This is a genomic window from Flavobacterium piscisymbiosum (assembly GCF_020905295.1).
Lineage (GTDB): Bacteria > Bacteroidota > Bacteroidia > Flavobacteriales > Flavobacteriaceae > Flavobacterium > Flavobacterium piscisymbiosum.
In genome coordinates this window covers 6,227,915-6,343,257 of the sequence record NZ_JAJJMM010000001.1, presented here as the reverse complement: position 1 = coordinate 6,343,257, position 115,343 = coordinate 6,227,915, and the positions used below count along the sequence as shown (strand labels likewise).

The following is a 115,343-nucleotide window of genomic DNA, read 5'->3' as shown; positions in this document are numbered from 1 at the left end:
AAATATTCAGCAGAAGACGGATTGGAAGTTTGGGTAAAACCTTTATCAGATGGAAATTGGGCAGTTACTTTTTTGAATAGAAGTGAAGTAAGTAAAAAGATTAATTTCGATTGGAAAAAGCATTTAATCAAAGATGCAGATTTTGGTTATGAAGCCGATTTTAATAAAACAATTTACAAATTGAAAGACCTTTGGAAGAATAAAGAAATAGGAAGTACGAAGAAGAGTTTTGTTTCAGAGCTTGCTTCTCATGATGTGATTACATTAAAATTATCTTATTAAATCTTTTATTATGAAGTTGAAGAATAAAATATTTCTTGTCACTTTTATGTTCGCTTTTACATTTCTAAATGCCCAGGTTAAAACACATAGATATCTTAGTGTTTCGGGCACTCAATTAGTAGATAGTGGCAATAAACCTATTGTTTTAAGAGGAATGAGTTTTGGCTGGCATAGTATGTGGCCAAGGTTTTATAATGAAAAAGCAGTTCAATGGCTCAAAAAAGATTTTAACTGTAATGTTGTTCGTGCTGCTATGGGTGTTGAGCTTGGAGAATACTCCTACCTGAAGGATCCGAAATTTTCGAAAGAAAAAATCGAAGCCGTTATAAAAGGAGCGATTAAATCTGATATTTATGTCATTGTCGATTGGCACAGTCATAATATTAATTTGAAAGAAGCCAAAGAGTTTTTTGCAGAGATTTCTAAGAAATATTCTAAATATCCCAATATTATATATGAGATATTTAATGAGCCCGATCATGAAAGCTGGGCAGAGGTTAAGGCCTATTCTGAAGAAGTAATAAAAGTGATCAGGGAAAATGATCCTAAAAATATTATTTTGGTTGGTTCCCCACATTGGGATCAGGATGTAGATCTTGCTGCAGCCGATCCTATTTTGGGTTATACTAATATAATGTATACAATGCATTTTTATGCTGCAACACATGGTAAGGAACTTAGAGATAAAACAGATGCAGCTATAAATAAAGGTTTACCCATTTTTGTATCAGAATCTGCAGGAATGGAAGCTACAGGTGATGGCCCGTTAGATCTAAAAGCATGGCAGGAATATATCGATTGGATGGAAGCCAGAAAACTAAGCTGGATTACCTGGTCTGTTTCTGATAAAGATGAAACCTGTTCTATCTTGAAAAAATCAGCTAAATCTACCGGTAAATGGAAAATGGAAGATTTAAAAGAATCCGGAATCATCGCCCGTCAATATTTCAAAAAATATAATATATGGGATTAGTGTGGATGCTAATGCCTATTTGTTTTCCAGTGATAAAAAATAGGTAAGCGACCAGGAAGAAATTCGTGGGATTAATTTTAATGGTAATTTATCGGTATAAGGACGCACAATTGTGCGTCCTTTTTTTGTTCCATTCTTTGGGATCATTTGGTGCTATCCGCTTGTACAAATTTTGGTTTAATATCTGTCAAAATGAGAGTTTTAGCATTGTATTTTTGTAGGAATTTAGACTTTATAACTTGAACTGGATCATTTGTTATATAAATGCTTGTTTTGATTTATTTTTATTTTGTGTTTTAGTAATACCCCTATTTTTTTAGGGGGTATTTTATTTTTGAATGAGTTTTTTGGTTGTTTTGTGGTTATTTTTAATGTGTAATTTTGATTAAGTGTGTGTTTTTGGTTAAAAACACAATAAAATCCGTTGTTGAATTTTCAAAAAATATTCTTTATAAATGTCAAATCACGATTATTGTTAATTTAATTTTTGTAATCCATAATTCTGCTATCAAAACATCAAAAAAATAGACTTCAGTTATTCTACTCATACAAAAGTTAATAAATTCGCTAATGAAAATGAAGATGTTTTAGAGGCAGAAAAGAGGTTTTAAAAAGGGACTTATAGTATTACAATACATATATAAAAGATTAACTAACCAGAATCAATTAATAACCAAAAACCAATTACACATGAAAAAAGTATTACACATTTTTGCCGCGATGTTAACGAGTTCTTTTGCTTTTGCTCAAGAAGATACTGAAACCACGACTTCGCCAGCAACAACTTGGGGAGGATCCGCAGATGCTTATTATAAATATGATTTTTCAAAACAAATGAACGGATTAACGAGCTTTACCAACTCACAAGATTCATTCGAATTAGGAATGGCCTCTGTACAGGCAGCACACACATTTGGGAAAGCCTCTGTTTTTGTAGACTTAGGTTTCGGAAAAAGAGCAGGAGAATTTTCATATAATGAAACAACAGATAAAGATATTGATGCAAAATTTTTAATTAAACAGTTATTTTTCACTTATCAGATAACAGATGAATTTAAAGTAGTGGCAGGTAGTTTTGGTACACATATAGGGTATGAGGTATTAGATGCGGTAGGAAATAAAAACTACAGCATGTCTTACGCCTTTTCTTATGGGCCATTCTTTAATACTGGAGTAAAAGCACAGTATACATCAGGAAAGTTTACTGCGATGGCAGGAATTACAAATCCTACTGATTTTAAATCAGCTATGGATGCCGGTTCAACTCAAAAAACATATATAGCGCAATTGGGTTATATAGGAGAAACAGGAAGTGCGTATTTGAACTTTACATCAGGAAGTACAAATCCAACTCCGGGAACTATAGTAATCCCATCTGATGAAAATAAAACACAAATCGATTTTGTGGCATCAAAAACAATTACTGATGCTTTTTCTTTAGGATTTAATGCAACATATGCTAAAACTAAAAATGATTTCGACAGCGAGTTAGATGGTGATTGGTTTTCAGTAGTTGGATATGCTAATTATGCTTTCAAACCATCATTGAGCTTAGCTTACAGAATGGAATATTTCGATGCTAAAGATGCTGCAGCCAATGTTGGAACATTAATGGGATCTAGTGTTTTTGCAAATACAGTTTCTTTAAATTATAAAGTTGGAAAACTAACGATAATTCCTGAGTTAAGATACGATGCTGCTTCAGAAGATATCTTTTTAGATAAAGATGCTTTACCAACAGGCGGATCATTCTACGCACTAATTGCTACAACATACTCTTTCTAGAGATAAAGATTGATATTTTTTTTTTTTTTTGGAGCTGTCGAAACACACTAATGTTTTGGCAGCTTTTTTATTTGAATTTTTTTGCGATGAATAGAGTGCTGGCAAAGAGAAAGACTTCATAAACTCTTTTTTCACGCAGATTTAAAAAGATTTGGGCAGATCTGCGCAAATATATTCATTATTAAAGTTTAAAAATTAAATCCATTTTAATCTGCTTTAATCTTTTTCAAATCTGCGTGAAACAAAATCATTTTATTTTTTTGTGCAGTAGCTGATGTTAAGTTTTTGTTTCAAGTTGTGCGAAGAATTGATGCAATTGATTCGCCTGTTCGCTGTCGCTCGGGTTGTGGTAAAAAGTATAGATAAACAGGTATTGATCTTTCTATCCTCATAGCTATCAGGAGTAGCTAAATTTTACATTCTTAATTTGTGTAAATTTGTGTAATTTGTGGTAAAAAAACTTTTAATCTACTTTGATCTTTTTCAAATCTGCGTGAAACAAAATCATTTTATTTTTTTGTGCAGTCTCTGATGTTAAGTTTTTGTTTCAAGTTGTGCGAAGAATTGATGTAATTGATTCGCCTGTTCGCTGTCGCTCGAGTTGTGATAAAAAGTATATATAAAGAGGTATTGATCTTTCTATCCTCATAGCTATCAGGAGTAGCTAAATTTTACATTCTTAATTTGTGTAAATTTGTGTAATTTGTGGTAAAAAAACTTTTAATCCTTTAAGCAGGTAGCGATATGGTGGTTAAATTTTTCTTATTTCAATTCGTGTAATTCGTGGCAAACTTTACTAAAAAAACGCGTCTCTAAATGCTTAGAAACGCGCTTTATATTTTTAATGTCTTATCTTTTTTACTGAATTTGCTTTTTATAAATCGAGTAAATAGTATCTATTGTTTTTCGATCTAAAGTTGGCGTAACATCCGTTTGAATATAATGTAATTTGAAAGCCATAATTGCTGCCGACAAATTTTTAGTGTTATAACCAATAATTCTTAAAGCAGGTTCGATTTTAAAATCAAAAGGAGCTTCTTCCAGAACTTCATCCGGCCAAATTCCAAATCCTTTTTCTGCTAAAGTTTTCCAGGGAAATAAAGCACTTGGGTCTTGTTTTCTGCCTGGAGCAATGTCTGAATGACCTAAAATGTTTTGAGTAGGAATGTTGTAGTCTTTCTTTAATTTAGTTAAAAGAGCTACTAAACTACTAATCTGTGCTTCAGTAAAAGGTTTAAAACCATTGTTATCAAGTTCTATACCTATAGAAGAAGAGTTGATGTCTGTATTTTTTCCCCAAGTCGATGCTCCGGCATGCCATGCTCTTAAATAATCATTCAACATCTGAACTACTTTTCCGTTCTCAGAAATTATATAATGAGCACTTACTTGTGTTTTTGTTAGGGTAAAAGTTTTTATCGTTTGCTGGATAGAATCCTGAGCAGTATGATGAATAATAATAAAACTTGGTTTTCTTAAATTAAAGTTCACAGTACCAATCCATTCTGTATTTACTCCATTTAATAAGTAAGTAGATCCGGTTTTAGATAAAGTGTCCTTTACGATGCCTAATTGTGCTGCATAAGTAGTGTCAATGACTACAGGGGTAATTGCAGGAATTGGCTTAGCTTCTTTGCTTGTAATTTGATTTTCTAAAGTTTTAAGCTGCTGATCGTAAACCTTTTCTGTGCTTTTGTAAGGATTTGTAGAACAAGCAGTAATAATAAGTGATAAAATTAGATAACAAAAATGTTTTTTTGCCATAGTGCTTATATTTATAAGATGAGTTTGAAACAATTATTCTTGAATTTTTGTTGCTTCAGTGTCTTCTTTTACTTCTTTTGAGTCTTTATCTTTGGAATCTTTTTTCTTTTTTGACTTCGAAGGTTTTTTTATCTCCTTAAAGTCAGCCATAAAGGCAGTATATTTTTCAACCTGATCCGGATTCAGGAAAGCAGTTACTTTTTTAGTAGTACTTTCTCTCAATGCTTTTATTTGTTCTACTTTTTGATCCTGGCTGCTGCTTTCATTTTTCAAAAGAATTCCTTGTTCTTTCATGCTGTCAGTAAAAACATTTGCAATCGCAATAGCCTGAAGTTCATCTAGATTAACTACCGGTTTCATTTGTTCTACAATTTTGGCTGCAGTTTCTTCTGGTGGTGTTTCTTTAGGTTTGCTGGTGTTAGGTTGTGGTCCTGACATCATACTTCTGTCCATTCCCATTCCGCCACCTCTTCCGTAGCCGCCATTTCCATAACCACCGCCACCGTAACCATTACCGTATCCGTTGCCATATTGCGCTGAAACAGAGTTGACGCAGCATAAGGTAAAAATCAAAAGAAATAAAGATAGTGTAGGTTTCATAAAATATGTTTTTATCTAAAATTGATAATTCTTTAGCGTAAATTTAAGCAGGTTCTCCGTATAAATCAAATTCTGTTGCTTCTATTATTCTTATATTAACAAATTCACCCGTTTTTACATAATGTTTCGAGGCATCTATTAAAACTTCATTATCAACATCCGGGCTATCAAACTCAGTTCTTCCCACAAAATGAGCGCCTTCTTTTCTGTCAATAATACATTTAAAAACCTGACCTACTTTTTCCTGATTCAGATCCCATGAAATTTGCGACTGTAATTCCATTATTTCGTTTGCTCTTGCTTGTTTTACATCATCCGGAACATCATCTTCCAGTAAAAAAGCATGAGTGTTTTCTTCATGAGAATAAGCAAAACATCCCATTCTGTCAAACTTCATTTCCTGAACAAAATCCTTCAAAATCTCAAAATCTTCCTGAGTTTCGCCAGGATATCCTACAATTAAAGTAGTTCTAATGGCCATTCCGGGAACAGCAGCACGGAAATCTTTCAATAATTGAGTCGTTTTTGCCTGAGTGGTACCACGACGCATTGATTTTAAAATAGAATCCGAAATATGTTGTAACGGAATATCGATATAATTACAAATCTTTGGTTCGCGTTTCATTACTTCCAAAACATCTATTGGGAAACCTGTAGGGAAAGCATAATGCAAACGAATCCATTCAATTCCTTCAACTTTTACTAAAGCTTCTAAAAGCTCGGCAAGATTTCTCTTTTTGTAAAGATCAAGACCATAATAAGTTAAATCCTGAGCAATCAAAATTAATTCTTTAACGCCATTTTTAGCCAATCCTTCAGCTTCTTTAACTAGCTTTTCAATAGATTGAGAAACATGTTTTCCACGCATTAAAGGAATTGCACAAAAACTACAAGGTCTGTCGCAGCCTTCGGCAATTTTTAGGTAAGCATAGTTTTTAGGAGTAGTAGTCAAACGCTCTCCTAATAATTCATGTTTATAGTCGGCTCCTAAAGCTTTCAATAATTGAGGTAATTCTGTTGTACCAAAATATTGGTCTACATTCGGAATTTCTTTTTCTAAATCAGGTCTGTAACGCTCAGATAAGCAACCAGTCACAAAAACTTTGTCAACTAATCCTCTGTCTTTTTTATCAGCGTATTCCAAAATCATATTTACTGATTCTGCTTTTGCGTTATCAATAAAACCACAAGTGTTGATTACGATAATGTTTCCTTCTCTTTCTGCTGGTGCTTCGTGTTCAACTTCTTTTCCGTTTGCACGAAGTTGTCCCATTAGCACTTCACTGTCATATACATTTTTCGAACACCCAAGAGTGATTACGTTAATTTTGTTCTTTTTTAAAGACTTGGTTCTCATACTTTTATAAATTGGAGTGCAAAATTACACTTTTTTATTCAAACACCGCTTGTTTCCTTTTCTTTTACGTGTTTTTTATGAAGCTTTCAGGTGGTTATTCTGATGTATGCATAAATAAAACAAACACGAATTTCACGAATTTGCACTAATTACTATGTGGAATTAACTTTACAAAGTAAATCAGTTTATTAAAATTTGGTTCAAATTCCTGAAATTCCTGTTTAAAATTAAGCTAACGAGACTGCTGTCAGGTTTTATTGGTGTAAAATTTCCGGTTTAACAGGGATAAAAAAAATCCGCCAAGTAAAACCTGACGGAAATTTCCATTCATCTATTTATTCTTAATTACAATTCAAATAATAAAGTCAAAGAAACATTATTGAGTTTCGATGTAATGTTCGCGCCATCAGTAAATCCGGTTGCGAAAAATCCCTGATTCGATTTTCTTTCTAAATAAGAGTAAGCTAAATCTACTCTTGTTCCTCCAAAATTATATCCTAAACCTCCAGAGTAACTGTTTAAATCTCCAATTGTAGTTCCGTTTTTATAAGGACTGCCTTCAAAACGATATCCACCGCGTAAACTCAATTGTTTTATTTTGTATTCAGCACCAACTCTTAACTCACCAGCAGTTGTCAGTTGATTGCTAATATCATTATTTAAACCTCTAAATCGTGAATCACTTGTTGGTTTGAATTTAGAGTTGCTGTAGTCTTTAATAGAATAGTCAACACTAATTAATCCTGATTTTCCAAATACGTAGGCAGCACTAAATGTTATTTTTCCTGGAGTTTGTAAAGTATATGATTCGTAAACGTTTACAACATTTGGATTATCGCTATAATATTTAGTTTGTCCTCCAATAGCATCAGTTGTAGTATATAAACTTTGTGATAATTCATCATATAATTCATACCAGGTATTAGATTCGTATGCTAAACCAAGTCTGAAAGATTCTGTAACTTTAGCGATGGCTCCAAGTTGAAAAGAAAAACCATTTCCGTATGTGTAAAGGTCGTTGTTAAAGGTTAGATCAGATATTGTTTCAGTCGGCTGCAATGGATTGTCATTTTTCTCAAAAAAACTACTTGTTCTTCTGTAATCAGTTATGTGGACATTTAAATTAGCGCCCAGGTATATTCTGTCCTTATAAGATGTTGCAATGTTAAAACTTAATTTGCTATTGTATCCGCTAGTATAAAAACCGTTTTCCTGGTAGTATTTACCGCCGGCAGGTACATTGCTTAGGTATTGAGTTCCATTAATATCGCCTGGATTTGTAGGTATTATTACCTTTCCATAATATCCAAAAGCAGCTTGTTGCTCATCGTAAAACTGATCTCTGTAATCAATTTGTGTCACATCTTTTAAAGGTATTCCGTTAGCAAACGTTAAAAAGTATTTGTCAATAGAATTTGTTGGATTGGTTCCTGCAGAGAAAACAGAATTATTAAAGTTATTGGTGTTTTCATAATTTGCTCCAATCGCAATTTTTTTCCAATTATTGCTTGGGTTGTGATCGTTAAAAACGAAAACAGCTCCTGCTTGGTTTAGTATGAAAGAATTTTCTTTATCACTTGTTTGAGTTCCAAAATAATTAGAATTATTCTTAATATTCTGGTTGCTAAAAGTTATTCCGGTTTGATTGTTTAAAAAAACAGCAGATCCAGCAGGGTTGATACTTATTGATGATAAATCTCCACCAACTGCTCCAAATGCACCGCTCATCGCTCTAAAACGAGCTGTTCCGGTTAGGTTATCTTGTGCGTAACGAACTGCGTCTGATACTTCTTGTGAATGTGAGACGCTGACAGTTAGTCCTGTAATAAGGAGGAATAATATTTTTTTCATTGGGATAAGTTTTTAATATGATTTTTCGATTTGTGAAAGAAGGTATTATCTTCTTCCACCTCCGCCTCCTCCGTATGATCTTCCGCCACCGCCACCGCCGCCAGATGATCTCACGCTTCCTCCGCCACTGTTCATAGAACGTGATGGGCTAGGAGAGTAGCTTCTTGTTGGTGCGCTGTTATTACCGCTGTTGTAATTTCTGGTTGTTGTGTTGCTGCTTGATCTTCTGTTAGAATAGTCGTAACTATTGCTTTGTCCCTGAGCAGCACTTCTTCTGTTTGTGAAATTTGGGCTTGAAGAATTATAAGTTCTTCCGTTTGTAGAACTTCTTCTAAAGTCAGAATACCCGTTTCTGTTTGTTGTATAACTTCCTCTGTTTGTAGTGTAGTTTCTATTGCTGAAATTTCTGTCAGTGTAGCTTCTGTTGCTGCTGTAGCTTCTATTGCTGTAGTTTCTGTTGCTATAGCTTCTATCATAACCATAGTTTCTTCCTCCGTAATAAGCGGCAGAACCTCTTCTTCCATAACTATAAGCGTAGTTATTGTATCCGTAGTAAGGTCTGTATCCTGGATAACCCCATCCTGGTCCCCAATATCCAGGGTATCCCCAGCCGTATGCAGGGTATCCCCAGTAGCCTCCTCCGTAACCCCATCCATAATAAGGGTATCCGAAACCAAGTCCGAATCCCATTGACCATGTAGGATCAGAGTAAACGTTTACAGAAACATCTGTATTTGCACTTCCCCAGGCAGGGTAAGCGGTTGCAACTGTTTGCGTGCTGTCATTATCGGCATAATTGCCATAAGTGTCAACATCTGTAAAAATTTCAGTTGGCTGACTGTCATCTTGCAATGATCTGAAGTAATCTTTATATTGATTATTTGTGTTTGTGGTATTTGTTTGAGCATACGTTCTTGTCGAACCACCGTAGACTCCATCATTATCATTATATGAAGCGTTTTGGTAAGAACCACACGATGCTAGTAGAAAACTCAATATTCCAATTAAGTAAAAATGACTTGAGTTTTGGCGGAGAGATGTAGAAGTTTTCATATCTGTGGTGTTTTTTATTGTTGCACATTACAAAAATAGTTAGTTTTGTCAAACTATTTAGTTAAAATTATTAAAACAAAATTTGTGCCAAACTATTCAATATGAGTAAGAACCTCACTACAAGATCAGAAGATTATTCGAAATGGTATAACGAGCTGGTTGTTAAAGCAGATCTAGCCGAAAATTCAGGCGTTAGAGGATGTATGGTTATTAAGCCGTACGGATATGCTATTTGGGAAAAAATGCAGGCGGAGTTAGATCGAATGTTTAAAGAAACAGGACATCAAAATGCGTACTTCCCTTTATTCGTGCCGAAGAGCATGTTTGAGGCTGAAGAAAAAAATGCAGAAGGATTTGCAAAAGAGTGTGCTATCGTAACACATTATAGATTGAAAAATGATCCGGATAAACCCGGAAAACTAATGGTAGACCCAAATGCTAAATTAGAAGAAGAGCTTATTGTTCGTCCTACTAGTGAAGCAATTATCTGGTCTACTTATAAAGGTTGGGTACAATCATACAGAGATTTACCTTTATTAATTAACCAATGGGCAAATGTAGTACGTTGGGAAATGCGTACGCGTTTGTTTTTAAGAACTGCAGAGTTTTTATGGCAGGAAGGACATACGGCACATGCTACAAAGGCAGAAGCACTGGAAGAGTCTGAAAAGATGATGAATGTGTATGCTGATTTTGCTGAAGGCTTTATGGCAATTCCGGTTGTTAAGGGGATAAAAACCGAAACAGAACGTTTTGCGGGAGCTGACGAAACCTATTGTATTGAAGCTTTAATGCAGGATGGAAAAGCTTTACAGGCTGGAACATCGCACTTTTTAGGGCAAAATTTTGCCAAAGCTTTTGATGTAAAGTTTGCAAATGCCGAAGGAAAGCAAGAACACGTATGGGGAACCTCTTGGGGGGTTTCTACTCGTTTGATGGGAGCTTTGGTAATGACACACTCTGATGATCAGGGATTGGTTTTGCCTCCTAATTTAGCACCAATACAAGTGGTAATTGTGCCTATTTATAAAACAGACGAGCAATTGGCTGAGATTACAACTGCAGTTAATGAATTAACGGCGAAGTTGAAAAAGTTGAAGATCTCTGTTAAGTACGATGATAGAACAACTCAAAAACCAGGATTCAAATTTGCTGAATGGGAATTAAAAGGTGTTCCGGTTAGAATTGCTGTTGGGCCAAAAGATTTAGAAAACGGAACTTTTGAAGTTGCCAGACGTGATACATTGACAAAAGAGACGGTTTCCGGAGAAGGAATTGTTACTTATATAAATGACTTGCTGGAGCAGATTCAGGCAGATTTATTTAACAAAGCATTAGAGTATCGTAATACTCATATTACGGAAGTAAATAGTTTTGAGGAATTTAAAGAAATTTTAGATGGTAAAGGTGGGTTTGTATCTGCACATTGGGATGGAACTGCTGAGACTGAAGAAAAAATAAAAGACTTGACAAAAGCGACCATTCGATGCATTCCTTTAGATGCTGTTGAAGAGGCTGGAACCTGTGTGTTTACGGGTAATCCTTCTTCAAAAAGAGTGTTGTTTGCTAAGGCTTATTAATTTTTTTTAATTTTTTTTGCATCAGGTATTGTACATCTTAAAAATAGTTGTATTTTTGCATCCGCATTAGAGAAGCAGGCCCGTTCGTCTATCGGTTAGGACGCATGGTTTTCATCCATGTAAGAGCGGTTCGATTCCGCTACGGGCTACTACTTTTTTTACTGCAAAATGTTCTTGAAATACTGAGAATTAAAATGGCCCGTTCGTCTATCGGTTAGGACGCATGGTTTTCATCCATGTAAGAGCGGTTCGATTCCGCTACGGGCTACAATAATACCTCTATTTAAATATAGAAAAACTTAGAAGGATATGGTCTGTTCGTCTAGGGGTTAGGACTCCAGGCTTTCGTCCTGGTAACAGGGGTTCGATTCCCTTACAGACTACTGAATTAGTTGTAAATAAGTTTTGTAAAATAAAAATTGGTGTCTCGATTTTTGTTTTATTAGTTAAAACCAAAGTGATTGCCTGGCAATTGTGGGAGGTTTTTCTTTTTTAACTAGTATTTATAATAATTATTACATCTAAAATTAAAACAAAATGGCAAATCATAAGTCAGCATTAAAAAGAATCAGAAGTAACGAAAAAAGAAGAGTTCTTAACAGATATCAACATAAAACTACTCGTAATGCTATCAAAGCATTAAGAATAGCTACTGATAAAGCTGATGCTACTTCTAAATTATCAACTGTAATCTCTATGATTGATAAATTAGCTAAAAAGAACATCATTCATGATAATAAAGCTTCTAACTTGAAGTCTAAATTAACTAAACATGTTGCTAAATTGTAATTAATTACAATTTCCTAAAGTATATAAAAAGCCCCCTTTTAGAGGGTTTTTTTTTGTTTGAACAAAAAAAAGGAAAATTCCAAAAAAAAAATAAATTCCAAATTCCAATAGCTTTATAGTGTTAGAATTTGGAATTTTTTTATTTAGAATTTAGATATGTTTGTTGGAATTTTGAATTTCAGATATTGGGATTTAAATTATTTAAAGATCCATTTTCTTTTTAAGATATTCCAACATTGGCTGAGTAATTGGTTTTGAAAGGAAATCGATAATGATAGGATACTTTTTTGCTTTGGCTAAATCTTCAGGGTCAATTGTAGAAGAAAGTACAATGACACGCGCACTATTGAATTCAGTATAGTCTGGAGAGGTAAAATGATCCAGAAATTCCCAGCCGCCCATCACAGGCATGTTTAAATCCAGGAAAATTAGTTCTGGCTTGCTTGCTTTGTTTTTGTTGTATTTTAAGGTATTGAAATGGTGTAGTGCTTCTTCGCCATTTTGAGCAGTGATAATTTCTTTAGAAAATGAGGATTTCGAAATTACTTTCTTACATAGCATTAACGTGATCGGGTCGTCGTCGATGCATAAAATTTGCTCGAGCATATGAATTAATTTTTAAATGTTATTATAAATGTTGTTCCCTTATTGACTTCACTTTCGATGCTAATTGTTCCTCCCATGGTTTCGACCTGCGATTTTACTAAATATAAACCTAATCCTTTGCTGTCTGGATAGTTGTGAAATCGTTGGTATAGTCCAAATACTTTATCGCCATTTCTTTCCAGGTCAATACCAATTCCGTTATCTTTAAAGGTTAAGACGGCTTTATGGTCTATTTGTTCGGCGGTAATAGAGATTTTTAGTTTTCTGTTTTCTGATTTATATTTTATAGAATTGGTCAGCAAATTCAGTAAAATGCTTTCAATATAAGCTTTATTTGTGTTTAATAACGGAACTCTGTCGAATTTGAGTTTAATAATTGGTTTGTGCAATTCGATTTGAAAAGACAATTGGCTAAAGACATTCTCGAAAACTTCTTTTAGTGAGACTTCTTCTTTTTGCATCGAAGGATTGTCTTTGATAATAATCACTTTTACTAAATCATTGATGGTTTCATTTAATAAATGAGTCGATTTTGTAAAACCGGAAAGAATTTCCTGAAGTTCAGGATTTTCGACAGTAATATCTTCTATTAAATTTAAAAGTCCGATTAAATTAGATAATGGTGCTCTTAGATTGTGTGACGTAATGTACGAGAATTGTTTTAGGTCTTTATTGTTTTGGGTTAGTTCACGAATAAGATGTTCTTTTTCTGTTTCCAATTTTTTCTCATCAGTGATGTCTCTTTGTATAGAGATCCAGTGCGAAATATTTTCTTCGTTATTGAAAATTGGAATCATCGAAAAGCGAACCCAGTATTCTTCTTTTTTCTTGGTGTAACTAATGGTTTCTATTAAGCATTCTTCTTTGTTTTTTATAGCTCTTAATAGTTTTTTTAATTCTTCAGAATCAGATTTTGGTCCTTTGAAAATATTGGGTGATTTACCGATTATTTCATGTGAAAGATATCCAGACATATGAGAAAATGCAGGATTTACATATACTATTTTAGGTATTTTACGATCTGTGGAGTTGGCTTCTGTAATTAAGATAGAATCTTTAGATTGTGTAATTACGGTTTCTAAAAGTTTTAATCGCTGTTCTTCTTCTTTTTGTTTGGTAATATCCTGAATGGCCCCAATCATTCTAATGGCTCTTCCGTTTTCATCTTTTAGTAAAAAACCACGGTCAAGAACATATTTATAGGTTCCGTCTGCGCATCTAAAACGATATTGATCTTGCCACTTTTCGGTTTTTTGTTCGATAAATGAGTAGAGTTTAATAGACATTCTGATGCTGTCTTCAGGGTGTATTTTGTCAAACCACCATTTTGATGTTTTTCCTACATCTGCAGGATTGTAGCCAAAAACACTTTCGATTCCTTTATTCCAGTTTATGCTGTCTTCCTGAATTTTCCAGTCCCAAATAGTATCGCTCGTTGCTTTTGCAACAATGTCGTATTTTTCGTTCGATTCCTTGATTTCTTCGTTTGTACTTTTTAATTTTTCGAAAATAGAGATATTTCTTTTTTCGTTTTTTGATAGTATGTATCTGAAAATAAATCCTGTAGCAAGTATAAAAAGGATGTCTTTTATGAAAAATAAATAAAAATATTCTAATTTAGAAAAGTAGGTAGTAAGTATTTTATGACAGAGTGCTGCCATAATTATTGATATGATAACGTAAATTAGAGTAATTTGGAGAGTTTTACTTTTCATTACTCAAATATAGTTAAATTAACTATAATTAAACAATAACGAAAGTTCAATTTGAAGGTTAAATTTACATTGTTTTAACGAACTAATTACTTGTCTATACGCAAACTATCGCAGAAACGTTTTTTATATCAAAATAAAGTGTACCTTTGCACCCATTAAAAATCTCAGATGGAATCTATTAGAAATATTGCAATTATTGCCCACGTCGATCACGGTAAAACCACTTTGGTTGATAAAATTATGTATCACTGTCAGTTATTTCGTGACAACGAAAACACAGGTGATTTAATTCTTGATAATAACGATTTAGAGCGTGAGAGAGGTATTACTATTACTTCAAAAAACGTATCAGTTCAATATAAAGGAACAAAAATCAATATTATCGATACTCCTGGTCACGCCGATTTTGGAGGAGAAGTAGAACGTGTATTAAACATGGCCGATGGTGTATGTTTGCTAGTTGATGCTTTTGAAGGTCCAATGCCACAAACGCGTTTTGTATTACAAAAAGCGATTGACCTTGGTTTAAAGCCTTGTGTAGTTATTAATAAAGTTGATAAAGAAAACTGTACTCCAGAAGAAGTTCATGAGAAAGTTTTTGATTTAATGTTTGAATTAGGTGCTGAAGAATGGCAGTTGGATTTTCCAACAGTTTATGGTTCTGCTAAAAATAACTGGATGTCTGATCATTGGGAAAACGTAACTGATAATGTTGAAGCATTATTGGATATGGTTGTTGCAAATGTACCTGCTCCTAAAGTTTCTGAGGGAACACCACAAATGTTGATTACTTCTTTAGATTTCTCTGCATTTACAGGGCGTATTGCTATTGGACGTTTAGAAAGAGGAGTTCTTAAAGAAGGTATGCCAATCTCATTAGTAAAAAGAGATGGTACTGTATCTAAATCTCGTATCAAAGAACTTCATACTTTTGAAGGACTTGGTCGTAAAAAAGTACAAGAAGTTATTGCTGGAGATATTTGTGCAATTATTGGAGTTGAAGGTTTTGAAATTGGTGATACTATTGCTGATTTTGAAAATCCTGAAGGTCTAAAAACAATTGATATCGATGAGCCTACAATGAGTATGTTGTTTACTATCAACGACTCACCTTTCTTTGGTAAAGAAGGTAAATTTGTAACTTCTCGTCATATTAGAGAAAGATTGACAAAAGAATTAGAGAAAAACTTAGCAATGAAGTTAGGTGAAACTGATTCTGCTGATAAATTCATGGTTTTTGGTCGTGGAGTACTTCACTTATCTGTTCTTATTGAAACAATGAGAAGAGAAGGGTATGAGTTACAAATTGGTCAGCCACAAGTTATCATCAAAGAAATTGATGGTAAAAAATGTGAGCCAATTGAGGAATTGACAATCGATTTACCAGAATCACTTTCTGGAAGAGCGGTAGAATTCGTTACTTTACGTAAAGGAGAAATGTTGAGTATGGAAACGAAAGGGGAACGTATGATTGTAAAATTTAATATTCCATCACGTGGAATTATTGGATTACGTAACCAATTACTTACTGCAACAGCTGGTGAGGCTATTATGGCACACCGTTTTATTGGATATGAGCCTTACAAAGGAGAAATTGCCGGACGTAACAAAGGTTCATTGATTTCTATGGAGAAAGGAAAAGCTATTCCTTATTCTATCGATAAATTGCAAGATCGTGGTAAGTTTTTTGTTGAACCAAATACCGAAATTTACGAAGGTCAGGTAATTGGAGAAAACTCTCGTGCTGATGATATGTGTGTAAACGTAACTAAAGAGAAAAAACAATCTAACGTTCGTTCTTCTGGAAATGACGAAAAAGCAAGAATCATCCCTCCAATTATTTTCTCATTAGAGGAAGCATTAGAGTACATTCAAAAAGATGAGTATGTAGAGGTAACTCCAAAATCTATTCGTTTGAGAAAAATCTATTTGACAGAAACTGATAGAAAAAGATTTAAAATCTAAATCATTTTTTAAATTTCAATATTAAAAATCCCAAATTCCAATTTTTACGGAGTTTGGGATTTTTTTTATTTTAAACTTATTGAATTTATATTTTATACCTTGAGTTTAAATTTAATATTTGAAATTTCTTAGAATTGTAAAGTATTGGAATTTGGATTTTTCAGATTGAAATTTTCTCGATTTTTTATCTTTTTAAACTAAAATGACCTTTAGCTTCACGGTTGTCTTCTAATTTCAGGGTATACCAATAATCATCTGATGGTAGAGGAGTGCCAGTAAAAGTCCCGTCCCAACCTAAATCAGAAGGGCGTATTTGTTTTAATAATTTTCCGAATCTGTCATAGATGTAAATAATAGCATTTTTGTTGATACTGGTATCCAAGCCAACTAAATTCCAATAATCATTATATCCGTCAGCATTTGGAGTAAAGAATTTGGGAGCGCCAATGAGTGCAGCTGTTCGATGTACCATTCCGCAATTTTTTTTATCGTTTATATATACCTCATAAAATCCTGATTTAAGATTACTAAATGTATTAGATTCCTGAAATGGACCATTTGGTGCATTAAGACTGTATTCGTATTCACCTTTTCCTAATACATTCACTGTAATTTGATTCGAATCAGTTTCTAATAAATCAATAATATCAATATTTTTAATGCTTGCTGCATTTGATGCTGTTACTTCTATGGTTTTTGTTTTTGTACAGTTGGTTTTATTTGTAATTTCTACCGTATAAATACCGCTTTGGTTTACATCTAATTGAGAAGAGGTTTCATTAGGTATTTTTACCCCATCTTTAAGCCATGTAAAAGTAAAATCAGTAATGGAAGCAATGTCAATTATTCCAGCCTCTAAATGTGCTTTATGCAACGGAAGATTTTCACAAACATTTGTTACCATATCAGGTTCAATATTAGGTAATTTGTTGACCTGCAATTTTATTGTGTTAATTCCGTAGCAATCATTTCCCTCTTCAATTCGGGCATATACTTCTTGATTATATGGTATTTCATTTGAATAAGAAGCAGGTTTCTCAATTGGATTTTTTTCTAATAAAGCATCATTTTCGTTGGTGTAATATCTTATAGTTTGAGAAGTTGCTAATGGAATATTGGCATTTGTTAGATTAAATAAATGTATTCCGTCTTCAATTCCGTCATCGTCGCAAACTGCATTCAGATTATATGTTAATTCCTGAATTACATTAGTTTTTAATGTTAAGGTGCTTATGCTATAGCATTTTGTTTTTGAATTAATAACCCTCACAAAAAGAATCTGCGGATTACTAATATTTGTATATTCTGTGTTTAATGAATTGCTGTTATTTATGGCATCATCATTATTTAAAAAGAAAACCGTTTCCAGATCTTGGTTGTTATTTGTTAAAGTTGGGTTAGCCTCTTTTAAATTAAATAAAACTAAACCGTTTGTGTTTTTGCCAGCATCGCACTGAATTAAAGTTGCATTGTTTATTTCCGGAAGCGGATTTACAATAAGTTGAATTTCCTGAATTGCGACACTAGACTTACTGCCGGAAGCTTTTATAAATATAGACTGCTTATTGGGTATGGTATTGAAAAATGGACTTGATAAGGGATTTGTTTCTGTTTCAGCATCATCTTGTGACAAATAATATTTAAAAGTTAGGTCTTGTATAATAAGATTTTCGAAAATACTAGCTGTTGTTTCGTTTAAATTAAATGCAGTCTTGCCATCGGTTGAATTAGAGTCTGCATTATCGCATAGTACAATTGTAGTATTAGGAAACACAAGCTTGTCACTTATTTTAAGATTAAAAGCGGCCCAGTTGTAACATTTTGTTTTATTGTTTGTTATCCTGGCATAGACAATTTGTTGATTACTTGTATTTTTAAAATCTGCTGGATTTTCTATTGCATTCAAATCAAGTATTGCATCATTAGATGAAGTATGATAGGTGACTGTTACGTCAGTTTGAGATCCCATTATTATGGGAGTATTTTGAGTTAAATCAAAGCTTACTTTTGGATTTGTTTCTCCGCTATAATCTGATTTTTCAAGATCTATTGCATTTTCAGATGCTATGTTTAAACTTGGAGGATCGTCAAATGTTGCTGTTCCGAGCCATTCTAATGAAAAATTGCTATTTCCTGTAAATCTGTCAATTACAATAAAATAAGTTTCACCAGCATTAACATCCAGCCATCTTACAAAACCATCTCCGTTTTCTCCTGGACCTTCTGTTGTGTCAAAATATTGGCCTGTCATACCTGTGGTGTTATTAGGCAATCTAGCCAGAGCAGGATTTGTTGTTGAACAACGAATAGATTGCCCCAGTGAATTGCATGTTGCAGTAGGGCCAAAAACCAAAAAATCAAAATCTACAACAATGTCTTGACTTTCAGGTTTTAAAATAAAGCCTAAAGTACCAGAAGTTTTTATTAAAAGTTTTAGCCAAATACTATTATTTTCGCTAGAGAAACAACTGTTTTCTGAAATGTTATATTCTAGAACGTCGCCGGGACCTATTGCATTAAGGCCTTGAAATCCTGAGTTGCCACATACTATGATTGCATCTTTGCAATCATTTTGAGCATTAATATGACTAGAAAATAAGAATAAAAGAAATGATATTTTAACTAGATTCATCTTATAGGGTTAAGAAGTAAATATAAGATAATATCTAATTTTTATTGTTTATTGTTTATTGTTTAAAAAACTAATTTTTGATGTTGTAATATCGCTATCAATGTTAAAACAGGAAGTTATTTTACTTTTTATCTTTTTAAACTAAAATGACCTTTTACATTTTTACCATCAACAAATTGCAGCGTAAACCAATAATCATCTGCAGGCAATTGCTGGCTATTGTAAATACCATTCCATCCAATACTATTTTGATCCATTTGTTTCAGGAATTTTCCGTAACGATCGAAAATATAAATTTTGTAATCAGGTAGATGATCTATATTGGTAATAAACCATAAATCATTATATCCATCGCCATTTGGAGTAAAAAACCTAGGATAATCTACGACATATAGTAAAAATGAATTAGACAATCCACAGCCATTTTTATCTCTGGCAATTGCATTGTAAATTCCAGCCTTAACACCAGTGAATAAAGGATCGTTTTGAAAAACGTTTCCGTCTAATGAAAATTCATAGTTTCCAACTCCGCTATATTGTAGTAAAACAGAGTTGTCAATTCCTGAAAAATCTTTTATAATAGCTTCAGTTATTAAAGCAGGTTCAGATAAAATCACTTTGAATTTCTTTGTTTTTTGGCAACCATTTGCATCTGTAACAACTACTGAATAATCTCCTGCAACATTAACTTCTATAAAAGTATCGGTACTTCCTGTGTTCCATAAATAACTTGCAAAACCATTAGCAACATTTAAAGTGATTTCATCTCCTTTGCATAAAAATTTTGTTTCATCTTGAAAATCAGGAGGGTCAAAAGTATTTACAACAAGAGTAATAGGCACGATATCAAAACAGTCAGCTCCGTTTGTAGCTTTAGCATAAATAATTTGGCTAAATGCGACGGTATTCTTAAAAATATTAGGGAGTTTATTGGCATCATTCAATGCGTCATTAGTATTTAGATAATAATTAAATACTAATGTGGCAGGCAAACCTGTTGAAACTTGTGGAGTAACTTCTGCAGCGAGATCAAATTGATACAATCCGTCCTGTTTGTCATCTCCATCACAGGTTGCAATGGGGTTTTGATCTGGAATTGTCGTATTTGAAACTTTTAATGTAACTTCGGCAGCTGTAAAACAGCCGTATTGATTTTCAATTCTTGCAAAAACAATTTGATCAAGGGTTTTGTTCGTGTATTGTTCAGGCTTTAAAATTGGGTTTGTTTTTGATTGAGCATCTGCCAATGATTCGTAATATCCTTTGTTTAGTATTTCTGAAGCGTTATTTTTTACAATCTCATTAACTTTTGTCAGGTTGAAAATAGTAATTCCATCAGTATCGTCATCACATTGTAATAAAGAAGTATTGGCTGATGTTATTTCTGTGGCATATTCAATCTTAATTTGTCCTGTCGACACACAACTTGTGCCTTTTAAAGTAGCCTCGACTTTATAGTTTCCTGCCGATTGAACATTGTATGTAGAACTTACCTGCGAAGGAATTTCTACATAATTATTAGTAGCATCTTGCTTAAACCATTTAAAGTCATATTGAATATTGTCTAATTGAGTATTTAAAGTAATGGTTTCGCCAAAGCATGCAGGATTATTATTGGCAAGAGTTCTGTCTGCACCAAAATCTACTAAAGAAACAAAACTTCCTCCTTGTATAAAAACGGCTGAGTTAAACTGGCCCGTCGGGTCATCTGCAATAACGAGTTTTAGATGGTATGTTCTATTAGGAATTACATTAGTTCGGGCATTCATAACCGTTGTTTGACCTGCGTAATTTATGGGACTTAATTCCGTATTATAACCATTAAAGAAATTCTCATTTATAGCTTCGCAACCATCAAAAGACTGTCCGCTAACTATAACGGGATCTATTTTTGTATGCACGGTTGTAGAAGCTACAGGTACTGTTGAATCCGGTAAAACAGCTAAATTTTTATAATCTTCTGTAGTTCCTGCTTCTTTTATTAAAAAAGCAAATCCGTCAGAATATACACAAGGGTAATAAGTTTGATACTCGTTTGAAGCGAAAATGTAATTAAAACTTATAGAGTTAGTTAAGGCTACAAAATCAAATTCTAAAACAGTAGCCTGTGTGCTTACAGCGTTGTTTAATGCTTTATTTAAATCATTGTCACCTTTCCATTGTGAGTTTGTGAATCCTTTAGAATCTGCTTCTATGTAAGGTCCTTGAGCATTTTTGCTAGCTGATGTACTTAAAACAATACCAGTCGAAAAAGGAAAACCACTTGTTCCTGAACTGAAAGAAGCATAACTTGCTCCGGTACTTGCCGGATTTCCAGAAGCCTGAACTGTGGCTATATTTATACAGGAACTATTTATTAATACATTTTTGACGAGTGATTCAGCTGTTTTCGAATCATCTACAGTAATATTCTGTGCTTTTATCTTTGTAGATATTAAGCACAGAAAGCAAACAAGCAAAAGACGTTTAATAAAATTCATAGTATTACAAATATACTATAAATCTCTTTTTTTAAGCAATTTGTAGGAAAAAAGCATAAATAAAAATGTCCATACCAAAACAATCACAATTGAAAGAAAATGTACGCCGTAATCTTTAGTATTTTCTACCCCTATTTGAGTTCCGATGCTTTTTATTAAAGACAATCTTGATACAGGTTCAATAATTAAATTTGACATCGCTTCTAAAGGTAAAAACTGCGTAATCTTATAACCTATATTACTTTCCGGGAAAATCTGAAATACTAAAAGACCTTTTATGATCGATTCTATAAAAATCCATACTAATAAAAATCCCAATGCAAAGGCAGATCGTTTTACTAATATCCCTAAAAATAAACAGAAAGAAAAGAATCCTAATAATTTTACGAAAAAGGCCAATAGATATTCTAAATCACTAAAAACAATACCAAATTCTGTGTAAGATGAAAATGAATATCCGAGGATTAAGGTCATGATAAAAACAAAAATAGTAGAGCCCAATGCGAAAAGTACAACGGTTAAGAATTTGGATAAAATAAATTCTTTTTTGCTTAAACCATCTATCAAATTTTGTTTTAGAGTGCCGTAGCTATATTCATTTGCCATCATCGATACGATAACAATGGCCAGGAAAAATTTAAGCCAGGCAGCAAAATAAGTGTTGAAATGCCATATAAACGGAAAATTAAAAATTCCCATTTCTGATGGATCAATGTGAATAGGTCCTATATCAAACTTTATCGATGCAATTAATGCAATGAATGAAAGTAAGATGAAATAGGTTAAAGTAAGGACACGACTGGCTTTATTTTTCCAGATTTTTTGTAATTCTATAGAGATAAGTCTGTTCATGGTTTAGTTTTTTTGGATAGTAGCATTTTTGGTTAATTCTAAAAATTGAGCTTCTAAACTGTTTTTACGTTTTACTAAATGGCTTAACGTAATGTTTTTAGAAAATAAAAACTGATTTAGTTCCGTTGCTGATAAATCTGATTTTAAGTAAACCAAAATTTTTCCATCCTCTTCAGTAATTCGGTCTATCGACGAATGTGTTGCCAAAGCATTTTTTAGTGTTGCATTATCATCAGCCATGATTTCAAAGAAACCTTCGTTTGCTGACATTTCGTCAACCGAACCTGAATATAAAATTTCTCCTTTTCGTAAAACAATAACGTGCGAACACACTTTTTCGACTTCATCTAATAAATGTGAGGCCAGTAAAATAGTAGTTCCCTGCGAAGCGATTTTTTTGATAATATCACGAATCTGGTGAATTCCCTGCGGATCTAAACCATTTGTAGGTTCGTCTAAAATCAAAATTTCAGGATCGTTCAAAAGAGCCGATGCGATCGCTAAACGCTGCTTCATTCCTAATGAAAAAGTACTGAATTTGCTGTCTTTTCTTTCGGCTAAGCCTACTAAATCCAGCTTTTCGTTGATCTTAGAATAATTAATGCTTTTTATTTTGCAAACCAATTTCAGGTTTTCTTCCGCAGTCATGTACGGGTAAAAGTTGGGTCTTTCTATGATGGCACCTACTTTTTTTAGTGCTTCATGAGTCTGAACTTTTCCTCCAAACCAGCTGTAGCTTCCAGAGGTGCGATTTACAACATTTAGCACAATTCCTAAAGTAGTCGATTTTCCACTTCCGTTAGGGCCTAAAATACCATAGACGCGGCCTTTTTGTATTTCAAAAGAAACATTTTTTAAGGCTTGAATACGCCCGTATCTTTTATGAAGATTCTCAATAGTAAGTATGGTTTCCAAATTTATTCGGTTTTAGTTTTAAGTATGACGATTCAACTCGTTTATTGTTACGCTAAATTTTATTTAATGTAAATTTGTAATAAAGATATTCAAAATGAGCGAACCTTTAATGGTTTTAAAAAAACCATCATACCCTTTAACTCCATCACTTTTAAGTTATTTAGATAAATACGAGCGTATTTCAAAAGTATCTGTATTCTATGATGATTTATTGCGATTTGCGGGGGCCATAAATTTATACGACAAAAATGGTGTCGATACTTTGTGGACTCGTGTTTATTACGGAGAGTTTGACCGCGAAGAAATTGATTTGAATTTAAAAAAGATTTATTCTCTTTTGCATTCAGACGGGAATAATGATATCATCAAGTATCTAAATGTTGATGCGATCGATTTTTGCACTTTTGGAAACTCAAAACCTTTCAGGGTAAAGGTCCGTAATATTCTCAATGACAATTACGTTCATTTTTATATAAAAAAAGCCGATGCTTCCCGAATTTATGGATTAGAACTTGAAGACATTTTATCGCCGGATAAAATAAATTTTTTGGTTTTTGGCGATACTCTTATAGAAGAACATATTGTAGGAATTCCGGGTGATATCTTTATGGAAACTTTACTGCATACGTCTACCGAGACAGAAAAATCACAGATAGCAAAAGAGTTTGTGAAATTTAACGAACGTTGTATGATACGACTTTTGGGAGATATGCGTTCGTATAATTATGTAATTGTTCCAATTCATGATTTTGACCAGGTAGTTTATAGAATTCGCGCCATAGATTTTGATCAGCAATGTTATGAGGGGAATTTTAAAGTCTATCGCCCACAGTTTTTCAAGGAAAACTACCAAATGATGAAGCTCATTAAAGAAAAACTCGAAGACCGTTCAGTGATTCAGTATAAGGATGAAGAAAGAGCAATTTTGGCAAAACGAATTCATTCTGCCGAAGCCAGAATTACAAAATTATTGAATATTATGTGCCATGATACCATTTCGACAATGGACAATTTGAATCAGCTAAAAATGGAATTGTATCGTTATACCAATGATATGAAGTTTAAAAATGCCAAATCAATGGGACATATTATGCTTGCGGCGTTTGAGTTTATTACACGTAATTTTAAAAACACGAATTTAATTTGACTTTTTACCATACAACTAATATGGTTTAAAAATTAAGCTTAAATATTTTAAAAATAATACTATGAAAAAGTTTTTTTTACTTGGCACTTCCCTTGCTTTATTGGCTTGTCAGCAACAATCAAATACTGATTTTAAAACGCTTTACTCGCTTCCTAAAAAGTTAAAAGAAGTTTCGGGAATTACTTATTTCCCGGAAACAAACTTAATTTATACTTTGGAAGACAGTGGAAATACGAATGCTATTTACGCCATAAATTCAGAAGGGAAAATAGCAAAAACCATAACAATTTCAAATGCAACCAATGTAGATTGGGAAGACATCACCAAAGATAAAAACGATAATATTTATATTGGAGACTTTGGGAATAATGATAATGAACGCAAGGATTTGTGTATTTACAAAATCAATAAAAACCAATTGAATAAAGATTTGGCTGTAGCCGAATATAAAGTTTCATTTTCGTATCCGGAACAAACCGAGTTTCCTCCCAAGAAAAAAGAATTATTCTACGATGTTGAAGGTTTTTTTGAACACGGAAATTACTTTTATCTTTTTACAAAAAACAGAAGCAAAGGTTTTGACGGAACAGCTTTTATTTATAAAATTCCAAACGCCCCGGGAACTCAAAAAGCAACTAAAATAGGTGAATTTAAAACCTGTGATAATTACAATCATTGTGTACTGACAAGTGCAACAATTAGTCCTGACGGAAAAAAAGTAGTTTTGCTAAGTCATGATAAAATTGTTTTATTTAAAGATTTTAAAGGAGATTTGTTTCATAAAGGATCTCAAACCGAAATAAAACTAAATCACTTTTCGCAAAAAGAAGCTATAGTTTTCAAAGACAACAATACATTATTGATTGCAGATGAAAAAGCAAATAAAACAGGAGGTAACGTATATGAGTTTAAACTGAAATAAGTTGCTAAGGTTCTGAGATGCTAAGAGACTAAGTTTCTAAGTTTTGGGATATTAAGAAAAAAAATTGCCACGAATTTCACTAATTTCCACGAATAATTAATTAGTGAAAATTAGTGAAATTCGTGGCAAAAAATCTTTGTCCCTTTGAGCCTTTGTAACTCTGAACCTAAGAAAAAACCTTAGCACCTCAGAACCTTAGCATCTTAAACTAAAAACTATACGCCGCCCCAAAAATAACTCTTCCTACTTCATCAGGAGATTTAAAATAAGAAATCCTTGCAGTTAAAACATTGATTGCATTAATCCAAACTCCGCCACCGTAATCCTGGTGCCATTTTTTAGAATCTTCGCCATCAAGCCAAACTCTTCCGTAGTCAAAACCACCCAGAATTCCGTAGGTTAAAGGAGCAATAGTTTTTTGAATTTTACCAATACTGAATCGTAAATCACTGCTTTGAGAGAAATAAGAACTTCCTAAAAAGCGTTCATTTCTATAGCCTCTTAAGTCAGTATCTCCGCCTAAAGTAGCACCGTGATAAAAATCAAAATTATTATTTAAAACCGCTTTTCCTTTAAAAAGAGTCGCCAAAACTAATTTTCCGTTATGGTCAATTTTGTGCGTAAATCCTAAAAGACTCTCAAGAGTTGGAAAGTTTTGTTTAGTATCATCTAAATTAGTCAGCCATGTTGCCGAAACCATAAAAGCAATTCCTAAAGTTGGTTTTGCTGCAAAATCAGAATTTTTGAAAAGATATTTTACTTTTAAACCACCATAATTTTGATTATCAAAAACATTTGGATTTACAATATTTGGCGTGTCAATAAATCTGTTTTCAGTTTCCTCAACAGTCATTCTTTGAAAAATAGGCTGTACGCTAAATTCACTTCCATAACGGCCAACGTGTCTGATGGCACCCGAAAGATTAAATTTTCTGATGCGTACACGATTGTAATCCATATCGACCTCTTCATCATCGTATTTAGTTTCGTTTCCGTAGCCAAAATAATTCATCGCAAAGTTTGGAGTCGTATATTGCGATTCAACATCAATAACCCATTTACCTAATAAACCAGGAAAATGCGCGACATAATTAAACTCTAAACCTCCGGTGGCAAAGTAATAAAAAGCATTTAAAACGTGTCTTTGTGTGTACGGATTCTGTTTGAAATTATTAACCGTATAATTTAAATTGATACCTACTTTTACGCCATCATCAGGATTATAACCAATATTTGGAAGTCCTGATATCACATTGTATTTAGGTTTTTCGTAATTGTATAAGTTTACATCATAATCATCTGTAAGCTCTGTTTTAGTTTTAGAATCCAGATTATACGTGTTTTCTTTAGATTTAAAATCATAAACAATGACTCTTTTTCCGTTTTCTATATTATAAGTATCATTGTTCTGACCACCAATCAATCGAATTTTTATACTTGATTTTTGATCTCCTTTTACTTCAAAAACGTCATTGTCATCTAAACCATAAATCCAAAGATTTTTAGTTTTAGAATCCGTTACCGTTTTTGTATAAAGTAATTCATCACCTTCTTTTTTAACTCTAAAAACCTGAATTTCGATGCTTTTTTTAGCATTGTGATTGATGATGAATTTATCTTTTTTATCCGTTCCGGCAATCATTACCGTATGGCTTAAAACATCAAAATACTCTGAGGCATATTTTTGAAGGTCTTTCTTTCTGTTTTTTAATTTTTTCTTGATGTCTTCAATTGTGCCATCCTGAACTTCTTTTGGTAAGTTTTTAAAAGCTTTATCAATATCACTATCCGATAAGTTTTCCTGAATATATTTGGCCTGAGCGATCCAGTCTTTCTCTTCAGCAGTTCTTAGAAATGCTAAATCCATAGGATAAGGTTCCCTGTTAAGCCACTTTACATTATCAATTTTATTTTTGAAAGATCTCATGTGGCGAAGCGCCGGAATATTCATTAAAAGCGAAAGTAAAGTTCCGTCATATTTTACAAAAGCCTGGTCGCGGTCACGAGGAATTGGTTCATAAATAACTTTGCCATCTTTTTTATGTTCTGCCCAACGCCATTGATCGCTGTGTCTGTCCCAATCGCCAATAAGCATGTCAAACAAACGGGCTTTCATATAGGCATCTTCATCAACGCTGTATTTTTCGTCTTTATGAAGATTTTTCATCATATCATCTGTACTAATAATATTGGTAGGATTACCAAAGTTTTTACCATCCAAATGATTATCAGCAGGTCTTTCTTCGACCATATAAAGCTGATCTCCAAAATTCGAGTTAAACTCTTTTAAACCATTTTGTTTTGGTATGTAATACAAAACAGGATTGGTATGCAATAAACCTATTTGGTCTGACATACTGCCAATTGCAAATGTTGTGTAGGGATGCGAAGTGGTGTAAAAATCGAATAAGAAATTCTCAGCATAAGTATCTTCAAAATCATTAACAACATATTGATCCTTAAAAGCTACCGATTGTAAAAATGCAGTGGCGCTTTTTTTCATGCCACGCATTACATATTCTCTTTTCTTAGGATCAGACATTCTTAAAGAAACTGATTGATGTCCTCCGCCTTCGCGAATAGGTTTTAAACCGCCCATTAAAGTATCTAAAGTAGCTGTTTTGGCTTCAATTGGTAGGCTGTAATATTTTCTGTAATGATTCCCGAATAAGAATTTATGGAAAATACTTTTACGGGTCATTTTTTCAGAATAAATAGAAGTTGTAACAGTTGCCGGAAACTTATTGTCAACCGTTGCGGCCCAGTTAATCTCTTTGGCTTTTATAATTTCGTGTTCAAAAAGTAATTTTTCTTTATTATTTTCATTGCCAAAGAAAGTCACTTTTGCATCACCACTTTTAAACAAAGTCAATGTAGCATAACCATTTCCGCCATAAGAGAATTCTGTTGGGTTTATAGCTCTTGCCGCTTCAGATTTTGATCCTGCGCCACTAATAATTTGCTTGATATTTTCTTTGTTAACGTACTGAAGATTATGATCGTGTCCGGAAACTACAATTACATTTTTCTGTTTTTGCAAAAGCGTTTTAATTCGCTTGGCATAAATAGTATATTGCTTGTTTTGAATATCCTGCGGACTTACACCAGATGTTTTTCGTAACAAATTAATAAAAGAACCAATAATAGGTAAAGGGATTTTTTGTTCTAACGGAAAAAGTTGTTTTTCTAATGAAAATTGTCCGCCGTGAGTTCCGTTGCTCATCAAAGGATGATGAATAGCAAGAATAACTGTTTTTTCCTGGTTTTTATTTAAGAGATTTTCTAATTCATCAAAAAAATCTTCTCTCGTTTTAATATCACAATTATCATTCATTGTGGGGTGATTGTCCCAATCTTCCAGAAACCATTCGCTATCAACCGTAATTAGCGTTGCTGTACTGTCGATCTTCACATCTTCGATAGCACAACTCTTTCGAGGTAAAAAAGCTTTTTTATCGTTTAAATATTTAGTCACAAAATCGGCTTGACGTTCCAGGCCTTTTATGCCATTATACCAATCATGATTTCCGGGAATAAATATTGTTTTTCCTTTAAAACCTTTAGTTAGTTTTAATTGGTTAGTCAATTTTGTTTCCGCCAAAGCTTTCTCTGATGCATTGTCATCACTAGGGAAACCTTTTGGATAAATGTTATCTCCCAAAAAAAGCAGAGTTGCTTTTTTATTCGATTTTTTCAATTTTTGATGCAATAATTCCAATGTTTGCTGCGCTTGCTCTTCATCAGCGTTTCCTGCATCTCCAACTAAATAAATAGTGTGTGCAATTTTTATAGTATCTGTTGCGTTTTCCGTTTCGTTGGCACTAACATCTTTCCCGTATTGCGCTTTATGTGTCGCACAGGAATAAACCAGTAACAAGACAACTATTGCCAAAGACCGGTTTTTAATTTTAGTAATAAAATGATTATCCAAAAACAATTTCATAATTTAGTGGTATAAAATAAAATCTCCATGAATCTAGTAGAACAATCCGAAGATTTCGTCAGTAATTTACTCAAAGATAAACTTTCTAATTTATATTCTTATCATAATTTTAACCATACTTTAACGGTAGTAAATGCGGTAAAAGAGCTTTGTAAAAAGGAAGATGTTAAAGGAAATGAAAAAGACATGCTTTTGGTTGCTGCCTGGTTTCATGATACTGGTTACATCGAAGGTTATGAAAACCATGAACAGGAAAGTGTGAAAATTGCTACAGCTTTTTTGAAAGAAAAAGAACAATCAGATGAATTTATTTCAACTGTTTCAAATTTGATCATGGCTACGGTAAAAGAGCACATACCCAAAACACATTTAGAGAAAATAATTAAAGATGCCGATTTTGCCCATCTTATGGGAACTGAATATACTACTACTTGCGAATTATTGCGTATTGAATTAAAAAACACATGGAATTTGGATTTTTCTAATGCCGAATGGGCAAAAGAAAATTTGAATTTTTTAATGAATAAACATCGCTTTTATACCGATTATGCACTTAGAAAGTGGCAGCCTCTAAAAGAGAAAAACTTGCTTCTTGTTCAGAAAAAAATCGAAAAGCAACAAAAGAAAGAAGCAGATAAAATGGAAGATGAACTAAAAAAGAAAGAAAAAATCGAAAAGCCGGATCGTGGTGTCGATACTTTATTTCGCGTTACTTTGGGAAACCATACACGCTTAAGCGGAATTGCCGATAGTAAAGCCAATATCTTACTATCTGTAAATGCGATTATTATTTCGATAGCACTTTCGTCTATTATTCCAAAATTAGACAGCCCTAAGAATGCCCATTTGGTGATTCCGACTTTTATAATGCTGATCTCTAGTGTTACGACGATTATTTTTGCGATTCTTTCGACACGACCAAAAGTAACAACAGGAGTTTTTACCAGAGAAGATATCGAGGCAAAAAAGATTAATTTATTGTTTTTTGGAAATTTCTACAAAATGCCTTTGGAAGAATATGACTGGGCAATGAACGAAATGATGAAAGATCGTGATTATTTGTACTCGACAATGATCAAGGATTTGTATTATTTGGGATTGGTTTTACAACGTAAATACACTTTACTGCGAATTGCCTACAATCTTTTTATGGCAGGACTTATAATAACTGTAATTGCATTTGTTATTGCGTTTAAAACCATTCAATAAGCATAAACGAGCTCAACTGTTTTAGTTGAGCTCATCTAATAAGTCCTGATAAGTAATTTTTTGTTTTACCGGATTTGTATTGTTATTAATCACTTTTACGCGAATCGCTCTTAAACCAGAAACCCCCTGAAGGTCCTCAACTTCAAATTGTTCAATTGAAGGTTCCAGTATTTTCTTGTGTTGTAAATATTTAATGTATTTTAAATATTCAGCTTCTTCGCTGTTTTGAGAATATACAATTGTAATTTTTTCTTTCTCTGTAATGCGTTCTTTTGTGCCTTTGATGTTCGATTTATCAATACGTTTTTTTACCACCTCATATCTTGCATTGTACGTTCCGTCAACATCAAAACGTTTTTCGTCCATTCTAAAACGAATAGAAAGCGGTGCACTAAATACTAAAATTAGCGAAGTTACATCGAGTTCATAAGGCAAAGATTCTTTTAGCTGATGATGTTTCAATTCCATTTCGCATAAGGTTTGTAATTGCCACAAACGTAAATTATGCAAATACATAATATCAAAAGGTTTTGTTGGTGCAATCGATGCTCCTATGTAAAGATTATGCTCGACACCATCAGTTTTAAAACGCTCGTAATAATGCGGATATATTTCTTGTGCTTCAATTTGTTTTCTGTCCAGTACAGAGGCTAATCTTTTGTTGATAATAGACATTGCATTATCAAATTTCTTTCTTTCCTGATAAAATAATCCACTTTTTTCGTCAAGACTTTCAAAATATAAACGTTCCAGTTTCTCACTTTTTTGAGTTTCTGTTGTGTTCTTCAGTAGAGGATGAATTTCTTCCTCAATATATCTTTGAATATACTGCTCTGTGTCTGCTTTTAAAGGAGCATCTAATTCATCACGAAACGATTCCAGTTCGAATTTTCTTTGTTCCAGCAAGACTAAATTCGTATTAGGAGCCTGAGATTCGAAAATATTTAAAATAGCGGTTAATTGATTTTTAAGATCTCTTTTTACCGTTTCATTTCTATGTTCAGAAGAACCTTTAATATCGATCTGGCCGTATAAAGGATATACATTTTTAAAAACTATTTCTTTAAAAATATAATCTTTGGTATGATTGGTATTTTGGAAATAATTCTGTGACTCTTTCTTGAATTTCCAGTATACACTTGGATGAATTGTAGTGTATTCGCGCTGAATAATGGATGCAATCTGATGCTGCATATCTGTATTATAGCGATCGATAGTATCCGTTAAATAGGGAAGGACCAATTCAAGTTTTGTTGCGTTTACGCTATTTAAGTCTCTGATGTTTTTAGAAACCAACTCAACAATCCCTAACAAATGATCGTCTTTTATAACAGGGGCAAAAACGCAACTCTGAATTCCTTGTTTTAATAAATGTTCACCAAGTCTTTTATTAGATGATTCCTCAATGAATTTCTTTACATTCGAAATTACAAATGGTTCTTTATTGTCTAACAAATTCTCAAACGAACAACCAAAAAAAGCATTTTTGCAATCGACTTCCTGATCTTTAGAAAGTAAAAAACTTTGCAGTTGATTGTCAAATTTAATTGGTCTTATGAATTTTTCTTCCTCAGGATTGTAGATAATAAAACCTACTTTTAAATCAGGAATTTTAAAGATTGATTTAAAAATATTGGTTACAATTTCGTCTGTTGCCACTGTTTTTGCATCAGGCTTTAGTAAATTGCTTTTTAGATTCGAAATGGCACTTTCTGTAGTGGCATCAAATAAAGAAACAATTCCAAAACCTTTTAAAGTCCAGCTTCCGGGAGGGAATTTTGATTTCCAAAGTTCAATATCATTATAATTATCCATTAATAAATCAATATCATCCTGAGTAAGATCTATAGAATTCTCACTTGGAATAATCTCCATAAAATCGGCATTGTACAGAATACGATAATGTTTCTCGACACCTTCTTCATCCGGAATATCGTAGAAAAAAGGTTTGTTAAAATCTATTTTCTGTTTGTAATACACTCCTAAAATAAGACAACAGTTGTTGATGTAAAATTGATGATCGTCGAAATCACGAATTTCCATATAAAATTCATCTCCGGCATTGCGAAGAATCTTCTTGAAACGATCTGTATAATTAAATGATATATTTTGAAAAGGAATTGTAACGGCTTTTATTTCATTATTCGTTAAAGCAGTCGGAAACAAGTCGGCTAATAAATTTTTGATTAAAGCTTCATTGTTTTTAATAATAGAAAAATCCTGAATACCAGTCCTAAATTCAGGAATTGGTTCTATTTGTTGCAATAAGGCTTTGGCGTAGTTTGCTCTGTAATCTACATTTGATAAAGCAATTTCTTCAAGAGATTCAATTAGTTTATGAAATGAAATTATGGTTTTAAAGGGACTTTCTTTATATAAATGAATATCCATGTTAAGTTTGTTTTTTGACTACAAAATTAAGCAAATATTAAGAATCTACGACATTTTATTATTTCTTTCGTCTATAGTTCTATAGGTTTTAGTTGCTGGAAATCAGTGTTTTCAGTGCTGTTTATTATTTTAACTAAATATTAACTTTAATAATAACGGAACGATCATTCCGTTATTATATCTTTGTACCGTAATAATTGAATAATCAATAATTTAAAAAATAATAAAAATGAAAAATTTAGAAAACAAAGTAGCGATCGTAACTGGTGGAAACAGCGGAATTGGATATGCAGCTGCAGCAGAGTTTAAAGCACAAGGTGCAAAAGTAATTGTAACCGGAAGAAACAAAGAAGCTTTGGCTCAGGCCGAAAAAGAATTAGATGTAACTGGAATTGTTGCTGATCAATCCGATCTAAAATCAATTGATAATTTAGTAGAACAAGTAAAAGAGCAATTTGGGAAAGTTGATATCTTATTTTTAAATGCTGGAACGGCTTCTTTTGCTCCGGTAGAATCAGCTTCAGAATCACATTATGACAGCATTATGAACGTAAATGTAAAAGGAGTTTATTTTACTGTTCAAAAAGTATTGCCAATCCTGAATAATGGCGGATCTATTATTTTTAATACTTCTATAAATGCTCATGTTGGTATGCCAAATTCAAGTGTTTATGCAGCAAGTAAAGCAGCTGTTTTATCTTTAAATAAAGTATTTGCTACAGAATTAGCGCCGAGAAAAATCAGAGTAAACGCCGTTTCTCCTGGTCCTGTTGAAACTCCATTGTATGGAAAATTAGGTTTAGAAAAAGCAGAAGTAGAAGGTTTTGGAGCTGTTTTGGCAGAAAAAATCTTGTTGAAACGTTTTGGACAATCTTCAGAAATTGCAAAAACAGTAAGTTTTATGGCTTCAGATGATGCATCATTTATTACAGGAACGGAAATTGTCGTTGATGGCGGACTTACTGTAAACGCTGTGGTATAATTTTTTTTTACAGAAATTCAGGAACGATTGTTCCGTTTTTTTATACCTTTGTAATGTAATTTAATATTGAAATTATGGCTAGAACGAAAGAATTTAATGAAGACCAGGCTTTAGACAAAGCCATCGAAATTTTTTGGCACAAAGGTTATAACGGAACATCGGCTCAGGATTTAGTAACACATCTGGGTTTAAGCCGTTCTAGTTTGTATGATACCTTTGGAGACAAACAGAAATTGTTTGCCAAAGCCTTAACAAAGTATCATGAAGATAATTATCTAAAGATTAAGGAAATTCTGGAAACCGCTACAAACATAAAAGATACTTTTGAAGTAATTTTTAAACTGGCTGTTGTAGAAAGTCTCGAAGACCGGATTACAAAAGGCTGTTTTATGGTTAATTCTTCTGTAGAATTGGCCATGCACGACGAAGAGATTGCCAAAATTGTAAAAAACAACAGCAAGGTAATGGAGGAAGTTTTTACAAAAGCAGTCCAGAAAGGGCAGGATTTAGGGCAGATTTCTAAAACAAATAGTGCCAGAGTTTTAGCACGATTTATTTTTAATACCTATTCCGGAATTCGGGTTTTGGCCAGAACGGGCGAAAGAGACAAACAAGTTTATGATGATATTGTTAAAGCTTTATTTTCTGTGTTTTAGGATGAAAAAGATCTATTAAAAAGATATAATGTAATTGAGGTATCTTTTTTTTACTTCAGTTTGAGTAAAAGAGCAGTATTCACCATCTCCAGATATTTTGTAGAGATGCTTAATGCCAAACAAATCAACAACCTCAATGTCTGCCTTATAAAAATCATGGTCATAAAAACTAAAATCCTTCTGTTTTTTACTACCCAAAATAAAAACAGAAGGTTTATTTTTATTTCCGGATTCTATTTTTAACGGAAGTTTGATATCCCACGGAACATTATGTTCCGTATTTTTTATAGATAAGATAGTAAACTCACTGCCAGTATTTTCTACTTGAATTTGAATTTCGGTATAATCTTTAAATAAAATCGATGATTTCAGATTTGGTTGAAATCCTTCATCAATTTTGGAGAGAGAATATAATTTACCTGATTTTAAAAGATTTTTTCCTTTAAAAGTGTAGGTTTTTGACTGATCATAATCTCTTTCAAAAGATTTTTTCAGATCAGATTTAAGAATACTGATAGTGTCTAAATGCGTTTTATTGTGGAGGTAATAATCCTCTAATTGTAATCCTGATGAGTCAAGCAAAAATTCTGGAATAACTGTAAATAAAATTTTGTCAACGTATACTTTTTCAACCTTTAAAATCATTTGGAAACCTGCCCTAATCTCATCAACTTCGTTTATAACGTAAAATTCATTAATTCTGGCGTTTTCAATTTTAGCATCTAGTTTTGGAATATTTTCGACAAAATGAATACGTTGCTGTTCATTAAATTGATAATCTTTTATCCTTTCGACCGATATAAATACTAAAAGAACAACTACAGCTAAAATTGGTAATGTATAAGTATACCATGGACTTCTAACTTTTATTTTTCTTCTTTTTATTTCCTGAATATATTCTTGGGGTAATTCATATAATTCTCCATTCCTTCTTATTGCCCATGTTTTTCCTAAACCAAAAAATGGAATCAAATAAATGTGAAAATATTTTTGACGTATTTCTATGTGATAATCATGGTCATCAATTAGGCCTAATTCGGTTGGATGTATGTCCTTGATTTTAAAATGACGGTAGCCAAAAAATATCTTCATATTGGAGCAGACTGATTTTTAAATATCTTTAAATTAGTTAATGTTAGAATTAACATGACGAATATATAAAAATAGAAATCAAGTGAAGAAGTAAAATTAAAAATTGAGCTATAAAAAAACGGCAATTACTATTGTAGTTGCCGTTTTTTGTTTTAAGTAAGTAATAGAAAATGAATAACTCTTAGCTTTTTTCTTCTTTATTGAAATAAACTAAGTAGTAATACATTTGTTTTTCTTCATCCCAGCCTTTTTCAACAAATTTTTCTGCGCTTTCAGGGTTGATAAAATCCATTTTAATCTGAATATGAGTATCCAGGTTAATAACATTTTTAATCGATTTTCTGGCATCAGAAACTGCTGCGTTTGCAATTGGGAATGAGGTTACATCTTCGATGCTGTATTTTTCTCCTTTATCAACTTTATAATTTTTGAATTCAGGAATCAAGTCAGGATTGTCTAATACTTCATTCAAAAAGTTTTGCTCTTCGAACTGATCGTTTTTAGCGAAATAATTCACAGATCTGTTCATAAACATTACTTCTTCTTTTTTGTCTTCTGCTGGCAAAACAACATCTTTTGCGAAGTTTTGACAGAATTTCAGGTATTTTTTAGTGATGAAGTTTTCATCTTCAAAAGCATCAACAGATAAAAAGTGCTCTAACCAATAACGCGCGTCATAACGGTTACTATCAACGGTTAGAATTTTGTATCCTTCTTCTTTTTTATAATTAAAAATCAAACAACCTTTATCTAATTTGCTTAGGTTGATCCCTTGTTGCAAGATCATCTCCAGGTTACTGTTTTTTTCTTCAAACTGTAAAAAGTCAGCTTGTAACTCACTTTTAAAAATTCCGATTGCATCAACAACATTGTTGTCGATACTTAAATTGGTTAAATACGTTACGTAAACCTCTCCGTTTTTAATGTGCGGGTGATTCGATTGCTCAAATAAATGCGTAGTGATTCTTTTAGAAATCTCCTGCAAATTATTCGGATTATCGAAAATCTCCGTAGCATATTTAAACATGTCGTTGTAATCCAAATCGACTTCGTGCGCAAACTGATAATAGTTTTCTTCTTTTTCTCTAAAAGGCTTAAAAAAGTACTCTTTTATTAAAGGCACAATTTCATCATTCAAATTAAAAGGCTGTTCCGATAAAAAAATCGCTTCGTTTCTGCTTTTGTTTCCTACGCGGTGTATCGCAAGCGTCTCGATGTGGGTGTTGAAAAGGTTGATCATATTTTGAGTTACTGAGATTCTAAGTCTCTAAGATTCTAAGTTTTCTAAATAGTGTCTTTTAATTTTTTAATAAATGACACTAACATTCTTTCGATCTCTCGACTATCCTCGTATAAATTGTTAAATTCTTCTTCTTTTATATAAATGATATTTTTTGCAATTTCTAGCTGAGTCTGCATTTCAAATATAGAACCCATAGAAATATATAAAAACCGCAAAAAATCTTTAGTACTTTCTCTGCCAGATCCTTCGGCAATATTGCTAGGAATAGAAACTGAACTTCGGCGTATTTGAGAAGTTAATCTAAACATCTCTTCTCTTGGAAAAGTGCTTGTTGCTTTGTAAATTTTGGTGACTAATGAAATTGATTTCTGCCAAACTAAGATTTTTCTAAAATGACTCATTATTTTATTTTTAAATTATTTTTTAAAAATAAGAAAATTCTTTCGACATTAAAACTTAGAATCTTAGAACCTTAGTATCTCAGAAACTTAGATCAATTCCAATTCTCCTCAAATCCAAAATCTTCAAAGCTGTCGTCGCCTTCGAACATGTCAAGATCGTCTTCGTCAAGATCATCTTCAAATTCTCCGTAGATATCGTCGTGCATATCGGCTTCAAAGCTTTTTTCTGTGGCTTCGTCAGGCATTTCTCCGTGAGAGAATAGCGTTTCCGGGTAAGGAACTCCTGCAATTTGATCTTCGATAGCGGCTAATTCAACTAAGAAAGTCCACATATTGATGAAATCATATACATAGATAATTTTAGTATTTTGCTCATCTAAGAGATCAGATAATTTATAATCGCTCATGGTTCTTTGTTCTCCGGGAACATCGCCAGTATCAAAAAGTGCAATTTCATCTTCCTGATTCCAAGTTTCATCGCAGGTATAAAACGAAGCTACTTCCATTCCGTCAAAACCAAAAGCGTTGAAGATTGCGTTGTGTAAATCTTCAAGCGTATCGTCTTCAAGAATTGCAATGTCTCTAAAAATATCTTCTTCGGCGTCTAGAATTACTCTAAATTTATAAACCATAATCTTTGTTTTTATTGAGAGGTCAAAGGTAAAATATAAAAAAGGATTTATGAATTAGGAATTGAGATTTGTTGAAAAGATTTTTTAGTTGTCAGGTTGAGCACATTCCGATTGTCAGGCTGAGCGGAGTCGAAGCCCACGTTCCAATTGCAGCGCCCTTCGAATCCGCTCAGGGTGACAACTGTATTTGATGTAAAATTTTATCTCCCGACCAATCGTTTTCTAATTTTATGATAACGCTTGTGATAAGAGCTATGACTAGGATAACTTCTGCCTGAAGTCATATTATTAAAAATCAAGGCAGTTAAAAGTAAAATTAAAGTTCCAACCAAAACAGGTGAAATCACATACATATAACCCAGAGCTTTTACTTTTTCTGTACCAATAACAGCGATTAAAGCAGTTGCGCCTCCGGGAGGGTGAAGTGTTTTTGTAATTTGCATGGAGATTATAGCAAGCGAAACTGCCAATGGCGCAGCAATCCAGATAATATCCGGTGCCAGTTTATGAACTGTAACACCTATAAAAGCAGATATAACGTGTCCGCCAACTAAATTTCGGGGTTGTGAAAACGGACTTTGAATAATTCCGTAAACCAATACACTCGAAGCTCCAAAGGAACCAATTAAATAAACGGCATCATTTCCTGAAAAGTGAATTGACTGTACATAAGCCAGAATTCCAATCCCAATAAATGAACCTATAAATGACCAAAAATGTTCTTTAGTGTCAATTAAAGTTTCTTTGTAAAGAATATATCGTGTTTTGCGGTAGCTTCTTTTAATTTTTGGAGTGGGCATAAATGTGGTATTTTGCTTGAAAAGAGTTAAGATTAATAATTAACTTATTTAGTCAGGCTTGGGGCATAACTGTATACGGTAAAGGGATAAATCATTTTTGCGGTATATTTTGATATTAAACAAACGACCAAAATGGGTAAAAACAAAGTGTAGTCATTTGTTAATCCGCATACTAAAAATATGGCTGTAAAAGGTGCATGAATACTGGCACTTAAAACAGCTGCCATCCCGATAATCATAAAGTTAACCGGAAGTACGTGCACATGAAAAAATGTATTTAGAACAGAAGCCAATAACAATCCTAAAAAAGCACCAATAAAAAGACTTGGAGCAAAAACTCCTCCGTCTCCGCCCGAAGCTAGTGTTATAGAGGTTACAATTGGTTTTAAAAGCAAGACTCCAACAAAGGTAAAAGCCAAAGTAAGCGTTAACGGAATTTCTGCGGAATTCCCAAATATTCCTTTTATGGCATGATAACCTTCACCATATAATTGAGGGAAGACAAATAACGAAACACTTAAAACTACAGAACCAATTAAGATTTTATAATAATGTGTATCGATTCTCCCAAATTGAGATTTGAAAAATAAAACACAACGGGTTAAATAAACCGAATTGATTCCGGCTAAAATGCCTAAAAGGATAAAATACGGAATCGCTTTGAGATGCCAGGTTGTAATAGAAACGGCAAATAAAGGTTCTTCTTTTAATATAGTAAGTAATCCAAAAGCAACTGAAACTGCAATGATATTCGAAATAACAAATGCTCGGGTCACTTTTCTGGAAATTACTTCGAGAGCAAACAAAATTCCTGCAATTGGGCTACTGAATAATGCGGTAACACCAGCTGCAACTCCGGCACAAATTAATTCAGTTTTGTATTTGCGAAATACGTTTTCTTTTTGTTGGGCAACAGATCCTATTGTAGCGGTGGCAACAACAGTCGAAACTTCGATTCCGGTTGAACCTCCAAAAGCAACGGTTAATAATCCGTTGATAAAGTGAGAGGGTATTTTGTATGAAGGTAAATTTTTTGAAGTTGATTTGGTACTTTCAAAAACTTCTTTGATGCCTTTGTTTTCTTTTTTCTTGAATAAATATTGTCTTAGAAAATAAATTACAGATAGTCCGAAAACGGGGAAAAGAATATAAAATAGAGGGTTTACAGATACTTGATGAAAAAATATTTCTTCGTAATACTCCGTAATTTTTTTGAGAGATATTCCTAAAAAGGCCGAAAGAAAGCCAATTAAAACAGAAACAATAACTAATTTTTGAAGGACAATAAATTGATGATTTTTTTTGATTTTCGCCGTTTTGTTCATCAGATGTGGATTTATAAAATCGCAATATTGTTATGCGGATTACAAAATTAGCTAATCAAATTCGTTTTTTAATACAAATCATTCATTATATTGTGTTAAAGTTCTCATTTTAAGAATTTTCTTTCGCTTACCGGATTGGCCACAAAGGCACAAAGACTCTAAGATTTTTTTTAATCATTGATAAGTGAAAATAGGTAAATAAATCTCGCGCAAAGTCGAAGAGTCGCTAAACTTTTTAAGTTAATTTTCTTTGCGACTCTGCGACTTTGCGCGAGATTCCACAACAATTTGAATAGCCTCCAGCTTTAGCTGGAGATACATTATTTTATATAGAAAAGGCTTTAGCCAAATTTTATTTGTTCGGCTAAAGCCTTTTTGCTTTTGTTTATTTACACATCCAGCTAAAGCTGGAAGCTATTCAAAATAACGTTGAATAAAAATATGAAAAACTTGGCGTCTTCGTGCCTTAGCGGCAAAAAAAAACTTATCTCTCATAAAACTCAATAGGCAACAAATCAGGATCTGCGATAAAAGTAAATCGCTTTTCTGTCGTTTCATCAATTCGTATGGGTTCTGATTCGATATTTTTGGTATCTAAAAAAGCAATTGTTTCTTCGAGATTAATTACTTCGAATGCTAAATGACGCAATCCAACTGCTTCCGGTCGTGAAGGACGTTGCGGTGGATTTGGAAACGAAAACAATTCAACGATATAACTTCCGTTTAAAGCCAAATCAAGTTTATACGATTGGCGTTCTTCGCGATAAATTTCTCTAATAATCGTTAATCCCAAAACTTCGGTATAAAAAGTTTTCGATTTTTGATAATCAGAACATAAAATGGCGATATGATGAACTTTATTTAAGGTAAGCATTTATTTAGATTCTGGTTCTTGATTTAATTTTCGAATTACTTTTGCCGGATTTCCAACAGCCAGTGAGTTGTCCGGAATATCTTTTGTTACCACAGATCCTGCGCCAATAACACATCCTTTGCCAATAGTTACACCTGGACAAATAACAGAATTTCCGCCAATCCAGCAATCATCACCAATAGAAATTGGCAATGCATTTTCGAGTGTTTTTCTTAATTCGGCGTCAAGTGGGTGAGTGGCAGTGTAAATTTGAACATTTGGTGCAAAAAACACATTCGAACCAATATTTACAGGAGCACAATCCAAAACAACACAATTTACATTGAAATAAACGTTATCGCCACAAAAAATATTGTAACCATAATCGCAATGAAAAGGAGGCTCGATATAAAAACTCTTTCCCGCATTAGGAATTAATTCTTCTAAAATTAGTTTGGCTTTTTTTGTTAGGCGATATTCGGTTACGTTTAATCGGTGTAATAAATTTTTGGCTTTTCGGCGATCTTTTACTAAAACAGGGTCTCCTGCAACATAATATTCTCCCTCAATCATTTTTTCTTTTTCTGTTTTCATAAGTGGTTTCTTGTAATTTTTTAATATTCACCGCAGTTTACGATTGTAAAATATTAATTATAAAATCAAAAGATTTTTAAACTTCATATTCTAAATTTATAAAATTTGGAATTTTCTCGTAATTTTTATTTTGCCAACTATCGAATGCAAATTTTTCAATTTGATTATTTAATTCATAATCCAATTCAAAATCAGTTTGTTTGCAAAAAGCTAAAATGGTAGCATATCCCACAATAGTTGGATTTGTGTCAATCGCAATTCTACCTTCAACCTTTTTTACTTTCACAGTCCATTTTTGGTTAGTTTTTGAAAAAACAAATTCTAATCCTTTTATTACTGCTTTTTTCCAGCTCTCGTAACCTTTTGCAGGAATGCTTTCAATGTTTCCTTGTCTTGTCCAACCTTCACCGATGTATTCTTCTATGATTTCATTTTTACTATCACTTAAGGTAACTTCAATATTTATTATGGCAAAAAAAGGTTTGCCATCCTTAACTTTTAATAAGCGATAGTCTAATTTATCATCAATCATTTCGACTTTATATTTGTTTTTAATATTGAAAATGATTTTAAAGCAACTTCTTCAAAATCACAATTTGTCCTAAATGATAAACATCGTGCTGAATAATACCATGAATATCTTCATAAAAATTATGATTATTATTTTGGTCTATTTTTTCGAAATCAGCATCATTAAAGTCGTTCAAACAAGCGTTCCACATTTCCTGAGATTTTGCCAGACTTTGCAGTGATTGTTCCCACGAAGCTTCAGAAGAATCCAGAATTGGCACAAAATAATTATGATCAGGAGTTGTAATTATTTCTCCCTGAACACGCCTTAATATGTTTCTTCTCCATTGTATCAGATGATTGACAATTTCCCAAATCGTGTTTAAATTTGGATTGATTTTTCTGTAAGCCTGCTCAGCCGTTACATTTTCTAAAGTATTTGCCAAAGTAACCTCCAGCCACGGATTTCCATTATAAATGGACTGATATAAATTCGAAACTCTTTTGCTTTCTGACATAACTGCTATGGTTTATTTGTTTTATTTTAAAAAATTAAACTTTCGGTCTTAATGATTATCAAAGATATAAAATCAATTTCTAGATAATCTGTTTTACAACTTTTTCAGTCTCAGTATTAAAAATGATTATACCTTCGTTTTTGTTGTCAAGCTGGTCGGCTAATTTTCCTTCTTTTGTCCAGACAGCACTGTAGCCAACACTCACAAAATTATCGCATTCCCCAATACAATTAGCCATTAGAACCGGCATAGTGTATTTTTTAGCAATGTTAGGATAATGCACAAACGCTTTTTCTATTCCGTTTTGAGATTTTGCAACACTGGCGAGATAAATTTCACCTCCAAGTTCACTTGCTTTTTGTGCATGTTCCGTTTGCAGGCTTTCATAACATATAGCCGGAATAATTTTTTGATTATCAATTTCGATTATTTCCTGGCCTTTTCCATTTTCAAAATACGGCAATTCGTCTTCGTGAAGTAGCTGTTTAGAATAAGAAATGCTTTCTTTATTGGGTTGAAAAATAATCATACTAATTTGTATTCCGCTTTCAGTTTTTAGTGGAGATCCAACTCCAATCGTAATGTTTTTTAAATCACTGATTTCCTGAAAAACATCAAATCTATGGTCATCTTTATGAGTTGCGAGAGCTTTAGCCAACTCTGGCTCATAAGCTGTTAACGAAAGTTCAGGGAAAAAGACAGCATTTGCATTTAATGAAACTGCAAGTTCAATAAATTTGATGTGTTTTTCTATATTGGCTGAAATATCTCCTTTTAAAGGTTTTATCTGTGCAATTGCTATGTTCATTAGATGTTTTATTAAATACTTTGAACTAAAAGCTAAGATACAAATAAAACTAATTTACAACTCATCCTCGAAATTCTACAATTGGGTTATTTAATGTTTTTTAACAAATAATGTTAAAATATATTTGCTTCATCAAAATCAAATACCATGACAACCAAATTACTTTTTACAATTACTTTTTTATTTTTTACCAGTTTTATTTTTGCCCAAAATACCATTTCCGGTAAAGTATTAGATCAAAAAGGTAAACCTGTTCCTGGAGCTAATATTTATATAGACGGAACCTACGACGGAGCGACAAGTTCTGAAACGGGAGATTTTTCGTTTGAAACATCAGAAACAGGAAATAAGACTTTAGTGATAAGTTTTTTGCTTTATGATACTTTCAAAAAAGAAATTGATGTTGCCAACTATAAAGATCAAATCGTAAAACTTAGAGAGAATGTAAACGCACTGGATGCTGTTGTAATTACCGCCGGAACATTAGAATCAGGAGATAAAGCCAGAGTTTCAGTTTTAAAACCTTTAGACATCGTAACCACTGCGGGATCTGCCGGAAATATTATTGCTGCTTTGCAAACCTTACCGGGAACACAAACTGTTGGCGAAGACGGACGTTTGTTTGTTCGTGGAGGTGAAGCCAGCGAAACCCAGACTTTTGTAGACGGACTTCGTGTAGCACAGCCTTATGGCGCAACAACAAATAATTTACCAACCCGAAGCAGATTTTCGCCTTTTTTGTTTAGCGGAATTGCTTTTTCTACCGGAGGTTATTCTGCTGAATATGGTGAAGCTTTGTCCAGTGTTTTATTGTTAAATACGCAAGACGAACCAGACCAGAATAAAACAGATATTGCCTTGATGACTGTAGGTTTAGGAGTTGGAAATACACAAAAATGGAAAAAAAGCTCTTTTAGCATCAATACCAATTATATCAATCTTGCACCTTATCAGGCTGTAATTCCTCAAAATGTAGATTGGAATAATCCCTATCAGTCTTTGGGCGGTGAAGCGGTTTACAGATATCATTTTGAAAGAGGTATTTTTAAATTGTACGCTGCTTTTGATGCTGAGAAATTCGATCTAAACCAGAAAAATGTAAATTTCGTTGATCCTATCAGAACGGATTTAAACAACAATAATTTTTATTTGAATGCATCTTACAAAGGAGATTTTGGAATCGGTTGGCAACTTACTTCGGGAATTAGTTACGGCTATAGCAAAAACAAAGTCAAATACGATATTAATGATGTCGACAGCAACGAAAATGCAGCTCAGCTAAAATTGAAATTAAGAAAAAACATCTCTAACTATTTTAAATTGTCTTTTGGAGCTGATTATTTTATGACGAGATACAATGAAAATTTTGATGATAATATTTCGATAAAAACAGCAAATGGCTACGACTCGAATATTGCAGCTTTTTATACCGAAGGAGATATTTTATTCTCGAAAAATCTGGCAATGAAAGTAGGTTTGAGACTTTCGAATAATAGTTTGCTTGACGAAACGAATATCGCACCAAGAGCTTCAATTGCTTATAAAGTTTCTAAAAACAGTCAGTTTTCATTTGCTTACGGAGATTTTTCTCAAACTCCTGTTGTTGATTATATTAAATATTCAAAATACCATCAGTTCGAAAGTGAAAAAGCAAGACATTATATTTTGAATTATCAGTTTACAAAACCAGGACAAACTTTTAGGGCAGAAGCGTATTACAAAGATTACAGCAATTTGGTTCAGTATAATACAAGAGATATTCAGTACAATTCGGTTTTCAATAACAACGGTTCAGGTTATGCAAAAGGATTGGATTTGTTTTGGAGAGACAGTAATTTATTAAAAAACTTAGAATATTGGATTTCGTATTCGTATATCGATTCTGAAAGACAATACAAGAATTTTCCAACGATGGCAACTCCAAATTTTGTAGCGAATCACAGTTTATCAATTGTTACCAAATATTTTATCACCGATTGGAAATCGCAAATAGGTTTCACCAACAGTTATAGTTCAGGCCGACCTTATAACGATCCGAATCAAACTCAATTCATGAACGGAAAAACAAAGTCATATAATAGTTTAAGTTTTAACTGGGCGTATTTACTAACGACACAAAAAATTCTGTATTTCTCAGTTTCGAATGTATTAGGAACTCAAAATGTTTTTGGTTACGATTACGCAAAATTACCGGATCCAAATGGAGTTTATAACAGACAGCCAGTTGTACCAACCGCAGACAGATTCTTTTTCGTAGGTTTCTTCTGGACGATTAGTGATAATAAAAATGAGAATCAGTTGAAGAATTTATAATCTGAGGCGCTAAGATACTAAGGTTCTAAGATGCTAAGAAAAAAACTTAGAACCTTAGCATCTTAGAATCTCAGAAACTTAAAAAAAACAATTCAGTAACCAAAATCAACAACTCAGTATTATTTAATTTTAAGAGAGCAAAAACCAAAGTATTTTTGAAGTATAAAATTAGTAGGGACTAAGTTGCTAAGCTTCTAAGATACTAAGAAAAAAACTTAGAGACTTAATTACTCAGTAACTCAGAATCTTAAAAAAAACAATAACAATTAGAGTTTTAATCATCAATAAATTAAAAGCGGCTAAGTTGCTAAGATTTTAAGAAACTAAGAAAAAAACTTAGAATCTTAGCAACTCAGAACCTTAGAACCTTAAAAAGAAAAGCCATGATCAAAATTATTACAATAATCACCTTATTTATCTGCAGTTTAATGTCTGCTCAAAATGTAACCCTAACTGTTTCTGTTTCGGGTTTAAAGAATAATGAAGGAACTGTTAAAGTAGGTTTGTACAACTCAGATGGAACATTTCTTAAAACAACATATAAAAGTGTAGCTTCTAAAGTTAAAGACAACAAAGCAGTGGTAACATTCGAGAATCTTCCTGCAGGAGAATATGCAATTTCAACTTATCACGATGAAAACAATAACGGAAAACTAGATAAAAACATGATGGGAATTCCTTCTGAAGATTATGCAGCTTCAAACAATGCAAAAGGATTTATGGGACCACCGGCTTATAAAGATGCTAAATTTGTCATTGCTAAAGATTCAAAAATTGAAATTACCTTATAAAATAGTAACTAACAAAACAATTTAAAACAACCATTTTAATTACTTGTAAAATGAAAAAAATCATCACTTTAGTCGCATTATTCGTTGTAGCAATAAGTTCTGCACAAACCCAGTTTGAACAAGGAATGGGAAAAGCATTAGGGCTTTGGAAAGAAGGAAAAAACACAGAAGCTTCGGCATTGTTTGAAAGAATTGCTGCGGCAGAAAAAACAAGTTATCTGCCTAATTATTATATAGGTTTAATCAATACTATAGCTGCGTTTTCTGAAAAAGATAAAACAAAAATCGATTTGTTATTGACAAAAGCGCAAGATGCATTGGATGTTGAATTGATAAAAGATCAAAACAATGCCGAGTTATATGCCCTGCAAGCTTTGATTTATACCGGCTGGGTAGTGGCAGACCCAATGACAAACGGAATGAAATATTCGGCTAAAGTGATGGAAGCTTACGCAAAAGGAAAAGCGATAGATCCCAATAATCCCAGAATTGTTTTTGGTGAAGCTGATTATCAGTTAGGTGGCGCAAAATGGACAGGAGTTGATACAAAACCACTTTGTGCACAAGTTGATAAAGCTGTTGAACTTTTTGCTACTTTTAAACCAGAAACTTCCTTTTCGCCAAAATGGGGATTAGAAAGAGCTTTAGAAGTTCAAAAAAATTGCAAAAAATAAAATAAATTTAAGTTGATATTATAATGAAAGACTATAGAAGTTCATTTGCTGATTTAAAAAGTGGAACAATCATTTGTTTCAAGATTTCTATGGTCTTTACAGTAATATTCTCTGCTTTTTTAGGCGCTGATCTCACCATTCAAAACGTATTGCTAACATTTCTTTTAAGCTCTCTTTATTCTTTTGGTTTGGGTTTTGGAAATGGTTTTTTAAGTGTTCTCCTGGATAGAAAATGGGATTGGCTGGAACAGACTAATTTAAGAGTGTATTACGGAATTTTGGTTACGGTTTTATATACTGTTCCAGCCGTTTTAGGAATTAATTATATCATTTATGTATTAGTTCAAAATCTTCCTGTAGAGAAGTTTTTTAGCGACAGAATGATTTGGAACCACTTTTTTTATATCGTTTTATCTCTTGGAGTTTCTATTTTCATGCAGGCGAGAAGCTTTATGGTAAAATGGAAACAGGCATCAAAATTCGAGATAACGCAGCAAAAAATTATCGCAGGAACGGCAAATGCTAAATTCGAAAGTTTAAAAAATCAAATCGATCCGCATTTTCTTTTTAATAGTTTGAATGTTTTAAGTTCTTTAATCGAAGAAAATCCGGATAATGCGCAACGTTTTACTACTTCATTATCTAAAATTTACCGCTACGTTTTAGAGCAAAAAGACAAAGAACTGGTTTCGGTCGAGGATGAATTGTCATTCGCAAAAACCTATATGAATTTGCTGAAGATGCGTTTCGAAAATAGTTTGTTTTACGAATTGCCTACAACTAACATAAATCCGGATGCAAAAGTGGTTCCGTTATCACTGCAGCTTTTGCTGGAAAATACAGTAAAACACAATGTGGTGAGTGAGCAGAAACCATTGCATATCAGAATTTTTATTGATGGAGATTATTTAGCGATTCAAAACGATTTTCAAAAGAAAGAAGTTTTGCAGGACAGGCAGGGAGTAGGTTTGCAAAATATTGTAAATCGATACGGGATTGTAACGAACAGAAAGGTATTGATTGAACAAAATGAGAAAAATTTCACAGTTAAAATTCCAATTTTGACCAAACAAATTACAGTCATGGAAACAAGTGCAGAATATAATGATGAAAATAAGGCTTATTTCAGAGCTAAAAAAAGAGTAGAAGAATTGAAAGGTTTTTACGGGAATGTTATTTCATATGTATGTGTAATTCCATTTTTGATTTTTATAAATTTAAGATTTTCTCCTGGATTTCAGTGGTTTTGGTTTTCAGCTTTAGGCTGGGGATTTGGAGTGGTAATGCATGCTTTTAAAGTTTTTGGTTATAGCTCAGATTGGGAAGAACGAAAAATCAGACAGATCTTAGAGAAAGAAAATAACAAACAAACCTGGAAATAATTATGGAAACAAATTACGCCGAAGCTGATCGTTATTATGAAGCTCAAAAAAAAGTAGCAGAAATTAAAAAGTTTTATCAGCATTTGACGGTTTATCTTCTCTGCAACCCAATTGTAATTGTGGTAAATCTTATGACTTCACCAGGTTATTTGTGGTTTATATGGTCCCTGATGGGTTGGGGAATAGCAATAGTTTTACACGGATTAAAAGCTTTTGAATTCTCACCGTTTTATAATAAAGAATGGGAAGAACGAAAAATCAGAGAGATTTTAGAAAAAGAAAATAAACGTCAAATCTGGAAATAGTCATGAGAGCAAAAAATAATAAAGACACGGAAGCATTCGAACTTGAAAAAATGGCAACCAAAAAAGTGGTTAAATTGAAAGCTTTTTATTCGCACATGTTTGTCTACGTTATAGGAGTGATTTTTTTTATTTTGAAGGAATATTTCGGAGTTCCGTTTAATTTTTTCCCTTTAAAACATATTAATCTTTTTGTAATGGCAGTCTGGACGGTTTTCTTCTTAGTTTCTGCAATTGACATATTCGCTTCTTTTAAAATTTTTGGTGAAGAATGGGAAGAACGTAAAGTAAAAAGCATCTTAGAAAAAAGAATAAAAAAACAAAAATGGGAGTAATCATGGAAGTAAATTTAAATGAAGAAGACAGATATTATCTGGCAAAAAAGAGAGTTGAGGAAATTAAAGGCTTTTACGGAAATTTAACCGCATTTATTGCTGTAAACGTTGTCCTTGTTTTTATCAATTTATACACATCACCCAATCATTTATGGTTTTATTGGCCTCTAATGTGGTGGGGAGTTGGAGTTGTTTTTCATGGAATGAAAGTTTTTAAAATATTCCCGGTTCTTGGAAAAGGATGGGAAGAAAGAAAGATCAAAGAATTGATGGAAAAAGAAAAAGAGAATAAAGCTAAATGGCAATAATTTAATTTTAAATAAAATGGGACGATTTAGACAACGCATGTATGAGGAATACAGACATGAATTTAGTACAGATGAAAGTTATAATATTGCATATAAAAAAGTGAAGAAAATTAAAGGGTTTTATTCGCATTTGAAGGTTTATATTATAGTAAATGCTATTATCATTTTTACCAGTTTAAATAGAAATTTTACTGGATTTGACTTTAAAAATGGAAATCATTTTGAAATAAGAGGTTTTAATAATTGGGAGATGTATTCTACAGCAATATTTTGGGGAATAGCTTTATTGATTCACGCTTTTACAGTTTTTGGACCGGATATTTTTTTCGGTAGAGACTGGGAACAAAAGAAAATTCAAAAATATATGGAGGGAGAAGCTCAGAATAAAAATAAATGGGAGTAATTTTAAACTAAAATTTCAATTTTTGCATTGTACTAAATGACCACATTAATTATAGAAGACGAAAAACCGGCAGCAAGATTATTGCAGCGTAAGCTCGAAAAGTTAGATATTGCCGTAGAAACCATGCTGCACTCTGTTGAAGAATCTCTTCATTGGTTTAGCAATAATGAGCACCCCGATTTAATTTTTCTCGATATTCAGTTATCAGATGGTTTGTCGTTTGAAATCTTCGAAAAGATAAACATTCAAAGCGCTATTATTTTCACTACAGCTTATGATGAATATGCTTTGAAGGCATTCAAATTAAACAGTATCGATTATCTTTTAAAACCTATTGATGAGGATGACTTAGAAATTGCTGTCACAAAATTTAAAAACCGAATTCCGAAAACAGATGCAGGAAATCAAAATCTGCAGCTTGATTTTGAGCAAATACGTCAGATGTTGTCTAATCCTTTCGAGAAGAGTTACAAAAAACGTTTCACCGTAAAAATAGGGCAGCATTTAAAAGTTATTACGACCGATGAAATCGAATGTTTTTTTAGCGAAAACAAAGGAACTTATATTCATACTTTCGAAAATAGAAACTATCTAATCGATTCTACTTTAGAAGTTTTGGAGCAGGAATTAGACATGAAGGATTTCTTTCGCGTAAGCAGAAAATTTATTGTTCCGCTTACAGCAATAAAGGAAATTCAGGTGTATACCAATTCACGTCTCAAAGTAATTTTACCATCTTATAAAGAAGATGAAGTGATTGTAAGCCGCGAAAAAGTGCAGGATTTTAAAGCTTGGTTGGGCTAGGAAGTTATTTTATTTCCACCAATCTTTACGAAAGTCAGTATTCCAGCCGTTGTTTTGGTATTTTTTGTTTACAATAAAATCTCCAATAGCTTGTGCTACGTTGAGATCAGTGCTCATAGGAATAAAATCTGATCCCCAATGTGATAACTTGCTTTTTTTAGTCTTGTAATCGGTCCAGGTACCTACAAAACCATTGTTGTAATTAGAATCAGGTTCGTCGCCGTCATCTGGATATTCCATCGAATTGTCTTTGTTAACTCCATAATAAGTTCGTAAAACACCTTTGAAATATCCGGAATTGTTTTGCAGAGAGTTTTCGTAAAAAATGCAATTAGCAATGATAAATCCGGAGGTTTTATATCTCGGATTTATTTCTTTTGGAATATAATTTTGAATAATTTCGATTTTCCCCTGAAATTCACAAATGTTATTCTTTACGATCGATTTGCCATAAACCAGATAAGTATTTGGATTTTCAGGATCCTTGATAATAGAAATATATTTTACACCCAGTTTTTGATAATTTTCTCCAATGATACCTAAAACATTATAATTGGGATCTTGCCATATTTTCGAAAAGTCAAGGTTTTTAAGAGTGCTAATACCTTCAGATTTATATTCGGAATTATCTACATTAGACCATTCTTTACTTTTACCGGCATCATATACTTGTGCGAAAGTAGCTTTAGTAAAAAGAAAGAAAAAAAGGAGAATGATAAAGGTATTTTTCATTTTAAAATAAATTTACTTCAGTTGTTTATAAACACTTTCTTCTTCAAATCGTTTTCTGTCTGTGATCTTAGATTTATTAAAATTATCCTTAAAACTTGTTCTTAAAAAGTACGAGCCATAACCTTCCTGATAGCTAATTTTAATTCCTAAAATTAAAGAATCATTTACAACTTTTATATTATAAATGTTTTCTAACGAACCATCATCATGCGCAAGAGCTGCAAGTTTTTGACTAGGATAATAGTCTTCGGCTTCCGGATTTTTAATGGTCGAATATGTATTGTCTTTTTGGTTTAAAACTATCAATAAGCTAAAATCATCACAAGTGGTTAATCCTTCATCATCAGATGCGCCCATTTCGAAGTTTGTAACCGGAAAAACAGAAAAACTTTCATTGTTACTGTTCTTAAAGTCAAAATTTTCGTTATGATTTATTTCATAAACATCTCTTCCAAAAACAATATAATTTTTGCCTTTATATTCAATTTTTATGAAGTTTGATTTTAGACAATAATCTTTGCTTTTATCGATATTGTAAATAGAAGTACTTTTTTCTAAAATCTTAATTTTCGAAATTTCTTTTATCTCAAGTTCTTCTGTTTTATTGAGTTTTTCATCAAATATTTGCAATTGTCCGTTCAATACAATTCCGTCTTTAGAATATTTTTCGAATGTTAATTTTTCCTCCTGATTTTTGTTTGCTGAATTGGTGGCTTCAGTTTTGGTTTCAGGAGTTTTAATTTTTTCAGATTCTTTTTTGTTGCTGCAACTTAATATTAAAAATACTAGAAAAAGAACTGAAAGATGTTTCATGGTTGTGGTTAGGTTTAATGAATGGTTTTTATTTACTCAATCGATGCAACGTAAAAGTCATCGCACTCAAAAGGAAGAATGCCATAATTTGGTGAATTAATCCTAGAGCCAATGGAACACTGTATAATAGTGTAAATACACCCAATGCAAATTGAATAAATACAAAAACAACTAAAGTTTTAATTCCGTTTACTTGTGTTCGTGAAAGCGAAAATTTGGTGCTTTTGTAATATAAAAACAAGATGAAAGCCACCACAACATAAGCAAAAGTTCTGTGTACAAACTGAACACCGCTTTTACCTTCGATTAAGTTTTTGACCAAAGTAGATTGTTCAATAAAAACAGAATCATGTATAAATTCTCCATCGCTCATTAATGGCCAGTGATTGTGAATTAATCCCGCATTTAATCCGGCTACAAAGCCACCGTAAATAATTTGAATTAATAGCGCAACCAAAGCAAATCGTGCAATATTGCGAAGCGGAATTACTTTAGTAATCGTTCTTTCTGGATAAATTAAATCTAATGCTACCCATAAAGTATACGCGAAAGTGATAAAAGCAAAAGTAAGGTGTAAAGAAAGTCTAAAATGACTTACATCCGGATTGTCGATTAATCCGCTGCGAACCATAAACCATCCAAGGAAGCCCTGAAAACCTCCCATTGCCAAAAGAATGATACATTTTTTGATAGTAGGACGATCCAGTTTCTTTTTCATTAAAAAATAAACAAAAGGAACAAAGAAAACTAGCCCAATGATTCGACCAATAAAACGGTGAAACCATTCCCAGAAGTAAATAAATTTATAATCGGATAATTGAAAATCGTTGTGAATATTGATTTTTTGATACTCAGGAAATTTCTTGTATTGCTCGAAAGCTTCATTCCATTTTGCATCTGTCAAAGGCGGGAAAGTGTCGGTTACCAAATGCCAGTCGGTCATTGATAAACCTGAATTTGTTAATCGCGTGATTCCGCCAACAACAACCATTAAAAACAATAAAACACATCCTGATAGTAACCAAATGATTACTGATTTATTCTCTTTTTTCATTCTTTTCCAATTAATTCGATTTCGTTTATTCGTTTTTTCTTTAAGTAAAATTTTGCCAGAAAATAATTTGTAATAATATTTAATGGAAGTATGATCGAAAGTTTCCCAATTCTCTCGGCATACGTATCATTGATTTCTAATTTTAAAACATCTATAAGAATAGAAGATTCAAAAATAAAGAATGCAATAAAAACTATTGCAATTGCAATTACGCAGCTAAAGAAAAATATAATTTTAAGTTTAAAATGGTTACTGTCTGTGTCTTTTAGTTTTTTTGAAAACATAATATTTGATATTATGAATACCAATAAAAGTAAAACAAGAAAGACAGCACCTAAAGCATCCATTATTTCTTAGGCGTTAAATTTAATTTTGCAGCTCTTCTAATAATAAAATCATAAGCTGCCTGATATTCATTAGGGATATCACCTTCTAAAATAGCTTCTTTCACCGCTTCTTTCAAAACTCCAATTTCGCGCGAAGGTTTCAAATCGAATATTTCCATAATTTCTTCTCCTGAAATTGGCGGTTGAAAATTACGTACATGATCGCGTTCTTCAACCTCTACAATTTTCTTGCGAACGATTTCAAAGTTTTTATGATATTTCTTAAACTTCGACGGATTTTTGGTTGTAATATCAGCCTCGCACAATGTCATTAAATCCTCTACATCTTCACCAGCATCAAAAACCAAACGACGAACTGCACTGTCGGTTACAATATCCTGCGCCAAAACAATCGGGCGCGAACTCATAATAACCATTTTTTGCACAAATTTCATTTTATGGTTTAAGGGCATATGCAAACGTTCGAATATTTTTTTCGCCATTTTACCGCCTAAAAACTCATGTCCGTGAAAAGTCCAGCCTAGTTTTTTATTAAAACGTTTTGTTGGCGCTTTACCAATATCGTGCAACAAAGCCGACCAACGCAACCAGACATCATCTGTATTAGGGCAAATATTATCGACTACTTCAAGTGTATGATAAAAGTTGTTTTTATGTGTATGACCTTCAATTTCTTCGACCTGATTTAAAGCTGTTAATTCAGGAAGAATAATATCTAAAAGTCCGGTTTTATATAAAAGTAAAAATCCTGTTGAAGGTTTTGGTGTAGATAAAATTTTGTTTAATTCGTCTACGATTCTTTCGCCGGAAATAATTTTAATACGATCTGCATTTTTGGTAATCGCATTCAATGAGTTTTCTTCGATTTCGAAATTCAATTGCGTTGCAAAACGAATCGCACGCAACATTCTCAACGGATCGTCAGAATATGTGATATCAGGGTTTAAAGGCGTTTTTATCGTTTTATTCTCTAAATCAGCCAAACCATTAAAAGGATCAGAAAGATCTCCAAAAGTTTTTTCGTTTAGCGATAAAGCCAATGCATTTATGGTAAAATCACGACGGTTTTGATCGTCTTCAAGCGTTCCGTTTTCGACAATAGGATTTCTACTGTCAAAATTATAGGATTCTTTTCGGGCACCAACAAATTCAATATCAGTATCTTCAAAACGCAACATTGCGGTTCCGTAAGTTTTAAAAACCTGTACTTTTGGTTTTTTAGGAAGTAATTCAGAAACTTTCAAAGCCAATTCGATACCACTGCCAACAGCAACCACATCGATGTCTTTTTTTGAACCCCGATTTAAAAGCAAATCCCGAACAAAGCCGCCAATTACATAACTGTCGACATTAAGTTCCTGAGATGCTTTCGAAATTATTTCGAAGATTTTATTTTGTAAAGCTGTTTTATAGTTTGTTTGTATAGCCACGAATTCACTAATTTTAAAAATTACATTTCTTTTCTTGAAGAGAATGAAACGTCCGCAAATTTACAACATAGAAAATGCCTATTATAATGTAAAGGTCACTTTTTTATAGAAATTCACAGTTTCAGATGCAGAATTTTATTAAAATTAAAATGGTTGCCAAGAATTAAACGAATTTTCACGAATAAGATTGAATTTAGAAAAAAGAAATTAGTGGAAATTCTTGTAATTCGTGGCAAAAAAACATTTATACCACTATCAAACAAATCAATTCTGATATCTTATTTTTAAAATTTCAATTTGTATTTTTGAATCATATAAAAACGCACACATGAAAATTGTTATATCGCCAGCGAAGTCATTAAATTTCGAAAAAGAATTACCAACTCCTCAATATACAGAACCCGCTTTTTTAAAAGAAGCACGTGTGGTTCATAAAGTTTTAAAAGAAAAAAAACCAGCTGAATTGTCCCAATTAATGTCAATCTCAGATAAATTATCAGATTTAAACTGGAAAAGAAATCAGGATTGGAAAGCACCTTTTACTCCGGAAAATGCACGTCCGGCAATCTATACTTTTGATGGAGATGTTTATACGGGTTTAGATGCTTATACAATTCCGCTAGAAAAGCTAGACGTTTTACAAAACAAGCTTAGAATTTTATCCGGTCTTTACGGCGTTTTAAAACCATTAGATTTAATGCAGGCATACCGTTTAGAAATGGGAACAAAATTACCAATTGGTGAATATAAAAATCTACACGAATTCTGGAAACCAACCGTTACAAAAGCTTTAAACAAAGAATTAGAAAAAGGAGAATTGTTTGTGAATTTGGCGAGTAACGAATATTTCTCGGCAGTTGATGTTAAGGCTTTAAAAGTGCCTGTAATTACTCCGGATTTTAAAGATTACAAAGACGGAAAATTAAAAATCATCAGTTTCTTTGCAAAAAAGGCGAGAGGTATGATGGTACGTTATATTATCGATACCAATGCAGAAACTATCGATGATCTTAAAGGTTTCGATTATGATGGATATGGTTTTGATGCCAATCTTTCTGAAGGGAATCATTTGGTGTTTACGAGATAGTTTTTTTAGAGATTCTAAGGTTCTAAGATGTTGAGATTCTAAGTTTTTTGCCAGAGAGTCGTAGACTCGGTACATTTTGTAGGCAGGGATTTCAATCCCTGTATAAATAAATAGTCAATAAAATATTTTCAAATCACAAATAAAAAAAGCCGGGCTAAATAAATAGTCCGGCTTTTTCGTATTATAAATCAATTATTATTAATGCATTGCATCAGCAGGATTAATCTTGTTTTTTCCTTTTTTAATGAAAAGAATAATTGGTATACAACATAAGAACATGATTCCTAAATACATGAAAATATCTATGTATGACATCACTGTACTTTGTTTCATTACTGAATATTCTATAGCCTGATAGGCTTTTTTAAGAGCAACATCGGCGCTATAGCCTTTCGCTTCAAATGCTCTTTGCATTCCTAGTATACGTTGTTGAACCTGATAATCTGCAGGATCTAAATTCGTTAATAAATTAACCCTGTGTTCCTGACTGAAACGTGTGATAAAAGTGGTAATGATCGCAATACCAAATGAACCACCTAATTGTCTCATCATTCCTGTAAACGCGGCTCCTTCACCAATATGTTTTCCTTTTAAGGTAGAAAGCGAAAGTGTGGTAATAGGTACAAAAAGTAATCCCAAACCAATTCCTCTTAAAATTAAAGGCCAATACATATGCTCTACACCAGTATCTGGCGTCATACGGGTCTGCATCATAAAGGTAAAGAAGAAGAAAACTAAAAATCCAACTCCAACCATATAACCTTGCGGAACTCCTTTTTGAATCATATTACCCACAAATGGCATCATGATCGCTGTAGTAATCGAACCCGGAATTAATAATAATCCGGCATCAGTTGCTGTCCATCCTAAAACAGATTGCGTATAAATTGGGATAATCAAAGTCGATCCGTATAAACCGAAACCAAGAATAAAACACATTACGGTTCCAATTCTTAAATTTCCATCTTTTAAAACACTAAGGTTTACAATAGGATATTTATACGTTAACTCTCTCCAGATAAATAATATCAATCCAAGAACTGTAACAACACTTAAGGTTACGATTGTAGAATCGTTAAACCAGTCGTCTTGTTGCCCATGTTCCAGAACGAATTGTAATGATCCAATAAAAGCCGCTAATAATATAATTCCCCACCAGTCAACCTGATTTGCTTTTAATTTCTCTCCGTATTTCGGACTTCTTACGAAAGTAAGAGCCAGAATAGTAGCGATAATTCCTAAAGGAATATTGATATAAAATATATAAGGCCAAGAATAATTATCTACTAAATATCCTCCCAATGGCGGACCTAAGGTTGGACCAACAATTACACCCATTCCGTAAATTGCTTGTGCCATACCACGTTTTGCCACAGGATAACTTTCGGTTATAATAGTCTGGGCTGTTACAAGCAGGGCACCACCGCCCATACCTTGTACAAACCTAAAAGCTACTAATTCCCAAATATTACTGGCGTTACCGCATAAAAAGGAACAGACTGTAAATAATATGATAGAGGCCACAAAATAATTACGTCTCCCAAATTGTTGCGAAAGCCAACTCGTCATCGGTATTACAATAACATTCGCAATTGCATATGCTGTAATTACCCAAGCCACATCAGTCAAAGTAGCACCAAGGCTACCTCGCATGTCTGTTAGTGCTACGTTTACAATCGTGGTATCTACAATTTCCAACAGTGCACAAAGTACTGCAGTAATCGTAATAATGACACGTCTGTAACCGTATTCTACTAAATCGTCGTCTCCTTGTACTGCTGTCATTATATTATTTTAAATGTACGTCAACGTCAACATTCATTCCCGGTCTTAGTAATTTTACTTTTTCAGGATCGTTTGATTCGTCTAAACTAATTTTTACCGGTAATCTCTGAATTGTTTTTACGAAGTTACCTGTTGCGTTATCAGGAGGTAATAATGAAAAACGTGATCCTGTTGCAGGAGAAAATGAAGTTAAGGTACCTTTGAATTCGTAGTTAGGATAAGCATCTACTTTTAAGCTTACTTTTTGTCCCACAACCATTTTATTCAATTGTGTTTCTTTAAAGTTTGCTACAACCCAAGCTTCATTATTATTGATGATATAAAATAAAGATTGTCCTGGCTGAACCAATTGTCCTGGCTGAATATCTACTTTAGAAACCTGACCGTCGATTGCTGCAGTTACAACAGTATACGTTAGGTTCAAATGAGCAACATCCAACATCGTTTTAGCTCTTTTGATATTTGCAGCAGCAACTTCAGTTTGTTTATCAGAAACTTTAGATTTTGACTGAATTACTGATTTTTGGTAAGAACTTGCTCTTTGTTGTTGCTCTAAAACACGAACTTGATTTTCAGCTTCATCTTTTGCAGATAACGCTTGCTCATATTGTTGTTTTGTAATCGTGTGCGTTTTGTATAAATTATTGTAACGGTTATAATCGTTAGTAATTTGTCTCAATCTAATTTTAGCACTTTCGATAGAACCAGTTGCAGATCTCATTTGAGCATCAGAAACTGAAATATTTGCATTAGCACTTCCAATATCTGCTTTTGCAGCTTCGTATTGACCTTCAGCACCTAACAGTGCAGCATTTGCTTCATCGATTTTTAATTGGTAATCTCTTTTATCAATAGTAAATAAAGTATCTCCTTTTTTTACAAAATCATTATCTTTTACATACACTTTGCTAATATATCCAGATACTCTGGGAATAATTGGATTCATTTTTTTCTCGATCTGAGCATCATCAGTTTCTTCGTGGGCTAAGGAGTGCATGTATTTTGTTATTCCGTAAGTTCCGCCCACTAAAACCAACACGGTTAGTATAATGATGAATTTAGTATTTGTTTTTTTCTTTTCCATGAGAGCTATCGATTATATTTTAGAAAGATTGAATGATTGTGATAATTGTCCTGATACTGAAAGTAATTCGTAATATTTTTGAATAATTGTTGCCTTAGATACAGCTGTATTGATCTTAGCGCTTAATTGTTCAACATCGGCTTCAACCAAATCATTGGTATCAGCTAAACCATTGTCGAACTTATCTTTTACAAGTCTGTAATTTTCAGATGCCTGTTGAAGCGCTTCGTCATAAACTACACTTTGATTAATAGCCAGGTCATAATCTTCAATAGATTTTTGAACTTCAACTTTAATACGATCTGTCATTACAGCTTCTGTATTTTTAACTTCCAAAGCTCTGCTTTCAGCTTCTCTTACGTGAGCGCTGTTTTTGTAAATTCCAGAGATATCATAAGTTAAACCCAGACCAAAATTCATAGCATATTTTACAGTAATAATATCTTTAAGATCCAAAGCAGTATAACCACCAAGTAATGCTAGTGTAGGATAGTAAGCTGCTTTTGCCACTTTAATATTGGCTTCAGAAGCTTTTTGTTGAAAACGAATAGCTTCTAAATCTTTTCTGTTTTCCAATGCTAAAACATCAGATGTTGGTGCATTATTAGTTTTTAAATTAAAGAAATCAGCTTCATTAACCTGAAGTTTTGTACCCGGATCCAGCTTCAATAAAGTAGTCAGATAAAAGTTGATGTTATTAAGGTTGTTAGTAGCTTCATCAATAGATAATTGCGTTTTTGAAACTAGTAATTGCGACTTCAATAAATCATTTCTTGGGATGATTCCGTTTTTCTCTAATTCTATAAAATCAGTCACACGCTGTTTGGCGCTTTTTTGATTTTCATTTAAAACATCCAAAGTTTTTTGCGCTTTGTAAAGAGCTGTATAATAAGTAATAACTCTTAAAGCAACATCTTCTTTTGTTTTGGCAGCATTTGCATTTTCAGCTTCATATAAATTATCAGATGCATTAATGCTATTTTGAATTTTAAATCCTGCAAAAAGAGGTAAGCTTAGATTTGCCATTCCAATCATTGCTCTGTCAGGCGATGCTAAAGAGGCATTTTCGCCCTGATTTGGCATATCAATCGACGCTTTTGTAAGGCGTTGGTATTGTCCCGAAACTTTAATATCCGGATACTGATTGTTTTTAACTTCTTGTAATTCGTACTTTTTTGTGTTTACCTTAGTACTGGCAAGAGTAACTTCGTTACTTTTTTCCCAAGCCAACTTCACGGCTTCGTCTAAGGTTAAACTTGTTTTTTCTTGTGCTTCTATTGATGAAATTCCGATAAAGAAAATACCAAAGAGCATTAATTGATTAATTTTCATAAACAAGTAGAGCTTTTATAGTTTGTTGAATGTGCTTTGTAAGACTGGTTTTAATGTAATCATTATACATTGCTTCTGTTTTTAAATTCAGTAAATCTTCGAAGAAAGGTTTGTTCATATGAAAGTGAAAAAAGGTTCCAATAATGGTAGGCGTAATAAGCGGAATGATAACATCTTTCCTGAAAACTCCTTTGGCCTGACCCTGAGCAATAATACTCTCAACAGATTTTAGATTTCCTTTTTTTAATTCTGTAAAAGCAATAAAACTTTTCTCTCTTTTTTTTGCGTTGATTTCAAAATGCAACACTCTGAAAATCCCCTTGTTACAACTTATTCTGTTAATGTAAATTTCGATTAATTTATTGACTTTTTCAATAGGTTCGAGATTTTCCTGTAATAAATTTTCGAGTTGTAATTTTAAATCAGAAGTTTTGTAGATAATTAACGCTTCAAGCAGTCTTTCTTTAGAACCAAAATAATACGAAACCATTGCAATATTTATTTTTGCATGTTTTGAGATGTCTCGTATAGAAGTTCCTTCGAATCCTTTTTCAGAGAATAGCTTTTCAGCAACCTCAAGAATTTGAATTTTTTTATCGTTTAATTCGAAGTTTGACATGGTATTGTTTCTAATCGGGTACAAAATTAAACAAGCGTTTAAATTAAACAGTCGTTTAATTTTATTTTAACATAATATTAACAGAAAACCTTGTAGTGGTTTTATGTCTTTTTTTTGCTTAAAGATTATATGCGAACTACTTATTTTCCTAGTGAAAGCAACTGAGGATTTTGCCTTGTGTCAAAGATATTAGAGATAAATACTATGTGTTTTACTTCATCAATCCAATAAATAATTTTGTAATTTTTAAAAACTAAATATCTAAAATCTTCTATTCTTTCAGATAAAAGTTCTTCTTTTTGTCCGCCATAAGCGTTTATTTCTAAAGATAGGGATACGTCAATTATACCATTTACAAGAGTTTGAGCAAATCTGCTTCCGGCTTTAAATTTGTAATACTCAAAAATGTCTTCAAGTTTATTTTCTGCAAATTGAGTCCAATAGACAGTTAACCCCATTTTTGAATTTTAGATTTTAAATCTTTTGCAGATATAATTCTTGCATTTTTGGCGTCATCTAAAGATTGATCAATTTCTTTATTAAATTGTTCAATATTCATTGATTTCATTTCCTGATCTAAAAGTTCAACTTTTTGTTTATGAAGTAAGTTTTCGAGATGAATAACTATTTCTTCGCTTTGAAGTCTTAGAAATTCCTGAACGAAAGATATTTTGCGGGCTTCTAAATCCATGATAATTGATTTTATTCAAATGTACAAAATAATTGTAAACGTTATTAATTGGCTGCTATTTACAATGTGTTTTTAACTTTTAGAATATAGTTAACTTTTAGAGTTTTATATAAATAAAAAGGCTGAAGTATATTACTTCTAATATTATTTTAGGCTTGTATTGACTCAATATTGTTATTTCGATGGAGGAGAAATCACATAGTAACTCCGTTTCTAAAAGTAAACCCGACAGGTTTTAAAACCTGTCGGGTTTATAGTGACAATAATGATGTATTCTTTATAAATTAAAAATAGATTTTTATCGAATCTCACCAACAAATTCCTCAATTTTACCAGAACCATTCTCACTCAAATGTTTTATAAAAGCGCTTCCAATAATTGCACCTTTTGCAAATTTAGTAGCCTGATTAAAAGTTTCTTTATTCGAAATTCCGAAACCAATAATTTGTGGGTTTTTAAGGTTCATATTTGAAATTCTTTCGAAATAATCTTCCTGTACGTTTCCAAAACCTGATTGAGATCCTGTTACACTTGCAGAACTTACCATATAAATAAATCCGTTTGAAACGCTGTCGATAAAACGAATACGTTCGTCAGAAGTTTGTGGCGTAATCAGAAATACATTAATTAAACCATATTTTTCGAAAATCGCTTTGTATTCATCTGCGTAAACATCCACCGGTAAATCAGGAATAATTAATCCATCAATACCTATTTCGGCACATTTTTTACAAAAAGCCTCAACTCCGTATTGTAACATCGGATTAAAATAGCCCATAATAATCAACGGAATTTTTACGCTTTCGCGGATGTGCTGTAGCTGATCAAAAAGAATTTGAGTCGTCATCCCGTTATGAAGCGCGGTTGTAGAACTCGCCTGAATCGTTGGTCCATCAGCCAAAGGATCACTAAAAGGCAAACCAATTTCGATTAAGTCAACGCCATTTTTTTCTAAATCCTGAATAATCTGAACGGTATCATTTAAATTAGGATATCCAGCTGAAAAATAAATAGAAAGTATCTTTTTATCTTCTTGTAATTTTTGAGTTATTCTGTTCATTTCGTTTATGTTTTTTCTCCTAAGAGGTTTCCATAACCTGTTAGGTATTATTAAGTTATTTTTTCGCCACTCCCGATAGTTAAAGGGACAAAAAACTTTTACTGATTACTGCTTAAAATTTATTTCACGCAGATTTTAAAAAGATTTAAGCTGATTTGCGCAGATCTTTTTAATTAAATTTAAATCTGCTCAAATCTGCAAAATCTGCGTGAAACAAAAAACTTTTTAATCTGTGGCATTCTATTTTTTTTAAATCTTCACAACTTTGCTCGTCCAGTTATCATTTTGATTTTCTACCAATAATAATCCTGAATCTGAATCATTCATTTGCCCAATCAATTCTCCTTTATTATTCCAAAAAGCACTTTTTCCGCCAGAAGAATAACCCCAGGATTCTCCACTAAAATTAGCCATCAAAATATTCATTTTATGTTTTTGAGCGTAATGCTGTAAATCGCGATACGCATTCGGAATCCCGTTTGGTGTAAAGAAAATACTGGCGATATAAATATTAGTTGCTCTTTTACAAGCATTTTCAGGATGCAGCGGATTATCAATATCAGCACAAATGGCAAACGAAATCTTTTGATTCTCAATTGTAATCATCGGATTATAACCGAAAGAAGGAGAGAAAAACTCCTCTTCGCCTTCATGCAAAAACTGTTTCGTATAAACCGCAACCGAATTATCCGGAGAAATAACAAATTCTCCTATAAATAATTGAGATTCTACCTGAATTGGCGCGCCTGCAACAATAATAATATTATTTTCAACAGCCTGTTTTTTTAAATGATCCAATCGGGAATCGTCTTTTTTGAAAGCCAGTTTTTGAGCATGTTCTCTTTCATAACCTGTAATTGATAATTCAGGAAATGCGATTAATTGTGCTCCGTTTTCCGCAGCCAAATCGATAAGACGATAATGATCTAATAAATTAGCGTCAATATCTCCTCTTATTGGTTTTGTTTGTGCTGCTGCTAAAATCATATCGAATTTTATTTATTTTCTATATAAACCCAGGCAGCTGTTCCGGACTTCAACGTGACCTGAACTCTTTTGTAAGCATTAGATTCGAATATATCTACTTTAGCTAAATCCGAAGCCGAAATATTAAAAGCCACGCCGTGTATGGGATCTGAAGCATCTTCTGTTGGTACGGCCACGACATAATCTGCCATTCCAAATTCTTCTTCTATTTGAAGACTTTTTAGCTTGTGACCCAAAAGCTGATCTTTAGTGCCATTTAATACTTTATTAAAAAGCTGCATCTGAATTTGTTTCGATCTTAATGTTCCGTATGAGAATAACTTTGTCATAATTACTATTTTTCTCGTTTATTGTTTTTTGCGTTAGGGATAGGAGCGGTATCTCCCGATTTAGAAAAACAAGGCTTTTTAGCCGTAGTTTTTGTTAATCGGGAATTTAGCGGATAGCCCGGCCGGAGGAAACGCCCAAATTAATCTTATATTACAACTTAAAATAATCGATATAATTGTCTAAATCTTTATCGCCACGGCCAGAAAGACTGATGACTACAATATCCGTAGGTTTAAATTTCTTTTGATCTAAAACGGCAAAAGCATGCGCACTCTCAATCGCCGGAATTATTCCTTCTAATTTTGTTAATTGTAAACCTGCATTCATAGCATCATCATCGGTAACAGAGAAAAATTCTCCGCGTCCGGTTTGTGCCAAATGCGCGTGCATTGGGCCAACTCCTGGATAATCTAAACCTGCAGAAATCGAATACGGCTCCGTAATTTGTCCGTCTGGGGTTTGCATCAAAAGGGTTTTACAGCCGTGAATCACGCCCACTTTTCCTAATTTACTTGTTGCTGCGCTATGACCGCTATCAACTCCTTTTCCGGCAGCTTCAACGGCAATAATGCCAACTTCCGGCTCATGTAAAAAGTGATAATATGTTCCGGCAGCATTACTTCCGCCACCAATACAAGCGACAACATAATCAGGATTTTCGCGTCCTTCTTTTTCTTTTAACTGCCATTTTATTTCTTCGGAAATCACACTTTGAAAACGTGTCACCATATCCGGATATGGATGTGGTCCAATAGCAGATCCGATAATATAATGCGTGTCAACCGGATTGTTAATCCAGTCGCGAATCGCTTCGTTTGTAGCATCTTTTAAAGTTCTTGAACCCGAAAGAGCAGGACGAACCTCAGCGCCTAACATTTTCATACGGGCTACGTTTGGAGCCTGGCGCGCAATGTCGATTTCGCCCATATAAACGATACATTGCAATCCCATTAATGCGCAAACTGTTGCTGTTGCAACACCGTGTTGACCCGCTCCGGTTTCGGCAATAATACGTTTTTTTCCTAAACGTTTTGCCACCAAAATTTGCCCAATGGTATTATTTACTTTATGTGCTCCGGTATGATTTAAATCTTCTCTTTTAAGATAAACTTTAGTATTGTATTTTTCAGATAAACGCTTGGCAAAGTAAAGCGGACTAGGGCGTCCTACGTAATCTTTTAGCAATTGATCAAATTCTGCTTTAAAATCTGGTTCGCTGGTAATTTTTAAGTAATTCTGGCGTAATTCTTCTACATTAGGATACAGCATTTCAGGAATATAAGCTCCTCCAAATTCTCCGTAATATCCTTTTTCGTTAACGTTAAAATTCATTTTAGTCCAATTTTAAAAGTTGGCAACATCAAATTTTCGTTTGAAATTGCTAAATAGATTTTTGTTTTTAAGTCCCGGTTCGATTTCAAATTTACTATTTATATCGACTGCATAAATAGGAAGATTTGTTTTTGAAATTTCTTCGATCGCTTTTAATTCATTTATTCCGATGCCGCCGCTTAAAAAGAAGGGCTTTTTCGAAGTGTATTTTTTTAATATAGTCCAGTCAAAAGTGGTTCCGTTTCCGCCTGGTAATTTCCCTTTTGTGTCAAACATAAAGTAATCACAAACGGCTTCGAAAGGTTTTATAATTTCGAAATCAAAATTTTCATCTGCCGAAAATACTTTGATGATTTCGATTTTCTTTGGTAATTGTTTTTTTAATTCTGATAAAAATTCAACCGATTCATTTCCGTGTAACTGAACGGCTTGTAAATTGTATTTGGCTACTTTTCCAAGAATTTCGTCGTGAGTTTGATCGACAAAAACACCGACTTTTTTTATTGTTTTGATTAATTCCGGAATTTCTCCGTTAAAATATCGTGCGGACTTTTCCCAGAAAATAAATCCCATATAATCGGGTAGGAGTGCACCTACTTCGAGGATATTATCTGGATATTTCATACCGCATATTTTGAGTTTCATTGTACTTGCTTATTTTTTATTCCAGCAATTTATAAGTTAAACTGATTTCTTCTTTGTCTATGTTAAAAGAATCAATTCTAACTTTGAATATTTTGCCTTCTGTCGTTTTTATTAGAAAAATAATTCCGGTTTTTATGTTTTTTCTTTGAATTGAATATTCATTAAAAGTAAAATCTTTAATGTTTTCTAGATAATTAAAATCCCATTTTTGATTTACTAATTTTAGCTGAGAGGTTTCTTCAGGAAAAGAGTTGATTTCCGGATCTTTGGGTTCAATCCATAAATCAGCATTTTTACTTTCTTGGTTGAAATTTTCTGCTTTTTCATATGGCCTACTATTTAAAGAATAAATGAATGCATTTTGTCTTAAACTCAAAGTAACAGCTGGGTAATCTAAATTAAATGAATATTTTTCAAGAACTTCTTTGTTTATAGTAACTTTATACTCTTTGGACTTTTTATCAAATTTAATGGGTGTATTTTCCTTTGTTTGTGATATACCATTAAAAGAAATTAAGATTAAAAACATAAAACCTATAAATTTTGTTATAGTCATAGTTGCTGTTTTACAATTTGTTTATAAACTCAGTTGCTGCTTCTCCTGCGTTGTCGGTTTTCATGAAGTTTTCTCCAATTAAAAATCCGTTGTAACCGTAAGGTCTAAGTTCTGAAATCGCTTCGATAGATGAAATGCCGCTTTCGGAAACTTTCACAAAATCATTTGGAATTTGCGATGCCAATTGTTTGCTGAAATCTAAGCTTACTTCAAATGTTTTTAAGTTTCTGTTATTCACACCAATCATGTCTAGACTCGGCATAATCGATTTTTCTAACTCTTCCTGATTGTGAACTTCAAGTAAAACTTCTAAACCTAATTTCTTGGCAAATTCTGATAATGATTTTATTTCTTCGCGCGTTAAAACTGCTGCGATCAATAAAATTAAATCGGTACCAAAAGCTTTTGCTTCCAAAATTTGGTATTCATCGACAATAAATTCTTTTCGCAAAAGCGGAATATTAACGCTCGCTCTGGCCAAAAGTAAATCGTCAAGAGAACCGCCGAAATATTTTCCGTCTGTTAAAACCGAAATACCGCAAGCGCCTGCATTTTCATAACCTTTTACTACTTCTTCAACTGTAAAACTGTGATTGATTACAGATTTTGATGGAGAACGACGTTTGTGTTCTGCAATAATTCCCGTAGAACTTGTTCTTAGTTTTTGACTTAAAGAAATCGTTTCTCTTCCAAAAAATACAGAACTTTCCAATTGCGAAACCGGAATAATCGATTTTTTTAGAACGACTTCTCTTTGTTTATCAAATATTATTTTATCTAAAATATTCATGGCTGTTGTTTTACCACAAAGTCACAAAGAAGCTAAGTTAATTAGTGCAAATTCGTGAAATTTGTGTTTGTTTTTTATTTACTTAAATCTTGTAAAGTTGTCAGTGCTTTTAGCCCTTTTCCGGAGAAAAGACTTTCTTTGGCTAATTCAAAACCTTCTATTGGAGAACACTTTGTAACCGTTGCGATTGCCATTGCAGCATTGGCTAAAACCACATTATTCTGTGCTTCGGTTCCCTTTCCTGAAATGATATTGGTAAACATTTCAGCCGATTCTTCGATGGTTTTTCCGCCTTCGATTTCACTTTGCAATAAAAGTCTAACGCCAAAATCTTCCGGTTTTAGCATGCCTTCCATATGTGATGTTATCGTTTTGGTTGGACCGGTTAAAGAGATTTCGTCATATCCGTCAAGCGAATGTAAAATGGTAAAATTGATATCGGTATTTTGATATAAATAAGCATACATTCTGGCTAATTCAAGATTGAAAACACCAACCAATTGATTCTGTGGGAATGATGGATTTACCATTGGCCCCAACATATTAAAGAATGTTTTTACCGCTAATTCTTTTCTGATTGGTCCAACATTTTTCATTGCCGGGTGAAATAGGGGAGCGTGTAAAACACAGATTCCGGCTTTGTCAATACATTTTTCTAAAAACGAAGCGTCATTACTGAATTTAATTCCCATTTTTTCCATCACGTTGCTTGATCCTGAAATCGAAGAAACTCCGTAATTTCCGTGTTTGGCTACTTTTATTCCCGCTCCGGCGGATATGAATGAAGCTAAAGTCGAGATGTTGAAAGTATCTTTTCCGTCACCACCCGTTCCACATAAATCGATGGTGTTGTAAGCTGATAAATCAACACGAACGCATAACTCTAATAAAGCTTCACGAAATCCCGAAAGTTCATCGATTGTAATGCTTCGCATCATAAATACGGTCAAAAATGCCGAAATCTGGCTCGGATTGTATTGACCGCTTGAGATATTAATCAATACGTTTTTTGCCTCTTCTTTTGAAAGGACTTCGTGGTTGATTAATTTATTTAATATATTTTTCATTCTTTTTTAAGGTTCTAAGTTGCTAAGGTACTGAGATGCTAAGTTTTTTTACTGAGACTGTAAACTGTAAACTGTAAACTGTGACTGAGACTGATAACTGTTAATGTTCATTCCCCTGATAAATCCACATGGGTTCTGTTTTTCCGGCTCTTTCAAATCCATTTTTCTTGTAGAAATCAACTGATCTTCCGTCGGCGGTTAACATTTGCATGTGAAAGTGACTGTATTTCTCCTGCATTTTATCCATAATCAATTTTCCAATTCCTTTTCCCTGATATTCCGGAAGTACTAATAAATGCGGATAATAAACCGTTAAAAATCCATCAGAAATCGCATTCCCCAGTCCGACTAATTTTTTTCCTTCCCAAGCCGTAATTAAAGTTTCTGAATTGGTAAGAGCATTGTATAATTCGTTTGGTTTATTAGCCGAACTCCATTCGTTTGCTTTATATAAAATCAGTATATCTTCGATATTGATTTCTTTGGTTGCTGAAATAGTTATTTCCATTTTTTAAGGTTCTAAGTTGCTAAGGGACTAAGGTTCTAAGTTTTTTGAAACTGTAAACTGTGACTGATACTGAATACTAACTATTAATCCAGTTTTCTAAAATCAATTTTCCTTTTGGAGTTAAAACGCTTTCCGGATGAAACTGAACACCTCTTACGTCAAAAGTTTTATGTCTTAAAGACATAATTTGTCCGTTTTCGTCTATTGAAGTAGCTTCAAGAGCGTCTGGTAAATTAGCGTCTACAACCCAGGAGTGATAACGTCCCACTTCGAATTCATTGCCTAAACCTTCAAACAAAATTTCATCGGAAACTACTGTTTTTACATTCGTTGCAACACCGTGGTACACTTTGTCAAGATTCGAAAGTGTTCCGCCAAAAACTTCTCCAATCGCTTGTTGACCTAAACAAACGCCAAGAATACTTTTTGTTGGTGCATATTTTGCAATCACCGCTTTTAATAATCCTGCTTCATCCGGGATTCCAGGACCTGGAGAAAGTAATATTTTATCGAACGAAGCTATTTCGTCAATTTCGAATTCGTCATTTCTGTATACGGTAACTTCGCAGTTTAAATCTTCCAAATAGTGCACTAAATTATAAGTGAAACTATCGTAATTGTCTATAACTAATATTTTTTTCATTTTTTTTGAGTTGCTAAGTTGCTAAGAATCTGAGTTACTAAGTCCTCAAACTGAGACTGTAAACTGAGACTGAAAACTAATTTTTATTTTTCTCGAACGTATTTTTCTGTAATGATTCGATCGATTCCTAATTTTTCTACTTTTTCGACCCCTTTTTGAGTTAATGTGTCATTTTTGATTTTCACTACAAACTCAAATTTTCCATTTTCCCACTGACGGTTGTTGAAATATTCCAGATTTTCAGTATAAATACTGTCTTTCAAAGTATATTTTCCGCCTCCTCCAAAGAATACTGCATTTGTCGAATCTTTACCATTGTTTAAATCATGATTGAAAAAGGCAAAATGAGTATCATTTATAATTTTAATCATTTTAGTTTTTGAATTGAAAGTCGAGAAAGTTGAATCTTTCTCAGTAGTTTCTGCTGATATCAAACGCCAGGTTCCTGTTAACGGAAGTACGTTTGATTCTTTCTTTGTTTCACATGAAGCGAATAATAAAATTGCAATCAAAAAGGGAATTATATTTTTCATAATTTTTTGGTTTATGTTTTTATGGTTTGTTTCAGGTTCTACCAATCTTTGTCCCAACGGTTGAAACCGTTGGCTATGTTTATATGGCATTCCTTTATATATTTGCTTTTCAAACATTGCCCGAGGTTTCAACCTCGGGAGACATATTGCTAATCATGCTTTGTTCTTTCCCTACGACTGAATACTAAGAAGCTGAACACTGATTACTATATTTTCTCGGCCATTTCCAGCGCTGTATTCAATGCTCTTAATTTATTATAAACTTCCTGCATTTCACTTTCTTCGTCAGAACTCGCTACGATTCCGGCTCCGGCCTGACAATGTAATTGGTGATTTTTACTCAGGAAAGTTCGAATCATAATTGCGTGATTAAAGTTGCCTTCAAAATCCATGAAACCAATTGCCCCTCCGTAAAAATTACGATTCGTTTTTTCGTAATCTTCAATCAATTGCATCGCTCTGTGTTTTGGTGCGCCGCTTAACGTTCCTGCTGGGAAAGTATCTGCAACTACTTGCATTGTGGTAGCTTTTTCATGTAAATGACCTGTAACTTTAGAAACCAGGTGAATTACATGCGAGAAAAACTGAACTTCTCTATATTTTTCTACGTTTACATCATGACCATTTCGGCTTAAATCATTTCTGGCTAAATCGACTAACATTACGTGTTCACTATTTTCTTTTTTATCTTCAGAAAGTTGTTTGGCTAAAACCGCATCGCGTTCGTCATTTCCGGTTCTTTTAAAAGTTCCGGCGATGGGATGAATTTCGGCTTTTCTGTTTTTTACGATAATTTGTGCTTCGGGCGAAGACCCAAATATTTTGAAATCTCCATAATCAAAAAAGAATAAATAAGGAGATGGGTTGATGCTTCTTAAAGCTCTGTAAACATTAAATTCATCACCTTTAAAGCCTTGTGTAAAACGGCGAGAAAGTACTAATTGAAAAACATCTCCACGGAAACAATGCTTTTTGGCTAAAGCCACATTATGCTTAAATTCCTCATCGGTTAAGTTAGAGAAACCTTCACCTTCTTTAGAGAATTTGTATGATGCAATATTTCTGGATTGTAATAATTGTTCGATTTCTGAGATATTATTTTTTCCTTCTACGCTGTGGCAGAAAATATACGCTTCGTTTTTGAAGTGATTGATCGCGATAATATTTTGGTAAACCGCATAAAAGACATCCGGAATTAAAGTTGCCGTATCTTTTTTTGCAATCGAAACCTTCTCGAAATAACGAACAGCATCGTAAGAAATGTATCCGAATAAACCATTATTGATGAATTTAAAATCGTTTTTTTCTGATTGAAACTGACTTGAAAATTCCTGAATTACCTGAGGGATATTGGTAGAAGCATCGATTGCAATTTGCTCTGTTGTTCCGTCAGGAAAAGTTTTTGAGATGATTTCATTTTCGATTTTAATCGTTGCAATCGGGTTGCAGCAGATGTAGGAGAAACTGTTATCATTTCCGTGATAATCACTACTTTCCAGTAATAAACTATTTGGGAATTTATCTCTTATTTTAAAATAAATACTTACCGGTGTGATCGTATCTGCCAGAATTTGTTTGTAGTGTGTGTTGAGTATAAAAGGTTTCAAAGTATGTTGTTTTTGATTTTTAATATTTTCTTACTTGAGTTTTGACAAAAAAAAAGGGCTTGTCGTGATGACAAGCCCTTTATATTTATAGTTTTACAGTACCATAGGAAGCTTCGTTCACGACGTTTGACGTAAATTCTTCCACCACCAAGTATTGTTCATTAATGTTTTCATTTCTTTATTTTGATGTGACAAAGATATAAATGTAATTTGGATTAGAATACATAAAATTTCAAAAAAATCTTTTCTAAATTTTAAAATTTGTTAAATTCTACTGTTTTAAATTACTTTAAAGAACTAATTTCCAATCGCAATTGTATTGTTTTGGTTCATTCTAAAATCCGGATTTCCTTTGATATTTGGCATTGTAAACAATTCATTATTTTTAGCTTTTGTATATCCTATTTCAAAATCTGGATTGCTGTAAAATTTTTGAAGTGATGTATTTGCACCTGCGGCTTCACTTGTAATTCCGCCATTACAATTGTTTACTATTAAGTTTTTGAATGTGATTTTTGCTAAATTCACATCTCCGTTTCCAATATTTCCTTCAAGTAAAACAAAAGGAGAAAAACCGGAAATAATACTGTTCGATAAATTAAAAAAAGTGTTTTCCCTCACGTAAACAGATTCGCGTACAAGACCCTGATTGTTTTCTTCAAGATTTACAAGAGTAATGTTGCTCGCATTTATTTTAGTCAGTTTTTTGCTCATATCCGTATTTCCAATTTTGTCATAAGAATCAACTTCAAAGCATCTTGAACCTGAAATATCAGATGAAAAAGGGTGACGAATTGCAATACTGTTACTAATGTTGATTTGAGCGCCTTGTGTAAAATCAAAATCGTCATCTGTAGTTCTGTACGAAACCAGATTATTCATATTCAAATCTCCGCCATAACATTCGAAAGAATCATCATTCGAAAAACTAATTTGAATATTACTTAAAACTGTTTTTCTTCCCACACCGGCTAATGAAAGACCGTTTAGTTCCTTTGCAGCGCTAAGTTTTCTTCCTGAATATTCAATTCGAACATATTTCAAAATTCCTGAATTATCTTCTGCATCCTGGCCTCCGTAATGGTTTAGCATTGGTTCAAGATCAAAGGGTAATGTGTGTATGCCTCCAATGGTATTTATGGGTGCTTTCCCTAAAATAATAATTCCGCCCCAGTCGCCAGGTTTTCTTTCTGAAATTTCTTTGTTTGAAGTAAAAACAATAGGATCAGTTTCCAAACCTTCGGCTATAATTTTTGCTCCATTGGTTATTACAAGAGTCCCGCAGGTTTTGTCGTCTCCGCGAATAACAGTTCCCGGTTCTATGGTTAAAACAGCATTTTTGGTTACATAAACAACTCCAACTAACTGATATGTATTTCGTTTAAGTAGTTTTGTATCCTTGTCGATAGTTCCTGCAATGATGTTTGTAGCTTCATTATATTTAATATTGGCTGGTTTAAAATTTGTCCAATTGCTCATCCAGTTCGAGCTGCCAATGATTCCTTTAGTTTGTTGTTGTGCGTGTATAAAAAAAGAGCTTAGAAGTGTAATAATTGCAATATGTATTTTTGCTTTCATAACTATAATTTTGATTTCCAGGTTTGTTTTTTTAGTTAGCCCAAAAGTAGAAGCCCAATGTTAATCAAAGTATTAGATGTTATTACGAAAGTGTTATGCGAATATTAAGGATGTTATGTTTTTGAAAGGAAAGTAAAAAGAAACCCCAATAGTTATGAACCATTGGGGTTTTTCTTATAATAAGAATTATGTGTGAATCTTAAAATATTAGAATTTTAAAGCTACAGTCAATTCAAAATCGTCATTGATAGTTTTGTCTCCTAAGTTTTGGAAGAAGTTACCAGAGTTGTATTTGATATCGTATTTAGTTCTGTCAACTTTGAAAGCTGTTGTAGCAGTGTTTCCGGCTACAGTGATGTCAAAAGTTACAGGTTTAGTGATTCCTTTGATAGTTAAATCAGCAGTTACTGTGTAAACATCAGTAGATTTAGCTCCAATAGTTTTGAAAACTAATTTTGCAGTTGGGAATTTGTCAGTTCCAAAGAAATCGTCAGCTTTCAAGTGACCATTCAATTTTCCTTGGTATTCTCCAGTTAAATCTGTAGAAGTTAATGAAGTCATATCAACAGTGAAAGAACCACCAGTTAATTTTTTTCCTTTAAATACTACAGCTCCGTCTTTAAAGTTTACAGTTCCAGAGTGTTCTCCAGTTACTTTTTTACCTACCCATTTGATAGTAGATGCTTTTACGTCGATTTTTTTAGTTTGAGCATTTACTGAAATACTAGCCGCTGCTACGAATAATGCTATTGCAATTGTTTTTAAATTTTTCATGTTGTTTAAAATTGATTTTGGATTAATAATAATTATATAGTGATAAATAATTCTTCGTGAGATTTTCTAACTTTTTTGTAATGTTGCGTGTCATCTTCAGTATGTCTGTAACCAACAGTTGCAATTACTGATGCGTTTAAGCCTAATTTGTCGAAACCTAAGATTTCGTTGAATGCAGCAGGATTAAAACCTTCCATTGGAGTTGCGTCGATTTTCAACTCAGCAGCAGCAGCCAATAATGTTCCTAAAGCAATATAAGTTTGTTTTGCAGTCCAGATATTTTTAGCATCTTGTGATAAGTTCGAAATCACACCATTCATCATATCTGCAAATCCGCCTAAAGCTTCAGCAGGAACACCTCTTGTTTCGCTAATGTTTTTGATGTAAGCATCTACAGATTCTGCTCCGGCATTTAAGTCGTTAGCAAAAATAAATAGCTGAGATGAATCTGTAATTTGAGTTTGCCCGTAAGCAGCAGCTTTCAATTGTTCTCTAATTTCAGGATTTTCTACGATCACAACTTTATAAGGTTGTAATCCGTATGAAGAAGCAGCCAGTCTAACAGCTTCTTTTAAAGTATTTAAATCTTCTGAAGATATTTTTTTTGTCGCATCAAACTTCTTTGTTGCATATCTCCAATTTAGATTGTCTAATAATGTGCTCATAAAATTAATTTTGTTGGGTTCGGTATTTTTCTAATAATTTATTCAGTAATTCTAATTCTTCAGGACTTATATTCTCAGCAAATGTACGCTCATGTTCATCTACCTTCGGGTCTAATTCTTTCAATACATCTAATCCCTTTTGGGTGATTAAAACTTCAATTTTACGTCTATTGCCAGGGCAAACATTTCTGGTAACAAAATCCTTTAGTAATAATTTGTCTACTAGTCGGGTTGTATTACTTGTTTTAGCCAGCATACGTTCCTGTATTACACACATATTAGCAGGATTTCCTTTTTGTCCTCTTAATATACGTAACACATTATATTGCTCTCCGGATAGATCATACGGTTTTATCAACTCGTTGAAATGATCCTGAATCACATTTTGCGTGTACATGATATTCAGAATAACTTTTTTCGCATTATCCATCTTAACTGTACTTTTTATAACCTCTTCAATTGTCATAGTCGTAAGTGTATAATTTGTATATACAAATGTATATCTTTTAATAGTTGTATATACAAATGTCATGTTAAATTTTTGTTAATTCGGATAGAGTAAAATTACAAGTAGATAAACTCTATATAATTAGTATAAAAATAGGATATTTTTTTAATCTAAAACTTTGTTTATTTGATAATTAACTAAAATATAAAGTTGTTACACTCAACTTTGTAAAAGGTTTAAACTGAGATAAATCCTTAACCATCCAAATATTTAAATAAATTCAGAAATCTAAAATCTAAACTCAGAAATCTAAAATTAAAATTCAGGACGTGCCACCATCCCGATAAGAGGGCAAAAATACTATGCGCATATACGCCCTCTTATCGGGATGCTGTCGGGCTATCCATACTGCTTCGGCAGTTTATTCCTATCCCTCACGCGAATCCAGTATACAAGAAACCCGACAGGTCATAAAGAGTTGTCGGGTTTTATAAAGAAATAATTGTTCCGGTTTTTAGAATAATGAAACACCTAATTGCATGCGAGTATATTTTTCAGCCGGATTCCACATAATGCCTGCAAAAACAGGAAGTTTATATTGAAATATCGAAATATCCTTCGAAGCTTTAAAACCTGCATTGACAATATTAAAATTATGATCTGTATTCGATGAATATAAATTTGATTTTCCGTCAAGCGAAAATCCTGCACCTATATATGTATCTAATGTGATCTGCTCATTTTTTATTAACGGATAGCCTAACTCTACATAAGTAGAGTATCTGTTTTTATAATCAAGATCAGGTTGTAATTCCTTATCATTTCCATAAAGAATAATATCAGCTTCAATTCGTAAAGGAAATGCCTCAGGAAAGCGATACGAAGTTCTCAAATCAATAAGGTGCGTCGTAGTGTTTTTATCATAATTAAAAACTTCCGGATGCTCAACATTTGTTGTATTGAACAAATCCCACAGACCAATTGTAAGTCCTTTATTTTTGTATTGAACGTAATAATCGACCTCAGTATATTTACCATCAAAACTGTTACCGCCCCAAACCCCAACCGAAAAGTTTCGGTTTTTGTCAAAAGTGTAATGAAGATCTCCCATAGCAGTCATGCTTGGGCTAATGATTAATCCTCTCCAGAGATGACTGGTTGCAAGAGTAACATTAAAATTTAATCGGCTTGGCTCTTTACTTATAGCGTTTTCAGGCGTTGTTTCCTGAGCATAGCCAGCTAGTCCTATGATTATTACCATAGAAAGAAAAAGATTTTTCATAAAATTCTTAGATTAAAAGAAGATGTTGTTAATTAAGTGTGAGGTATAATGCAGCCGCCAACGAAGCTCCTATTATTGGGCCTACAATAGGTATCCAGGCGTATCCCCAGTTACTACTTCCTTTTATAGGTAAAATAGCATGCATGATTCTTGGTCCTAAATCCCTTGCAGGGTTTATGGCATATCCGGTCGTACCTCCTAATGAGAGACCAATTGCCCATACTACTATAGCAACAGGAAGTGCGCCTATAGTTCCTAAACCAATTGTTGCATTACTGTCTGCAATTTGTAAACTAGGTCCTGCAATGTAGAATATTGAAAAAATCAAAACGAAAGTTGCAATTGCTTCACTTAACAAATTCGAAAAATTGTTTTTGATCGCAGGTCCTGTAGAAAAACAAGAGAGTTTTGCGCCTTCATCTTCTGTTGCGGCAAAATGGTCTTTATGTGATAACCACACTAAAAAAGCACCTAACATTGCCCCAATCATTTCACCAAGGATATAAGTAGGAACTAAGCTCCAGCTAAACTTTCCTATAAGTGCCAATCCAAGAGTAACTACAGGGTTTAAATGTGCCCCGCTAACTGGTCCTGCAATAGTTACACCTACAAAAACGGCAAATGCCCACGCCGTAGTAATTACAATCCAACCTGAACTGTTTCCGTTGGTACCTTTTAGGTTGACGTTTGCTACAACGCCATTTCCTAATAAAATCATTACCATTGTACCTAAAATTTCTGCTATAAAGGGAGTCATATCGTTAGTTTTTAGTTAGTCTTCAATCCAATGAGATGCGCGTCCTACTGCTTTGTTCCAGTTCTTTACAAGACTGTCTACTTTTGTTTTTTCCATTTTCGGAGAAAATACCTTATCTATAGACCATTGCTCTTTCAGTTCATCCAGGTTTTTCCAGTAGCCTACAGCAAGTCCTGCTAAATAAGCAGCTCCAAGAGCAGTTGTTTCAAGTGTTTTTGGTCGTGTAACTGTTTTTTCAAAAATATCCGATTGAAATTGCATCAATAAATTATTTGTTGCAGCTCCTCCGTCAACTCTTAGTTCTTTTCCTTCGTCTCCAAAATCTGCTTCCATCGCTTTCACTAAGTCATTTACCTGATAGGCAATTCCTTCTAGGGTTGCTCGTGCGATATGTGCATTGGTAGTTCCTCTTGTAATGCCAAACATTGCACCTCTCGCATATTGATCCCAGTACGGAGCTCCTAAACCAGTTAAAGCAGGAACGAAATAAACTCCGCCGTTGTCCGGTACGCTTGCTGCCAAAGATTCTATTTCTTCTGATGAATTAATCATTTTTGCTCCGTCTCGTAACCATTGTACAGCGGCTCCTCCAACAAAAACACTTCCTTCTAAAGCATACGTTGTTTTTCCGTTGATTTTCCAGGCTACCGTAGTCAATAAATTATTGGTAGACTGAATAGGTTTTTCGCCGGTGTTCATTAGCATAAAACAACCTGTTCCGTAAGTGTTTTTTACCATTCCTGAACTGGTACACAGCTGACCAAAAAGTGCTGCTTGCTGATCCCCGGCAACTCCTGCAATAGGAATCTTGGTTGCAAATAGAGTAGTGCAGGTTTCTCCGTAAATTTCACTGCTTTGTTTTACTTCCGGAAGCATTGCTCTCGGGATATCGAATAATTCTAGTAATTCATTGTCCCATTCTAAAGTATGAATGTTGAATAATAAAGTTCTGCTGGCATTAGAAACATCCGTCATGAACAATTTGCTGCGGGTTAATTTCCAGATTAACCACGTATCAACAGTTCCAAAACAAAGTTTTCCTTCTTCTGCTTTTTTACGCGCTCCGGGAACATTATCTAAAATCCATTTTACTTTTGTTCCTGAGAAATAAGCATCCAGAATTAAACCTGTTTTTTTCTGAATCATATCGGCATGACCTTGTGCTTTTAGTTCGTCACAAAATTTTGCTGTTCTGCGATCTTGCCAAACGATGGCATTATAAATTGGTTCACTCGTTTCTCTGTCCCATACAATAGTAGTTTCACGCTGATTGGTGATTCCAATTGCTGCAACTTCTCTACCAGAGATTCCTACTTTTGCAATTACTTCTGCAGCTGTGCTTATTTGCGAAGACCAGATTTCGTTAGGGTCATGTTCTACCCATCCTGGTTTTGGGAAAATTTGTTCAAATGGTTTTTGAGAAAGACTTACGATTTCTCCGCCATGATTAAAGAGAATCGCTCTGGAGGAAGTTGTCCCCTGGTCAAGAGCTAAAATTAATTTGTTCTCCATGATTGATAGTATATAATTAAGTTAATAAAGTTTTATTGAGATTGAGATCGTTCTATCGAAATTCTGACAGAAAAAATCCTTTTGAAATTTCTTTGAAATTTTCAATTTCCTGAGTTATCCAGGCTTCGTCATGTCCTAATTCTTTCGCTAATAATCGTGCTACTTTTTCAGAAGACTGAACTGCAGCTCTGGCGTCTAAGAATAATAAACGAACACGTCTTGCCAGAATATCATCTACAGTTCTTGCCATTTCGTATCGAATCGCCCACGCTACTTCTGCCATTGTAAACTCGTGATCCGGATGTACTTTTTCCTTTAATTCTGGCTCGCTTTGTTGCAATTGACGTATTTTAGGAATATCAGAACCATAAATATATAAGTGGTTTTCTCTGTCTAAAGTTGTTGTAGGCTGATTCCCATGAATAGCAAGGTGCTCTGTATTACATCCTTTTGCCGGTATTTTTCTTGTTTTAATTGCTTTGTCGATAATGTCTTCGGCAATTTTTCTGTAAGTGGTCCATTTTCCACCTGTTATGGTGATTAAACCAGTTTCAGAAACTATGATTTTATGACTTCTTGAAACTTCTTTCGTGCTTTTTCCTTCTTCTTCAGGAGCAGCTAAAGGACGCAAACCTGCAAAAACAGATAAAACGTCGGCTCTCGTTGGTTTTTTTGCTAAAAAGCGTTGTGCTGTTTCCAGTACAAATTCAATTTCGCTTTCTAAGGCAATAGGCTCTAAGCTTTGTTTTTTGATTAATGTATCTGTTGTTCCTACTACGATTCGGTTATGCCATGGCACAGCAAACAAAACTCTGCCGTCACTTGTTTTAGGAATCATTAATGCATGATCACCGGGTAAAAATGATTTATCAAAAACCAGATGAATTCCCTGACTCGGAACGATATATTTTTTATAAACAGTATCGTTTAGTTTCATTATCGCATTGGTAAAAACTCCCGTTGCATTTATAATAGCAGATCCTTTCAAATCATATTTTTCTCCACTTTCCTGATCCAGCACCTGAACACCGGTAACTTGATTGTTATCGTCTTTTAATAAATTGACAACTTTGCAATAATTTATAATACAGGCGCCTTTTTCGGCTGCAGTCTGAGCAATATTTATGGCAAGTCGCGAATCATCAAATTGTCCGTCATGATAAATCACACCGCTTGATAAACCTTTTTCCTGTACGTTAGGAAGCATTTCGATTGTTTTTCTTTTCGAAATATATTTTGAACGGCCCAAACTCAAACGTCCGGCCAATAAATCATAAATGGTTAAACCAATAGTGTAAAAATAACCGCCCCACCAATTGTAATTAGGAATTACAAAGGATTGGTTTTTTACTAAGTGCCCGGCATTTTGTGCCATTAAACCTCTTTCTTTAAGAGCTTCTCTTACTAAGTGCACGTCTCCTTGTTCTAAGTAGCGTACACCACCGTGAACTAATTTTGTGCTTCGGCTTGAAGTTCCTTTGGCGAAATCTACTGCTTCGACCAAAATTGTTTTGTAGCCTCTGCTTGCTGCGTCAAGAGCAGTTCCTAAACCGCTTGCTCCGCCTCCTATTACAATTACATCCCACTTTTCAGTGTCTTTTAGTTTCGATAACTGTTCTGAACGTTTCATATAGTGTTTGTTTTTGTTTCTTTTTCTGTTGTTTGTTTCTTTAAAGCAAAATTAACGAAACTAAACGAAACTAAAGTAATAAAATAAGGTTTTTTTTGAATTATTTTTTTGTCGTACATTTATACCTTCAAGAATCTTAATATTATCAGGCTATTATGGTTATTATAAATAAAAGACAAGAAGAAATACTTAAGGAACTGGATAAAAACGGACATGTAAATGTGGCGGATTTATGTGAAATACTAAATGTTTCAACCGTAACGATACGAAAGGATCTGAATTTTTTAGAAAATGAAAAATTGCTCCACCGTACACATGGAGGTGCAAGTAAGCAGCCTATTTATGCTTTCGAAAGAGATTTAAGCGATAAAGAAGGACTGCAGGTAGAACAGAAAAAACAGATAGCAAGAGAGGCTTTAAAGTATATTAATAATTTTGATTACATCATATTAGGCTCTGGATCTAATGTTCATTATCTGGCACAGATTATTTCTGGTTTTCAAAAGTTAACAGTGATTACACCTTCTTTAAAGGTGTCTTTAGAATTGAGTAAGGAAGCAAATGTAGATACAATTCAATTGGGGGGTGATGTTCGAAAGAGCTCAAACTCGGCGGTTGGTCCTATATCGGAAGCGATTTTGAGTCAGTTTTCTTGTAATAAATTGTTTTTAGGTGCAGACGGACTTCATTTAGATTTTGGATTAAGTACTTCAAATGCATTAGAAGCGCATCTTAATCAAGCCATGATTTCGGTTGCTGAAAAGGTAATTATTTTGGTAGATTCTACAAAAATGAATGTGAGAGGTTTTGGTAAGATTTGTAATTTAGATAAAATTGATGTTTTGATTACAGATGATGGTATCGATATCGAAACCAAAACGAAACTAGAAGAAATAGGAGTAGAGGTTATTATTGCTTCGAAATAGCTTTTTATATAGATTGAAAAAACGAAACTCGTCTTTTTTTTTGAAATTCGTTGTTTGCTATGGATAGAAGCCAATGTCATTAAGTTAAGCTTTTTAAAGAATAAAATTAATCTCGCAAAGGCGCAAAGTTTAAATACAATATTGTCATTTCGACGCAGGAGAAATCTCCGCGAGAAGCTCGACAAAGATTGGATTTACGTTGCGGATTTACTTACGAATATTTCTCCCGCGTCGAAATGCAAATATTTACAATTTTGAGAGAAATTTATTCGGAGTAACATTATTGGTTTTTCTAATGCACACCCACCTTAATTTTAGATTATTGTTTAAAAAATAAACCCGATACGTTTTGAAATGTGTCGGGTTTTATTTTTCATTTTTTAAAAAAAATTACTCATTTAAGTACTTTTCGATGTTTGTCATTATTATTTTTCGTTCTTCAGGAGTTGCGTCATTATCCATATCGCTGTGGTTGATAGGAGTGAACTGAACTGTCATGCCGTATTTTTTCTGTTCTTGTTCGGTTGGTAATACACCTTCGTCTGCAGCATAGTTTTTGGAACGTAAAGTATATACTTTAGGGTGATTAACTCTCGGAAGTGGCATTCTTCGATTGTCCATCGTTATTATTTTATCAACCAATTTGGGATATTTTGTAGCAAATAAAGCGGTCATATCTCCGCCATTCGAGTGGCCAATTAATGTTAGGTGCTTAAAATCTAATTCTGGATTTGTAGTTTTAAATTGATTTAGAACATACAGAATATTTTCGGTACCTCTTTCCCAATTAGGTTTTCTTGTGACTTTAAAATCGCCGTCCATTGCCAAAAGATCATCCGTAGGTAATTCGTGCTGAATGCTAATGACAAAATATCCTTTTGAAGCTAAAGTTTCTGTTAAGTACGAATAAATCATATTGTCACCGCCTTTATTCTCTCCGTATCCATGACTAAAAATTATTACTCGTTGATTATTAATTTTTGTATCAGATTTAGGTTGAAAAATTGCAACAGGAATTTTACGGTTTCTCGATTTGTCAAATAATTCCAAACTATCAAGTTTAACAGGATAGCTGTTATTTGATATTTGAGAATTTGATTTCTTGTTATTTGAGCAACTTATTAAGAATACAGATAAGAAGATTTGAAAATATATTTTCTTCATTTTTTTTGACACGCCTTTAGATTCCTGATCCCGGGATTATATTTTTAAACTAACTTTTTTTCAAATGCTTTTCGTGCTGATCCTCTAAAAAATACTTCGCCACAATAGGTATAGTTTAATTTATCCAGAATTTTTAGCATCGGGATATTGTCAAAATTCGTATCTACTTTTATACTATGAATATTGTTTGCGAGGCAGACATCTTCTATGTTTTTGAAAAGTTTTGTAGCAATACCTTTTCCTTTTGCCAGTTTTGATGCGGCTACACGATGTACAACAGCATAATCGCCATTGGTAAGCCATTTGCCTTGTATTTCTTCGTAAGCAGGTTCTTTGTCGAATATGATGGCGGCGTAACACAAAATCGATTCGTTCTCTGTGAGTACGTAAGCGTAACCGTTTTTTATGTCATTCTGAATCGTAAGTTCATTAGGATATCCGTCTTGCCATTGCGTGCTTCCATCTTGTCGTCTTTGTTCTATTGCGTCCTGAAGAATATTCCAGATTAAAGGAACTTCCGAAAGTGCTGCTTTTCTTAAAATGAATTGTTCTGTTGTGTTGCTCATTTTTTATATGTTAAATCTTAATGAGGTAATTTATCTTTAATAAAACCATAAAACCAGGTTCCTGCAATAGCACTTAATAAAGTGACCACAATTACAGTAACTCCAGTCCCAATTTGAGCGAAAAGTGGTCCGGGACAAGCTCCGGTAATTGCCCAGCCGAAACCGAACAATAATCCACCATAAATTTGTCCTTTGTTGAAAGTTTTAGGCTGAATTTCGATTTTTTCTCCCTGAATAGTTTTGATGTTGAATCTTTTAATGATCTGAACAGATATAACGCCAACGACAACTGCACTCCCAATTACGCCATACATAAAGAACGATTGTAATTGAAACATTTCCTGAATACGGTACCAGCTGATGATTTCGGCTTTTACGAATACGATTCCAAAAACGATTCCGAGCAACATGTATTTGAGGTTTGATAATCCTGAATCTTTTATCTGACTTCCGTTGATTCCTTCTGTATCGGTATTTTTATTTTCTAAATTATTCATTTTTGAAATTTTAAAGTGAAAGAATATAAGGCAAAATCAAATTGGCCATGATAAAACCGCCAATCATAAAACAGATGGTGGCTACTAATGAAGGCCATTGCAAGTTTGAAATTCCCATAATCGCATGTCCACTTGTACAACCGCCGGCATAACGCGTTCCAAAACCCACTAAAAACCCTCCAACAACGATCATGATAAAACCACGAAGCGTGAATAAACTTTCCCACGAGAAAAGTTCTTTTGGTAGTAATCCCGAATGATCGGTGATTCCGTAAGTGGCTAATTGCTCAGAAAGTTGTGGTGTGATTTCGACCGAATTTGGATTTGCTAAGAAATAAGCAGCGATCACTCCGCCAAGGAAAATTCCGAAAACAAAGAATAAATTCCAGCTTTCTTTTTTCCAGTCGTATTTAAAAAATGAAATATTTGCCGGAATACAAGCCGCGCAAATATGACGAAGTGAAGAACTAATCCCGAAAGATTTGTTTCCGATAATCAATAAAATAGGAACTGTTAACCCAATCAACGGACCTGAAACGTACCAAGGCCAAGGTTCTCTCAAAATTTCTAGTAGATTCATTTTTTTTTAGGTTCTAAGGTGCTAAGATACTAAGTTACTAAGGTAAAATTTTTGTAGTTTATTTTTTTGAGGTTGTGCGTTACTGAGATAAGGTCAAAAATCTTAGAACCTTAGAATCTTAGCAACTTAGAACCTTTATTTTAAAACCTTACTTTGACAAACGAAATCTGATTTTGGAATATTTGTTTTTGCAATGGCTCCAAAACCACCTTCGATTTCGGTAAAGTTTCTAAAACCGCGGGCTTGCAAAATCGAAGCAGCGATCATACTGCGATATCCTCCGGCGCAATGCAAATAAAAATGCTCGTTCGGGTCAATGTCTTTTACCCAGTCATTAATATAAGCCAAAGGTTTGCTATAAGCATCGTCGATATGCTCAGCTTCATATTCGGTTTCTTTACGAATGTCGATTACTTTGTCTTCTTCAATTTTAAATTCACTGGCGAATTGTTCTGCTGAAATTCTATGAACCGTATCAGTTTCAAAACCGGCTTTTTCCCAGGCTTCAAACCCACCATCCAAATGTCCGATAATCGAATCGAAACCAACACGGCTTAAACGCGTTACGGTTTCTTCTTCAAGACCAATTTCAGTAACCAATATAATAGGTTGTTTTACATCGGCAACCAACGTTCCAACCCACGGGGCAAAATCACCGTTGATTCCGATATTGATCGATTGCGGAATAAATCCTTTATAGAAATCGGCACTTTTTCTGGTATCTAGAATTAACGCTCCGGTTTCTTCGGCTACAGCCTCAAAATCTTTTACATCAATCGCTTTCATTCCGTTATGCAAAACCGATTCGAAACTTTCGTAACCTTGTTTATTCATGGCCACATTCATACTAAAATAGGCTGGAGGAGGCAATAGTCCATCGGTAACTTCTGTAATAAATTCAGCTTCGGTCATATTGGCGCGCAAAGCATAATTCGTCGCTTTTTGATTCCCAATAGTCGAAACCGTTTCCTTACTCATGTTTTTTCCGCAAGCGCTTCCCGCACCATGCGCAGGATAAACGATAACGTCATCAGCCAGAGTCATGATTTTATCTCTTAACGAATGAAATAAAATTCCCGCCAATTGATCTTGTGTCATTCCGGCTGCTTTTTGAGCCAGATCCGGACGACCAACATCGCCAATAAATAAGGTATCTCCAGAGAAAATAGCGTGATCTTTTCCGTTTTCGTCAATCAATAAATAAGTTGTACTTTCCATGGTATGACCCGGAGTATGCAAAGTTTTTATTGTAATTTTTCCAATTTTGAATTCTTGTTCGTCTTTCGCAGAAATGCAATCAAATTCGCAAGCAGCATTTGGCCCGTAAACAATTGGCGCCTGAGTTTCTTTGCTTAAATCGATATGTCCTGAAACAAAATCAGCGTGAAAATGCGTTTCGAAAATGTATTTCAGTTTCACCTCATCGCGTTCTAAACGATCCAGATAAGGCTGAATTTCACGAAGCGGATCAATAATCGCAGCTTCGCCATTTGAAGTTATATAGTAAGCACCTTGTGCTAAACATCCGGTGTAAATTTGTTCTATTTTCATGATATGTATTCTAAAAAGAAGGGAATACAAAGGTAACCTACTTTTTGCTTAAAATAGGTGACTAATGTTACACAAATTTGATTTTTGTGTAAAAAAAGACAGGGTCGTTTTACCATATAAAGCCCATAGGAAATTTAAAATCACGTGTAATCGACGTTATACTAAAATGAACTTATATCACTTATATGGTGAAAAAAATAATCTACGTAATTTTACATCTACAAAAATCATTAACATGAACACAGAAGATTTATTGAATCAAATCGCTTTTATAAAAGAGATTGATAAAGTAAAATATATTCAGCGCAAAACGAAATTGTTTAATAGCGACCGAAATGAAAATGATGCTGAACACAGTTGGCATCTGGCTTTGATGGCGATTGTTTTGGCAGAACATTCAAATGAGCCAATTGATGTATTGAAAGTGGTGAAAATGGTTTTGATACATGATATTGTCGAAATCGATGCTGGAGATGTCTTTATATACGATACACTAAAAAGTCATGATAATACTGATGAAGAGCGATTGGCCGCGAATCGCATCTTCGGATTATTGCCTAAAAAGCAAGCAGATGATATGATTGCTATTTGGCAAGAATTTGAAGCGGGTGAAACCAACGAAGCAAAATTTGCAAAATCGATGGACAGATTAGAGCCTTTATTGCAAAACACCTCTAATAACGGAGGGACATGGAAAGAGTTTGATGTACCTTATAAAAAAGTCTATGAAAAAAAGAGCGTTATAAAAGAAGGTTCAAAAACGATATGGAATTATGCCGAAGGATTAATAAACGAAAGTGTAGAAAAAGGAATTTTGAAAAAGGAGTAAAATGCCAATTTTTTTAACACATAGAAACATAGTTTGATTTGTCTTCAAAAGGTGTTTCACTTGGCATCAATTCACATAGCTATGTGTGAAGAAATGTATTTCTTTTTTGTATTCTTTTTTTAAAGGATTAAAAATCTATGTTTCTATGTGTTTAATATTTTTAAGGATTTACAATGTTAGTAATTCTCGTGTTTTTATTATTAAGTGTTTTTAAGAAGATTCAAAAACGGGATGGAATTACGCTGAAAGTTTAATAAATGAAAGTGTACAAAAAGGAATTTTGAAGAAAGACTAATTTTTTAAACCTATAGATTTGTAAAAGTAAATATCAATTTTTATCTTGAAGTAATACAGGTATATTTTAGGTTTTGCGAATTTTGTATTTATATTAAATGTATTAAATGAAATTTTTTATTGCAATATGTTTAACCTTTTTTGATTAAGCTAAGGTTATATTTTCTTATCTAACTTATATAGTTTAAAAAAGAAAAAACTTCTTTTAAAGGCAGGGAATTCAGGTTTTAATGGGTAAATTTGAAGAGACTTCATAAATAAAATACCGCTATGGAAGAAATGCTTTTTTATGACCGAATGCAATTCGCCTTCACAATTACTTTTCACTACCTTTTTCCGCAACTTACAATGGGTCTTTCGCTGATCATTGTTTATTTTAAATGGAAATATCTTAAAACTAAAGACGATCAATACAATCACGCCACGCATTTCTGGATGAAAATCTTTGCTCTGAATTTTGCGATGGGAGTTGTAACCGGAATTCCAATGGAGTTTCAGTTTGGAACCAATTGGGCGAAATTCTCTGAGTTAACCGGTGGAATCATCGGACAAACTCTGGCGATGGAAGGGATGTTCTCCTTTTTCTTAGAATCCTCATTTCTGGGTATCTTTTTGTTTGGAGAAAAAATAATTGGACATAAGTGGCATTTTGTAACCGGATTATTAATTATGATTGGTTCCTGGGCCAGTGGATACCTTATTATTGCGACACATTCGTGGATGCAAAATCCTGTAGGGTATGAAATTCTCGAAAACGGAAAATTTGTTCTGACGAATTTTAAAGCATTGTTCCTGAATCCGTGGTTATGGCCTTCGTATCTACACAATCAGGCAGCTTCTTTGGTTACAAGTTCATTTGTTGTAGCCGGAATTGGAGCTTTTTATATTTTAAGTAAAAAGAATGTTGCTTTCGGAAGAATGTTTGTAAAAACAGGCGTAATCTTCGGATTGATTTCTAGTGTTATTGTGGCAGTTCCAACGGGAGATTTATTGGCTAAAAATGTCGTAAAATATCAACCTGTAACTTTTGCTGCAATGGAAGGAATTTTTCATACTGAAAAGAAAGGTTCTGAAATTGTTTTAATTGGGCAACCCGATGTAAAAGATAAAAAACTCGATAATAAAATTGCTGTGCCTAATATCTTAAGTTTCCTGACTTACGGAAGCTGGCATCAGGAAATAAAAGGTCTGGATCAGTTTGAAGAAGATCTTCATCCAACCAATATTTCCGGTTTGTATTATGCGTATCATATTATGGTAGGACTCGGAACCATATTTATAGGTTTGATGGCTTTTGCACTTTTTCAATTAATTAGAAAGAAATTATTCGAAACCAAATGGGTTTTATGGTCATTGATGTTTATGATGCCGTTTCCGTATATTGCCAATACCACAGGCTGGTACACGGCCGAATTAGGAAGACAACCTTGGTTGGTTTATAATTTACTGAGAACTTCTGCAGGAGCTTCGCCAACGGTTTCATCCGGTAATACCTTGTTTACTTTATTAGGTTTTATAGGATTGTATCTTTTACTTGGAATGTTGTTTTTGCTTTTGATTGGAAAAATCATCAATAAAGGACCTCATAATGTTGAACTGAATTCAGAAAAAATATAATTATGGAATTTTTTTGGTACGTTGTTTTAATGGGAATTCTGGCCGTTTATATTGTATTAGACGGTTACGATTTTGGAGCAGGAATTATTCATTTATTTTTTGCGAAAGAAGAGAAAGATAAAAAAGCAATTACAAGCGCTATTGGTCCGTTTTGGGACGCCAATGAAGTTTGGATTATTGCTGCGGGAGGAGTTTTGTTTTTTGCTTTCCCTACTTTATACGCTTCATCTTTCAGCGGTTTTTATTTGCCGTTGATCATGATTTTATGGTTGTTGATTTTCCGTGCGATAGGCTTAGAAATGCGCGGGCAAGTGCATCACCCTATGTGGGAAGCCATTTGGGATAAAGCTTTCGGGATCGCCAGTTTGCTTTTGGCTTTATTCTTTGGGATTGCTTTAGGAAATATTGTTCGTGGTGTAAACTTAGGAATGGTAACCAATGGAGTTTCGACGCAAGAAGCACATTTTTTCTTTTTGCCTTTATGGAATCCAACTTTTAGTCCGCAGGCAAATGAGTTGGGAATTATAGACTGGTTTACACTTTTTCTGGGAATTGTAAGTGTTGTTGCGCTGACAATTCATGGTGCGAACTGGATTATTTATAAAACGAATTCGGCATTGAACCCAAAACTTAAGAATGTAGTTTTTAAACTGAATATTGTTTTATTGGTTTTAGTTTGTATTTCGCTGCAAATCTGGCATTTTATTGAGCCAAAACCGTTTCATAATTTCGTAGAAAATCCAATTCTTTGGTTTTTTCCGTTAATGACTTTTGTTGGTATTTTGGGATTATTCAAAGTTCGTTCGTGGCAAAAAGACGGAATGGGATTTTTGTTTTCAACTCTGTTCTTGGTAGGCGGATTTGCTTCAACAGCCGTTTCGATTTTCCCGAATGTTTTACCTTCTACAAATAATGTTAATCCGTCATTGACGATTTATAATACTGCCGCAGGAGAATATGGATTAAACGCCGGAATGAGTTGGTTCTTTATTGCTTTGTTTCTGGTGATTATTTATTTTATTATTCAGTACAGAGTTTTTAGCGGGAAGATGGATGATGTTGGGTATGGGGAGCATTAGATTGTTCGGGATGTGTAAAAAGGACGAATTATATTTTAAATTTTAATCATGAAAAGAATAATTTTCATAACCATACAAATCCTTTTTATAAATTGCTATTCTCAGAAAAATGAAAGCATTACATTAAAAAGTAAAACGGAAATAGAAAATTATGTTCGTGTAAGTAGTAAAAGATTTGCAAAATTTGAGCTAAAAAAAATACATGATTTTGCGCCTGAAGGCGATGCTCAAGATTCTATCTGTAGAAGAATAGGTGATTCTCTTAAAATCAATGAATATTATTATAAAGCAGATTTTGATAATAATGGTTTGGTAGATTTTTTACTAATAGGAGATGACCATAATTGTGATGAATCAAGAAGTATTAGATGCAACTTCTGTTCTTTAGTTTTGATGAGTTTTCCAAAAGATTCGGTAAAAATTCATAATATTAATTTAGGTGACGGATGTTTTGTTCCAAAGATTGCACAGAAAAATAATCAAACGGTATTACAAATTTATAACCGGAGAAGAGGAGTTTTGAGTGCTAAAGGCAATAATGTAGAACAGCACACATTAATCTATAAATATGATGGATTTATTGATTATAATAAGCGACCAGTAAAGCATTCTATCGAAAAAATAGAGTTTTCAACTTCTGGCTGTTATGGAACTTGTCCAGTATTTTCATTAGTAATTGATAAAGAAAGAAATTCAACTTTTTTTGCTGAACGTTTTAATTTTGGAACAGAGGAAGAAAATATGAAGAAAATGTCGTCTTTTTTCAATAACAATAGGGAAGGTACTTTCAAAACTGTAATTACAGAAGAAAATTATAACCAAATTTTGGCACTATTAGAATACATGAATTTTGCAAATTTTCAAAATAAAAACATGTTATATGAAGAAGATAGTGGTAGTTCAATTCTGAAAATTACATATGATAATGGTAAAGAAAAAATTATTGAGGATTATGGAATAGTAGGAAGTTACAGTTTGAGAAAATTGTATGAATTATTATTTGAATTAAGAATGAATCAGAAATGGAATTAAATTTATTAATGAAATTCTAAAAATATTTATTTTTACCCGAGTCTGTTAGCGGATAGCCCGTTCGTCGCGGCGAAAACGCCCAAAATATAAAAATTCGTTTATTCTCAGTAATAAACGGATTTTTTCTCTTCATCAAAGTTCTAAACTTAAATAAGAATTGATTTACAGAAAAATCATTTGTTGATTTATTCATTACAAAAAGGTCTTTTTGACGTTGTAAATACTGGATGATCTTGTTTTGTATAAACTGGACTATAAGGGAGCTTGCTCTTTAGGATACTTTCGCTTTTTAATCAAAATATTTAAAAACAATGAATTACCAAATCAAAAAAGCAAGTATTGAAGACCTTGACGAAGCAGCGGAACTTTTTAACCTTTATCGTGTTTTTTACCGTCAGGAATCTGATGTCGAAAAAGGAAAAGCATTTCTGAAAGAGCGATTATTAAACAATGAGTCGGATGTTTTTTTAGCAATTGTGGGCGAAAAAGCGGTTGGCTTTGTACAGCTCTACAAATTATTTCATTATACCAAATTGCAAAAACAATGGCTGTTAAGTGATCTTTTTGTACATCCTGATTATAGAGGCAAAGGGCTTTCGGTAGCCTTAATTGACCGAAGTAAGCAATGGTGTGAGGAAACAAATGCCTGCGGTTTGATGCTGGAAACCGAAAAAACAAATGACATAGGCAATATATTATATCCGCGTTGTGGATTTGAATATGACGGATTGCATAATTACTACCATTGGTGGAAATAAAGAACAAAGAACAAAGAATAAAGAATGGGGAAGCAGTATTCGTTTCCCCATTTTTATCTACAAATTAAAGTTATAAAAAAAATCTGCTGAATCTCCTAAATCTGCGAGAAACAAGAAAAACTTAAAACAAAAGCTCTTTGGTAATAATATAAAATCCCATCACCAAAACAAACCAGCCAAAAAGAGGCTTGAGTTTCGTTCCGTCGATTTTTTTCGAAAGCTGACTCCCGATAATCATTCCGAAAAGCGCCATTGCAGAAACTCCCAATAAAAACGGATAATTTATAGGTGTACCAATGTATAAATCGCCTCCAAAACCTATGGTTGAATTGATGGTAATAATCAGTAATGATGTTCCTACGGCTTGTTTCATAGGTAAATTGGCAAAAAAGAGCAGGGCAGGAATGATTAGAAATCCACCGCCGGCACCCAGAAATCCGGTTATGATCCCGACTACGAAACCTATTATACTTAATTGAATGTAATTGGTTTCGGTTGCTTTTATTTCGGGTTTATTTTTTCTAATCATGGAGATTGCCGCTGTAATCATCAAAACCGAAAAAATAATCATAATCAGAAAATCTTTCGAAACAGAATAGGAAGCAATAGAAAATAAGGTTGAAGCAATCTGCGGAAAAATAACTTCACGAATAATCAGAATCGAAATCACAGAAGGAATGGCAAAATACAATGCCGATTTCAGCTTTAGATTTCCCATTTTATAATGGCTATAACTCCCAAACATGGCTGTAACTCCTACGATAAACAAAGAATACGATGTAGCTTGCTCAGGATTTACCTTAAACAAATACACTAAAATAGGAATGGTTAAAATCGATCCGCCTCCGCCAATTAAGCCCAGCGAAATCCCGATAATAATCGAAGCAAAATATCCTAAATATTCCATTGCATTTGTTTTAATGCAAAGGTGCTTGGATAAAAAGAAATCTACAGTAACATTTATCACATAAAAAAAATAAACACAAATTTGCACGAATTGATCTGTCAGTTCGAGCGAAGTCGAGAACCCGCAAAGCATTTCGACTTCGCTCAATGTGACAACCGTTGTCTTTAGATATTAATTTTACCATTAAGATATTAAGAAAGTTAAGTTTAGCTTTTTTATCTTAATCTGTAATAAGGGAATTAAGCAGTTGGGCTTAATTTTTCTTAATATCTTAATGGTTAAAATAAAAAAAAACTTAGTGTTAATTCGTGAAATTCGTGTTTAATAACTCAATTTGGTTTCTGTTAAGTTTAACCAAACCTCTTTGTTCCATTTTTTTGAGCAATCTGGATACGACTTCACGTGAAGTATTTAGTTCAGTTGCGATTTCCTGGTGTGAAAGATTTACTTCAGAACATCCGCAGGCATCAGAATGTCTTTTAAGATAAAATTCCAAACGCTCATCCATAGAACGGAAAGCGATGTTGTCTACGACTTCGAGAACTTCCTCAAAACGGCTTCTGTAGGTTTCGATGACGAACTCGTACCAGGTTCTGTGCTCCATCATCCATTTGTCCATCATTTGCAAGGGAATCATCATAACCGAAACATCTTCGACTACTTTGGCCATGATTTGGCTTTTCTCACTTTTGGCGGTACAAATCATCGAAATGGCACAAGCTTGTCCGGGTTGCAGATAATACATCAAAAACTCGCCGCCATCTTCGCCTTCGCGATAGATTTTGATTTTTCCTTTGGTGATCAAAACGGTGTTTTTTATGTATTGTCCGGTTCGCATTAAGATTGTTCCGGCTTCAAAATCTTGCAGACTTCCGTTTTCTTCAATAGTCGAAATGAGTTCGTTAGAAAAATTAGGAAATATATTTTTAAGTGAGTTTTGCATTGAGTTTATTTTAAAAATAAAGTTTTTTTCTACCATTAAGAAATAAAGAAAAATTAAGATTTAAAGCTTAATGAAACTTAATCTCTTAATGGTAAAATTTTAAAAGTTATATGTTTAATTCTCCTTTTTTAGACATTGAATTTGTGAAAATTTGTGTCATCAGTGACTAAGTTTTTTTATCAAATTAAAATTAAAACATATAATTTTATACAAAGATAGCAGATTGAAATGGCATAAATTGTCAGAAAACTATATTTAAGATGCATTTTATGAAAATGAAAAAATCCTATTTTCTATCGATTTTATAGACTGTAATTTTAAAAATAGTAAGTAAATTTGTCTTTCACTGATTATAATACTTTCTCTAAAACGTTTTCTGAGAATAATAATCGAAATCGCATTGAGCACGTTTTTAATTAATAGAAACGTCGTAATTTTACAAAAAACAGATACTATGAATTTATCACAAGAAGATTGGGTTAATCAGCTTGCTGCTGACGAGAATGCAGTTATACTGGACGTAAGAACTGAAGACGAATTTAATGACGGTTATATCGAGAATGCCGTAAACATTGATATCAATAAAGGACAAGGTTTTATTTACGAAATCGAAGAACTGGATAAAAATAAAAATTATTATGTGTATTGCCGTTCTGGAGCCAGAAGTGCTAAAGCATGTCAGGTTATGAATGAGTTAGGTATAAATAATGCCTACAACCTGCTTGGAGGTATACTGGACTGGGAAGGCGAAACCATAAATCCATAAAAACAAAATGAAGAGGCGCAAAAAGCCTCTTTTTTCTTTTAATAAACTATTAATAACCAAACATAAAATTACCAGATTATGAGTTTAATACCGGAAGAATACGAGATTAAAACCCTTATAAATCAAGATACTTATCTTGTAAATGGCGAATTAAAACCTTGGACAGGACAAACTACTCCAGTATTTTCGACCATTTCATCTACAGAAAAATATACGCCAACATTATTGGGATCAATTCCGTTTATGGCCGAGAAAGAAGCTACCGAAGTTGTTGAGGCTGCTAATGCGGCTTATAATAAAGGTCAGGGTTTATGGCCAACCATGAAGGTCGTAGACCGTATTAAATGCATGGAAAATTTCGTAAGGCAAATGAAAGAAACCCGTCAGGAAGTGGTGAAGCTTTTGATGTGGGAAATTGGAAAAAATCTTGGAGATTCTGAAAAAGAATTTGACAGAACAGTAGAATATATTTACGATACTATTGCAAGTTATAAAGAACTAAACGGACGTAGTTCGCATTTTGAAAAAGTACAAGGTGTAAATGCTATGATTCGCCGCGGACCTCTGGGGGTTGTATTGTGTCTTGGACCATACAATTATCCTCTTAATGAAACTTTCTCATTGTTGATTCCAGCTTTAATTATGGGGAATACTGTAATCTTTAAACCTGCTAAACATGGTGTTTTATGTATTTCGCCATTGTTAGAAGCTTTCAGAAGCAGTTTTCCAAAAGGGGTTATCAATATTGTTTATGGTAGAGGCCGTGAAGTAGCTTCTCCTATCATGAAATCAGGAAAAATTGATGTTTTGGCTTTAATTGGAAATAGTAAATCTGCAATTGCTTTGCAGGATCAGCATCCAAATAAAAACAGATTACGTTTGATTTTAGGATTAGAGGCTAAAAACCCAGCGATTATATTACCGGATGCCGACTTAGACTTGGCTATTCAGGAGTGTATTGCGGGATCTTTGTCTTTCAATGGTCAGCGTTGTACGGCTTTAAAAGTATTATATGTACATGAATCTATTGTTGATGAATTTAACAAGCGTTTTGCTGAAAAAGTAGATGGTTTGGTATTTGGAAATCCATGGGAAAAAGGAGCTTCATTAACACCACTTCCTGAAACTGAAAAACCAAATTATATTCAGGGATTAATTGATGATGCTACTCATAAAGGAGCAAAAATATTAAATGAAAAAGGAGGAAAACATTCTGAGAATTATATTTTTCCAGCTGTTTTATATCCTGTAAACAAAGATATGCGTGTGTATCACGAAGAGCAATTTGGACCAGTAGTGCCAATTATTGCTTTTAAAGATATCAATGAGCCACTAGAAGATATGGCAGAGTCTAATTACGGACAACAAGTAAGTTTGTTTGGTAAAGATATCAAGACTTTAGCACCGCTTATTGACTCTTTAGTGAATTTGGTTTGTAGAGTAAACCTCAACAGTTCTTGCCAGAGAGGTCCGGACGCGTTCCCGTTTACAGGTCGTAAAGATTCTGCTGTAGGAACATTGAGTATTCCGGATGCATTACGTTCATTCTCAATCCGTACGTTTGTAGCTTCAAAAGATATCGCTTATAATAATGAAATTCTTCAGGAATTGCTAAATAGCAAAGAGTCGAATTTTATTAATACCGATTATATTTTGTAGCGATCAAGGTTATATATTAATTGTAGATGCCGTCTTTTTCTTTTTTAGAATTAGACGGTTTTTATTTTTAATATAAAAAAGTATTTTCTTGTTAAATGATTTAATTGTATTATTTTTACTACTTTTTTAATTAATAAAAATGAAGTCAAAAATGAAAAAAATTACAATTATATTTCTTCTCTTATTCGCATTAAACTCCTGGTCTCAAAATGATCAAAAAATATGGCTTCAGGAAAATAAATATAATTTAGGATTATCTTACTTCCAGAAAAAACAATTCAATAAAGCCATAGAACCTCTTTTATTTGCCTACAAAATAAATCCCAAATCGGAAATTGGAAAAAAGTCAAAAAATAAAATCGACTGAATTAAACCTATTCTTAGAGAAAACCTCATTAATAAAATAATAGGAAAATGGAATCTAAATGGTAGCGAACCAATCTGGACACGCAAAGATTTAAAAAATAGTAAACTTAATGATACTTTGATGGTAATTACCAATCAGGAAGTTGCGTATTATGTCAAAAATATAAAAACAAAAGAAACAATATTACTCAAAACAGATGAAATTAAATTTTATGATGGTTTTGATAATACTAATTCTGTGACAGAAATGATAAATTCAGGAAACGAATTATGGACTTTTATAATAGATGAATCTTTAAATAGTCTTCGTCTAATTCATACCGGTAATGTAACTTCTTCAGGCAGAAAAGTGATTGAAATAGAGAATAAGGAGTTTTACTATACTAGAATTAAATAAAATTTGGGTTCATAATTATTGTCATTAAATTTATAAACATCTTTTTCTTTTTAAGAATCAGATGTTTTTTTGTTTTGAAATACTATATTTTTATATAGAATTGTAACTTTAAAAGAAAAACATCAACTAATGTTATAATCAATTAATCATCAAAATCTTAAAAACAGTTTATGAAAAAACAATCAATCAAATTACTATTTATAGTCTTTGCCTTTTTGGCCCAAAATAGCTTTGCACAAGAGTTGTATATGCCACGGAATATTAAAGAGTCGTATACCAAAGGCGTTCGCTCTATGGACGGAAAACCGGGTAAAAATTATTGGCAAAATCATGGAAAATATACTATCGCACTTCAGGTAAATGCCATTACAAAAATTGTTAGCGGAACCGAAACTATTGTATATGAAAACAATAGTAATGATACGTTAAAAAATTTACGAATTAGATTTGTGAATAATATTCATAAAAAAAACTCACAACGAGCGGTAGAAAATAGTGATGATTTTTTTACCGATGGTTTAACAATTACAGCTTTAAAAATTGAAGGAATAGTTTATAAGGAAGATGCTAAAAACTGGGGGACAGTAGGAGTGGTAAAAATGAAAAAACCTTTACCTCCGCATGGCAAAATTACAATTGATATGGATTGGAATTATCCTTTATCAAAACTTAGCGGAAGAGAAGGGCAAATCGATAACTCGACATTTTTTGTAGCATATAGCTATCCTCGCGTTTCTGTTTTTGATGATTACAATAAATGGGATGATCTGCCTCATACTTCAGGTCAGGAGTTTTATAATGATTTTAATGATTATAGCTATTCTGTAAAAGCGCCAAAAAATTATGTGGTTTATGGCACGGGTGATTTATTAAATCCGGACGAGGTTTTGCAGCCTGAATTTGCTTCACGTTTAAAAAAATCATACACAATAGATGAAGTTTTGCACATTGCCAATGAACAGGAAATGAAAAGTGGCGTTGTAACGAAACAAAACGAATGGAATGTTTGGAAATTTGAAGCCAAAAATATCACAGATGTTTGTTTTGGTTTAAGTGATCACTACTTGTGGGATGCCGGTAGTGTTGTTGTAGATAAAAAAACAAATCGACGAGCCAGTATACAAGCAGCTTATGATGTAACTGGAACTGATTTTGTGAACTCGATCAAGAACAATCAATATGCATTGGATTGGTTTTCTAATAACTGGCCGGGAATTCCGTACCCGTTTTCTAAAATGACTGCTTTTCAGGGTTTTGCAGATATGGAATACCCAATGATGTGTAATGATTCGCAAATGGGAGATCCTGTTTTTGCACAACTGGTTCAGGATCACGAAGTGGCACATACTTATTTTCCGTTTTATATGGGAATCAACGAAACGCGTTATGCTTTTATGGATGAAGGCTGGGCAACGACTTTTGAATACTTAATTGGAATTGCAGAACACGGAAAAGAAGCTGCCGATAAATTTTATAAAGAATTTCGGGTACAACAATACATAAATGATCCATCAACCGAAGAAGATCAGCCAATCATCACTATGTCATCACAGTTGTCAGATTCTGGTTATGGTAATAATTCATATGGTAAAGCATCCCTTTCTTATATTGCTTTAAAAGATTTGCTTGGAGATGATTTGTTCAAAAAATCCCTTCATGCTTATATGGATAACTGGAATGGTAAACATCCTATTCCGTGGGATTATTTTAATTCGATTAATTCCGCTTCAGGACAAAATCTGAATTGGTTTTTTAATAACTGGTTTTTCACGAATAATTACATAGATCTTTCAGTCAAAAATGTTGCTAAGAATGTAGTTTCAGTAGAAAACGTTGGTGGTTTTGCAGTTCCTTTTGATGTAAATGTTGTTTATGCAGATAATTCGACAGAAACTATACATCAGACTCCGGAAATCTGGAAAACCAATCAAAAAAGAGCCACTATTGCATTAAAAAATAAAAAACAAATCAAGCAAGTATCTTTAGACGGCGGTATTTTTATGGATGCCACGCCATCGAATAATACTTTGATTGTAAAATAATATGTAACCATGTCGGGAGAAAAAGATTTAGAAATATTGCTTAAAAGTATGAAACCGGAACACGTTTCAGGTGATTATGTTTTTTGTAAAGTAGAGAAATTTGAAAATCTGGATTTGAATAACGTTGTAATGTTATTCAAAGAAAAAGAAGCTATTACATTAATTCTAAAAAAAGAAATCGCCGATCAATTACAATTAGATTATTCGGTTGTAATGTCCTGGATAACGCTTACAGTACATTCTTCATTAGAAGCTGTTGGTCTTACGGCTGCATTTTCGAAAGCGCTTTCAGAGCAAGGAATCAGTTGTAATGTTGTTGCGGCATATTATCATGATCATATTTTTGTTAATCAAAAAGATGTGGAAAAAGCAATGGAGATTTTACATTCATTTTCGGTTTAAGTTAGTCCTGCTTACTTTATTCCTACCTATTAAAAGAGAGAATCTAGCTATTTAGATTCTCTCTTTTTTACTTAATGCAGGAAAGTTTTTGGTAAAAAAAATAAGAAATGCGGTAAAAGTTTTAGAATTAAAAAACTAGGTTTGCAAAAAAAATAAAACCTACTACAAAAAATGAAAAAACTTTTACTCTTAATTGTTTTATTAATTGTCTCTAAAACAATTGCTCAAAACGATTCTAAAACTGCATTTCAAAAAAGCCGATACGAATTAGCTGTTTCGTATTATAAAAAAGCTGATTTTAAAAAAGCCCTTGATTTATTTCATCTTGCTTCCAAAATTAAACCTGATACCGAAATTGGTAAAGAATCCATTCAAAAAGTAGATACTTTGAAAACTGTTTTGAGACAGGCTATTTTGACTCAGGCTTTAGGAACCTGGAAAATGAACGGAGATAAACCGGTTTGGGCATCTAACCAAAACGCAAGTAGTGTAGAAAAAGATGTTGAGGAATTTATTACAATTATGCCAACTGAAATTTTGTTTTTTGAGAAAAATAAAAAAACTCAGGAAAAGAAAGTCATCAAATCAGAACCTTTGGTTTATTATAATCAACATGAATCTGATGCATTATTCTCGGATGTAATTTTATCAGATGGGACAATATGGAATTGTTCGATTAATGAAAAATCAGATGAACTTCGTGTAATAAATGTTGGTAAAACAAGCGATAACGGTGTTGAGAAAATAGAAAACGATAACATAGAACGTTTTTATGTTAAAGTAAAATAAGAAAAAAGGGAATCTAAGATAATCAGATTCCCTTTTTTTATGTTTAATTTCTTTTTTATAAAAACTTAAAACCAAGCGAAATATTAGAAACTGCAGTTTTTATATTTCTGCCAGAAGGATCAAGATCCGTAACTCCGGCGAGGTATCTGTAATCTAAAGTCAGTTTCCATAAATCTACACCAACTCCGCCAAGAATACTACTGTTGTTTTTTTCAAAAGCAATATAATTCAAACTATTATTGGCTTTAATATCAGAGTAACTTTTCCAGTTATATCCGGCAAAAATTCGAACATTTCCTAATTTTCCTAAAGGAACTACTTTAAAACCAATAAGGAGAGTTGCATCAGTTCCTGATAATTTATATTCAGTTTCTCCAATTCCGGTTTGCGAAAGACTAAATTCTGATTTAGCATAACCAAATTCTGCCTGTCCATAAAAAAGCAATAAATTTACTCTTGCAAATCCCGCAACGCCATATCCAGTTCCGGAGCTTTTTGAGCTAAAATCATCGGTAAGTGGAGAAGTAATATTATAAGAAAACTGAGGTCCAAATTGTATCAATTGTGCAAAACCATTTACACTAATACATAATAATGCTGCTAAAATGAATTTTTTCATATCTGGATTTATTTTTAGATAGCATAAAAATAAATATTATTACTCAGAAAAGAATGATTTATCTTATTTATTTGATGTATGTTTTTGATAGTGAGTGAAATGTGTTTTTGGTTCATGAGAAAAATATGATTCGCAAATCCTGTAAATTTGTACAGTTGATGAAATAAATGATTTATGGAAATAAAAGCAATTGAAGCCTCGCAAACCTGGCAAATCAGGCATGAAGTAATGTGGCCGGATGAGCCCTTTGAATTTGTACAATTAGAAGAAGATAATCTAGGATTGCATTTTGGTGTTTTTGATCAGGAAAAACTAGTTTCGATCGTTTCCTGCTTTATAGTTGATGATGAAATGCAATTTAGAAAATTAGCCACTTTAGAAGAATTTCAGGGAAAAGGAATTGCTTCTCAGCTTCTAAACTATATTTTGAAGCTAGCAAAAGAAAAGAATTTGAACAAAATGTGGTGCAATGCCAGAACAAGTAAAAAAACTTTTTATGAGAAATTTGGAATGAAAGATACTCATAAAACTTTTGTTAAAGCAAATCAGAAATTTACAATAATGGAAATTTTATTAGAAAACTATAAGCGAAATTATTGAATTAAAATAAACAATATCAAATAATTGTGTTTTTGATGATTTTTAACGAGTAATCTTTTTCTCTCATATTAAACTTGTTTTTATTAAGGATTTTTAAGATAATTGAACATAAAAAAATAGCGATTTAATATATTTCGTAAATAAAAAATCAATGAAAACGTTTTCGTTTTTGTTAAATGTTAAAGCTTATAAAAAAATCTTTTTTTGTTTCGATACTTTGCTTACTTTCGCACCCAAATGAGAAAGTTAATAGTATTTTTAGTATTCATGAATTTGCTTCTGCTTGGCGGAGGGCAATATCTTAATGCGGGTACTCCTAAAAACTTTCATCATCATACTCTTGAGAAAAAGCACCGAGTGAAATTCACTAATCAGGATCAGGGCAGTTCAATCATTGAAGATGCCGATGTAGATCTTGAGGAAGAATATCTTGGAAGTGATGATCTTCGAGATGGACTTACGAACAAGTTTTTTGCAACAAACTACAGTTTACTTGACAATTGGTATCTTTCCTTTTCAAGTCAGACTATTGTAAATGATTACAATCGTTTTAAAATCTTCGTGCCATTCTGTGGCCAGTCAAATCCTATTTACATTACCCAACAGGTTTTAAGAATTTGATTCAACAGTATACATCGGTTACCTAAGTTGTAATCCTGCATATCTTGTTGATGTATATTTTTTTTACTTCTTCTTGTATGAAAGTTAAGTTATAACTAAGGCTGCCTGATGCATTTTTTCATCTAAAGGAATCACTGTATTCCAAGCATTCAATCGCTTAATTTCCATTAAAATCATGAAAAGAATTATCTTGTTCACAGGCTTATTTGCCCTTGTGTGCCTCACTAGTTGTACAACTAAAAAAGAAGAAAAAGAAGAAGCAGAAAAATTCACCGTGACCAATCCGGTTAGAATTGATACTTCGTTTACGAAGGAGTATGTTTCGCAAATTAAATCTGTTCGAAACATCGAACTTCGCGCCCAGGAAAAAGGGTTTCTACAAAATATTTATGTTGATGAGGGACAGTTTGTAAAAAAAGGACAGCTGTTGTTTAAAATTATGCCAAACATGTATCAGGCTGAATTGCTTAAAGCACAGGCTGAACAAAAATCAGTAGAAATTGAATTGCAAAATTCAAAATTACTGGCTGATAAAAATATCGTTTCTAAAAACGAATTAAGTGTGGCCCAGGCAAAACTGCAATCTGCAAAAGCTGAGGTTGCATTGGCAAAACTTCACTTATCATTTACTGAAATCAGAGCTCCGTTTGACGGAACTATTGACCGTATCCCTTTAAAATTAGGAAGTCTTATCGACGAAGGCGAATTATTGACAAGTCTTTCAGACAACAGTCAGATGTTTGCTTACTTCAATGTATCAGAACCTGAATATCTACAATACCAAACAGACGTAAAAGATCGTGCTGACAATAAAGTTAGCCTTGTTTTAGCGAATGGAGATATTTTTAAAGAAAAAGGAAACGTAGAAGTTATCGAAAGTGAATTTAATAATGAAACCGGAAATATTGCATTTAGAGCAAGATTCCCTAATTCAGCAAAATTACTTAGAAACGGCGAAACAGGACAAGTTCAGATGATGGTTCCTCTTAAAAATGCTATCGTAATTCCGCAAAAAGCGACTTACGAAATTCAGGATAAAAAATATGTTTTTGTTGTTGATAAAAACAATAAAGTGAATTCAAGAGAAATTACAATTACAGGTGAAATCCCTGATTTATATGTTATAAAGACCGGACTTACTGAAAACGACAAGATTTTACTTGAAGGAGTTCAGAAAGTAAAAGAAAACGATAAAATCACATTCGAATACCAAGCTCCTCAAACGGTTATCAATCATTTGCGCGTAAAAGCAGAATAGGTTTAATCATTAAAAAAATATAAAAATGTTTAATAAATTTATTCAAAGACCTGTATTGTCGATAGTAATATCGCTTATAATTGTCTTTTTAGGGGTATTGTCGGTATTAAGTTTACCTATTACACAGTTCCCTACAATCTCACCACCAATGGTGAATGTTACCGCAGATTATCCAGGATCTAATGGTGAATTGATGATCAAAGCTGTTGTAATTCCTCTGGAAAGAGCCTTAAATGGGGTTCCCGGAATGAAATATATGGCTTCTGATGCGGGAAATGATGGTGAAGCTACTATAAAAGTAGTGTTTAACTTAGGAACAGATCCTAATCAGGCTGCGATTAACGTTCAAAACCGTGTAGCTTCGGTTACTAATAAGCTACCTCCATTAGTTATTAGAGAAGGTATTAAAATTACACGAGAAGTGCCGAGTATGTTGATGTATGTGAATCTTTACAGTACAGACAAAAATACCGACATGAAGTTCTTGTACAATTATGCTGATATCAACGTACTTTCAGAATTGAAAAGGGTAAATGGTATTGGTTCCGGAGATATCTTAGGAACACGTGAATATGCAATGCGTATTTGGTTAAAACCGGATCGTATGTTGGCTTATAAAATTTCTGCAGATGAAATAATGGAAGCATTATCAAGTCAGAGTTTAGAAGCTTCGCCTGGTAAAACGGGAGAAAGTTCCGGTAAGCGTTCTCAGGCATTTGAATATGTATTAAAATATTCAGGACGTTTTACAACCAAAGAGCAATATGAGAATATTGTGGTAAAATCAAACGCTAACGGGGAACTTTTACGCTTGAAAGATGTTGCGAAAGTAGAATTTGGTAGTTCGATGTACGATATCTATTCGAACTTAAATGGTAGACCTTCTGCGGCTATTGTATTGAAACAATCATTTGGTAGTAATGCCAATCAGGTTATTGAGGAGGTAAAAGCTAAATTGGAAAAAATTAAGCAAAGATTCCCTAAAGGAATGGATTATGAAATTTCGTATGACGTTTCTAAATTCCTTGATGCTTCTATCGAAAAAGTAATTCACACACTTGTTGAAGCTTTTATTCTGGTAGGTATTGTAGTATTCCTTTTCTTAGGAGACTGGCGTTCGACGGTTATTCCGGCAATTGCGGTACCGGTATCATTGATAGGTACGTTTGTCTTCATGACATTCTTTGATATTTCATTAAACTTAATCACATTATTTGCTTTAGTTTTAGCTATTGGGGTCGTCGTCGATGATGCGATTGTTGTAATCGAAGCTGTTCACGCCAAGATGGAGGAAGAACATCTCTCGCCACTCAAAGCAACTAAAAAAGCGATGCACGAAATTGCAGGAGCGATTATAGCGATTACATTCTTAATGGCAGCGGTATTTATTCCGGTTGCATTTATGTCTGGTCCTGTTGGGGTATTTTACAGACAGTTCTCTGTAACTATGGCAACGGCTATTATCCTTTCTGGTATTGTGGCTTTGACTTTGACACCGGCGCTTTGTGCGATGATGTTAAAAAACAATCATGGTGAGGTTAAAAAGAAAACCCCTGTAAATGTATTTATAGATGGTTTTAATAATAAATTCAATTTAGCGCAAGGCAAATACCAAAATCTATTAGGTAAAATTGTAAACAGAAGAGCTGTTACTATTATTGCACTTCTTGGGTTTTGCGCCGGAACATGGTTGATTAGTAGTACCGTTCCTTCCGGGTTTATCCCGAATGAGGATCAGGGTATGTTTTATGCTGTAATTCAGACACCACCGGGTTCATCATTAGAAAGAACCAATAATATTGCAGAAAGATTACAGAAAATCGCTGAAAAGATAGATGGAGTAAAATCCGTTTCTTCATTGGCAGGTTATGAAATTCTGTCTGAAGGTACGGGATCAAACTCAGGAACTTGTTTGGTTAACCTTAAAGACTGGAGTGACAGAAAGCATTCTGTTCTTGAGATTATGGCCGAATTAGAAGAGAAATCTAAAGATATTGCGGGAGCTAATATCGAATTCTTTCAACCGCCTGCTGTACCAGGATATGGTGCTGCCGGAGGATTTGAGCTTCGTTTGTTAGACAAAACAGGTTCTAATGATTACAAAAAAATGGAGCAGGTAAATAATGATTTTGTGAAAGAGTTAAACACTCATCCCGAATTATCTAACGTATTTAGTTTCTATAGCTCTAGTTTCCCTCAGTACATGATGAAAGTAGATAATGATATGGCACAGCAAAAAGGAGTTTCAATCGAAAACGCTATGAATACTTTGTCAACTCTTGTGGGTAGTAACTACGAAATTAGTTTTATTAAATACGGAATTAACTATAAAGTAATTGTTCAGGCTTCTCCGGAATATCGTGCTCAGCCAGATGATATTTTAAAACTTTATGTTAAAAATAATCGTGATGAAATGGTTCCTTTTTCGGCTTTCATGAGATTAGAAAAAGTATACGGACTTTCAGAAATTACGAGACACAACATGTATACTTCTACACAAATTAGTGGTTCTGCCGCTGCAGGGTATAGTTCTGGTACAGCAATTAAAGTAATTCAGGAAGTTGCAGCTAAAAAATTGCCTAGAGGATATGATATTGACTGGGCAGGTATTTCTGCAGATGAGGTGGCTCAGGGTAATCAGGCAATTTGGGTATTCATGATCTGTTTAGGATTCGTGTATCTGGTATTAGCAGCTCAATATGAGAGTTTTATTTTACCATTATCAGTAATTCTTTCTTTACCGGCAGGTATTTTTGGAGCTTTCTTATTGTTAAAGTTAACAGGATTAGAAAACAATATTTATGCTCAGGTAGCGATGGTAATGCTTATTGGTTTACTAGGTAAAAATGCCGTACTGATTGTAGAGTTTGCCATACAGCGACATGCAGCAGGAAGATCAGTACTTGAAGCCGCAATGGAAGGGGCGAAAGCGAGGTTCCGTCCTATTTTGATGACTTCTTTTGCTTTTATTGCGGGATTATTGCCACTTGCTTTTGCTACTGGTCCGGGTAAAATTGGTAACAGAACCATTGGTACTGCAGCTGCCGGAGGTATGCTTATAGGTACTATTTGTGGGGTATTTGTAATTCCGGGCTTGTATTTCATTTTTGCCAAAATTGCAGAGAAATATAAATTGGTAAAACATGAAGAAGAAAATCCATTAACAGAAGAAATTGATAACAATCATGTATAAATTCAAATCATATCAATATGGTATTGCGTTAGGTATATGTCTTACGGTAGCAGGGTGTAAAGCCCCTGCGCCTGAGGCAGCACCTACAACCAGTACACCAGTTCCTGAATCGTTTGGTACAACAACCCAAACTCAGGACGCAAACAATAATACCTCAGCTTTAGTCTGGAAAGATTACTTTAAAGATCAAAATCTGGTTGATTTAATTGATGTTGCCCTGAAAAACAATCAGGAATTAAATATCACTTTACAGGAAATTGAAATTGCTAAAAATGATATTCGTGTAAAAAAAGGACTTTTATTACCAACAGTTGGTGTTCGCGCCGGAGCTGGAGTAGAAAAAGTAGGTAGATATACCAGTCAGGGTGCGGGTGATGCTACTACCGAAATTAAACCGGGTGTAGAAACTCCTGATCCGTTAGGAGATTTTACTATTTCGGCTTACGCCAATTGGGAAGTGGATATCTGGAAAAAATTACGCAATTCTAAAAAAGCGGCATTAAACAGATATTTAGCTACTGTTGAAGGTAAAAACTTTGTGATTACCAACCTTATTGCTGAAGTTGCCGATTCTTATTACGAATTATTGGCCTTAGATACGCAGTTGGATATTGTAAAACAAACAATCAAATTGCAGACCAATGCTTTAGAAATTGTAAAAATCCAAAAGCAGGCTGCAAGAGCAACAGAATTAGGGGTTAAGAAATTTGAAGCAGAGGTTTTGACTTCGCAAAGTTTGGAGTTTGGAATTTTGCAGCAAATCAAAGAAACAGAGAATAAGATCAACTTTTTGTTGGGTAGATATCCACAGGAAATCAAGAGAACAAATAGCAATAACTTTTTGAGTTTATTGCCGGCTGCTGTAAGTTCAGGAATTCCGTCTCAATTATTGGCGAATCGTCCTGATGTAAAACAAGCCGAATTAGAATTGGTAGCTTCAAAATTAGATGTAAAAGTAGCCCGCGCTGAGTTTTATCCATCATTGGATATTTCGGCAGCATTTGGAGTGCAAGCTTTTAAACCTGCTTATTTGTTTACGTTTCCGGAATCTATTTTATACTCGTTAGCGGGAGATCTTGCTGCACCGTTGATCAACAGAAATGCAATCAAAGCAGAATTTGCAAGTGCAAATGCAAGACAACTTCAGGCGTTGTATAACTACGATCGTACGGTTTTGAATGCTTATTTAGAAGTTTCGAACCAGCTTTCTAAAATCGAAAATCTTCAAAAAGGTTATGATCTTAAATCGAAACAAGTAGACGCTTTAAATACTTCTATTGATGTTTCTAACGATTTGTTTAAATCAGCGAGAGTTGATTATTTCGAAGTGTTGATGACACAACGTGATGCATTAGAAGCAAAATTAGAATTGGTTGATACCAAAAAAGAACAACTAAATGCTGCTGTCCATGTTTACAGAGACTTAGGCGGAGGATGGAAATAATATTGCCTGTTAATTTGTAGAAGAAAAAGCCTTTCAAGAGTAAAATTTTGAAAGGCTTTTTTATTGATTAATGAATAGAGATGTTAACTAAGCAAAACGTGTTTTTTGTATGTTATAGCTATGTTGCTAAATCTCGAAATTAATTAGATCGAATGGTTTGGTCTGATAAAAATGGTTATTTTTATATAAAGGAATTGAGTTTAAATAAAAGAGAGATTTGACAATAAATAGCGCTATAAAACGTAGAATAATAAAACCTGAACCAAGGCTTTCTGATTTTGTAGAAAATTTTTGGATGATTGAAAATACTTCAGATTCACCACATGATATTGTTGTTTTACCGAATGGAAGATTCGATATCGCGTTTTTTTATTCGCCGGAAGAATCCTTTCAGATAACAAGAATAGGTTTGGAAACGGAGCCTGCAAAAGGTTCAATTCCGCCAAAAACGCTGTTATTTGCTATTAGTTTTAAACTTCTTGCAATCGAATATTTGTTGGATGTAAAAGCGGCTTCTATAGTAAACACAGTTGATCCTTTGCCAACTGATTTTTGGGGAATTACAAAAGACGACCTCAGCGATTTTGAGTGTTTTTACAAAAAAGTTTCAGCAAAAATGATTTCGCTGATTAAGCCCAATATTGACCCCAGAAAGCAAAAGCTATTTGAATTGATTTATGCTTCGAATGGTGCAATGTCTGTAAAGGAATTGTCTGAAAAGGTTTTTTGGAACAGCCGCCAGATCAATCGCTATTTTAATGATCATTTTGGAATTTCCTTAAAAGCGTATTGTAATATTGTACGGTTCAAAGAATCATTGGAACATATTAAAGAAGGAAGACTTTTTCCCGAACTGAATTTTACGGATCAGAATCATTTTATAAAAGAAGTCAAAAGACTTTCGGGAGTTGTTCCCAAAGAATTATTCAAAGACAAAAACGACCGATTTTTACTATTTAATACACAGCCTGAAGAATAATTTTGCAGTAATAAAACAAATATTAAAGTGATGTTACTACAAAATAAAAAAATTGCTATCGTAGGAGGAGGTCCGGGTGGATTAACTCTTGCGAGACTTTTGCAGCTAAAAGGAGCAAATGTAAAAGTGTATGAAAGAGATGAAAATCGAAATGTAAGATTACAAGGTGCAACGCTTGATTTGCATTATGGATCAGGATTAAAAGCCATTGAAGCAGCGGGTTTGACAGAAGCTTTTAAAGCGAATTACAGACCGGACAATGATCGATATCGTGTTGTTGATGAAAAGGGAAATGTTCTTCATGATGATCATGATAAAGTATCTACAGGTGATTTTGGTGATGAATTTTTTAGACCGGAAATTGACCGCGGACCTTTAAGAGATATCTTAATAGATGCGCTGCAACCCGATACAATTGTTTGGGACAGCCATATTGTTTCGCTTGAAGAAAAAGAAAATGGTTGGGAAATTATTTTTAAAAATGGAAACACTGCAACCGTAGATCTTATAATTGGAGCCGATGGGGCCAACTCGAAAATTCGCCCGTTTGTTACGCCAATTAAGCCTTTTTATTCAGGTGTTACTTATTTGGTGTGCAATATTCCTGATTCTGAAAAGAATGCTCCAAAATTGCATAACCTGACAAAGGGTGGAAAGATTTCGGCGATGGCCGATTCTAAAACTTTATTTTTAAGTGCCAAAGGCGATGGTAGCCTGGATTTTTACATTGGATGGAAAGCAACTGCAAACTGGGCTACAGAAAGCGGAATTGATTTTAAGAATAATAAGGAGATTTTAGAATGGTTTAAAAAAGAATTTGCAAATTGGGATACTATGTGGTTGGAGTTGTTTGATTATGATGAAACCGAATTTGTTGTAAGGCCTTTACACGGTATGCCGCTGGATCAATATTGGGAAACGAATCCTAATATAACGTTACTTGGTGATGCCGCACATTTATTACCTCCTAATGGAGAAGGGGTAAACTCAGCTATGCTCGACGCGTTATATTTAAGCGAAAATTTGACTAACGGAAAATTTACGGATGTAAAATCGGCAATAGAGGATTATGAGAAGCAAATGTTCGAAAGATTTGCAGCTGAAGGAAAAGAAACTGCAGAAATGATGGATTGGATGTATTCTCCGGACGGATTAAAAATAATGGTAGAATTGTTTCAGCAAATGCCAAACTAAAATGGTATTGTAAAAGTAAAAGTCTTTCAAGAGTAAAATTTTGAAAGGCTTTTTTTATTTAAGAATCGGATGTTCTATAAAATTTATTATGAAAATGAGTGCCCTAGCCCAGACAGGAGCGGTATCCTTTGCTTGCCTTCTTTAGGCAAGGAAAGATATAGTGGATGGCTGGATTAGCTCCTTATCAAAATTCTACAAAAGATTTTAAACTATAGTTACACCGGATTTTTTGTATGCATGAAAAGTTTCATCATCTGGCGAAATATTAGTTACCAGAACGTTTATATCTTTTAGGGGACAAACGAAATAAGATTCGGCAGTGTCGATTTTTTCGGCAGAACCCAGCGCAATAACAAAATTTGAATTCTGAATCATGTTCTTTTTAATTTGCGAATCATCGTATAAAATTCCTGTAACTCCTCTTTCGTGATGAATACTGCAAAGTCCCAAAATACAAATATCGGCTCTAAAATTCCTGAAGAAATCGATGGTTTCGATACTGGCTGTGGTAAAAGAAGTTTTACACATTTTTCCGCCTGCAAAAATCAATTCGATATTGGGTAAATCTTCGACTAATGCGGCCACCGGAAAACTATTGGTAATAACGGTAATTTTTAAATCATAAGGAAAACTGGCTACTAAAGCCAAAGAAGTTGTTCCTCCATCGATAAAAACAACTTGTCCGTCTTTTAAAAATGAAATTGCTTTTTCGGCAATTATTTTCTTGTTTTCAAGATCGTGTTTTTCTCTGTTTCTAAAGTGCAACGGAATAGGTGAGGGAGCCACTGCACCGCCACGAACAGCTTTTAGCAAACCCTGATCTGAAAGTTCTTTTACATCTCTTCTTATGGTATCTTCGGACACATTTAGATACGCGCTAAGTTCGGTTAAAGTTAATCGGTGCTCTTTTGATAAGTATTCTAAAATCACTTTTTGACGTTCTTCTTTTTTCATGAGTTGCAAATTTATATTGCAAAAATAAGTTAAAATTGCAATACTTTGCAATATTTGCGTAAATTTGTTGCAAAATAAATGATAATGAAAAAGAAAACGATTGCCATAGATATGGATGGCGTGCTTGCCGATATCGAAGTACAACTTATAGAACATTACAATAAAGCAAACGGAACAAGTCTTTCGAAAGAAAGTATTCAGGGTTTGGAAGAAGAAGAAGCTTTTAATGACAGAACTCTTTTGCGTGAAGTTTTGAATGCTGATAATTTTTTTAGATCATTACCTGTAATGCCTGATGCGGTTGAAAGTTTAAGAAGATTACAAGAAAATTTCGAGGTTTTTATTGTTTCTGCTGCCACAGAATTCCCGGTTTCTCTTGCAGAAAAAGTAGCCTGGCTTGGCGAACATTTTCCTTTTATTAAATGGGAAAATATTATTTTATGCGGAAGCAAAAGAATCATCAATACCGATTATATGATCGATGATCATTGTAAAAACCTGGATTATTGTATAGGAAAACCTATTATGTTTACGGCGTTTCATAACGTGAATAAAACCCATCATTTAAGAGTAAACAACTGGAAAGAAGCAGTTGCTGTTTTAGAGGAAACATTATAAGCTGAGAAGGTTATAATTTTATTGTTTTTGAAGAAAAAAGCCTCTTGGGAGAAATCCTGAAGGGCTTTTTGTTTTCTATGTATTTATAATTGCAATGTAGAAATTGTGGTTATTTGGGCATGCTTATTTTTACTCTAAAGCCTTTATCAGGTTCTGTGTCAAAGTTAATAGTTCCTTTGACAGCCTGAATACGGTTTTCCATGTTTTGAAGGCCATTTTTTACCATCTGGGTTTTTTCGCAGCCTTTACCATTATCATTATAATTTATTACAATTGATTTTGGATCACTTTCAAATTTTATAACCACGAGATTTGCCTGACTGTGTTTCTTCATATTCACCATTAATTCCTGTAAAACTCTGCTAATGGTAATCTTTTTTATTTCATCGATACTTTCCCAGTGTATACTTTCTAAATTGGTAACCATGATATTTCTTTCGCTGGTATTATAGGTCGAAAGCATATCTTTTAAGCTTTTGATAAAATCTGTGCCCGTGTCAATTTTATTGTTTTCTCTTGAAATTCCTCTCACGCGCCCGTAAATGTCATCTAATTTTTGTAGTAGATTCTCTTTGGTACTTTCTGTAGATAAGGGCTGAGATTCGGCAAAAGCAATCACATGAAATACATCGTTGGCCAATTCGTCATGAATTTTTTTGGCAATTCTGGTTTCTGTGTTATAAGAAGTCTTAAATTCTATTGCTTTGTTTTTATTTTTGTAATAGCGTATTAAAATGAAGATCAATATGACTAGAAAAACAAAGACAATGGCAAATACAATTCGTAGATAAGTGGCTTTTTGAAGCGATAATAAGTTTTCTGCGTTTTCTAAACGTAGTTTTGCGTTTTCATCTTTCTCTTTTTTAGAATCGTATTTAATTTTAGCAAATTTATTTTTAAAATTATTTCGAACCTTAATAATACTATCGTTTAAAGTAAAATAGCTTTGTACATATTTAGTATTTTGAGCACTATGATCATTTGAAATTAAAATTTGTAGTGCTTCTAATCTTTCGTCAACACTTTTTAGTTTTGTGGCAATATGGTAAGCTGAAAGAGCATTTTCATTAGATTTTTGGATGTTCTTTTTTGCATAGTAATCGGCAAGATTTAGATAACTTTGAATACTTCCATACGTATCTTTAAACTCTTTTCTGATCTGGAGGGCTTCATTCATTAAAAGAAATCCTTTTTCATCCATTCCTTTCTTAAAACAGGCATAACCTAAGTTATCTATAAGTATGGATTTGTCACTTGGTTCAGCTTTATCCTTTATTTCTTTGTTTGAAAGAGAATTTACAAGAGAGTCTAAAAGGACAATTGCTTTATCATATTTCTTTTGATAAATATAAACTGCTGCAATATTATTAAATGGAGCTTGTTTTTCAAGAGGATCTTTATAATCTTTAGCTGATTCTTTATAGTAAAGAATAGCGTCATCATAAAGAGAAAGTTCTTTATCAGCAATGCCTAATCTATTGTTTATTTCAGCCGTGTAAACACTATTTTTTTCTACATAAGCTAATGCTTCGGTAACGGTTTCCTTACTACCGTAATAATCCCCATTGACTTGCTGAATTGTTGCCATCATAATAAGTATGTAACCTATATTGGCACTGTCTTTTTTTACACCGTCTTTTAAAGTTTCATAAAGTTGTTTTGATTTATAAAACTCATCAAAAGCGGTATTAAAGTTTTGCTTATTATAATTTTCAAGACCTTTATTTCGTAAACTAAGGGCCTCTTTTCGGATCAATTCTGTGTTGGTATGAACGGTCTTTTTTTCTTCGCACGAAAAAAGAAAAAGAAGTATAATAAAAGAAAAAAACGGGGACCGTAACATACAAATTTACTTTCCCCGAAAATAGTAATTAATTAGATACTAAAAGTATATATTTATTAATCTTTTGGTATCGGTGGAGGCGGTGTGTTACCTTTGTCACCAGGACCATCAGCATAAGTTGCTTTTATGTGATTAACAGCTTTTTCTGTATCCTTTTTTGGTTGGCTCTCGTATTCGTCAGGAGTACAAGAAAATATAGTGAACAATAGCGCAAAAGCGATAAATAGTATAAATTTTTTCATTTTGATTTAATTTAGAAATTAGACATAGGTATTACTGTCCGGATTTTATCCAGAGCTTGTTTGGAGCAATACCAAATTGATTTTTAGGAAGTAGATCGTGTAGAACAGTAAGACGTTATTTATACTTCCTGAATAAACTCGGTCTTACGGTTTTTACACTGTTAGTTCGAAATAGTTTTTATTTTTGTTTTAGTCTGCAGACAAAACCTGAACTAATTTCTATGGCAAAGGAAAGGCGCTTTTAGGCCTTTGTTGACTAGGGATTCCCAGAATTCCCGCGTTTTCCCAAGATTCCCGGAAATTCCTAAAAACAAAATACAATGCATAGTAAATTTAGGCTCGTTAGAACGTGTTTATTGAATGAAAAACCAATCTGACCTTTTATTATATAGATACAAAAAGTGCTAAAAAGGTTGGATTAGATGATAAAAAAAGATTAAAAATGAAGTATTGAAAAAATCAATACATTTCGATTACTATTAGAACAAATCCAATCGTTGGAAAACAAGAAATAAATCATAGCATTACATTTTTAGTTGGTTTGAAAATGAACATGGAGAGTCGAAAGAGAATCCTGAAAAAGGAAATCTTTTCTTTAATGTGAAGAATATATTTTCTAAAACAATAGCTCAGAAATATATCCGGAAAAAAGAATTATGGTTGAAATTGGAGCGTTTGTCCTAATGTCTTCTGCATGTTTATAGTTTGTGCAGCAAAAAGATTTAATGGAAAAATTTCGAAATGAAATTGGAAAGCATTTTGAAAAATAAAATGCGTGAAGTTGTAAAAAGAACAATTTTTTAAGGAGTAATCTGGCTGTTGAAATAGTTTGTTTTTTGGCATATATTATCTGTTATTTATACTATAAAGATAAGAAAAAATAACCGTTAAACCTAATAAATACAGGGGAAATGAGTGTTTTTTTTGCTTTTTTTTGTAAATAATTTTTCAAAATTTTCTGTTTCTAATTTCTCATTTTTAAAGCAATAAAAAGCTGTTTTTTCAGCCGTTGGATTGTAATAAAATTATCTATATTTATTCTATATTTATTCGTTATATATAAATATTTTTAATTAAATTTTCATACATTATACCCACAGATTATATTTATAAAAATATTGCAGTAAATTTGATTTCTATTCACTAGCAGTTTAAAAACGTCTTTATGAAGAAGCTTATATTACTATTACTTGTTTTATGCACTTTTGGTTGTAAAAAGTATGTTGTCTCATTTGAGCAGCCAACAGACATGAAATTGGATAACTTAAAACTCGAAGTGCTTCTGGATAAAAAGAAAGTTCAGGAGATTAACTTAAAAGCGACAAATGCAATGCCCAATTATGAAACAGCAGAACTGCCGGTATCAGATGTAGGTAAACATTTGCTTCAGGTGAAAGTAAAAGATACGATCTTTAGTTTTGATATAAATTATCCCGAGGAAAGATATATTCTTGCGACAGCTCATTTAAAAAATAATGGCAAGATTACCATTGGAATCTTAAAACAACAATATCCTTTTAGAGTTCAACGATAAATGATTGTATTTCAAATGTAAAAAGCCTTTCACGACTTAATTGCGAAAGGCTTTTTATATTTTGAGGTATCAGGTTTAAGATAAGAAATCTTTAAACCACAATCCAGAATGTTTAATGGTTCGTTGCTGCGTGTCGAAATCGACATGTATTAAGCCGAATCGGGCATTATAACCTTCAGCCCATTCGAAGTTATCGGTAAGACTCCAGACAAAATACCCTTCGACATTTAGGCCATCTTTTCTGGCTTTTAAAATTTGTTCTAAATGATCCTGAATATAATGGGTGCGTTTGATATCGTAGACTTTTCCGTTGCTTAAAGTATCAGGAAAAGCAGCACCATTTTCTGTAATGATAATTTTTTTAATGCCTTTGTATTCGTTGAATTTTTTCAGGACGTGATATAGGGCAGGAGGATAAACTTCCCATCCCATTTCGGTTGAGATTACATTTCTCTTTTCGGCACTTATTAGTTCAGCGCCTATGTACGGAATCAACATAGATGATTTTACAACCTCACGAGTGTAACATTGCAGGCCTATAAAATCAAAATCGAAAGATAAATTGTTGAGATCGTCGTCTAAAATATAATTATTGAGTTTCTTTAATACCGGCAAATCACTCTGCGGATAACCCAATCCTAAAATAGGTTCTATAAAAGTTCTGTTCAGTAAAGTGTCTACACGTTTTGCGGCTTCAATATCTTTAGCGCTTTCTGTTGCGGCTTCGATATGCGTGCAGGAGAAAGTTGTACCAATATTCGCTTCGGGAATTTTGTTTCTCAATATTTTCGCGCCAGCAGCCGTAGCTAGTGTTACGTGATGCATGGCTTTAAGATAATTAGTGATCCCTTTTTTGCCCGGAGCG

Annotated in this window: 110 protein-coding genes and 3 tRNA genes (2 of these 113 running past the window's edge); 46 read left to right on the top strand and 67 right to left on the bottom strand. The window is 33.4% G+C overall.

Translation table 11 applies throughout. From position 1 onward, the window contains the following. The 3 genes from LNP81_RS26655 to LNP81_RS26645 form a co-directional block, all read left to right on the top strand. A protein-coding gene (locus LNP81_RS26655) for a glycoside hydrolase family 27 protein (protein ID WP_230040645.1) crosses the window boundary here: on the top strand, positions 1-282 show its end. 954 nt of this gene lie to the left of the window's left edge; only the last 282 of its 1,236 coding nucleotides appear in the window; its start codon lies off the left edge, out of view; the stop codon is at positions 280-282. A 10-nt stretch (positions 283-292) separates the two neighbouring features. After that, the gene (locus LNP81_RS26650; RefSeq protein ID WP_230040644.1) at positions 293-1,255 is read left to right on the top strand and encodes a glycoside hydrolase family 5 protein; all 963 of its coding nucleotides are present in this window, start codon (positions 293-295) and stop codon (positions 1,253-1,255) included. A 690-nt stretch (positions 1,256-1,945) separates the two neighbouring features. Further along, positions 1,946-3,040, top strand: coding sequence for an outer membrane beta-barrel protein (locus tag LNP81_RS26645; RefSeq protein WP_230040643.1), 1,095 nt, complete (start codon positions 1,946-1,948; stop codon positions 3,038-3,040). Positions 3,041-3,898: 858 nt separating this feature from the next. Here LNP81_RS26645 and LNP81_RS26640 read toward each other — a convergent pair. The 5 genes from LNP81_RS26640 to LNP81_RS26620 form a co-directional block, all read right to left on the bottom strand. Further along, positions 3,899-4,804: an N-acetylmuramoyl-L-alanine amidase gene (locus tag LNP81_RS26640; protein ID WP_230040642.1), complete on the bottom strand. Its 906-nt coding sequence runs from the start codon at positions 4,802-4,804 to the stop codon at positions 3,899-3,901. A gap of 33 nt (positions 4,805-4,837) precedes the next feature. Then, positions 4,838-5,404 carry a hypothetical protein gene (locus tag LNP81_RS26635; protein WP_230040641.1) on the bottom strand — a complete coding sequence of 189 codons (567 nt, stop codon included), beginning with the start codon at positions 5,402-5,404 and terminating at the stop codon, positions 4,838-4,840. A gap of 43 nt (positions 5,405-5,447) precedes the next feature. Continuing rightward, on the bottom strand, positions 5,448-6,761 hold the full coding sequence (rimO, locus tag LNP81_RS26630) for a 30S ribosomal protein S12 methylthiotransferase RimO (protein ID WP_230040639.1): 1,314 nt from the start codon (positions 6,759-6,761) through the stop codon (positions 5,448-5,450). A gap of 345 nt (positions 6,762-7,106) precedes the next feature. After that, complete coding sequence (locus LNP81_RS26625; RefSeq protein ID WP_230040637.1) at positions 7,107-8,612, bottom strand: OmpP1/FadL family transporter; 1,506 nt, start codon at positions 8,610-8,612, stop codon at positions 7,107-7,109. 45 nt (positions 8,613-8,657) lie between these two features. Continuing rightward, positions 8,658-9,665, bottom strand: a complete 1,008-nt coding sequence (locus tag LNP81_RS26620) for a hypothetical protein (protein ID WP_230040634.1) — start codon at positions 9,663-9,665, stop codon at positions 8,658-8,660. Between the two features lie 101 nt (positions 9,666-9,766). Between LNP81_RS26620 and proS the strand changes: the two genes are divergently transcribed. The 5 genes from proS (at position 9,767) to rpsT (ending at position 12,034) form a co-directional block, all read left to right on the top strand. Continuing rightward, complete coding sequence (gene proS, locus LNP81_RS26615; protein WP_230040632.1) at positions 9,767-11,245, top strand: proline--tRNA ligase; 1,479 nt, start codon at positions 9,767-9,769, stop codon at positions 11,243-11,245. A 77-nt stretch (positions 11,246-11,322) separates the two neighbouring features. Then, positions 11,323-11,394, top strand: a tRNA-Glu gene (locus LNP81_RS26610). Positions 11,395-11,441: 47 nt separating this feature from the next. Further along, positions 11,442-11,513: transfer RNA gene (locus tag LNP81_RS26605), tRNA-Glu, on the top strand. 43 nt (positions 11,514-11,556) lie between these two features. Then, positions 11,557-11,628, top strand: a tRNA-Glu gene (locus tag LNP81_RS26600). A 154-nt stretch (positions 11,629-11,782) separates the two neighbouring features. Then, complete coding sequence (gene rpsT / locus LNP81_RS26595) at positions 11,783-12,034, top strand: 30S ribosomal protein S20 (protein ID WP_055095632.1); 252 nt, start codon at positions 11,783-11,785, stop codon at positions 12,032-12,034. 201 nt (positions 12,035-12,235) lie between these two features. On the opposite strand, the gene LNP81_RS26590 is transcribed toward rpsT, so the two are convergent. Further along, positions 12,236-12,640, bottom strand: coding sequence for a response regulator (locus LNP81_RS26590; RefSeq protein WP_230040629.1), 405 nt, complete (start codon positions 12,638-12,640; stop codon positions 12,236-12,238). 5 nt (positions 12,641-12,645) lie between these two features. Then, positions 12,646-14,301, bottom strand: coding sequence for a PAS domain-containing sensor histidine kinase (locus LNP81_RS26585; protein WP_230040627.1), 1,656 nt, complete (start codon positions 14,299-14,301; stop codon positions 12,646-12,648). A gap of 222 nt (positions 14,302-14,523) precedes the next feature. On the opposite strand from LNP81_RS26585, the gene typA reads away from it, so the two are divergent. Continuing rightward, positions 14,524-16,320, top strand: coding sequence for a translational GTPase TypA (gene typA, locus LNP81_RS26580; RefSeq protein ID WP_230040625.1), 1,797 nt, complete (start codon positions 14,524-14,526; stop codon positions 16,318-16,320). A 184-nt stretch (positions 16,321-16,504) separates the two neighbouring features. On the opposite strand, the gene LNP81_RS26575 is transcribed toward typA, so the two are convergent. From LNP81_RS26575 to LNP81_RS26560, 4 genes are all read right to left on the bottom strand, one after another. Beyond that, a complete protein-coding gene (locus LNP81_RS26575) occupies positions 16,505-18,952 on the bottom strand; it encodes a T9SS type B sorting domain-containing protein (protein WP_230040623.1) in 2,448 nt (815 codons plus the stop codon). A gap of 128 nt (positions 18,953-19,080) precedes the next feature. Then, positions 19,081-21,432 (bottom strand): T9SS type B sorting domain-containing protein, encoded by a 2,352-nt coding sequence (locus LNP81_RS26570; RefSeq protein ID WP_230040621.1) that lies wholly within the window; start codon positions 21,430-21,432, stop codon positions 19,081-19,083. 15 nt (positions 21,433-21,447) lie between these two features. Then, entirely contained in the window at positions 21,448-22,284 is an 837-nt protein-coding gene (locus LNP81_RS26565) for an ABC transporter permease (RefSeq protein WP_230040619.1), read from the bottom strand. A gap of 3 nt (positions 22,285-22,287) precedes the next feature. Next, on the bottom strand, positions 22,288-23,199 hold the full coding sequence (locus tag LNP81_RS26560) for an ABC transporter ATP-binding protein (RefSeq protein WP_230040618.1): 912 nt from the start codon (positions 23,197-23,199) through the stop codon (positions 22,288-22,290). A gap of 94 nt (positions 23,200-23,293) precedes the next feature. On the opposite strand from LNP81_RS26560, the gene LNP81_RS26555 reads away from it, so the two are divergent. Both LNP81_RS26555 and LNP81_RS26550 read left to right on the top strand, forming a co-directional pair. Next, complete coding sequence (locus LNP81_RS26555) at positions 23,294-24,346, top strand: hypothetical protein (protein ID WP_230040617.1); 1,053 nt, start codon at positions 23,294-23,296, stop codon at positions 24,344-24,346. A gap of 61 nt (positions 24,347-24,407) precedes the next feature. After that, positions 24,408-25,268, top strand: a complete 861-nt coding sequence (locus LNP81_RS26550) for an SdiA-regulated/phytase-like domain-containing protein (protein ID WP_230040616.1) — start codon at positions 24,408-24,410, stop codon at positions 25,266-25,268. A gap of 208 nt (positions 25,269-25,476) precedes the next feature. Here the strand turns inward: LNP81_RS26550 and LNP81_RS26545 are convergent, their stop codons facing one another. Beyond that, positions 25,477-29,211, bottom strand: coding sequence for a metallophosphoesterase (locus LNP81_RS26545; protein WP_230040615.1), 3,735 nt, complete (start codon positions 29,209-29,211; stop codon positions 25,477-25,479). Positions 29,212-29,238: 27 nt separating this feature from the next. Between LNP81_RS26545 and LNP81_RS26540 the strand changes: the two genes are divergently transcribed. Further along, positions 29,239-30,420 carry a Pycsar system effector family protein gene (locus tag LNP81_RS26540; protein ID WP_230040614.1) on the top strand — a complete coding sequence of 394 codons (1,182 nt, stop codon included), beginning with the start codon at positions 29,239-29,241 and terminating at the stop codon, positions 30,418-30,420. A 21-nt stretch (positions 30,421-30,441) separates the two neighbouring features. On the opposite strand, the gene LNP81_RS26535 is transcribed toward LNP81_RS26540, so the two are convergent. After that, positions 30,442-32,811 carry a GAF domain-containing protein gene (locus tag LNP81_RS26535; RefSeq protein ID WP_230040612.1) on the bottom strand — a complete coding sequence of 790 codons (2,370 nt, stop codon included), beginning with the start codon at positions 32,809-32,811 and terminating at the stop codon, positions 30,442-30,444. 229 nt (positions 32,812-33,040) lie between these two features. Here LNP81_RS26535 and LNP81_RS26530 point away from each other — a divergent pair, with 229 nt between their 5' ends. Both LNP81_RS26530 and LNP81_RS26525 read left to right on the top strand, forming a co-directional pair. Next, the gene (locus LNP81_RS26530; protein ID WP_230040610.1) at positions 33,041-33,793 is read left to right on the top strand and encodes an SDR family oxidoreductase; all 753 of its coding nucleotides are present in this window, start codon (positions 33,041-33,043) and stop codon (positions 33,791-33,793) included. A gap of 74 nt (positions 33,794-33,867) precedes the next feature. Beyond that, the gene (locus tag LNP81_RS26525; RefSeq protein WP_230040608.1) at positions 33,868-34,449 is read left to right on the top strand and encodes a TetR/AcrR family transcriptional regulator; all 582 of its coding nucleotides are present in this window, start codon (positions 33,868-33,870) and stop codon (positions 34,447-34,449) included. Between the two features lie 15 nt (positions 34,450-34,464). On the opposite strand, the gene LNP81_RS26520 is transcribed toward LNP81_RS26525, so the two are convergent. The 11 genes from LNP81_RS26520 to LNP81_RS26470 all read right to left on the bottom strand — a co-directional run bounded on the left by LNP81_RS26520 (position 34,465) and on the right by LNP81_RS26470 (position 43,225). Next, on the bottom strand, positions 34,465-35,541 hold the full coding sequence (locus LNP81_RS26520; protein ID WP_230040607.1) for a hypothetical protein: 1,077 nt from the start codon (positions 35,539-35,541) through the stop codon (positions 34,465-34,467). 181 nt (positions 35,542-35,722) lie between these two features. Further along, positions 35,723-36,781, bottom strand: a complete 1,059-nt coding sequence (locus tag LNP81_RS26515) for a nucleoid-associated protein (protein WP_055095663.1) — start codon at positions 36,779-36,781, stop codon at positions 35,723-35,725. Positions 36,782-36,825: 44 nt separating this feature from the next. Beyond that, positions 36,826-37,185 (bottom strand): four helix bundle protein, encoded by a 360-nt coding sequence (locus tag LNP81_RS26510; RefSeq protein WP_230040605.1) that lies wholly within the window; start codon positions 37,183-37,185, stop codon positions 36,826-36,828. A 92-nt stretch (positions 37,186-37,277) separates the two neighbouring features. After that, on the bottom strand, positions 37,278-37,817 hold the full coding sequence (locus tag LNP81_RS26505; protein ID WP_065451381.1) for an IS1096 element passenger TnpR family protein: 540 nt from the start codon (positions 37,815-37,817) through the stop codon (positions 37,278-37,280). Positions 37,818-38,017: 200 nt separating this feature from the next. Beyond that, the gene (locus LNP81_RS26500; protein WP_230040603.1) at positions 38,018-38,617 is read right to left on the bottom strand and encodes an HPP family protein; all 600 of its coding nucleotides are present in this window, start codon (positions 38,615-38,617) and stop codon (positions 38,018-38,020) included. Positions 38,618-38,661: 44 nt separating this feature from the next. After that, complete coding sequence (locus tag LNP81_RS26495; RefSeq protein WP_230040600.1) at positions 38,662-39,942, bottom strand: chloride channel protein; 1,281 nt, start codon at positions 39,940-39,942, stop codon at positions 38,662-38,664. A 484-nt stretch (positions 39,943-40,426) separates the two neighbouring features. Then, entirely contained in the window at positions 40,427-40,816 is a 390-nt protein-coding gene (gene gloA2 / locus LNP81_RS26490; protein WP_230040598.1) for an SMU1112c/YaeR family gloxylase I-like metalloprotein, read from the bottom strand. Next, positions 40,817-41,389, bottom strand: coding sequence for a sugar O-acetyltransferase (locus LNP81_RS26485; protein WP_230040596.1), 573 nt, complete (start codon positions 41,387-41,389; stop codon positions 40,817-40,819). A gap of 76 nt (positions 41,390-41,465) precedes the next feature. Next, on the bottom strand, positions 41,466-41,921 hold the full coding sequence (locus LNP81_RS26480) for a hypothetical protein (protein WP_230040594.1): 456 nt from the start codon (positions 41,919-41,921) through the stop codon (positions 41,466-41,468). Between the two features lie 37 nt (positions 41,922-41,958). Next, positions 41,959-42,417, bottom strand: a complete 459-nt coding sequence (locus LNP81_RS26475; RefSeq protein ID WP_230040592.1) for a DinB family protein — start codon at positions 42,415-42,417, stop codon at positions 41,959-41,961. 79 nt (positions 42,418-42,496) lie between these two features. Further along, positions 42,497-43,225, bottom strand: coding sequence for a carbon-nitrogen hydrolase family protein (locus LNP81_RS26470; protein ID WP_230040590.1), 729 nt, complete (start codon positions 43,223-43,225; stop codon positions 42,497-42,499). Positions 43,226-43,372: 147 nt separating this feature from the next. Here LNP81_RS26470 and LNP81_RS26465 point away from each other — a divergent pair, with 147 nt between their 5' ends. The 9 genes from LNP81_RS26465 (at position 43,373) to LNP81_RS26425 (ending at position 50,537) form a co-directional block, all read left to right on the top strand. Then, positions 43,373-45,538, top strand: a complete 2,166-nt coding sequence (locus LNP81_RS26465; protein WP_230040588.1) for a TonB-dependent receptor — start codon at positions 43,373-43,375, stop codon at positions 45,536-45,538. A 383-nt stretch (positions 45,539-45,921) separates the two neighbouring features. Next, on the top strand, positions 45,922-46,329 hold the full coding sequence (locus tag LNP81_RS26460) for a DUF2141 domain-containing protein (RefSeq protein WP_230040586.1): 408 nt from the start codon (positions 45,922-45,924) through the stop codon (positions 46,327-46,329). Between the two features lie 50 nt (positions 46,330-46,379). Further along, positions 46,380-47,003, top strand: coding sequence for a hypothetical protein (locus LNP81_RS26455; protein WP_230040583.1), 624 nt, complete (start codon positions 46,380-46,382; stop codon positions 47,001-47,003). Positions 47,004-47,026: 23 nt separating this feature from the next. After that, entirely contained in the window at positions 47,027-48,385 is a 1,359-nt protein-coding gene (locus LNP81_RS26450) for a histidine kinase (protein ID WP_230040581.1), read from the top strand. Between the two features lie 2 nt (positions 48,386-48,387). Beyond that, the gene (locus LNP81_RS26445; RefSeq protein ID WP_230040579.1) at positions 48,388-48,690 is read left to right on the top strand and encodes a 2TM domain-containing protein; all 303 of its coding nucleotides are present in this window, start codon (positions 48,388-48,390) and stop codon (positions 48,688-48,690) included. A 2-nt stretch (positions 48,691-48,692) separates the two neighbouring features. Next, the gene (locus LNP81_RS26440) at positions 48,693-49,022 is read left to right on the top strand and encodes a 2TM domain-containing protein (RefSeq protein WP_230040577.1); all 330 of its coding nucleotides are present in this window, start codon (positions 48,693-48,695) and stop codon (positions 49,020-49,022) included. 2 nt (positions 49,023-49,024) lie between these two features. Beyond that, the gene (locus LNP81_RS26435; protein WP_230040575.1) at positions 49,025-49,330 is read left to right on the top strand and encodes a 2TM domain-containing protein; all 306 of its coding nucleotides are present in this window, start codon (positions 49,025-49,027) and stop codon (positions 49,328-49,330) included. Positions 49,331-49,346: 16 nt separating this feature from the next. Next, positions 49,347-49,733 (top strand): 2TM domain-containing protein, encoded by a 387-nt coding sequence (locus LNP81_RS26430; RefSeq protein WP_230040573.1) that lies wholly within the window; start codon positions 49,347-49,349, stop codon positions 49,731-49,733. Positions 49,734-49,769: 36 nt separating this feature from the next. Further along, entirely contained in the window at positions 49,770-50,537 is a 768-nt protein-coding gene (locus LNP81_RS26425; protein WP_230040571.1) for a LytR/AlgR family response regulator transcription factor, read from the top strand. 9 nt (positions 50,538-50,546) lie between these two features. Here LNP81_RS26425 and LNP81_RS26420 read toward each other — a convergent pair whose 3' ends face one another. The 5 genes from LNP81_RS26420 to LNP81_RS26400 all read right to left on the bottom strand — a co-directional run bounded on the left by LNP81_RS26420 (position 50,547) and on the right by LNP81_RS26400 (position 54,913). Beyond that, the gene (locus tag LNP81_RS26420) at positions 50,547-51,269 is read right to left on the bottom strand and encodes a hypothetical protein (RefSeq protein ID WP_230040570.1); all 723 of its coding nucleotides are present in this window, start codon (positions 51,267-51,269) and stop codon (positions 50,547-50,549) included. Between the two features lie 12 nt (positions 51,270-51,281). After that, positions 51,282-52,082 carry a hypothetical protein gene (locus LNP81_RS26415; protein ID WP_230040568.1) on the bottom strand — a complete coding sequence of 267 codons (801 nt, stop codon included), beginning with the start codon at positions 52,080-52,082 and terminating at the stop codon, positions 51,282-51,284. 28 nt (positions 52,083-52,110) lie between these two features. Next, entirely contained in the window at positions 52,111-53,136 is a 1,026-nt protein-coding gene (locus LNP81_RS26410) for a COX15/CtaA family protein (RefSeq protein ID WP_230040566.1), read from the bottom strand. After that, entirely contained in the window at positions 53,133-53,420 is a 288-nt protein-coding gene (locus tag LNP81_RS26405) for a hypothetical protein (RefSeq protein WP_230040564.1), read from the bottom strand. Before LNP81_RS26405 ends, LNP81_RS26410 begins: the two co-directional genes overlap by 4 nt. A gap of 62 nt (positions 53,421-53,482) precedes the next feature. Beyond that, the gene (locus LNP81_RS26400; protein ID WP_230040562.1) at positions 53,483-54,913 is read right to left on the bottom strand and encodes a CCA tRNA nucleotidyltransferase; all 1,431 of its coding nucleotides are present in this window, start codon (positions 54,911-54,913) and stop codon (positions 53,483-53,485) included. 328 nt (positions 54,914-55,241) lie between these two features. Between LNP81_RS26400 and yaaA the strand changes: the two genes are divergently transcribed. Then, positions 55,242-56,000 carry a peroxide stress protein YaaA gene (gene yaaA, locus LNP81_RS26395; RefSeq protein ID WP_230040560.1) on the top strand — a complete coding sequence of 253 codons (759 nt, stop codon included), beginning with the start codon at positions 55,242-55,244 and terminating at the stop codon, positions 55,998-56,000. A gap of 198 nt (positions 56,001-56,198) precedes the next feature. Here yaaA and LNP81_RS26390 read toward each other — a convergent pair whose 3' ends face one another. The 26 genes from LNP81_RS26390 to LNP81_RS26265 all read right to left on the bottom strand — a co-directional run bounded on the left by LNP81_RS26390 (position 56,199) and on the right by LNP81_RS26265 (position 80,215). Continuing rightward, positions 56,199-57,785: an MDR family MFS transporter gene (locus LNP81_RS26390; RefSeq protein WP_230040558.1), complete on the bottom strand. Its 1,587-nt coding sequence runs from the start codon at positions 57,783-57,785 to the stop codon at positions 56,199-56,201. 4 nt (positions 57,786-57,789) lie between these two features. Then, positions 57,790-58,869: an HlyD family secretion protein gene (locus LNP81_RS26385; protein WP_194618393.1), complete on the bottom strand. Its 1,080-nt coding sequence runs from the start codon at positions 58,867-58,869 to the stop codon at positions 57,790-57,792. Positions 58,870-58,881: 12 nt separating this feature from the next. After that, on the bottom strand, positions 58,882-60,201 hold the full coding sequence (locus LNP81_RS26380; protein WP_230040556.1) for a TolC family protein: 1,320 nt from the start codon (positions 60,199-60,201) through the stop codon (positions 58,882-58,884). Then, positions 60,191-60,820, bottom strand: a complete 630-nt coding sequence (locus LNP81_RS26375) for a TetR/AcrR family transcriptional regulator (protein ID WP_230040553.1) — start codon at positions 60,818-60,820, stop codon at positions 60,191-60,193. Before LNP81_RS26375 ends, LNP81_RS26380 begins: the two co-directional genes overlap by 11 nt. 140 nt (positions 60,821-60,960) lie before the next feature. Continuing rightward, on the bottom strand, positions 60,961-61,278 hold the full coding sequence (locus LNP81_RS26370) for a type II toxin-antitoxin system RelE/ParE family toxin (protein ID WP_230040551.1): 318 nt from the start codon (positions 61,276-61,278) through the stop codon (positions 60,961-60,963). Further along, a complete protein-coding gene (locus LNP81_RS26365; RefSeq protein ID WP_072963719.1) occupies positions 61,269-61,511 on the bottom strand; it encodes a hypothetical protein in 243 nt (80 codons plus the stop codon). Before LNP81_RS26365 ends, LNP81_RS26370 begins: the two co-directional genes overlap by 10 nt. A 298-nt stretch (positions 61,512-61,809) precedes the next feature. After that, the gene (gene trpA, locus LNP81_RS26360; RefSeq protein ID WP_230040549.1) at positions 61,810-62,571 is read right to left on the bottom strand and encodes a tryptophan synthase subunit alpha; all 762 of its coding nucleotides are present in this window, start codon (positions 62,569-62,571) and stop codon (positions 61,810-61,812) included. 249 nt (positions 62,572-62,820) lie between these two features. Continuing rightward, positions 62,821-63,558, bottom strand: coding sequence for a carbon-nitrogen hydrolase family protein (locus LNP81_RS26355; RefSeq protein ID WP_230040547.1), 738 nt, complete (start codon positions 63,556-63,558; stop codon positions 62,821-62,823). An 8-nt stretch (positions 63,559-63,566) separates the two neighbouring features. Beyond that, a complete protein-coding gene (locus tag LNP81_RS26350; RefSeq protein ID WP_065451408.1) occupies positions 63,567-63,887 on the bottom strand; it encodes a gamma-glutamylcyclotransferase family protein in 321 nt (106 codons plus the stop codon). A gap of 151 nt (positions 63,888-64,038) precedes the next feature. Next, positions 64,039-65,220: a tryptophan synthase subunit beta gene (gene trpB / locus LNP81_RS26345; protein WP_073395348.1), complete on the bottom strand. Its 1,182-nt coding sequence runs from the start codon at positions 65,218-65,220 to the stop codon at positions 64,039-64,041. A gap of 12 nt (positions 65,221-65,232) precedes the next feature. Next, a complete protein-coding gene (locus LNP81_RS26340) occupies positions 65,233-65,865 on the bottom strand; it encodes a phosphoribosylanthranilate isomerase (protein ID WP_487318663.1) in 633 nt (210 codons plus the stop codon). Between the two features lie 16 nt (positions 65,866-65,881). After that, complete coding sequence (locus tag LNP81_RS26335) at positions 65,882-66,421, bottom strand: hypothetical protein (RefSeq protein WP_230040543.1); 540 nt, start codon at positions 66,419-66,421, stop codon at positions 65,882-65,884. Positions 66,422-66,431: 10 nt separating this feature from the next. After that, positions 66,432-67,211 carry an indole-3-glycerol phosphate synthase TrpC gene (gene trpC, locus LNP81_RS26330; RefSeq protein ID WP_230040541.1) on the bottom strand — a complete coding sequence of 260 codons (780 nt, stop codon included), beginning with the start codon at positions 67,209-67,211 and terminating at the stop codon, positions 66,432-66,434. Between the two features lie 74 nt (positions 67,212-67,285). Then, positions 67,286-68,278: an anthranilate phosphoribosyltransferase gene (trpD, locus tag LNP81_RS26325; protein ID WP_230040539.1), complete on the bottom strand. Its 993-nt coding sequence runs from the start codon at positions 68,276-68,278 to the stop codon at positions 67,286-67,288. 100 nt (positions 68,279-68,378) lie between these two features. Next, positions 68,379-68,786 carry a GNAT family N-acetyltransferase gene (locus LNP81_RS26320; RefSeq protein WP_230040537.1) on the bottom strand — a complete coding sequence of 136 codons (408 nt, stop codon included), beginning with the start codon at positions 68,784-68,786 and terminating at the stop codon, positions 68,379-68,381. 76 nt (positions 68,787-68,862) lie between these two features. Then, complete coding sequence (locus tag LNP81_RS26315; protein ID WP_230040534.1) at positions 68,863-69,429, bottom strand: anthranilate synthase component II; 567 nt, start codon at positions 69,427-69,429, stop codon at positions 68,863-68,865. A gap of 83 nt (positions 69,430-69,512) precedes the next feature. Next, entirely contained in the window at positions 69,513-69,962 is a 450-nt protein-coding gene (locus LNP81_RS26310) for a hypothetical protein (protein ID WP_230040532.1), read from the bottom strand. 206 nt (positions 69,963-70,168) lie between these two features. Beyond that, a complete protein-coding gene (locus tag LNP81_RS26305; RefSeq protein WP_230040530.1) occupies positions 70,169-71,569 on the bottom strand; it encodes an anthranilate synthase component I family protein in 1,401 nt (466 codons plus the stop codon). Positions 71,570-71,866: 297 nt separating this feature from the next. Then, a complete protein-coding gene (locus LNP81_RS26300) occupies positions 71,867-73,147 on the bottom strand; it encodes a hypothetical protein (RefSeq protein ID WP_230040528.1) in 1,281 nt (426 codons plus the stop codon). 207 nt (positions 73,148-73,354) lie between these two features. Next, positions 73,355-73,921, bottom strand: a complete 567-nt coding sequence (locus tag LNP81_RS26295; protein ID WP_173969880.1) for a YceI family protein — start codon at positions 73,919-73,921, stop codon at positions 73,355-73,357. A 32-nt stretch (positions 73,922-73,953) separates the two neighbouring features. Then, a complete protein-coding gene (locus LNP81_RS26290; protein ID WP_230040526.1) occupies positions 73,954-74,586 on the bottom strand; it encodes an NAD(P)H-dependent oxidoreductase in 633 nt (210 codons plus the stop codon). Positions 74,587-74,590: 4 nt separating this feature from the next. After that, positions 74,591-75,052 (bottom strand): MarR family winged helix-turn-helix transcriptional regulator, encoded by a 462-nt coding sequence (locus LNP81_RS26285; protein WP_230040957.1) that lies wholly within the window; start codon positions 75,050-75,052, stop codon positions 74,591-74,593. A gap of 496 nt (positions 75,053-75,548) precedes the next feature. Beyond that, positions 75,549-76,316 carry a hypothetical protein gene (locus tag LNP81_RS26280; protein ID WP_230040524.1) on the bottom strand — a complete coding sequence of 256 codons (768 nt, stop codon included), beginning with the start codon at positions 76,314-76,316 and terminating at the stop codon, positions 75,549-75,551. Between the two features lie 28 nt (positions 76,317-76,344). Then, positions 76,345-77,073: an MIP/aquaporin family protein gene (locus LNP81_RS26275; protein ID WP_230040522.1), complete on the bottom strand. Its 729-nt coding sequence runs from the start codon at positions 77,071-77,073 to the stop codon at positions 76,345-76,347. Between the two features lie 15 nt (positions 77,074-77,088). Continuing rightward, on the bottom strand, positions 77,089-78,585 hold the full coding sequence (gene glpK, locus LNP81_RS26270) for a glycerol kinase GlpK (RefSeq protein ID WP_230040520.1): 1,497 nt from the start codon (positions 78,583-78,585) through the stop codon (positions 77,089-77,091). A 52-nt stretch (positions 78,586-78,637) separates the two neighbouring features. Next, the gene (locus LNP81_RS26265) at positions 78,638-80,215 is read right to left on the bottom strand and encodes a glycerol-3-phosphate dehydrogenase/oxidase (RefSeq protein WP_230040518.1); all 1,578 of its coding nucleotides are present in this window, start codon (positions 80,213-80,215) and stop codon (positions 78,638-78,640) included. A gap of 155 nt (positions 80,216-80,370) precedes the next feature. Between LNP81_RS26265 and LNP81_RS26260 the strand changes: the two genes are divergently transcribed. Next, a complete protein-coding gene (locus LNP81_RS26260) occupies positions 80,371-81,141 on the top strand; it encodes a DeoR/GlpR family DNA-binding transcription regulator (RefSeq protein WP_230040516.1) in 771 nt (256 codons plus the stop codon). Positions 81,142-81,531: 390 nt separating this feature from the next. Here LNP81_RS26260 and LNP81_RS26255 read toward each other — a convergent pair whose 3' ends face one another. The 5 genes from LNP81_RS26255 to LNP81_RS26235 all read right to left on the bottom strand — a co-directional run bounded on the left by LNP81_RS26255 (position 81,532) and on the right by LNP81_RS26235 (position 85,499). Then, the gene (locus tag LNP81_RS26255) at positions 81,532-82,305 is read right to left on the bottom strand and encodes an alpha/beta hydrolase family protein (protein WP_230040514.1); all 774 of its coding nucleotides are present in this window, start codon (positions 82,303-82,305) and stop codon (positions 81,532-81,534) included. Positions 82,306-82,349: 44 nt separating this feature from the next. Beyond that, complete coding sequence (locus tag LNP81_RS26250; RefSeq protein WP_230040512.1) at positions 82,350-82,871, bottom strand: GNAT family N-acetyltransferase; 522 nt, start codon at positions 82,869-82,871, stop codon at positions 82,350-82,352. 17 nt (positions 82,872-82,888) lie between these two features. Beyond that, the gene (locus LNP81_RS26245; protein ID WP_230040510.1) at positions 82,889-83,368 is read right to left on the bottom strand and encodes a DUF6691 family protein; all 480 of its coding nucleotides are present in this window, start codon (positions 83,366-83,368) and stop codon (positions 82,889-82,891) included. Between the two features lie 10 nt (positions 83,369-83,378). Further along, complete coding sequence (locus LNP81_RS26240; RefSeq protein ID WP_230040508.1) at positions 83,379-83,948, bottom strand: YeeE/YedE family protein; 570 nt, start codon at positions 83,946-83,948, stop codon at positions 83,379-83,381. Between the two features lie 135 nt (positions 83,949-84,083). Then, positions 84,084-85,499, bottom strand: coding sequence for an MBL fold metallo-hydrolase (locus tag LNP81_RS26235; RefSeq protein WP_230040507.1), 1,416 nt, complete (start codon positions 85,497-85,499; stop codon positions 84,084-84,086). A gap of 235 nt (positions 85,500-85,734) precedes the next feature. Here LNP81_RS26235 and LNP81_RS26230 point away from each other — a divergent pair, with 235 nt between their 5' ends. The 5 genes from LNP81_RS26230 to LNP81_RS26210 all read left to right on the top strand — a co-directional run bounded on the left by LNP81_RS26230 (position 85,735) and on the right by LNP81_RS26210 (position 91,108). Continuing rightward, positions 85,735-86,328 carry an HD domain-containing protein gene (locus tag LNP81_RS26230; protein ID WP_230040505.1) on the top strand — a complete coding sequence of 198 codons (594 nt, stop codon included), beginning with the start codon at positions 85,735-85,737 and terminating at the stop codon, positions 86,326-86,328. Between the two features lie 564 nt (positions 86,329-86,892). Further along, the gene (locus tag LNP81_RS26225) at positions 86,893-88,239 is read left to right on the top strand and encodes a cytochrome ubiquinol oxidase subunit I (RefSeq protein ID WP_078005612.1); all 1,347 of its coding nucleotides are present in this window, start codon (positions 86,893-86,895) and stop codon (positions 88,237-88,239) included. 2 nt (positions 88,240-88,241) lie between these two features. Next, the gene (gene cydB, locus LNP81_RS26220; RefSeq protein WP_230040503.1) at positions 88,242-89,318 is read left to right on the top strand and encodes a cytochrome d ubiquinol oxidase subunit II; all 1,077 of its coding nucleotides are present in this window, start codon (positions 88,242-88,244) and stop codon (positions 89,316-89,318) included. A gap of 48 nt (positions 89,319-89,366) precedes the next feature. Next, a complete protein-coding gene (locus LNP81_RS26215; protein WP_230040501.1) occupies positions 89,367-90,350 on the top strand; it encodes a DUF6438 domain-containing protein in 984 nt (327 codons plus the stop codon). 311 nt (positions 90,351-90,661) lie between these two features. Further along, the gene (locus tag LNP81_RS26210; protein WP_230040499.1) at positions 90,662-91,108 is read left to right on the top strand and encodes a GNAT family N-acetyltransferase; all 447 of its coding nucleotides are present in this window, start codon (positions 90,662-90,664) and stop codon (positions 91,106-91,108) included. A 121-nt stretch (positions 91,109-91,229) separates the two neighbouring features. Here the strand turns inward: LNP81_RS26210 and LNP81_RS26205 are convergent, their stop codons facing one another. Both LNP81_RS26205 and LNP81_RS26200 read right to left on the bottom strand, forming a co-directional pair. After that, entirely contained in the window at positions 91,230-92,015 is a 786-nt protein-coding gene (locus tag LNP81_RS26205) for a sulfite exporter TauE/SafE family protein (RefSeq protein ID WP_230040497.1), read from the bottom strand. Positions 92,016-92,316: 301 nt separating this feature from the next. After that, positions 92,317-92,958: a Crp/Fnr family transcriptional regulator gene (locus LNP81_RS26200; protein WP_072963813.1), complete on the bottom strand. Its 642-nt coding sequence runs from the start codon at positions 92,956-92,958 to the stop codon at positions 92,317-92,319. Positions 92,959-93,412: 454 nt separating this feature from the next. Here LNP81_RS26200 and LNP81_RS26195 point away from each other — a divergent pair, with 454 nt between their 5' ends. The 7 genes from LNP81_RS26195 to LNP81_RS26165 all read left to right on the top strand — a co-directional run bounded on the left by LNP81_RS26195 (position 93,413) and on the right by LNP81_RS26165 (position 99,379). Then, on the top strand, positions 93,413-93,724 hold the full coding sequence (locus LNP81_RS26195; protein ID WP_055095772.1) for a rhodanese-like domain-containing protein: 312 nt from the start codon (positions 93,413-93,415) through the stop codon (positions 93,722-93,724). Positions 93,725-93,802: 78 nt separating this feature from the next. Then, entirely contained in the window at positions 93,803-95,383 is a 1,581-nt protein-coding gene (locus LNP81_RS26190; protein WP_230040495.1) for an NADP-dependent glyceraldehyde-3-phosphate dehydrogenase, read from the top strand. Between the two features lie 151 nt (positions 95,384-95,534). Continuing rightward, on the top strand, positions 95,535-95,750 hold the full coding sequence (locus LNP81_RS26185; protein ID WP_230040493.1) for a tetratricopeptide repeat protein: 216 nt from the start codon (positions 95,535-95,537) through the stop codon (positions 95,748-95,750). A 120-nt stretch (positions 95,751-95,870) separates the two neighbouring features. After that, positions 95,871-96,146 (top strand): hypothetical protein, encoded by a 276-nt coding sequence (locus tag LNP81_RS26180; RefSeq protein ID WP_230040491.1) that lies wholly within the window; start codon positions 95,871-95,873, stop codon positions 96,144-96,146. 170 nt (positions 96,147-96,316) lie between these two features. After that, on the top strand, positions 96,317-98,188 hold the full coding sequence (locus LNP81_RS26175) for a M1 family metallopeptidase (protein WP_230040489.1): 1,872 nt from the start codon (positions 96,317-96,319) through the stop codon (positions 98,186-98,188). Between the two features lie 9 nt (positions 98,189-98,197). After that, positions 98,198-98,590, top strand: a complete 393-nt coding sequence (locus tag LNP81_RS26170) for an ACT domain-containing protein (RefSeq protein ID WP_230040487.1) — start codon at positions 98,198-98,200, stop codon at positions 98,588-98,590. 171 nt (positions 98,591-98,761) lie between these two features. Continuing rightward, positions 98,762-99,379, top strand: a complete 618-nt coding sequence (locus LNP81_RS26165) for a hypothetical protein (protein WP_230040485.1) — start codon at positions 98,762-98,764, stop codon at positions 99,377-99,379. Positions 99,380-99,434: 55 nt separating this feature from the next. On the opposite strand, the gene LNP81_RS26160 is transcribed toward LNP81_RS26165, so the two are convergent. Then, entirely contained in the window at positions 99,435-99,998 is a 564-nt protein-coding gene (locus LNP81_RS26160) for a porin family protein (protein ID WP_230040483.1), read from the bottom strand. A gap of 174 nt (positions 99,999-100,172) precedes the next feature. Here LNP81_RS26160 and LNP81_RS26155 point away from each other — a divergent pair, with 174 nt between their 5' ends. The 7 genes from LNP81_RS26155 (at position 100,173) to LNP81_RS26125 (ending at position 109,287) form a co-directional block, all read left to right on the top strand. Further along, positions 100,173-100,598 (top strand): GNAT family N-acetyltransferase, encoded by a 426-nt coding sequence (locus LNP81_RS26155; protein ID WP_230040481.1) that lies wholly within the window; start codon positions 100,173-100,175, stop codon positions 100,596-100,598. A gap of 237 nt (positions 100,599-100,835) precedes the next feature. Beyond that, on the top strand, positions 100,836-101,219 hold the full coding sequence (locus LNP81_RS26150; protein WP_230040480.1) for a hypothetical protein: 384 nt from the start codon (positions 100,836-100,838) through the stop codon (positions 101,217-101,219). Between the two features lie 175 nt (positions 101,220-101,394). Further along, positions 101,395-102,477, top strand: a complete 1,083-nt coding sequence (locus tag LNP81_RS26145) for an efflux RND transporter periplasmic adaptor subunit (RefSeq protein WP_230040479.1) — start codon at positions 101,395-101,397, stop codon at positions 102,475-102,477. Positions 102,478-102,502: 25 nt separating this feature from the next. Further along, on the top strand, positions 102,503-105,670 hold the full coding sequence (locus tag LNP81_RS26140) for an efflux RND transporter permease subunit (protein WP_230040478.1): 3,168 nt from the start codon (positions 102,503-102,505) through the stop codon (positions 105,668-105,670). Next, entirely contained in the window at positions 105,663-107,114 is a 1,452-nt protein-coding gene (locus LNP81_RS26135; RefSeq protein WP_230040477.1) for a TolC family protein, read from the top strand. Before LNP81_RS26140 ends, LNP81_RS26135 begins: the two co-directional genes overlap by 8 nt. A 217-nt stretch (positions 107,115-107,331) precedes the next feature. After that, positions 107,332-108,093 carry a helix-turn-helix domain-containing protein gene (locus LNP81_RS26130; RefSeq protein WP_230040476.1) on the top strand — a complete coding sequence of 254 codons (762 nt, stop codon included), beginning with the start codon at positions 107,332-107,334 and terminating at the stop codon, positions 108,091-108,093. A gap of 30 nt (positions 108,094-108,123) precedes the next feature. Beyond that, positions 108,124-109,287 carry an FAD-dependent oxidoreductase gene (locus LNP81_RS26125; protein ID WP_230040475.1) on the top strand — a complete coding sequence of 388 codons (1,164 nt, stop codon included), beginning with the start codon at positions 108,124-108,126 and terminating at the stop codon, positions 109,285-109,287. A gap of 204 nt (positions 109,288-109,491) precedes the next feature. Here LNP81_RS26125 and LNP81_RS26120 read toward each other — a convergent pair whose 3' ends face one another. Further along, a complete protein-coding gene (locus LNP81_RS26120; protein WP_230040473.1) occupies positions 109,492-110,241 on the bottom strand; it encodes a DeoR/GlpR family DNA-binding transcription regulator in 750 nt (249 codons plus the stop codon). Between the two features lie 84 nt (positions 110,242-110,325). Between LNP81_RS26120 and LNP81_RS26115 the strand changes: the two genes are divergently transcribed. Beyond that, complete coding sequence (locus LNP81_RS26115) at positions 110,326-110,859, top strand: 5' nucleotidase, NT5C type (RefSeq protein WP_230040471.1); 534 nt, start codon at positions 110,326-110,328, stop codon at positions 110,857-110,859. 109 nt (positions 110,860-110,968) lie between these two features. Here LNP81_RS26115 and LNP81_RS26110 read toward each other — a convergent pair whose 3' ends face one another. Together LNP81_RS26110 and LNP81_RS26105 are read right to left on the bottom strand one after the other, a co-directional pair. Then, positions 110,969-112,615: a tetratricopeptide repeat-containing sensor histidine kinase gene (locus LNP81_RS26110; RefSeq protein ID WP_346432748.1), complete on the bottom strand. Its 1,647-nt coding sequence runs from the start codon at positions 112,613-112,615 to the stop codon at positions 110,969-110,971. A gap of 143 nt (positions 112,616-112,758) precedes the next feature. Further along, on the bottom strand, positions 112,759-112,944 hold the full coding sequence (locus tag LNP81_RS26105) for a hypothetical protein (RefSeq protein ID WP_230040467.1): 186 nt from the start codon (positions 112,942-112,944) through the stop codon (positions 112,759-112,761). Positions 112,945-114,109: 1,165 nt separating this feature from the next. On the opposite strand from LNP81_RS26105, the gene LNP81_RS26100 reads away from it, so the two are divergent. Further along, on the top strand, positions 114,110-114,478 hold the full coding sequence (locus LNP81_RS26100; protein ID WP_230040465.1) for a hypothetical protein: 369 nt from the start codon (positions 114,110-114,112) through the stop codon (positions 114,476-114,478). A gap of 75 nt (positions 114,479-114,553) precedes the next feature. On the opposite strand, the gene LNP81_RS26095 is transcribed toward LNP81_RS26100, so the two are convergent. Then, positions 114,554-115,343, bottom strand: partial view of a GH1 family beta-glucosidase gene (locus LNP81_RS26095; protein WP_230040463.1) — the 3' portion only. The gene runs 563 nt beyond the window's last position; the window shows 790 of its 1,353 coding nt (coding positions 564-1,353); its start codon lies off the right edge, out of view; it ends in the stop codon at positions 114,554-114,556.

Coding starts and splice junctions, on each gene's coding strand:
- LNP81_RS26650 (WP_230040644.1), top strand. CDS start 293: ATGAAGTTGAAGAATAAAATATTTCTTGTCACTTTTATGTTCGCTTTT.
- LNP81_RS26645 (WP_230040643.1), top strand. CDS start 1,946: ATGAAAAAAGTATTACACATTTTTGCCGCGATGTTAACGAGTTCTTTT.
- LNP81_RS26640 (WP_230040642.1), bottom strand. CDS start 4,804: ATGGCAAAAAAACATTTTTGTTATCTAATTTTATCACTTATTATTACT.
- LNP81_RS26635 (WP_230040641.1), bottom strand. CDS start 5,404: ATGAAACCTACACTATCTTTATTTCTTTTGATTTTTACCTTATGCTGC.
- rimO (WP_230040639.1), bottom strand. CDS start 6,761: ATGAGAACCAAGTCTTTAAAAAAGAACAAAATTAACGTAATCACTCTT.
- LNP81_RS26625 (WP_230040637.1), bottom strand. CDS start 8,612: ATGAAAAAAATATTATTCCTCCTTATTACAGGACTAACTGTCAGCGTC.
- LNP81_RS26620 (WP_230040634.1), bottom strand. CDS start 9,665: ATGAAAACTTCTACATCTCTCCGCCAAAACTCAAGTCATTTTTACTTA.
- proS (WP_230040632.1), top strand. CDS start 9,767: ATGAGTAAGAACCTCACTACAAGATCAGAAGATTATTCGAAATGGTAT.
- rpsT (WP_055095632.1), top strand. CDS start 11,783: ATGGCAAATCATAAGTCAGCATTAAAAAGAATCAGAAGTAACGAAAAA.
- LNP81_RS26590 (WP_230040629.1), bottom strand. CDS start 12,640: ATGCTCGAGCAAATTTTATGCATCGACGACGACCCGATCACGTTAATG.
- LNP81_RS26585 (WP_230040627.1), bottom strand. CDS start 14,301: ATGGCAGCACTCTGTCATAAAATACTTACTACCTACTTTTCTAAATTA.
- typA (WP_230040625.1), top strand. CDS start 14,524: ATGGAATCTATTAGAAATATTGCAATTATTGCCCACGTCGATCACGGT.
- LNP81_RS26575 (WP_230040623.1), bottom strand. CDS start 18,952: ATGAATCTAGTTAAAATATCATTTCTTTTATTCTTATTTTCTAGTCAT.
- LNP81_RS26570 (WP_230040621.1), bottom strand. CDS start 21,432: ATGAATTTTATTAAACGTCTTTTGCTTGTTTGCTTTCTGTGCTTAATA.
- LNP81_RS26565 (WP_230040619.1), bottom strand. CDS start 22,284: ATGAACAGACTTATCTCTATAGAATTACAAAAAATCTGGAAAAATAAA.
- LNP81_RS26555 (WP_230040617.1), top strand. CDS start 23,294: ATGAGCGAACCTTTAATGGTTTTAAAAAAACCATCATACCCTTTAACT.
- LNP81_RS26550 (WP_230040616.1), top strand. CDS start 24,408: ATGAAAAAGTTTTTTTTACTTGGCACTTCCCTTGCTTTATTGGCTTGT.
- LNP81_RS26545 (WP_230040615.1), bottom strand. CDS start 29,211: ATGAAATTGTTTTTGGATAATCATTTTATTACTAAAATTAAAAACCGG.
- LNP81_RS26540 (WP_230040614.1), top strand. CDS start 29,239: ATGAATCTAGTAGAACAATCCGAAGATTTCGTCAGTAATTTACTCAAA.
- LNP81_RS26535 (WP_230040612.1), bottom strand. CDS start 32,811: ATGGATATTCATTTATATAAAGAAAGTCCCTTTAAAACCATAATTTCA.
- LNP81_RS26530 (WP_230040610.1), top strand. CDS start 33,041: ATGAAAAATTTAGAAAACAAAGTAGCGATCGTAACTGGTGGAAACAGC.
- LNP81_RS26525 (WP_230040608.1), top strand. CDS start 33,868: ATGGCTAGAACGAAAGAATTTAATGAAGACCAGGCTTTAGACAAAGCC.
- LNP81_RS26520 (WP_230040607.1), bottom strand. CDS start 35,541: ATGAAGATATTTTTTGGCTACCGTCATTTTAAAATCAAGGACATACAT.
- LNP81_RS26515 (WP_055095663.1), bottom strand. CDS start 36,781: ATGATCAACCTTTTCAACACCCACATCGAGACGCTTGCGATACACCGC.
- LNP81_RS26510 (WP_230040605.1), bottom strand. CDS start 37,185: ATGAGTCATTTTAGAAAAATCTTAGTTTGGCAGAAATCAATTTCATTA.
- LNP81_RS26505 (WP_065451381.1), bottom strand. CDS start 37,817: ATGGTTTATAAATTTAGAGTAATTCTAGACGCCGAAGAAGATATTTTT.
- LNP81_RS26500 (WP_230040603.1), bottom strand. CDS start 38,617: ATGCCCACTCCAAAAATTAAAAGAAGCTACCGCAAAACACGATATATT.
- LNP81_RS26495 (WP_230040600.1), bottom strand. CDS start 39,942: ATGAACAAAACGGCGAAAATCAAAAAAAATCATCAATTTATTGTCCTT.
- gloA2 (WP_230040598.1), bottom strand. CDS start 40,816: ATGCTTACCTTAAATAAAGTTCATCATATCGCCATTTTATGTTCTGAT.
- LNP81_RS26485 (WP_230040596.1), bottom strand. CDS start 41,389: ATGAAAACAGAAAAAGAAAAAATGATTGAGGGAGAATATTATGTTGCA.
- LNP81_RS26480 (WP_230040594.1), bottom strand. CDS start 41,921: ATGATTGATGATAAATTAGACTATCGCTTATTAAAAGTTAAGGATGGC.
- LNP81_RS26475 (WP_230040592.1), bottom strand. CDS start 42,417: ATGTCAGAAAGCAAAAGAGTTTCGAATTTATATCAGTCCATTTATAAT.
- LNP81_RS26470 (WP_230040590.1), bottom strand. CDS start 43,225: ATGAACATAGCAATTGCACAGATAAAACCTTTAAAAGGAGATATTTCA.
- LNP81_RS26465 (WP_230040588.1), top strand. CDS start 43,373: ATGACAACCAAATTACTTTTTACAATTACTTTTTTATTTTTTACCAGT.
- LNP81_RS26460 (WP_230040586.1), top strand. CDS start 45,922: ATGATCAAAATTATTACAATAATCACCTTATTTATCTGCAGTTTAATG.
- LNP81_RS26455 (WP_230040583.1), top strand. CDS start 46,380: ATGAAAAAAATCATCACTTTAGTCGCATTATTCGTTGTAGCAATAAGT.
- LNP81_RS26450 (WP_230040581.1), top strand. CDS start 47,027: ATGAAAGACTATAGAAGTTCATTTGCTGATTTAAAAAGTGGAACAATC.
- LNP81_RS26445 (WP_230040579.1), top strand. CDS start 48,388: ATGGAAACAAATTACGCCGAAGCTGATCGTTATTATGAAGCTCAAAAA.
- LNP81_RS26440 (WP_230040577.1), top strand. CDS start 48,693: ATGAGAGCAAAAAATAATAAAGACACGGAAGCATTCGAACTTGAAAAA.
- LNP81_RS26435 (WP_230040575.1), top strand. CDS start 49,025: ATGGAAGTAAATTTAAATGAAGAAGACAGATATTATCTGGCAAAAAAG.
- LNP81_RS26430 (WP_230040573.1), top strand. CDS start 49,347: ATGGGACGATTTAGACAACGCATGTATGAGGAATACAGACATGAATTT.
- LNP81_RS26425 (WP_230040571.1), top strand. CDS start 49,770: ATGACCACATTAATTATAGAAGACGAAAAACCGGCAGCAAGATTATTG.
- LNP81_RS26420 (WP_230040570.1), bottom strand. CDS start 51,269: ATGAAAAATACCTTTATCATTCTCCTTTTTTTCTTTCTTTTTACTAAA.
- LNP81_RS26415 (WP_230040568.1), bottom strand. CDS start 52,082: ATGAAACATCTTTCAGTTCTTTTTCTAGTATTTTTAATATTAAGTTGC.
- LNP81_RS26410 (WP_230040566.1), bottom strand. CDS start 53,136: ATGAAAAAAGAGAATAAATCAGTAATCATTTGGTTACTATCAGGATGT.
- LNP81_RS26405 (WP_230040564.1), bottom strand. CDS start 53,420: ATGTTTTCAAAAAAACTAAAAGACACAGACAGTAACCATTTTAAACTT.
- yaaA (WP_230040560.1), top strand. CDS start 55,242: ATGAAAATTGTTATATCGCCAGCGAAGTCATTAAATTTCGAAAAAGAA.
- LNP81_RS26390 (WP_230040558.1), bottom strand. CDS start 57,785: ATGACAGCAGTACAAGGAGACGACGATTTAGTAGAATACGGTTACAGA.
- LNP81_RS26385 (WP_194618393.1), bottom strand. CDS start 58,869: ATGGAAAAGAAAAAAACAAATACTAAATTCATCATTATACTAACCGTG.
- LNP81_RS26380 (WP_230040556.1), bottom strand. CDS start 60,201: ATGAAAATTAATCAATTAATGCTCTTTGGTATTTTCTTTATCGGAATT.
- LNP81_RS26375 (WP_230040553.1), bottom strand. CDS start 60,820: ATGTCAAACTTCGAATTAAACGATAAAAAAATTCAAATTCTTGAGGTT.
- LNP81_RS26370 (WP_230040551.1), bottom strand. CDS start 61,278: ATGGGGTTAACTGTCTATTGGACTCAATTTGCAGAAAATAAACTTGAA.
- LNP81_RS26365 (WP_072963719.1), bottom strand. CDS start 61,511: ATGGATTTAGAAGCCCGCAAAATATCTTTCGTTCAGGAATTTCTAAGA.
- trpA (WP_230040549.1), bottom strand. CDS start 62,571: ATGAACAGAATAACTCAAAAATTACAAGAAGATAAAAAGATACTTTCT.
- LNP81_RS26355 (WP_230040547.1), bottom strand. CDS start 63,558: ATGATTTTAGCAGCAGCACAAACAAAACCAATAAGAGGAGATATTGAC.
- LNP81_RS26350 (WP_065451408.1), bottom strand. CDS start 63,887: ATGACAAAGTTATTCTCATACGGAACATTAAGATCGAAACAAATTCAG.
- trpB (WP_073395348.1), bottom strand. CDS start 65,220: ATGAATTTTAACGTTAACGAAAAAGGATATTACGGAGAATTTGGAGGA.
- LNP81_RS26340 (WP_487318663.1), bottom strand. CDS start 65,865: ATGAAACTCAAAATATGCGGTATGAAATATCCAGATAATATCCTCGAA.
- LNP81_RS26335 (WP_230040543.1), bottom strand. CDS start 66,421: ATGACTATAACAAAATTTATAGGTTTTATGTTTTTAATCTTAATTTCT.
- trpC (WP_230040541.1), bottom strand. CDS start 67,211: ATGAATATTTTAGATAAAATAATATTTGATAAACAAAGAGAAGTCGTT.
- trpD (WP_230040539.1), bottom strand. CDS start 68,278: ATGAAAAATATATTAAATAAATTAATCAACCACGAAGTCCTTTCAAAA.
- LNP81_RS26320 (WP_230040537.1), bottom strand. CDS start 68,786: ATGGAAATAACTATTTCAGCAACCAAAGAAATCAATATCGAAGATATA.
- LNP81_RS26315 (WP_230040534.1), bottom strand. CDS start 69,429: ATGAAAAAAATATTAGTTATAGACAATTACGATAGTTTCACTTATAAT.
- LNP81_RS26310 (WP_230040532.1), bottom strand. CDS start 69,962: ATGAAAAATATAATTCCCTTTTTGATTGCAATTTTATTATTCGCTTCA.
- LNP81_RS26300 (WP_230040528.1), bottom strand. CDS start 73,147: ATGAAAGCAAAAATACATATTGCAATTATTACACTTCTAAGCTCTTTT.
- LNP81_RS26295 (WP_173969880.1), bottom strand. CDS start 73,921: ATGAAAAATTTAAAAACAATTGCAATAGCATTATTCGTAGCAGCGGCT.
- LNP81_RS26290 (WP_230040526.1), bottom strand. CDS start 74,586: ATGAGCACATTATTAGACAATCTAAATTGGAGATATGCAACAAAGAAG.
- LNP81_RS26285 (WP_230040957.1), bottom strand. CDS start 75,052: ATGACAATTGAAGAGGTTATAAAAAGTACAGTTAAGATGGATAATGCG.
- LNP81_RS26280 (WP_230040524.1), bottom strand. CDS start 76,316: ATGAAAAATCTTTTTCTTTCTATGGTAATAATCATAGGACTAGCTGGC.
- LNP81_RS26275 (WP_230040522.1), bottom strand. CDS start 77,073: ATGACTCCCTTTATAGCAGAAATTTTAGGTACAATGGTAATGATTTTA.
- glpK (WP_230040520.1), bottom strand. CDS start 78,585: ATGGAGAACAAATTAATTTTAGCTCTTGACCAGGGGACAACTTCCTCC.
- LNP81_RS26265 (WP_230040518.1), bottom strand. CDS start 80,215: ATGAAACGTTCAGAACAGTTATCGAAACTAAAAGACACTGAAAAGTGG.
- LNP81_RS26260 (WP_230040516.1), top strand. CDS start 80,371: ATGGTTATTATAAATAAAAGACAAGAAGAAATACTTAAGGAACTGGAT.
- LNP81_RS26255 (WP_230040514.1), bottom strand. CDS start 82,305: ATGAAGAAAATATATTTTCAAATCTTCTTATCTGTATTCTTAATAAGT.
- LNP81_RS26250 (WP_230040512.1), bottom strand. CDS start 82,871: ATGAGCAACACAACAGAACAATTCATTTTAAGAAAAGCAGCACTTTCG.
- LNP81_RS26245 (WP_230040510.1), bottom strand. CDS start 83,368: ATGAATAATTTAGAAAATAAAAATACCGATACAGAAGGAATCAACGGA.
- LNP81_RS26240 (WP_230040508.1), bottom strand. CDS start 83,948: ATGAATCTACTAGAAATTTTGAGAGAACCTTGGCCTTGGTACGTTTCA.
- LNP81_RS26235 (WP_230040507.1), bottom strand. CDS start 85,499: ATGAAAATAGAACAAATTTACACCGGATGTTTAGCACAAGGTGCTTAC.
- LNP81_RS26230 (WP_230040505.1), top strand. CDS start 85,735: ATGAACACAGAAGATTTATTGAATCAAATCGCTTTTATAAAAGAGATT.
- LNP81_RS26225 (WP_078005612.1), top strand. CDS start 86,893: ATGGAAGAAATGCTTTTTTATGACCGAATGCAATTCGCCTTCACAATT.
- cydB (WP_230040503.1), top strand. CDS start 88,242: ATGGAATTTTTTTGGTACGTTGTTTTAATGGGAATTCTGGCCGTTTAT.
- LNP81_RS26215 (WP_230040501.1), top strand. CDS start 89,367: ATGAAAAGAATAATTTTCATAACCATACAAATCCTTTTTATAAATTGC.
- LNP81_RS26210 (WP_230040499.1), top strand. CDS start 90,662: ATGAATTACCAAATCAAAAAAGCAAGTATTGAAGACCTTGACGAAGCA.
- LNP81_RS26205 (WP_230040497.1), bottom strand. CDS start 92,015: ATGGAATATTTAGGATATTTTGCTTCGATTATTATCGGGATTTCGCTG.
- LNP81_RS26200 (WP_072963813.1), bottom strand. CDS start 92,958: ATGCAAAACTCACTTAAAAATATATTTCCTAATTTTTCTAACGAACTC.
- LNP81_RS26195 (WP_055095772.1), top strand. CDS start 93,413: ATGAATTTATCACAAGAAGATTGGGTTAATCAGCTTGCTGCTGACGAG.
- LNP81_RS26190 (WP_230040495.1), top strand. CDS start 93,803: ATGAGTTTAATACCGGAAGAATACGAGATTAAAACCCTTATAAATCAA.
- LNP81_RS26185 (WP_230040493.1), top strand. CDS start 95,535: ATGAAAAAAATTACAATTATATTTCTTCTCTTATTCGCATTAAACTCC.
- LNP81_RS26180 (WP_230040491.1), top strand. CDS start 95,871: ATGGTAATTACCAATCAGGAAGTTGCGTATTATGTCAAAAATATAAAA.
- LNP81_RS26175 (WP_230040489.1), top strand. CDS start 96,317: ATGAAAAAACAATCAATCAAATTACTATTTATAGTCTTTGCCTTTTTG.
- LNP81_RS26170 (WP_230040487.1), top strand. CDS start 98,198: ATGTCGGGAGAAAAAGATTTAGAAATATTGCTTAAAAGTATGAAACCG.
- LNP81_RS26165 (WP_230040485.1), top strand. CDS start 98,762: ATGAAAAAACTTTTACTCTTAATTGTTTTATTAATTGTCTCTAAAACA.
- LNP81_RS26160 (WP_230040483.1), bottom strand. CDS start 99,998: ATGAAAAAATTCATTTTAGCAGCATTATTATGTATTAGTGTAAATGGT.
- LNP81_RS26155 (WP_230040481.1), top strand. CDS start 100,173: ATGGAAATAAAAGCAATTGAAGCCTCGCAAACCTGGCAAATCAGGCAT.
- LNP81_RS26150 (WP_230040480.1), top strand. CDS start 100,836: ATGAGAAAGTTAATAGTATTTTTAGTATTCATGAATTTGCTTCTGCTT.
- LNP81_RS26145 (WP_230040479.1), top strand. CDS start 101,395: ATGAAAAGAATTATCTTGTTCACAGGCTTATTTGCCCTTGTGTGCCTC.
- LNP81_RS26140 (WP_230040478.1), top strand. CDS start 102,503: ATGTTTAATAAATTTATTCAAAGACCTGTATTGTCGATAGTAATATCG.
- LNP81_RS26135 (WP_230040477.1), top strand. CDS start 105,663: ATGTATAAATTCAAATCATATCAATATGGTATTGCGTTAGGTATATGT.
- LNP81_RS26125 (WP_230040475.1), top strand. CDS start 108,124: ATGTTACTACAAAATAAAAAAATTGCTATCGTAGGAGGAGGTCCGGGT.
- LNP81_RS26120 (WP_230040473.1), bottom strand. CDS start 110,241: ATGAAAAAAGAAGAACGTCAAAAAGTGATTTTAGAATACTTATCAAAA.
- LNP81_RS26115 (WP_230040471.1), top strand. CDS start 110,326: ATGAAAAAGAAAACGATTGCCATAGATATGGATGGCGTGCTTGCCGAT.
- LNP81_RS26105 (WP_230040467.1), bottom strand. CDS start 112,944: ATGAAAAAATTTATACTATTTATCGCTTTTGCGCTATTGTTCACTATA.
- LNP81_RS26100 (WP_230040465.1), top strand. CDS start 114,110: ATGAAGAAGCTTATATTACTATTACTTGTTTTATGCACTTTTGGTTGT.